The organism is Dactylosporangium sp. CA-233914 (assembly GCF_050942935.1).
GTDB lineage: Bacteria > Actinomycetota > Actinomycetes > Mycobacteriales > Micromonosporaceae > Dactylosporangium.
Genome location: NZ_CP192030.1, coordinates 3,808,362 through 3,923,704, shown reverse-complemented (window position 1 = coordinate 3,923,704; position 115,343 = coordinate 3,808,362). Strand labels below are relative to the sequence as shown.

At 71.7% G+C, this 115,343-nt stretch carries 68 protein-coding genes and 1 pseudogene (2 of these 69 cut by a window edge); 28 read left to right on the top strand and 41 right to left on the bottom strand.

Annotation, left to right across the window (positions count from 1 at the left end):
* On the bottom strand, nucleotides 1-957 hold the 5' portion of the coding sequence (locus tag ACQPY0_RS17815) for a uroporphyrinogen-III synthase (RefSeq protein WP_432990173.1). 219 nt of this gene lie to the left of the window's left edge; 957 of the gene's 1,176 nt are visible here — the first part of the coding sequence; it begins with the start codon at nucleotides 955-957; its stop codon lies beyond the left edge, outside the window.
* Between the two features lie 534 nt (nucleotides 958-1,491).
* On the opposite strand from ACQPY0_RS17815, the gene ACQPY0_RS17810 reads away from it, so the two are divergent.
* The 5 genes from ACQPY0_RS17810 (at nucleotide 1,492) to treS (ending at nucleotide 8,158) form a co-directional block, all read left to right on the top strand.
* Nucleotides 1,492-2,676, top strand: coding sequence for an ABC transporter ATP-binding protein (locus ACQPY0_RS17810; protein WP_432990171.1), 1,185 nt, complete (start codon nucleotides 1,492-1,494; stop codon nucleotides 2,674-2,676).
* A gap of 95 nt (nucleotides 2,677-2,771) precedes the next feature.
* Complete coding sequence (locus ACQPY0_RS17805) at nucleotides 2,772-4,076, top strand: ABC transporter substrate-binding protein (RefSeq protein ID WP_432990169.1); 1,305 nt, start codon at nucleotides 2,772-2,774, stop codon at nucleotides 4,074-4,076.
* Nucleotides 4,076-5,500 (top strand): ABC transporter permease subunit, encoded by a 1,425-nt coding sequence (locus ACQPY0_RS17800; RefSeq protein ID WP_432990167.1) that lies wholly within the window; start codon nucleotides 4,076-4,078, stop codon nucleotides 5,498-5,500. The genes ACQPY0_RS17805 and ACQPY0_RS17800 overlap by 1 nt, the downstream gene beginning before the upstream one ends.
* Entirely contained in the window at nucleotides 5,497-6,417 is a 921-nt protein-coding gene (locus ACQPY0_RS17795; RefSeq protein WP_432990165.1) for a carbohydrate ABC transporter permease, read from the top strand. Before ACQPY0_RS17800 ends, ACQPY0_RS17795 begins: the two co-directional genes overlap by 4 nt.
* A 1-nt stretch (nucleotide 6,418) precedes the next feature.
* Nucleotides 6,419-8,158 carry a maltose alpha-D-glucosyltransferase gene (treS, locus tag ACQPY0_RS17790; protein ID WP_432990163.1) on the top strand — a complete coding sequence of 580 codons (1,740 nt, stop codon included), beginning with the start codon at nucleotides 6,419-6,421 and terminating at the stop codon, nucleotides 8,156-8,158.
* Here the strand turns inward: treS and ACQPY0_RS17785 are convergent.
* The 3 genes from ACQPY0_RS17785 to ACQPY0_RS17775 form a co-directional block, all read right to left on the bottom strand.
* Entirely contained in the window at nucleotides 8,140-9,282 is a 1,143-nt protein-coding gene (locus tag ACQPY0_RS17785) for a uroporphyrinogen-III synthase (protein WP_432990161.1), read from the bottom strand. The genes treS and ACQPY0_RS17785 overlap by 19 nt on opposite strands.
* Before the next feature lie 67 nt (nucleotides 9,283-9,349).
* Nucleotides 9,350-10,411: a hypothetical protein gene (locus tag ACQPY0_RS17780; protein ID WP_432990159.1), complete on the bottom strand. Its 1,062-nt coding sequence runs from the start codon at nucleotides 10,409-10,411 to the stop codon at nucleotides 9,350-9,352.
* 95 nt (nucleotides 10,412-10,506) lie between these two features.
* The gene (locus tag ACQPY0_RS17775; RefSeq protein WP_432990157.1) at nucleotides 10,507-11,922 is read right to left on the bottom strand and encodes a glycosyltransferase family 2 protein; all 1,416 of its coding nucleotides are present in this window, start codon (nucleotides 11,920-11,922) and stop codon (nucleotides 10,507-10,509) included.
* A 177-nt stretch (nucleotides 11,923-12,099) separates the two neighbouring features.
* On the opposite strand from ACQPY0_RS17775, the gene ACQPY0_RS17770 reads away from it, so the two are divergent.
* Nucleotides 12,100-12,648, top strand: a complete 549-nt coding sequence (locus tag ACQPY0_RS17770; protein ID WP_432990155.1) for a sigma-70 family RNA polymerase sigma factor — start codon at nucleotides 12,100-12,102, stop codon at nucleotides 12,646-12,648.
* 90 nt (nucleotides 12,649-12,738) lie between these two features.
* Nucleotides 12,739-13,794, top strand: a complete 1,056-nt coding sequence (locus ACQPY0_RS17765; RefSeq protein WP_432990153.1) for a sensor histidine kinase — start codon at nucleotides 12,739-12,741, stop codon at nucleotides 13,792-13,794.
* 21 nt (nucleotides 13,795-13,815) lie between these two features.
* Here ACQPY0_RS17765 and ACQPY0_RS17760 read toward each other — a convergent pair whose 3' ends face one another.
* Complete coding sequence (locus tag ACQPY0_RS17760; protein WP_432990151.1) at nucleotides 13,816-16,137, bottom strand: hypothetical protein; 2,322 nt, start codon at nucleotides 16,135-16,137, stop codon at nucleotides 13,816-13,818.
* Nucleotides 16,138-16,142: 5 nt separating this feature from the next.
* Entirely contained in the window at nucleotides 16,143-16,802 is a 660-nt protein-coding gene (locus tag ACQPY0_RS17755) for a response regulator (protein WP_432990149.1), read from the bottom strand.
* A gap of 138 nt (nucleotides 16,803-16,940) precedes the next feature.
* On the opposite strand from ACQPY0_RS17755, the gene ACQPY0_RS17750 reads away from it, so the two are divergent.
* Nucleotides 16,941-19,079 (top strand): AbfB domain-containing protein, encoded by a 2,139-nt coding sequence (locus ACQPY0_RS17750; protein ID WP_432990147.1) that lies wholly within the window; start codon nucleotides 16,941-16,943, stop codon nucleotides 19,077-19,079.
* Between the two features lie 184 nt (nucleotides 19,080-19,263).
* Here the strand turns inward: ACQPY0_RS17750 and ACQPY0_RS17745 are convergent, their stop codons facing one another.
* The 14 genes from ACQPY0_RS17745 to ACQPY0_RS17680 form a co-directional block, all read right to left on the bottom strand.
* On the bottom strand, nucleotides 19,264-45,618 hold the full coding sequence (locus ACQPY0_RS17745; protein WP_432990145.1) for a toxin glutamine deamidase domain-containing protein: 26,355 nt from the start codon (nucleotides 45,616-45,618) through the stop codon (nucleotides 19,264-19,266).
* Between the two features lie 120 nt (nucleotides 45,619-45,738).
* On the bottom strand, nucleotides 45,739-46,077 hold the full coding sequence (locus ACQPY0_RS17740) for a hypothetical protein (protein WP_432990143.1): 339 nt from the start codon (nucleotides 46,075-46,077) through the stop codon (nucleotides 45,739-45,741).
* Entirely contained in the window at nucleotides 46,074-46,508 is a 435-nt protein-coding gene (locus tag ACQPY0_RS17735; protein WP_432990141.1) for a YbaB/EbfC family nucleoid-associated protein, read from the bottom strand. The genes ACQPY0_RS17740 and ACQPY0_RS17735 overlap by 4 nt, the downstream gene beginning before the upstream one ends.
* 81 nt (nucleotides 46,509-46,589) lie before the next feature.
* Nucleotides 46,590-49,652, bottom strand: coding sequence for a hypothetical protein (locus tag ACQPY0_RS17730; protein ID WP_432990139.1), 3,063 nt, complete (start codon nucleotides 49,650-49,652; stop codon nucleotides 46,590-46,592).
* A 2-nt stretch (nucleotides 49,653-49,654) separates the two neighbouring features.
* Entirely contained in the window at nucleotides 49,655-50,032 is a 378-nt protein-coding gene (locus ACQPY0_RS17725) for a hypothetical protein (protein WP_432990137.1), read from the bottom strand.
* An 89-nt stretch (nucleotides 50,033-50,121) separates the two neighbouring features.
* Nucleotides 50,122-50,412, bottom strand: coding sequence for a WXG100 family type VII secretion target (locus tag ACQPY0_RS17720; protein ID WP_432990135.1), 291 nt, complete (start codon nucleotides 50,410-50,412; stop codon nucleotides 50,122-50,124).
* Nucleotides 50,413-50,464: 52 nt separating this feature from the next.
* A complete protein-coding gene (locus ACQPY0_RS17715; RefSeq protein WP_432990133.1) occupies nucleotides 50,465-50,776 on the bottom strand; it encodes a hypothetical protein in 312 nt (103 codons plus the stop codon).
* Between the two features lie 121 nt (nucleotides 50,777-50,897).
* Nucleotides 50,898-52,208, bottom strand: a complete 1,311-nt coding sequence (gene eccB, locus ACQPY0_RS17710; RefSeq protein ID WP_432990131.1) for a type VII secretion protein EccB — start codon at nucleotides 52,206-52,208, stop codon at nucleotides 50,898-50,900.
* A gap of 1 nt (nucleotide 52,209) precedes the next feature.
* On the bottom strand, nucleotides 52,210-53,631 hold the full coding sequence (eccD, locus tag ACQPY0_RS17705) for a type VII secretion integral membrane protein EccD (protein WP_432990129.1): 1,422 nt from the start codon (nucleotides 53,629-53,631) through the stop codon (nucleotides 52,210-52,212).
* Nucleotides 53,632-53,638: 7 nt separating this feature from the next.
* Complete coding sequence (locus ACQPY0_RS17700) at nucleotides 53,639-55,495, bottom strand: hypothetical protein (RefSeq protein WP_432990127.1); 1,857 nt, start codon at nucleotides 55,493-55,495, stop codon at nucleotides 53,639-53,641.
* Nucleotides 55,495-59,478, bottom strand: coding sequence for a type VII secretion protein EccCa (gene eccCa, locus ACQPY0_RS17695; RefSeq protein ID WP_432990125.1), 3,984 nt, complete (start codon nucleotides 59,476-59,478; stop codon nucleotides 55,495-55,497). The genes ACQPY0_RS17700 and eccCa overlap by 1 nt, the downstream gene beginning before the upstream one ends.
* Nucleotides 59,479-59,601: 123 nt before the next feature.
* A complete protein-coding gene (locus ACQPY0_RS17690; RefSeq protein WP_432990123.1) occupies nucleotides 59,602-63,030 on the bottom strand; it encodes a right-handed parallel beta-helix repeat-containing protein in 3,429 nt (1,142 codons plus the stop codon).
* On the bottom strand, nucleotides 63,027-64,748 hold the full coding sequence (locus ACQPY0_RS17685) for a hypothetical protein (protein ID WP_432990121.1): 1,722 nt from the start codon (nucleotides 64,746-64,748) through the stop codon (nucleotides 63,027-63,029). Before ACQPY0_RS17685 ends, ACQPY0_RS17690 begins: the two co-directional genes overlap by 4 nt.
* Nucleotides 64,741-65,910, bottom strand: a complete 1,170-nt coding sequence (locus ACQPY0_RS17680; RefSeq protein ID WP_432990119.1) for a hypothetical protein — start codon at nucleotides 65,908-65,910, stop codon at nucleotides 64,741-64,743. Before ACQPY0_RS17680 ends, ACQPY0_RS17685 begins: the two co-directional genes overlap by 8 nt.
* Before the next feature lie 206 nt (nucleotides 65,911-66,116).
* Here ACQPY0_RS17680 and ACQPY0_RS17675 point away from each other — a divergent pair, with 206 nt between their 5' ends.
* The 3 genes from ACQPY0_RS17675 to ACQPY0_RS17665 all read left to right on the top strand — a co-directional run bounded on the left by ACQPY0_RS17675 (nucleotide 66,117) and on the right by ACQPY0_RS17665 (nucleotide 72,349).
* Nucleotides 66,117-68,084 carry an Hsp70 family protein gene (locus ACQPY0_RS17675; protein WP_432990117.1) on the top strand — a complete coding sequence of 656 codons (1,968 nt, stop codon included), beginning with the start codon at nucleotides 66,117-66,119 and terminating at the stop codon, nucleotides 68,082-68,084.
* A 32-nt stretch (nucleotides 68,085-68,116) separates the two neighbouring features.
* On the top strand, nucleotides 68,117-69,217 hold the full coding sequence (locus tag ACQPY0_RS17670) for a glycosyltransferase (RefSeq protein ID WP_432990115.1): 1,101 nt from the start codon (nucleotides 68,117-68,119) through the stop codon (nucleotides 69,215-69,217).
* A gap of 282 nt (nucleotides 69,218-69,499) precedes the next feature.
* Nucleotides 69,500-72,349 (top strand): AfsR/SARP family transcriptional regulator, encoded by a 2,850-nt coding sequence (locus ACQPY0_RS17665; RefSeq protein ID WP_432990113.1) that lies wholly within the window; start codon nucleotides 69,500-69,502, stop codon nucleotides 72,347-72,349.
* Here ACQPY0_RS17665 and ACQPY0_RS17660 read toward each other — a convergent pair.
* Nucleotides 72,339-75,140, bottom strand: coding sequence for a BTAD domain-containing putative transcriptional regulator (locus ACQPY0_RS17660; protein WP_432990111.1), 2,802 nt, complete (start codon nucleotides 75,138-75,140; stop codon nucleotides 72,339-72,341). The genes ACQPY0_RS17665 and ACQPY0_RS17660 overlap by 11 nt on opposite strands.
* A 1-nt stretch (nucleotide 75,141) precedes the next feature.
* On the bottom strand, nucleotides 75,142-76,482 hold the full coding sequence (locus ACQPY0_RS17655; RefSeq protein WP_432990109.1) for a carboxylesterase family protein: 1,341 nt from the start codon (nucleotides 76,480-76,482) through the stop codon (nucleotides 75,142-75,144).
* A 134-nt stretch (nucleotides 76,483-76,616) separates the two neighbouring features.
* Between ACQPY0_RS17655 and ACQPY0_RS17650 the strand changes: the two genes are divergently transcribed.
* Nucleotides 76,617-77,831 carry a glycosyltransferase gene (locus tag ACQPY0_RS17650; RefSeq protein ID WP_432990107.1) on the top strand — a complete coding sequence of 405 codons (1,215 nt, stop codon included), beginning with the start codon at nucleotides 76,617-76,619 and terminating at the stop codon, nucleotides 77,829-77,831.
* A 179-nt stretch (nucleotides 77,832-78,010) separates the two neighbouring features.
* Here ACQPY0_RS17650 and ACQPY0_RS17645 read toward each other — a convergent pair whose 3' ends face one another.
* The 3 genes from ACQPY0_RS17645 to ACQPY0_RS17635 are packed head-to-tail and all read right to left on the bottom strand — an operon-like array spanning nucleotide 78,011 to nucleotide 78,958.
* Complete coding sequence (locus ACQPY0_RS17645; protein WP_432990105.1) at nucleotides 78,011-78,232, bottom strand: SDR family oxidoreductase; 222 nt, start codon at nucleotides 78,230-78,232, stop codon at nucleotides 78,011-78,013.
* 45 nt (nucleotides 78,233-78,277) lie between these two features.
* A complete protein-coding gene (locus ACQPY0_RS17640; RefSeq protein WP_432990103.1) occupies nucleotides 78,278-78,751 on the bottom strand; it encodes an AAA family ATPase in 474 nt (157 codons plus the stop codon).
* Nucleotides 78,752-78,808: 57 nt separating this feature from the next.
* Complete coding sequence (locus tag ACQPY0_RS17635) at nucleotides 78,809-78,958, bottom strand: hypothetical protein (RefSeq protein ID WP_432990101.1); 150 nt, start codon at nucleotides 78,956-78,958, stop codon at nucleotides 78,809-78,811.
* 294 nt (nucleotides 78,959-79,252) lie between these two features.
* Between ACQPY0_RS17635 and ACQPY0_RS17630 the strand changes: the two genes are divergently transcribed.
* Entirely contained in the window at nucleotides 79,253-80,833 is a 1,581-nt protein-coding gene (locus ACQPY0_RS17630; protein WP_432990099.1) for an AfsR/SARP family transcriptional regulator, read from the top strand.
* A gap of 10 nt (nucleotides 80,834-80,843) precedes the next feature.
* On the opposite strand, the gene ACQPY0_RS17625 is transcribed toward ACQPY0_RS17630, so the two are convergent.
* The 5 genes from ACQPY0_RS17625 to ACQPY0_RS17605 all read right to left on the bottom strand — a co-directional run bounded on the left by ACQPY0_RS17625 (nucleotide 80,844) and on the right by ACQPY0_RS17605 (nucleotide 86,058).
* A complete protein-coding gene (locus ACQPY0_RS17625) occupies nucleotides 80,844-82,421 on the bottom strand; it encodes a protein kinase domain-containing protein (RefSeq protein WP_432990096.1) in 1,578 nt (525 codons plus the stop codon).
* A gap of 421 nt (nucleotides 82,422-82,842) precedes the next feature.
* Nucleotides 82,843-83,706, bottom strand: a complete 864-nt coding sequence (locus ACQPY0_RS17620; protein ID WP_432990094.1) for a hypothetical protein — start codon at nucleotides 83,704-83,706, stop codon at nucleotides 82,843-82,845.
* A 158-nt stretch (nucleotides 83,707-83,864) separates the two neighbouring features.
* The gene (locus ACQPY0_RS17615) at nucleotides 83,865-84,509 is read right to left on the bottom strand and encodes an isochorismatase family protein (RefSeq protein WP_432990091.1); all 645 of its coding nucleotides are present in this window, start codon (nucleotides 84,507-84,509) and stop codon (nucleotides 83,865-83,867) included.
* Between the two features lie 35 nt (nucleotides 84,510-84,544).
* Nucleotides 84,545-85,576, bottom strand: coding sequence for an LLM class flavin-dependent oxidoreductase (locus tag ACQPY0_RS17610; RefSeq protein WP_432990089.1), 1,032 nt, complete (start codon nucleotides 85,574-85,576; stop codon nucleotides 84,545-84,547).
* Nucleotides 85,573-86,058, bottom strand: a complete 486-nt coding sequence (locus ACQPY0_RS17605; RefSeq protein ID WP_432990088.1) for a hypothetical protein — start codon at nucleotides 86,056-86,058, stop codon at nucleotides 85,573-85,575. The genes ACQPY0_RS17610 and ACQPY0_RS17605 overlap by 4 nt, the downstream gene beginning before the upstream one ends.
* A 188-nt stretch (nucleotides 86,059-86,246) precedes the next feature.
* On the opposite strand from ACQPY0_RS17605, the gene ACQPY0_RS17600 reads away from it, so the two are divergent.
* Entirely contained in the window at nucleotides 86,247-86,843 is a 597-nt protein-coding gene (locus ACQPY0_RS17600) for a TetR/AcrR family transcriptional regulator (protein WP_432990086.1), read from the top strand.
* Between the two features lie 76 nt (nucleotides 86,844-86,919).
* Here the strand turns inward: ACQPY0_RS17600 and ACQPY0_RS17595 are convergent, their stop codons facing one another.
* Nucleotides 86,920-87,144: a hypothetical protein gene (locus tag ACQPY0_RS17595; protein ID WP_432995944.1), complete on the bottom strand. Its 225-nt coding sequence runs from the start codon at nucleotides 87,142-87,144 to the stop codon at nucleotides 86,920-86,922.
* Between the two features lie 206 nt (nucleotides 87,145-87,350).
* Between ACQPY0_RS17595 and ACQPY0_RS17590 the strand changes: the two genes are divergently transcribed.
* From ACQPY0_RS17590 to fahA, 12 genes are all read left to right on the top strand, one after another.
* Nucleotides 87,351-87,827 (top strand): nuclear transport factor 2 family protein, encoded by a 477-nt coding sequence (locus tag ACQPY0_RS17590; RefSeq protein WP_432990083.1) that lies wholly within the window; start codon nucleotides 87,351-87,353, stop codon nucleotides 87,825-87,827.
* A gap of 5 nt (nucleotides 87,828-87,832) precedes the next feature.
* Entirely contained in the window at nucleotides 87,833-89,344 is a 1,512-nt protein-coding gene (locus ACQPY0_RS17585) for an amidase family protein (RefSeq protein ID WP_432990080.1), read from the top strand.
* Nucleotides 89,345-89,350: 6 nt separating this feature from the next.
* A complete protein-coding gene (locus tag ACQPY0_RS17580; RefSeq protein WP_432990077.1) occupies nucleotides 89,351-90,046 on the top strand; it encodes an IclR family transcriptional regulator in 696 nt (231 codons plus the stop codon).
* 70 nt (nucleotides 90,047-90,116) lie between these two features.
* The gene (locus tag ACQPY0_RS17575; protein WP_432990074.1) at nucleotides 90,117-92,612 is read left to right on the top strand and encodes an ATP-binding cassette domain-containing protein; all 2,496 of its coding nucleotides are present in this window, start codon (nucleotides 90,117-90,119) and stop codon (nucleotides 92,610-92,612) included.
* 61 nt (nucleotides 92,613-92,673) lie between these two features.
* Nucleotides 92,674-93,600, top strand: a complete 927-nt coding sequence (locus ACQPY0_RS17570) for an ABC transporter permease (protein WP_432990072.1) — start codon at nucleotides 92,674-92,676, stop codon at nucleotides 93,598-93,600.
* Between the two features lie 111 nt (nucleotides 93,601-93,711).
* Entirely contained in the window at nucleotides 93,712-94,857 is a 1,146-nt protein-coding gene (locus ACQPY0_RS17565) for a substrate-binding domain-containing protein (RefSeq protein WP_432990069.1), read from the top strand.
* Between the two features lie 32 nt (nucleotides 94,858-94,889).
* Nucleotides 94,890-95,417, top strand: coding sequence for a nuclear transport factor 2 family protein (locus tag ACQPY0_RS17560; protein ID WP_432990067.1), 528 nt, complete (start codon nucleotides 94,890-94,892; stop codon nucleotides 95,415-95,417).
* Nucleotides 95,410-96,825 (top strand): FAD-dependent oxidoreductase, encoded by a 1,416-nt coding sequence (locus tag ACQPY0_RS17555; protein WP_432990065.1) that lies wholly within the window; start codon nucleotides 95,410-95,412, stop codon nucleotides 96,823-96,825. Before ACQPY0_RS17560 ends, ACQPY0_RS17555 begins: the two co-directional genes overlap by 8 nt.
* Nucleotides 96,822-97,265, top strand: a complete 444-nt coding sequence (locus ACQPY0_RS17550; protein ID WP_432990063.1) for a nuclear transport factor 2 family protein — start codon at nucleotides 96,822-96,824, stop codon at nucleotides 97,263-97,265. Before ACQPY0_RS17555 ends, ACQPY0_RS17550 begins: the two co-directional genes overlap by 4 nt.
* Nucleotides 97,262-98,119: a hypothetical protein gene (locus tag ACQPY0_RS17545; protein WP_432990061.1), complete on the top strand. Its 858-nt coding sequence runs from the start codon at nucleotides 97,262-97,264 to the stop codon at nucleotides 98,117-98,119. The genes ACQPY0_RS17550 and ACQPY0_RS17545 overlap by 4 nt, the downstream gene beginning before the upstream one ends.
* Before the next feature lie 23 nt (nucleotides 98,120-98,142).
* Complete coding sequence (gene hmgA / locus ACQPY0_RS17540) at nucleotides 98,143-99,468, top strand: homogentisate 1,2-dioxygenase (protein WP_432990058.1); 1,326 nt, start codon at nucleotides 98,143-98,145, stop codon at nucleotides 99,466-99,468.
* A gap of 107 nt (nucleotides 99,469-99,575) precedes the next feature.
* On the top strand, nucleotides 99,576-100,811 hold the full coding sequence (fahA, locus tag ACQPY0_RS17535) for a fumarylacetoacetase (RefSeq protein ID WP_432990056.1): 1,236 nt from the start codon (nucleotides 99,576-99,578) through the stop codon (nucleotides 100,809-100,811).
* Between the two features lie 63 nt (nucleotides 100,812-100,874).
* On the opposite strand, the gene ACQPY0_RS17530 is transcribed toward fahA, so the two are convergent.
* The 4 genes and pseudogenes from ACQPY0_RS17530 to ACQPY0_RS17515 form a co-directional block, all read right to left on the bottom strand.
* A complete protein-coding gene (locus tag ACQPY0_RS17530) occupies nucleotides 100,875-101,357 on the bottom strand; it encodes a MarR family winged helix-turn-helix transcriptional regulator (RefSeq protein ID WP_432995285.1) in 483 nt (160 codons plus the stop codon).
* A 53-nt stretch (nucleotides 101,358-101,410) separates the two neighbouring features.
* Nucleotides 101,411-102,889: an MFS transporter gene (locus ACQPY0_RS17525; protein WP_432990054.1), complete on the bottom strand. Its 1,479-nt coding sequence runs from the start codon at nucleotides 102,887-102,889 to the stop codon at nucleotides 101,411-101,413.
* A 181-nt stretch (nucleotides 102,890-103,070) separates the two neighbouring features.
* The gene (locus tag ACQPY0_RS17520; protein ID WP_432990051.1) at nucleotides 103,071-104,090 is read right to left on the bottom strand and encodes an alpha/beta hydrolase; all 1,020 of its coding nucleotides are present in this window, start codon (nucleotides 104,088-104,090) and stop codon (nucleotides 103,071-103,073) included.
* A gap of 208 nt (nucleotides 104,091-104,298) precedes the next feature.
* A pseudogene (locus ACQPY0_RS17515) lies at nucleotides 104,299-104,469 on the bottom strand (SDR family NAD(P)-dependent oxidoreductase); the annotation flags it as partial.
* Between the two features lie 167 nt (nucleotides 104,470-104,636).
* On the opposite strand from ACQPY0_RS17515, the gene ACQPY0_RS17510 reads away from it, so the two are divergent.
* Together ACQPY0_RS17510 and ACQPY0_RS17505 are read left to right on the top strand one after the other, a co-directional pair.
* A complete protein-coding gene (locus ACQPY0_RS17510) occupies nucleotides 104,637-105,599 on the top strand; it encodes a GlxA family transcriptional regulator (RefSeq protein WP_432990048.1) in 963 nt (320 codons plus the stop codon).
* A gap of 102 nt (nucleotides 105,600-105,701) precedes the next feature.
* Nucleotides 105,702-106,739 carry a LacI family DNA-binding transcriptional regulator gene (locus ACQPY0_RS17505; RefSeq protein ID WP_432990046.1) on the top strand — a complete coding sequence of 346 codons (1,038 nt, stop codon included), beginning with the start codon at nucleotides 105,702-105,704 and terminating at the stop codon, nucleotides 106,737-106,739.
* A gap of 72 nt (nucleotides 106,740-106,811) precedes the next feature.
* On the opposite strand, the gene ACQPY0_RS17500 is transcribed toward ACQPY0_RS17505, so the two are convergent.
* From ACQPY0_RS17500 to ACQPY0_RS17475, 6 genes are all read right to left on the bottom strand, one after another.
* Nucleotides 106,812-110,435 carry a discoidin domain-containing protein gene (locus ACQPY0_RS17500; RefSeq protein ID WP_432990044.1) on the bottom strand — a complete coding sequence of 1,208 codons (3,624 nt, stop codon included), beginning with the start codon at nucleotides 110,433-110,435 and terminating at the stop codon, nucleotides 106,812-106,814.
* 100 nt (nucleotides 110,436-110,535) lie between these two features.
* Nucleotides 110,536-111,285, bottom strand: coding sequence for an MBL fold metallo-hydrolase (locus ACQPY0_RS17495; protein WP_432990042.1), 750 nt, complete (start codon nucleotides 111,283-111,285; stop codon nucleotides 110,536-110,538).
* Between the two features lie 20 nt (nucleotides 111,286-111,305).
* Complete coding sequence (locus ACQPY0_RS17490) at nucleotides 111,306-113,171, bottom strand: dipeptide ABC transporter ATP-binding protein (RefSeq protein WP_432990039.1); 1,866 nt, start codon at nucleotides 113,169-113,171, stop codon at nucleotides 111,306-111,308.
* 23 nt (nucleotides 113,172-113,194) lie between these two features.
* A complete protein-coding gene (locus ACQPY0_RS17485; protein ID WP_432990037.1) occupies nucleotides 113,195-114,058 on the bottom strand; it encodes an ABC transporter permease in 864 nt (287 codons plus the stop codon).
* A 2-nt stretch (nucleotides 114,059-114,060) separates the two neighbouring features.
* A complete protein-coding gene (locus ACQPY0_RS17480) occupies nucleotides 114,061-114,978 on the bottom strand; it encodes an ABC transporter permease (RefSeq protein WP_432990035.1) in 918 nt (305 codons plus the stop codon).
* Nucleotides 114,979-115,076: 98 nt separating this feature from the next.
* On the bottom strand, nucleotides 115,077-115,343 hold the 3' end of the coding sequence (locus ACQPY0_RS17475; RefSeq protein ID WP_432990032.1) for an ABC transporter substrate-binding protein. Its footprint extends 1,290 nt past the window's final position; the window shows 267 of its 1,557 coding nt (coding positions 1,291-1,557); its start codon lies off the right edge, out of view; its stop codon occupies nucleotides 115,077-115,079.

Below are 115,343 nucleotides of genomic sequence, written 5' to 3'. Positions count from 1 at the left end.
CGGGATCAGGCGGTCGTCGACGATGACCGCCTGCCCGCGGATCTCCACCTGGTGCGGGCCGAGCGCGACCCGTACGGCGTTGCTGGGCAGCACGGCAATCAGTGTCGCGAGGAAGTCGTCGGCGTAGCCGATGGGTCCGGTCAGGGGGCGCACCCCTTGGGCGGTCAGCGCGGCGGCGGTCAGCGGGCCCAGGCAGACGGCGGTCACCTCGTCGCAGAGGGCGTTGAGCACCTCGGGCCGGCGCTGGTCGCGGTCGGCCTGCTCGAGCAGGTTCTCGGTCGCCTCGGGGCTGGTCAGCGCGATCGCGTCGATCTGCCGGCGGATCAGCTGGTCGGCCAGTCGCCGTAGGTGCTCGGCGTGGGTCGGCACAGCCGTGCTGTACGTCGGCACCTCCACCACGTCGGCGCCCTGGCGGCGAAGCGTCTGGCACAGTTCGCGCAGCGACGGCGTGTCGACCTGCACCACGATGCGCTGGCCCGCGACCGGGTGCGCGAGCAGGTAGCGCATCAGGTCGTCGGTCGAGGCGGCGGCGGTCGACCAGATCTCGCGCAGCCCGATCTCGCGCAGGCTGTCCGCCGCGGCGCCGTCGCGGGCCAGGAGCCGGGCGTGGCCGAACGCGGTGATGAGCCGATCGGCGAGGTGCCATCGCTGCGCCGAGTTGAGCCAGGAGCGGAAGCCGAACGGCGAGGTGACGATGAGCTCGTCGATCGGCGCGGCCAGGCACTGCTCGGTGGCCGTGCGCAGTTCGTCCTCGTCCGGCTGGGCGACGACCCGCAGGGCCTGCACGGCGACGACCTTAGCCCCGGCCTCCTCCAGCGGGGCCGCGAGCGCCGGGCGCCGCTGCTCCGTCGCCAAGGCCACCGTGTAGCCCGTCAGTGGTGCGATGGCCGAGCCGCCGGAGCCGTCCGGGGCGTGCCCGGCGGCCGATCGCTGTGCATGGGCTGGCGGTGGGGGCACGGCACACTCCTCTCGGGCCCGTTGGGCTGGCGGCAGGCACGCCTGGCATCGTCGGCGGTGGCGGGGCAGGCGGGGGCAGAACCGGCCGGGGGTGGCGGCGCGGCAAGCGTATCCGTCGTCGGCGATTTCGACAGATTGGCTTCTACCGTGCCAGGAGATGCACCGGGGGGAAAGTCACGATACGATAAATGTCCGCTCACTGATTCTTTCGCCGGCCCGGAGGCTGCAAGAATGAATCCGTCGCCAGGAATGGCGGAGGTTCTTCTGCACCCTGATGCGGCAACCATTGCCGCATAGATTCCGGCTAAAGCGGACATCTTCGGCGAGTCTGCCCGGGGTTCAAATCGCGATCTTGTGAGGACTATCTCGCATCTGTTGCGGATCGTTACGGCGTCTGGTCATCGCCGCGCTAACGCGGCAACACTCGCTGCACCGTCGAATTCGGAAGCCATCACGACCTATGCGTGAGAACGCGTGGCGGACTTCGCACGAATTCCGGCGGATCCTGACGAACCAGCAGATTGGGAGTGCTCCGTGGCGCAGGTCAGCCTCGACGACGTGAGCAAGGTGTACACCGACGGGACAAGGGCCGTCGACGGGCTGAGCCTCGACATCACCGACGGCGAGCTGCTCGTGCTCGTCGGCCCGTCCGGTTGCGGCAAGACCACGGCGCTGCGCATGGTCGCCGGGCTCGAGGACATCAGTGAGGGCGTCCTCAGCATCGGCGGCCGTGTGGTCAACCGGGTGCCGGCCCGCGACCGCGACATCGCCATGGTGTTCCAGAGCTACGCGCTCTACCCCCACCTCGACGTGTACGACAACATCGCCTTCGGCCTGAAGCTGCGCAAGATGCCCCGGGCCGAGATCGAACGCCGGGTCACCGCGACCGGCGCCACGCTGGGGCTGAGCGAGCACCTGCGTCGCCGGCCGCGGGCGCTGTCCGGTGGGCAGCGCCAGCGGGTCGCGATGGGGCGGGCGATCGTCCGGGAGCCGCAGGCATTCCTCATGGACGAACCGCTGTCCAATCTGGACGCCAAGCTGCGGGTGCAGATGCGCACCGAGATCGGGCGCACCACCCGGCGACTCGGCGTGACGACCATCTACGTCACCCACGACCAGACCGAGGCGATGACGCTGGGCGACCGCGTGGCGGTCATGAGGAAGGGTGTGCTGCAGCAGGTGGCCTCCCCGCAGGAGCTCTACGAGCGGCCGGCCAACATGTTCGTCGCCGGCTTCATCGGCTCGCCCGCGATGAACCTGATCACCGGCGTCTTCACGAGGTCGGCGGAGGACGTGCTGCTGTGCATCGGCGACCAGCGCCTGCGGGTCGATCCGGCGCTGCTGCAGGCCCGGCCGGGTGTGCTCGCGTACCTCGACCGCCCGGTTGCCGTCGGCATCAGGCCCGAGGAGATGTGGGACGCGCGCCTGGCGCCGGCCGGCGGCGCGCTGCTCCACGCGGCCGTCGACCTCGTCGAGGGGCTCGGCTCCGAACTGCTCGTGCACCTGCGGGTCGCGGCGCCCGGCGTGGTCACCGACGACACCCGGGAGCTGGCCCGCGACGCCGGACTGGACCCGCTCGACTCCGCCGCGCCGCTGACCGAGCTCGTCGCCCGGTTCAGCCCGCGTTCGCAGGTCGGCAAGGACAAGGTGGTCGCGGTCGCCGTCGACACCGCCCGCCTGCACGTATTCGACCTGGAAAGCGGCCTGACGATCCAGTGATCCGCGCCGCCCGCGGCGCGATCTACCGCCAACGTCCTCGCCGGCCCGGCGAGGGATTCGTCCATAACAGCACCCCTGGCAAGAAGGAGACTTTCATGGCACGTATGGCACGGCTCTCCACGGCGCTGGCCGTGGTGGCGGCGACCGCTGCCGGCTGCGGGGGTACCCCGTCGGAACCGTCCGGCGGACCGAGCCTGAGCGGCACCGTCGAGGTCGTGGCGAAGTGGTCGGGCGTCGAGCAGGCCAACTTCAAGAAGGTGCTCGAGAACTTCGAGAAGAAGACCGGCGTCAAGACCGTCTACACCTCCGCCGGCGACGACGTGGCGTCGTTTCTGAACCAGAAGATCTCCGGCGGTACGCCGCCGTCGATCGCGCTGATCCCGCAGCCCGGTACCGTCGCCGAGCTGGCGAAGAAGGGCAACCTCAAGCCGCTGAGCGGCGAGGCGCTCGACGCGGTCACGGCGAACTACAGTGCCGCGTGGAAGGACCTCGGCACGGTCGACGGCAAGGTGTACGGCTTCTATCTGAAGGCCGCCGAGAAGTCGATCTGCTGGTACCGCACCGACGCGTTCGCCACGGCCGGCGTGAAGGAGCCGAAGACCTGGGAGGAGTTCCTCGCCGCGGCCAAGACGCTCGCCGACGCCGGCATCACGCCGTTCGCGGTGCCCGGCGCGTCGGCCTGGACGCTGACCGACTTCTTCGAGAACGTGTACATCCAGGTCGGCGGCCCGGAGAACTACGACAAGCTGTCCAAGCACCAGATTCCGTGGACCGACCCGACCGTGGTGGAAACCCTCAAGGTGATCGGGCAGCTGTGGTCGACGCCGCGGATGATCGACGCCGGCAACGCCGGCGCGCTGAAGATCGACTTCTCGCAGTCCGTCGCCGAGGTGTTCGGCGAGAAGCCCAAGGCGGCGATCCTGTGCGAGGGCGACTTCGTCGGCTCGGAGATCACCAAGGCGGGCAAGTACAAGGTCGGCGACACGGCCAAGTATCTGCCGTTCCCGTCGATCAAGGGCGCCAAGCCGTCCGTGGTGGTCGGCGGCGACCAGGCGGTGGCACTCAAGGACGACAAGGCGACGATGGCACTCATGGCCTACCTCGCCTCGAAGGAGTCGGCCGAGACCTTCGCCAAGGGCGGCGGGTTCATCACGCCGAACAAGCTCGCCGATCCGTCGGCGTATCCGGATGATACGGTGCGCGGACTGGCCAAGCTGGTCGTCAACGCCGACGTGATCAAGTTCGACATGTCGGACCTGGCGCCGGCATCCTTCGGCGGTGGCACGAACGCCGACGAGTGGAAGCTGCTCCAGGAGTTCCTCGGCAACCCTGCGATGGATGTGAACGCCTTGGCGGGCAAGCTCGAAGACGCCGCCAAGAAGGACTTCGGGAGCAACTGATGGCGCGCGCGTCCGAGCCGGCAGGCGCATTCAGGGCGTCACCGGCAACGAGGAACAACAGCCGGCCGACCGCCCGACCGGTTCTCGGCGGGGCCCCCGCCCGCCGGCCGGACGCGCCGGACGGCAAGCCCGGGCGACCGCGCCGCTGGGAGGCGCCCGGCCTCATCACGGCGCTCTTCCTCGGCCCGGCTCTGGTCATCCTGGCCGCCGTCGTGGCCTACCCCATCGTCGCCACGGTGTGGTACAGCTTCTTCAACGCCGACGGCACCCGCTTCGTCGGCCTGGCCAACTACGTCGAGATGTTCACCGGGCCGGCGACCCGCCGGGCCATCGTCAACAATGTCATCTGGGTCGTCGTGGCCCCGACGGTGGTCACCGCGCTCGGACTGCTGTTCGCCGTGCTGAGCGAGCGGATCCGGCTGGCCACCGCCTTCAAGACCGTGCTGTTCATGCCGATGGCCATCTCGTTCCTCGCGGCCGGCGTCACGTTCACGCTGGTGTACGAGGCGGACAAGGACCGCGGCGCCCTCAATGCCGCGATCGTGTCGGTCCATGACGTGTTCAAGCCGCCGTCGAAGTACTACGGGACCAGCCCGCGCGAGGAGGCGGGCCTGGTGACCGTGGACGGCGCCGTGCAGACCGCGAAACCGGCCGCCGATACGGCGCAAGTCCTGCTGCCGATGGTCGGCCTCCCACCCGACCGGGTCCCGGCCGAGGCGGTCGAGGCCGCGCCGGACGTTGCGGGAACCGGCCTGCGGGGCGTGGTCTGGCTCGACTTCAGCCGCGGCGGCAGTGGCCGGCCCGGCGCCGTCGACGCGGGCGAAAAGGGACTGCCCGGCATGGTCGTGGAGGCGGTACGGGACGGCAAGGTGGTCGCCACGACCCGGACCGGCCCGGCGGGCGGCTTCGCATTCCCCCAGCTCACCGGCGACGGGTACACGATCCGGCTGGCCGCGTCGAACTTCGCCGCCCCGTTCAACGGCGTCACCTGGCTCAGCGGCAGCATCGTCACGCCCGCGATCATCGCCGCGTACATCTGGATCTGGGCCGGCTTCGCGATGGTGCTGATCTCGGCCGGCCTCTCCGCCATCCCGCGCGATGCCCAGGAGGCCGCCCGGGTCGACGGTGCCACCGAGTGGCAGGTGTTCCGGCGGGTGACCATCCCGCTGGTCCGGCCCGTGCTGGTGGTCGTGCTCGTCACGCTGGTCATCAACGTGCTGAAGATTTTCGATCTGGTGTACATCCTGGCGCCCGACCCGGTGACCCAGGACCACGCCAACGTCGTGGCGCTGCAGATGTACCAGACCGCCTTCGCGCGCCAGAACACCGGCCTGGGCAGCGCACTGGCCGTGCTGCTCTTCGCGCTCGTGGTGCCCGCCATGCTGTACAACGTCCGCCGGCTGCGAGGAGACAAGGACCGATGAGCTTCGTATCCACCGCCCGGGTGCCGACGATCGAGCCGGCCGGCACCGCCGTGATCGGCCCGCCCAGGCGCAGCCTGGTGTCCCGGATCGTAGCCCGGCTCGGCGGCGGCCTGATGTACACCGTCGTCGTGCTCACCGCGCTGATGTGGCTGCTGCCCACGACCGGCCTGCTGGTGGCCAGCCTGCGCCCGGCCTCGGCCAGCGCCGCCACCGGCTGGTGGCACGTCTTCACCAAGCCCAGCGAGCTGACCCTCACCAACTACGCCAAACTCCTCGACAACCGCGACATGGTCGACGGGCTCTGGAACAGCGTGCTCATCACCGTGCCGTCCACCATCCTGGTCGTGCTGATCGGGGCGGCGGCCGCCTACGCCCTCGCGTGGCAGGACTTCCGCGGCCGCGACGCGGTGTTCGCCGTCCTGGTCGCGCTCATCGTCGTACCGGTCCAGATGGCGATCATCCCGGACGCGAAGCTCTTCGGCGCGCTCGGCATCTTCGGCTCACTCACCGGCGTGATCGTGTTCCACGTGGCGTTCGGGCTCCCGTTCGCCATCTTCCTGCTGCGCAACTTCTTCATCGGCATCCCGCGCGACCTGCTCGAGGCGGCCCGGATGGACGGTGGCAGCGAGTTCATGATCTTCGCCCGGGTGATCCTGCCGATCGGCTGGCCGGCGATCGCCTCGCTGACCATCTTCCAGTTCCTGTTCGTCTGGAACGACCTGCTGGTCGCGAAGGTCTTCGCCGGGGCGTCCAGCAAGCCCATCACCTACGTCCTGCAGGAGCAGATGGGCACGTTCTCCTCCAATGTGGACGTGATCGCGCCCGGCGCGTTCCTGTCGATGCTGCTGCCGCTGATCGTGTTCTTCGCCTTCCAGCGGTACTTCGTGCAGGGCGTGCTGGCGGGATCGGTGAAGTAGCATGCCGGTCAACGCGGAATGGTACCAGCGTGCCGTCTTCTACGAAGTCCTCACACAGGCCGGCTTCGACTCCAACAACGACGGCGTCGGCGACCTGCTGGGGCTGGTGTCCAAACTGGACTATCTACAGTGGCTCGGCGTGGACTGCCTCTGGCTGCCACCGTTCTACGACTCGCCGCGCCGCGACGGTGGGTACGACATCCGCGACTACTACACGATCTCCCCGGAGTACGGCACGATCGAGGACTTCGTGACCCTGCTCGACGCGGCCCACACCCGCGGCATCCGGGTCATCACCGACCTCGTGCTCAACCACACCTCCGACACCCACCACTGGTTCCAGGAGTCGCGGCGCGACCCGACCGGCCCGTACGGCGACTTCTACGTGTGGCGCGACACCGACACCGAGTACTCCGACGCGCGCATCATCTTCGCCGACACCGAGCCGTCGAACTGGACCTTCGACCCGGTCCGGCAGCAGTTCTACTGGCACCGGTTCTTCCACCACCAGCCGGACCTCAACTACGACAATCCCGCCGTCGCCGAGGCGATGCTCGACGTGGTGCGGTTCTGGCTCGGCCTCGGCATCGACGGCTTCCGGCTCGACGCGGTGCCGTACCTGTTCGAGCGCGAGGGCACCGACTGCGCCGGCCTGCCGGAGACGCACGCGTACCTCAAACGCGTCCGGAAGATGGTCGACGACGAGTACCCGGGCAGCGTGCTGCTGGCCGAGGCGAACATGTGGCCGACCGACCTCGTGGAGTACTTCGGCGACCCCACGCTCCTGGCGGGCGACGAGTGCCACATGGCGTTCAACTTCCCGCTGATGCCCCGGATCTTCATGGCCGTGCGCAAGGAGTCCCGGGTGCCGATCTCGGAGATCCTCGAGCAGATGCCGAAGATTCCCGAAGGCTGCCAGTGGGGCACGTTCCTGCGCAACCACGACGAGCTCACCCTGGAGATGGTCACCGACGAGGAGCGCGACTACCTCTACAGCGAGTACGCCCGCGACCCGCGCATGCGGCTCAACCTCGGCATCCGGCGCCGGCTCGCCCCGATGGTCGGCAACGACCGCAGCCAGATCGAGCTGTTCACGTCGTTGCTGCTCTCCTTACCCGGGTCGCCGGTCATCTACTACGGCGACGAGATCGGCATGGGCGACAACGTGTACCTCGGCGACCGCGACGGCGTGCGCACGCCGATGCAGTGGAACGTCGACCGCAACGGCGGGTTCTCCCGATGCGACCCGAGCCAGCTGTACCTGCCGATGAACAACGGCTGGGTGTACGGCTACCAGTCGGTCAACGTCGAACGGCAACAGCAGGAGCCGGCCTCGCTGCTGCACTGGACCCGCAAGATGCTCGCCATCCGCAAGCGGCACCCCGCGTTCGCCCTCGGCGACCTGACCGACCTCGGCGGATCCAACCAGGCGGTCCTGGCGTTCCTGCGCGAACACAAGGACGACACCGGCGACGAGGTGCTGCTCTGCGTGCACAACCTGTCCCGTCACCCGCAGCCGGTGCAACTGCCCCTCGGTGCACGCTTCCACGGCCACACGCCGGTCGAGCTGACCGGCGACACCCGCTTCCCCAGCATCGGCCTGCGGCCCTACCTACTGACCCTGCCGGGCTACGGCTCGTACTGGTTCCGCATAGTCCCACGGAACCGGCGCCGGGTCGCGGCTACCTTCCCTGATCCGACCGGCACGACTGGCCTACCCGGTCACGTGGCGAGGCGGTAGCCGCGTTTCATGACCGTGTGCACGAGGTCGGCGCCGTCGAGGGTGCGCCGTAGCCGGGACACGGCCATCTCGATGGCGTGATCGTCCACATCGGACCAGTTGGGGATCGAGCGGCGGATCTCGGCGGAGGAGACCACCCGGCCGGGCTGGCGGGCCAGCGCTCGCAGCACCGCGAGCGGGCCCGCCTGCATCGGGATCAGCCGCCCGTCCAACACGACGGCCTGGCCGCGCAGCTCCAGCGCGTGCGGCCCGATCTCGAGCCGGGTCGCCGTCCGCGGCAAGGCTTCCAGCAATGCGACGGCCAGTTCTTCGGCGAACGGGGCGGCACCGACGATCGGGTGCACGCCCCAGGCCACCAACGGGGCGGCGGTGCCGGCACCCAGGCAGGCGCAGAGCACGTCGTCGCAGAGCGCGTTGAGCATGTCGTCCAGCCGGCCCTCGGCCTTCGCTTCGGCCAGCAGATACTCGGTGGCCGGCGCGCCGAGCAGGGCCGCCGCGTTGATCTGCCGGTTGACGATCTGGTCGACGAGGCGACGCAGATGCTCGGCGTACGCCGGCCGAAGACTCTGGAACGTCGGCGCCTCGACCACGTCGGCGCCGGCCGCGCGCAACGCCCGGCACGGCTCCCGCAGCGACACCGTGTCGGTCTGCACGACGATCCGGCTCCCCGCGACCGGCTGCGCGAGCAGGTACCGGAACAGGTCCTCGGTGCAGGCACCGGCGGTCGACCAGACCGTGCTCAGCCCGATCTCGCGCAGGCTGTCGGCGGCGCGGGCGTCACGGGCCAGCAGCCGGGCCGTGCCGAAGCGGGCCAGCAGCGCGTCGGCCAGGCCCCATCGACCCGCCGCGGCGAACCAGCTCCGCAGCCCGAACGCGGACGAGACGACCAGCTCGTCACACGGCCCGGCAAGCACCTCGTCGGTGGCCGCACGCAGCCGCGTCTGGTCGATCTGCGGGATCGACCGACTCGCCTGCACACCGATGGTGCGCGCGCCGGCCTGGGCCAGATGCTCGGCCAGGACGTGCTTGCGCCGCTCGGACGCCACCGCCACGGAGTATCCGGCCAGCGGTGCGATCTGCGCATCCGGGTCACCCTGACGGCGGGACCTGGCAGGCGGGGCCACAGGAACTCCTGGCGATAGCTGAAGACACGTCTGGGCTGCCGCGCAGGCAGGGCGAAATCCCCGCCGCTCAGGAGTACCAGGCCGCCGAATCCAGGCCGTGCCGGAACACGTACACCATCGCCCGGTGGATCGCGACCTCGTCCGGCGGCTGCGGGTCGGGCAGGTTCAGGTGCGCCACCAGCCGGGGGTCCGGGGCCAGGCCGTGTCGCTCCAGGTAGAAGGCCGCGGCCTCGCTCCAGACCCAGCGGCCGTCGCTGCGCAGGTGCTGCGGCACCACCGCGCCGTGCTGCGGGGCCAGCACGTCGTCCGTGGGGGTGCTGGTCCAGACGATCACCGGCGCGGCGCGCAGAGCCGCCAGCAGCCGTACGCGCTCGTCGGGCTCGGCCACGACGGGGCGGCCGGCGGCGAACCACGGGCCGCGGGCCGGGTCGGCGCCGTGGAACACCGGCGCGACGTCGACCGGTCGCGGCGGGTGGGCCGCCCACAGCAGCGCGCCGCAGCAGCGGGCCAGCGTCTGGTAGTACGGGCTGTCCGCGCCGGCCCGGCACACCTCCGCCTGGGCGTTGGGGTCGCCCGCGCCGGCCATCACCGCTCGCGCACCGGCGGCGAGCGCGGGCAACCCGCCGGTGGTGCGCTCCACGCCGAGCACCGTGACCCGGACCGGCGCGTGCCAGGCGTGGGAGCCGGCCGGCATACGCCACGAACGCCACAGCGCGCGCACCCCCGGCGTGCCGCGCGCGAAGGCCACCAGCGCCCGGTCCACCGGGTCGAGCTCGTCGGCGGCGGCGCCGGTCAGGTCAACCGGGCGCGCCACGACCGGGTCCGTCCCGGGATCCGCGACCGTGAGCGTGGACTGGAACAGCCACGGCGCCGGATCCCGGTCGCCGATCACCTCGGCCAGCGCGGCGGCCAGGTCGCGGTCGGCCGCCTCGGCGGTCAGTTCCGTGCGCAGGACGTCGGCCTCGTCGGGCGCCAGGTGCAGCGGCTGCGCCAACGCCTCGAACGCCACCGTCCGGGCGACCTCGGGCCGCCGGCCGGCGGCCAGCCGGTCCCGCACGTCGCCCAGCACCGGATCCGGCAGGTAACCGGCCAGCCGCAGCAGCAGGCCGTGCAGGGCGTCATCTGCCACGGCGTCGCGGTCGTCCGCCTGCACCGGTCCCCCGTCCCGCGCTCCGGGTTCACCCGCGCCGCGCCCGCGTCGGCCGAGGAGCCCGCCGCGGGCGCCTACTTGTGCCGCCACCACGAATCCGTCGCCGTGCGGTCGAACGTCCGGAACACGGTGTTGACCTGCCGCCCGTGCGTGACCATGCCCGTGTACCAGGTGCGCGCGACGTAGTTGAACGGGCCCATGTCGACCGGGCCCGCCTCGCGGGCGTGCTGCACGCAGCAGTCGAACACGTCCCGGCAGAAGTCCATCACGACCTTCCGGCTCCCGCCGGCCAGGCCGGCGTTGAGGAGCTGGATACCGCGGTTGGCCGACAGGAACCGCAGCAGCGTCTCGCTGCCGCCGTGGTGGTACACCATCCACGGGATGCACAACGGGGACGGCTCGTCGCCCACGTACAGGCGGTCCTCCATCTCGGGGAACGGATCGCGCAGCATCTCCACGTCGGTACCGTCGACGCACCACACCTGGTCGATCTCCGGGTGCTCGCGCAGGTACTGCCAATAGCAGAGCCAGCGCTGGAAGTAGGGCGAGGCACCGGCGGCACCGGCGGGTACGCGCACGTGGGTGACCAGGTCGGTGTCCGGCTCGTCGAGGCAGTCGTGCAGCACCACCAGCCGCCGCCCGTGCCGGCGCAGCGACTCCCGCAACTCGGCCAGGTCGGCGTAGTCCGGCGTCCAGGCGACACCGCGCTGCGGGTCCGGCTGCGCGGTCAGGTAGGTGGTCAGCACCACGTTGGTCGCGGCCAGCGGGCCCAGCGGGCGGGGCCGGAACTCGCAGTACTCGGCCGACGCGCGGCTGGACTCGTAGCGGGTCTTCAGGTCCCGTATCAGGGTGAAGCGCTCCATGTCCGACACGCTGGAGCCGACCGTGACGTGCTCGTCGCAGCTGTGGATCAGGTGCTCGCTGCCGGCCACGTCAGCGAACCGGAACGAGGTCAGCCCGGCGTTGTAGATCCGGTTGGACAGGTCCACGTGCTCATAGCCCCAGCGGCCGTACCGGGGGTCGTAGCCGCCGACCTCGTCGAGTACCCGCCGGTGCAGGTACAGCATGCAGCCGCGCGGGTGCGAGTACGCCTTGAGCTCGGCGTCGCGGTAGATCTCCACCGAGTCGCCCAGGGGACCCAGCAGGGTGTCGGTGAAGATGTACATCAGGTGCGGCTCGGGGCTTTCCACGTACGGCCGCTCCCACCCGTCGGCGACCGGCCAGCAGTCGTCGTCGAACAGGAACAGGTGGGTGCATCCCAGCTCGGCCAGCAGTTCCAGGCACTTGTTCTTGGCTCGGGCGATCCCGGCGTTGGTGTCGAACCGGTAGGTCGCCTCGTCCACCGGCTCATCGCTGGCGTCGTCGACCACCACGATCGCGGCGCCGCTGGGTGCGTACTTGCGGATCGCCTCCAGCGCCTGGCGCAGGACCGGGCCCCGATTGTGCGTCGTGATCCCGATGCCGACCTCGGGGAAGCTGGCCTCTGACATGCGCACCTCTTTCGACGTCGTCCTATCCGTCACACGGTGGCGGGTGCGGCCCGAGTTCACGGGCGGGCTCGGCAGTGCGCGGGTAGGGATAACCCTCAACCGAATGGGTGAGAACCCTGCGTCACCGACGGGCACACACCGTGTTGGAGCGGTACCGCTGAGCGGCACTGTCAAGACATGACGAACACGGTGCTCAACACGGGACTGGCCGGCACGACCGACAGTGACCGGCGCCTGCGCGAACTGGTGGACAGCTACCGCGAACCACTGACCACGTACGCACGACGGCTGACCGACGGCGACAACCACCGCGCCGAGGAGGCCGTGCAGGAGGCATTCGTGCGCGCCTGGCGGCACCTGGACAAGCTCACCCCCGACCAGGGGCCGGTGCTGGGCTGGCTGCGCCGGGTGGTGCACAACCTGGTCATGGACGGCTACCGCACGCGCAAGGCACGCCCCGCCGAGGTGGCGCTCGATCAGGCCGCCGACGTGGCCCTCGCCGACCCGTCCGACGACGTCGACAACCGGGTGCTGGTGGAGCAGGTCCTGGGCGAGCTGTGGCCGCAGCACCGCGCCGCACTGATCGAGGTGTACCTGCACGGGCGCAGCGCGGCCGAGATCGGCGCGTCACTCGGGGTGCCGGTGGGTACCGTCAAGAGCCGGGTGCACTATGCCCTGCGCGCGGCCCGCCGGGTCCTGGCCGACCGCACCCCCTGCGCGGCCTGAGCGACCGCGTCCCGCCGCGGGTACAGTGCGATGGTGCATCGCCGCTGCGAGCGAACCGGACGCTCCCGGGAGGCGGACCGGACCGCCGCCGTGACACGCCTGGTCGAGACCCTGCGCGCGCTGCCCGGACCGCCCCTGCCGGAGCGCCACGGCCAGGCGCTGGCCGAAGCGCTCGGCGCCTGCCTGGCCGCGGACCACGTCCGGCTCGTGCTGCGGCTGCCGGCCGGGCTCGACTCCGCGGCCGGATACCGGGTGCAGGAGTACGGCGCCGGTCGGGTCCCCGAGGTGGGCGACGCCGGTCGCGGTGAGGAGCCGGCCGCCGGTCGGGAGCCGCCGCCGTCGGCCACGATCCGGCTGGAGCACGACGGGCACGCACTCGGCGAGGTCCGGGTCGACCCGCCGGCCGCCGCGCGGCGGCTGCGCGACTGGCCGGAACTGCTCACGGTGACCCGGCTGCTGGCCTCGGAGCTGCGCGCCCGGCTCTGCGCCGACGACGCCGAGCAGATGCTGCGCCGCGGCGCGGCACAGCTGGCCGACGCCCGGCTGCGGGCCGCGGGCGACATGGAACGCCAGCGGTACCACCTCGAACGGGACCTGCACGACGGCGCCCAGCACCACATGGTGGCGCTGCAGATGTCGCTGGCCCTGGTCGAACACCACCTCGGTGCCGGCGACCGGGTCGAGGCGGCCGGGCACCTGCAACGCCTCAAAGATCTGCTGGCCAGCACCGAAGAGGTCCTGCACAGCACGGCCACCGGGCTCCTCTCGCTGCCGCTGGCCGACCACGGCCTGGTCACGGCGCTGGCGGCCCGGCTGGGCACCCTGGACACGCTCACCATGGACATCGACCCGCTGCTGAGCGGCCGCCGGTATCCGCCCGAGGTGGAGGCCACGGTCTACCTCGCGTGCCTGGAAGCGGTCAGCAACGCGCACAAGCACGTGCCCGGGGCCAAGGTCACGCTGACGCTGCGCACCTCCGCCCGGGGACTGAGCTTCGACGTGACCGATACCGGGCCTGGGTTCGACGCCAGCGGCCCGATGCCGCTGCGCCAGCTCGCGGAGCGGCTGGCCACCGTCGGTGGCACCTTGACGGTCAGGTCCAGCCCGGCCACGGGCACACAGGTCAGCGGATTCGTCGCGATCTGACCGGCGTCGCTCGCCCCGGGATCACCCGTGGGCCGCGCCGGTCAACAGCCGCTCGCTGATCCGCACCAGCGACGCGTATGCGCCCCGGCCGGCCGTTCCGGGATCGGGCCGCATCGCCTGGGTGCGCCAGAACGCCAACGCCCGCGCCGCCGCGCCGCTCACCTGTTCCACACCAGCCCGTTGGGCCAGGCCCAGGCGGGCCCGCGGATCGCGACCGTGGGCACCCAGCAGCCGCAGGGCGTCGTCGTGTCCGTGCGGCAACCGGATCCGCCGGCCCCGTAACGCATCCAGCAGGTCCAGTTCAGTCAGCTCGTCCGCGCCCGCGGCCTCGGCCTCCACCGCGAGGCCGAGCTGGTCGTCGCGCCGGCCGGCGGACGCCGCGGACGCCAGGGCGCGCAGCGCCCAGCGGGCGGCCAGCAGCCCGGACCAGGACCGGACCCAGCCGCGCAGCGCGAGCTCGACCGGGCCGGTGTCGCCGCCCGGCGGCCAGCCGACCACGGTGTCGCACAGCGCGGCCAGCCGTGGCCGCGCGCCCGGACCGGTCGCATGCGCGCAGATCACCACCGGGGCGAATCCGTCCGGAGACGGAGCTCGCAGGGCGCCGAGGAACTCCGACTGCGCCGAGGTCACCAGCCCGTCCAGCGCCAGGACCACCACGTCGGGCGGCCCGTCCGCGGTGTCCGACCAGCGGCACAGCTCCGCCGCCAGCCGCGCGTCCACCCGCTGCCGGTGGTGCACGAGCCGCAGCCCCCGCAGCGCCGGCGCCGGGCTTTCCAGCAGCACCCGGTGCCGCTCGCCGCCGGCCGCCGATGGATCCAGGCCGGACCAGCCGGGGACGCGGATGCGCCGCCACGCCCGGGCCGGGCCGATCGGCTCGACCGTGGCCTGCTCGACGGGCCCGTGCTGGTAGTACAGCACCGGGGACGGCCACAGCCGGTCGGCGCTGCGGCCGCACAGCCGGGCGACCAGCTCGTCCGCCCGCGGACCGACCACGGCCACCCGGACCCGGGCGTCCTGGCGGTCCACGGCCACCCGCACCGGGGCCCCGTCGGCCGGGGTACCGAGCGCGGACAGCAGCAGGTCGCGCAGCCGTTGCGCCACGGTTCCGGCGTCGCCGCCGGTGGCGGGCGCGGGCGGCGTGCCGTCGCCGCCCCAGCGCTCCGGCAGCCGGATCTCCACCAGAACCGTCGCGGTGCCCGGGCGGCTCGCCACCGACAGCCGGCCACCCAGCGCGGCCAGCCGGCGCGTGTCGTCGCGCAGGTCGGCGCCGACCCGGTCCGGCTGCGGACCGGCCCGCTCGAGCCGGATCGTCAGCACGTCCCCGTCGCGCGCCAGCTCGACCCGCACCGGCTCGTCGCCACCGGCCGCGCAGAGCGCCGTCACGGCCGAGGCCGCCGCCTGGTACAGGCCCGACTCGACCTCCCAGCCCTGGCGCCGGCCGAGGTCGCCGTGGAAGTGCACCGGCACGGGCAGCGTCGCGGCCATCTCGGCCAGCGCGGCGGCCACCCCGGAGCCGCGCAGCACCTGCGGGTATACCCCGCGGACCACGGCGCGGAACTGCTCGATCATCTCGAGCAGGGCGGCCCGGATCGTGGCCACGATCGCGACGGCGCCGGGCCCCTGCGACTCCAGCGCCGACTCCAGCGCCGCGGTGTGCTCGACGACCGCCCGCAACTGCCGGCCGGAGGTGGTGGTCACCGCGCAGGCGAGCCGGTCACGCTCCACGGCCAGCACGGTGGCCAGTTCCAGCTGGACGGTGCCCACCCGCTGCAGGGCCCGGCCGCCCTCGTCCCGGGCCGCCTGGGCGGCGCCGCGCGCGGCGGCCTCGCGCAGCATCAGGCCGAGGCACATCGAGGTGTCGCCGAGCAGGTCCAGCTCGTGCGATCGCAGGCCCGTGCCGTCGCGGTGGGCCAGCACCAGCACCGCGGGCCGGGAGCCGCCGGCGGTGGGCACCTCGACGGTCGCGGCGACACCGTCCAGAGTGGACAGAAGCGCCGGATCGGCAATGCCTTCGCGGCCATCGCGGCCTTCGCGCCCTGCGCCGGCCCGCACCGACCGCCAGCCCCGCCAGCGGACCGCCGGTCGCCACAGCGGCTGCCCGGCGCCCTCGGCCGGCGCGCCGGGCAGCCACAGCTCGGCGCGGCGCGCGGCGCAGCCCCGGGCCGCGTTGCGCAGCAGGGCCCGGATCACCGGCCGGTAGTTGCCGACCGGATCGCCGGGGCGGCCCGACGTGCCGCGGGCGCCGGCCGCCTGGACCGGTAGCAGCTCGGCCAGCAGCGCCAGCGGCGGCCGTGGCGCCGGCCGACCGGCGCCGCTGCTGAGGAGGTCCGCGGACGGGGCCACGCCGGTCAGCCGGCCCGGTTCGAGCGCAGGTACGCCAGCACCGCCAGCACCCGCCGGTGGTGCGCGGCCTCGGCAGAGAGGCCCAGCTTGGTGAAGATGCTCGCGATGTACTTCTCAACCGACTTGACCGAGACGAACAGCTCCGTGGCGATGCCCGTGTTGGAGCGGCCCTCGGCCATCAACCGGAGCACGACCCGTTCTCGTTCGGTCAGCTCGGCCAGCGGACCGGGCGTGTCCGGACCGGGCCGGTTGACGAGGTTCGCGGCCAGCACCGGCTCGATCACGATCTCGCCGGCGGCGATGCGGACCAGCGTGTCGGCCAGGACCGCCACCCCGGCCACCTGGTCCTTGAGCCGGTAGCCGATGCGTTCGGTGCCGACCTCCAGCAGCTGGAACAGGTAGTGCGCCTCGGCGTGCTGGGACAGCAGCAGCAGCCCGACGCCGGGATGCCGCCGGCGGATGCGCGCGGCGGTGTCCAGCCCGCCCTCCGGCCCCGGCGGCATCCGGATGTCGAGGATCGCCACGTCGACGGCGGTCCGCGCGAGCAGGTCGAGCAACCGGTCGCCGTCCTCGACCCCCCCGACCACGGTGTGCCCCGCGGCGGTGAGCAGCATCTGCAGCCCCTCGCGGAACAGCGCGCCGTCGTCGGCGACCGCGACGTCCATGCCCAGCCTTTCCTTGCATTCGCCTAAGCGATTTGGTTCTGTTACCGCAGGCGTCGTCGTTTCGTAATGATCCGGCCGCGCGATCATGACCTTCAATCGGCCATACTACCGGCTCCGGATCGGGTGAAAGGGTTCTGGATGTACGGAATCGGCATCGATCTGGGTACCAGCTTCGTCGCCGCGGCGCTGATACACGACGGCACCCTGGACATGGTCAGGCTCAGCGGCCAGGCCTTCGCGGTCCCGTCCGTGGTGTACATGGACGAACAGGCCGGGCTGATGACCGGTGAGCCGGCCGATCGGCTCAGCCTGGAGGACCCGGCCCGGGCGGCGCGGGAGTTCAAGCGGCGGCTGGGCGATCCCACGCCGATGGTCCTCGCCGGCGCGCCGCATTCACCAACGGCGCTGATGGCCGCGCTGCTGTCCGACGTGCTCGAGACGGTCAGCCAGGCCCGGCAGGCGCCGCCCGATCGCATCGTGCTGACCCACCCGGCGGTCTGGGGACCGTACCGGCGCGAGCAGTTCGCCGGCGTGGCCCCGCTGGCCGGACTGCCGTCCCACCTTGCCTCATCCCCTGCGTCGCCGCCAGCAACGGACGCGACCACCGCGCCGGTGCCGGCGGTGCGGCTGGTCACCGAGCCGGTCGCCGCGGCCACCTACTACTGCTCGACCCGGCCGCTGCCGCCCGACGGCCTGCTGGCCGTGTACGACCTGGGCGGAGGCACCTTCGACAGCGCCGTGGTGCGCAACGGCCGGGCCGGGCTGGAGATCGTCGGCACCCCCGAGGGCATCGAATGGCTCGGCGGCGCCGACTTCGACCAGGCCGTGCTGAGCCACGTGGACCAGCGGCTGGGCGGGGCGTTGAGCGCGCTCGACCCGGCCGACCCGCGCACCGCCCCGATCCTGGCCGCCGTCCTGCGCGACTGCACGCTGGCCAAGGAGGCCCTGTCCACGCGCGAAGCGGCCGAGGTTACCGTGCCGCTGCCCGGCTCGCCCCGGCAGGTGGGCATCACCCGCGACACGTTCGAGCAGATGATCGGCCCATCGCTGGACACCACGGTAGAGGCGTTCCGGCGCACCCTGAGCGCCGCCGGCATCACCCCGCAGGACCTGACCGCCGTGCTCCTGGTCGGCGGGTCGTCGCCGATTCCGCTGGTGTCGCAGAAGCTGCGGGACGCGCTGGGACGGCCGATCCTGAGCAACACCCACCCCAAACACGCGGTGGCGCTGGGGGCCGCGATGCTGTCGGCGGGCGGCTCACCGCAGCGCCGGGCCGGGGCACGCCACCGCACAGCGCCGGTGGTGCCGCCCGTACCCGCCGCGGCTGCCCCGGCCGCGGCTGAACCGCACCCGGCGTCCGCCGCACATCCGGTCTCCCCACCGGCACCGGCCGACCCCGGATCCGGCGCCGAGCCGGCGGTCCCGGCCGCCGAGCCGAACGGGACCACCGAGCCGAACGGGACCGCCGGGCCGAACGGGACGGCCGAGCCGAGCGGGCCGAGCGGGCCGGCACCGCGGCGGAGCACCCGACGAAGGAGAGGCCGCCTCCTGCTCGGCCTGGTGACGGCCGGCCTGGCCGCAGTGGCGGTCCTGCTGGCCTCGACCTGGCCGACCCAGCCCTCGTCGGACCTCGAAGCCGCTCCCCCGCTGCCGGCCGCGGCCCCGACCTCATCCGTCCCGAAGTGGGCCGCCAACAGTCCGGAACTCGGCGGCAGCCCCGCCCCCAGCAGTCCGGACGCCAGCGGTCCGGCCGTCGCCGTCGGCGATGCGACCGGCCCGCCCAAGGCATCCTCGCCGGCCGCGGCCACCCTGCAGACCGGCGTCTACAAGTCGCTGCGCGCGACGACGGCGTGCTGCACCAACCGTTACGCGCGACACCGCGACGGCCTCGGCTACATCGACGTCGTGGACGCGAACAGCACCGCGCTGCTCAAACAGGACGCGACCTGGCGGGTCGTGCCCGGCCTGGCCGACTCGTCCTGCTACTCGTTCGAGGCGCGCAACTTCCCCGATCATTACCTGCGGAACCAGGCATTCCGGGTGCGCATGGACGCCAACGACAACTCGGCGCCATTCAAGGCCGACGCGACGTGGTGCGCGCAGCCGGGCAACGGCGGCGTCCGGCTGACGGCCTGGAACTTCCCGGGCCAATACTACCTGCGGCACTACAACGCCGAGCTGTGGCTGGCAACGCCGGGCGGCCCCAATGCGTACGACAGCCCGACCCTCTTCACCGAGGACACCACCTGGTCGCTGGACGCGCCCTGGGCGCCGTAGTTCTTCAGTTTGAACGCCGGCCGGCTCCCCGCTGCCGTGGGAGCCGGCCGGTTCTTCGGTCCTTGGCCACGCGAACCTGGCAGAGAGGCGCGCCAGCGCCGAACGGTGTCTCGCGGGAGGAACGGTCCGCAGGTGACACGGACCCGAGCCCTGAACCGCTCCTGGACCTGAAGGTGTGAGCCGGTCAGCCGCCGGCGGCGGACCTCCGCGGCCCCGCGTTGATCGAAGCGTCGTCCGGGTCGCCGAAGACACCTTGCCAGCCCTGGCGCAGTTCGGCCGCGATCGGCCGGGGCAGGATGCCGTACATCCGGCTGTCGAATTCGACCTGGCGGCTGGGGCCGTACGTGACGAACGTGCCTTCGAACTCGTACACCAGGAAATCGGTGTTGAACTGAAAGTTGGACTCGATGTAGTCGCCGGCCGAACTGGTCGGCTCCCGCTCCGTCACGCTCTGGTACCGGTAGGCCCCACCGGGGCCGCCGACGTGCTGTTCGCGGCCGAAGTTGATACCGGCTTCGAACCGCGCGGACAGCTCGGACGCGATGACCTTCTTGCTCTCCGGCTCGATCGCCAGTTCGGGGAAGTTGAGCTCATTGGCGTCGAATCGGGCGATCGGGGTTGCCCGGCGGACGGTGAAGCCCTGGCTCAGCTCTTGGTTGTCGATGAAGGACACCGAGAGCTGGTGCTGCAACAGCGGCTTGGCGTTGCCGCGCAGGTTCGTGTTGCTCAGGGCCACCGAGAGCATGTCACCGCCGACCCGGGCCGGGTGCAGGCCGGGCGTGGACGTCGATCCCGAAACGGGTGCGGCGGCCCGGGGGGCCCACTGGGCCACGATGTTCGCATCCGGCGCATCGATCATCAGGACGTATTTGGACATGAGATCGGTGAAGCCCGGCAAAGCGGCTCGGTTCAGCGGCACTACCCGGGGCACGCCGTGGACAGCGGGCGCAGCAGCCGGATTCGCCCCGGTGGCAGGCTGAGCGTCAACCGGCTGGGCCGTAGCCGGCCGGTCGCGGACCATGAACTGGGGCACCAGGACGCTGGTCTGGCCGGTGATGAGCGGCGAGGTCGCGACCGGCAGGGCCGCCGTATCGGTGAACTTCAGCTGCTCCCGAGCCCATTGGTACGCATCGCCGATCATGCGGCCCGCTTCGTGGTACTCGGTGATGTCGAAGATCTCGACCTGCAGGTCCAGATCGTGCACGAACTGCTCGGCCCGGCCATTGCTCTGCCCGGACGTGTCCTTCGCGGTGATACGCCGGATGTCCCGCCTGGTCTGCGTCACCTCGGTCTCGATCTTGGTCTCGTGTTTGGTGCCCACGTCGCCACCAACGTCGATCATTGCCCCGGTCGGGAGCTTCTCGCTCGGCTCGATGACCGGACGGCCCGAGAGGTGGGAGAGGTCCCAGATCCAGGAGCTGGCCGTCTCCTTGGCGTCGGTGGTGATGTCGAATGCCTGTCCGCCGGCGGTCAGTGTGGCGTCGGACCGCCAGCGCTGGTACTGCTCCGGTCCCCACCCGGGGGCAGTGACCTTGACCAGCAGCTTGCGGGTGTTGCCGGCCAACGTGCTGGCGGCGGCGATCGCCCAGCTCCCCGGACCGGTCGGGCGTTTCGGCGGTATCGTGATCATGTGCGTGATGGCCCCGCCGCCGCGCAGGGTTGTCGCGGTCCGGCGCATCGCCCGGTCGGAGTACTTGTTCGTGATGCCACGGACGATGTCGTTGGGCGTATCGCGCTGCTCCGCGGTCAGCGCACCTTGCGCGATCAGCATGTCCTTGATGGTGTTCATCAATTGCGGCGAGCTGAACGTGATTGACGTGCCGAACGCCAGCGCGGCACTGGTGTTCACATAGGTGGTGTTCGTGCCGGGCGCCGGCGGCACGCTCGGGTTGTCGGCCAGCTCACTGACCGGCACGTCGAAGCCGAGGTCCATCGCCACCTGGTGCGGGGCCGCCGCGACCACCGCGCCACCGATCCAAAGGTTGGACCGGGCGACGTCAGGAGCGTCGTCACCTTGCCATCGATAGGAGGCGATCTCGAAAACGGCGTCCGCCCGGTTCCGGTAGCCGGCCGCGGCGTACGCGGCGATACTCAGGCCGAGGTGACCGCCGGTGGCGTTGTGCGACTCCCCGGACGCGCGCTCGTAGGTCGGACGCGGCGGCCCGTACAGGACACGGCGAGCGATCGAGCCGCTGTCCATTGTGCTGGTTCCCGTGGTGCCGGTGCCCGTCTGCGTCCCACCCTTCGCGCGGGGCGCAAGATGCGGCGCTGTGGTACCGGAGTCGCCACCCGAATGTTCGGTCTCGCCATCCGTCGGGGCGTGCTGCTCCCAGCGCTGCTTGAAATCCATCACGCCGGCGCTGACTTCGGCCTTCTTCACCGTCGACCCGTGCGTGGTGGCGTACCGGCCATCGGTCTCCAGGTAGTCCTCGGTGCCGGCATCCCGCCGGCCTTCGTACCGCTGGTTGAACATCCGCAGCTTGACGGAGACCGCGCGGCTCCAGCCGTTGTGGTCCGGCAGCCGGATCATCGCCGTTTCGCCCGAGATCATCGCCTCGAACTTGCCGGGCAGGTTCGTCGTGGCCAGTTCGTCACGGATCTCGATGTCGATGTCCGAGCGGTCAACCACCGGCCCGCCGCCGCCGTGACGGCGCACCAGGTCGCCCGTGGTGTGGGTCAGTATCTGGGATCCGTGCACCATGGCCGCGAGACCGGAGAGCTCTCCCGAAGGCATGACCCACTCGTGGTGGCCACCCGGGCGCGGTACGCCGGCGCGCAGCACCGCTTCCATGTTCACCGCCGGCCCGAGTACGGGAAGCGGCCTGGACTCCAGGATCCGGCCGGGTTCCGGCGCACCCGGCAGGCCGGTAGCCACCGGCAGGTACTGCGGTGGCACCTGGAGCGGGGTCCAGTACTTCGGCCCGGTCAACGTGTCCTGAGGGGGCTTGGTGATGAGCCGGTCGTGCCGGCGGACCACCGCGTCGACCCGCCATGATGTGGCATAGTCGAACCGCCGGGCATCGCCGTTGAGCCGCTCCCGGAAGTACATCTTGTTGCCCGTCGTGGACTGCGCGCTGTGGCTCTTGCCGTACCCGGCCGCGTACTTGCCGCCGGGATCGACCAGCGAGCTGTGATCCATGTGTACGTGCCCGGCGACTTCGAACTCGAAGCCCGCGTTCCACCCGCGGTTTTCACCGGTATCGATCGCCGTCGCGGCCTTGTTCTGCACGTCGATGGAGATTCCAGGCTCCACTGTGGACGGTCGGAGCAGGTCGCCGAGTTCGGTCGTGGCGGTCACCTCGAACACGTAGTCGCCGAGTGTCACCCGGTAGTCGATGCCGCCGGTCGCCGCGTCGGCGTGCCGTGCCCGCAGCCCCGGTACGCCGAACCGCACGGCCATGTCGCGGTACAGCTTCGCCAGCCCGTCACCGACCAGCAGATCGCCCACCTTCTTTTCGTGGACAAGGTTGGTCAGCTTCGCCAGGGCGGCCGGGTACACGTCCTGCGCACCCGGTAGCTCCCTGGCCCGCGCCGGCCATACCGCGCGCCGGGACGCCAGCTCCGGCGGTTCATACGGATCGGGCACGCGGGCAGGTGGGGTTCCATCCTGTACCGCCGGAATCGCGTCCTGGATCGGTGCCGCCGCCGCGGGTCGCGCCTGATCGGTGCGGCCGCCCGCCCCGGCCTGCGGTGTCCAGCCGGCCAGGTGGCTCGCACCGTTCGCCAGGCTGGCGAAGCTGTAGGCGCCGAGCACGGTACCGTCCTGGTCGACGACGAACCGCAGCGGTGTCTGGTCGGCGACCTGCCGGGCCTGCTCGTCGAGCGGACCGACCAGCACCCGCACCTGCGGGTTGCCTGCCAACGCCTGCCACTGCGGTTGCGCGGCCACGGCCGGCGGAAGGAAGACCTGGGTCGGGCCGTGGGCTTGCGCGTACTGCGCGAGTTGCTGGGCATCGGTGACCGGGCTCTGCGGCGTGAACGGGCCGCCGGGGCCGGCGAACCGGTCCATGGTGCCGTAATAGAGCCCCTTGGCAGCGGACACCGCGCTGGCCCCCCAACGCTGCAGCGGCCGCTGCCAGCCCATGAGATCCGCAGGGTGCACGCCCAGCCGGTTGCCGGGCACGGCCGGATCTACCGTGGCCGGGCCCGGATCGGTCAGCGTGGGATCGTCCGCGTGGAGCTTGTCCGTGCGCACCCCGCCCAGCGCCCGGTGTTCGAACTGGGCGGCGTGCTCATGCGCGACGGCGAACTCGCTGGTCGTCCGGGCCGTGATCGGTGGGAACTTGTGCGACGTTGACAGCAGGTCGACGGTGATGTCCCATTCGACCTCGTACCGCTGCTGACCCTTCTCGCGGTTGGACATGAACGCCGTCTTCGCCTGCTCCTGCTCCTGCAGCGTGTAGCCGAAGCTGCGGGACGTGTCCGCACCGAGCGAGACAGACACCGAGACCACGCTGCGCAACAGCCAGTTGAACGGGTACTCCATCTTGGCCTGCGTACCACGCCGCTGCCCCACCTTGCTGGTGAACGTGGACGCCTGGTCGTCGCGGATCATGACCGGGGCGTCGCCGACATGGCGCACCCGCCGCGGTACCGCCGTGCCCACCATGACAACCTTGCTCCCGCCCGGCAGCTCGAACTCGTCGGAGACCAACGACCCCGAGGTCAGGTACCGGTTGCGGTCCTTGAACGACTTCTCGTGCAGGAACTCGCCACGAATCTCGCGCACGGCCTCGGCGCCCTCGGCGCTCGCCCCGGTCTTGTTCCCGCCCAACCACTTCCAGCTCGAAAAGTTGTTGGTCCGCATGAACTGTTCCAGCGCGGCCACGACCGGCCCGACATCAATGCTGTTGATCGAGCTGTTGACTTCCAGCACCGCGCCGTCGTCGACGACGTCGTGCCACCCGCCCGCGTCTTCCCCGTTCGCGTTTCCAGCCCGCGTACCGGTCGCGGCCGGGTCGTCAGCCTTCGCCGCGAACGCGCGCGGATACTTCACGACGACCTGCTGGGCCATGGTCACCAGCTGCGCCTGTGGCTGTCCGTCAACCAGTACCTGCAGCGCGATGTCAGACCAGTACGGGTCCGCGTCGTTGGCCAACGACCGGTTACCCGACTGCACCTCACGAGCAGTCGCCCGATGCTGGCTCTCCTCCCGGGAACCGCCGAAGTGGCCCGCCCAGGAGAACACGTCGAGGATCTCCGTGAGTCCCCGGGCGAGGATCGCCGGTCCGACGTCGCCCTTGTTCGCGGATCCCTGGACGTTGGTCTCCCGCACCGTCGTGTCGCCGTACCGGCTGGTGTTCTGCGTGACCCACGGCCGGCCCTGGTGCGGGCCGACGTCGATGGTGTCGTCCCGGGTCTGGTTGATCAGGCCGAACCGTACCTCGACCCAGCGCTCACCGTCTTTGACCAGCACGCCCTCGCGCATCAGCCGGGTCCAGTGCGTGTGATCGCTGTTCGCCAGCGCTTCCCGCAGCGCACCCCGCAGGTCACGCAGCAGCGTCGGATTGCCTTGGTTCCCAACCCGTGCCACGACGTCCTCGCTGACGCGACCGATGCCGGCGTCGTCGAGCGTACGCACCCACGAAATGTACGAATCGCCATCCATGCCCGAACCCGCGAACCACGGCAGCCGGCGGTTGCCGGTCGGCGGGGGCGGCCGGTCGTGCGACGTGCTGTCCTCCTCCACCACCTCCACCTCCGAAGGTGGGTTCACCTGCGGCTGATCGGTTACCCGCGCGCCGCTGCCGCTCGCCTCGGGCGGGCCTGGCGGATTGACCGTGGGCGTCAGGTCAACGGTCGACGAATTCTCGTGCTCGATCAGGGCGGTCACGTCGGCGGTGAAGTCGCTGAGGTTCTCGATCTCGCGTTGGTGCAGGATCTCCAGCCGGTAGGTCAGGTCCGGCGAGAGGTGGTGCGCGCCCAGCTGATCGCGTATGTGCTCGGGCAGCCGTTGTATCGCCTGGTGCAGGGTTTCCGGGCCGCCGGTGCTGTTGAGCCGGACCACCTCACCGCCCGGATAGGCCAGGTACGACCGGGGCCGGGGCGAGCCGGGTCCGGCCACACGCAGTTCCACCATCGTGTTCAGGGCACCGGCCAGCCGGCTGGCCAGGATCGGCCGGTCCAGCCCGGTCACGGCCGCCTCGTCGCTCGGCAACGGCCCGTCTGCGGGCTTCCAGTTCTGATCGGTGGAAAGGACCAGGCGCGGCGGCAGCGTACCGCCGGCCCCTTCGCTCAGCCGGTTCGCCAGCACCGCCACCACGGTCGTGGTGTCGTGCCCCGACCTGGCCAGATCGGCCAGCAGGCCGTCCAGATCGGTGACCACGACGCCGCGAACGGACGGCGGATCCGCCAGCCGCATACCGTCGACATGGGCCTGGGCCGCGTCGCGAGCCACGGTCCGCTCCCGCTGCTGCTGATCCCGTCTTTCCACGGTGCGGTTGTGGGTGTCCACGGCCTCCTCGCGGGCGCCGAGCACGTCGCCGGTGTCCCGTACCTGTTGGCGCAGGCCGGGCAGGGTCGGGTTGAGCCGGCCGAGGAGCGTGTTGGCGTCCCTGATGGCGTCCTGCGCGTCGGACAGGCGCCGCTGCGCGGTCTCGGCCGGCTCCCGCAACAGTTCCGCCTCGTTGCGCAGATCGGTCGCCCGCTGGCGCAGGGTCGTGTCCTCGGGGGCGGCGTCGCTGGTCTGCTCAGCCGCGAGGGCCTGGGCGTCCCTCGTCGCGGCGTCGCGGGCCTGCTCGGCCGCGAGGGCCCGGTCGTCCGCCGCCCGGAACTCGTCGCCCGCCCGGTCGGCGACCGTTTGCAGGTCGGGCAGTTCGGCGGTGCGCTGGCGCACCGTGCTCTCGATGGACCGGACCCGCGCGAGCGTTTCCGCGAGCCGGGTCTGGGCTTGTTCGTATGCGGTACGGGCGAGGACGCGGTCCGCCTCGGCCCGCCGCTGGGCCCCGCGGGCCTGATCCAGCGCGGTCTGGGCAGTCTGGAGGTCCTGGGCCGCCCGTCGCAGCCGCTCCAGCGTGTCCTGCCGCGCGGTACCGGTCGGGGCGGCCAGCGGGGTCGGTGGCGCCGCCGGGTACAGCCGCTGGGACAGGTGCCCGAGGGCCGCGCCGCGGGCGCCGGGGGTGGCGCCGGCGAGGCCGCGGACGGTGGCGGCCCACTGCTGCCGCTGCGGCTCGCTCAACGCCGCACGGGCCCGGCGGACGGTGCCGGTGACCGCCGCGTCGTCGACGGCCGGCCCGGCCAGCGTGTCGCCGATCGTCCGCAGGATCGCCGCGTCGGCGCGGTCGACCGGTTCGGGAAGGACAGCGGCCAGCTTGACCAGCGCGCCGACGGCGGCCGGCTCGGCGAGCTCCGGGTGGCTCAGCAGCTGGTGCAAAATCTGCTGCCGGGCGGTGCGCCGGCCGCCCGGCGCCTGGGCCGGCGCGGGTATCGGCGGGACGGCGCCGGTGAGGTAGCGGTAGCCGTCCTCGATCCGGCCGTACCGGGCCAGGGTGAGCAGGCCGTCCTGGGCGGTCAGGGTGGCGTTCCCATCCGGCGCCTGGGCGCGTCGGCGTTCCAGTTCGCGATGGGTCGTGTCGGACAGCAGCTCGTGCCGGTGGGTGTCCAGGAAGGCGCGCGACTGATCCCAGTCGGTGAGGGCGGTCCACTGCTCCAGCGTGGCCGGGCCGGGCGGCACACCATGGGTGACCGTGGCCGGCGCCACCGGTGCGGGCCCAGCGCCGGGCGGGGCCCCCTGCACCGCGGCCAGCATCCCCGCGGCGTCGCCGGCGGGGTGCCACAACGGCGCGAGCGCGGCCGCACCGAGCCCGGTGGCAGCCACCGCGTGAGCCAGCCCGGTGCGCTCCTCGGGCGTCATCGCGGCCAGCATCCGCTCGTTCTGGTGGTAGGCCATCCGCTGCGTCGGGTCAGTGGCGCTGTCGTGCAGCGCCCGGACATCCGCGGCCTGCCCCGCGTCGGCCACCTCGCCGGCCAGATTCTGCAGGGTGGTCGCCCAGGCCTGCGGGTTGGGCACGCCCCACGTGGCGACCGCGATGGCGCGGAACCGGTCGATCGGGCCGGTGGACGGGTCGAGAATGTCGGCCACGGCCCGCAGCATCCCGGCGTCCCGCGCGGTGTCCGGCGCCGGGGCCGGGTCGGGGGTGGCCATCGCCAGATCGGCCATGGCGCGCAGCCCCGCCGGAGTGAGCACGCCCTCGTTGCCGAACACTCCGGTCAGCACCGCGTGCCGGGCGGCCGGTGTGGCCGCGGCCAGATACTGGTAGGCAACGGCCAGCTGACCGCTGCGGATCGCGTCCAGCAGCGGCCTGTGCAGATTCAGCACCGCGTCGCCCGGACCGGCCGGGGAGGACGGCTGCATGTGCTCCTGCGCGAGGCCGACCGCGTTCGGATCAGCCACGAGCGCAGCCAGGTTGTTCAGGGCAAACCGCTGCGAAGCGGCCCAATCGCCATCGTGCACCAGCCAGCTGCGCAGCACGTCGGGTTCGACCACCGTGACAGCCTGCGCGTTGCCGAACCGCTGCCGGAACCCCGCAGCGGTCATGGTCTGCTCGCCCCCGCCGGCCAGCGGGTCGTACACCCGATAGCCGCCGTCAACGCGCAGATACGCCGCGACCGTGCCCTCCGGCCGCGCGATCCACATCCGGGTACCCGGAAGCGGGCTGACCGGGAGCTCGTGCAGCGGCCCGGTGCTGGACCACCCAGGCGGCAGGCCGGCGGCCATCAACCGGCGGACCCGCCCGGCACGGGAGTCGGGCGATTCGGCGGTACCCCGGGCCGCGTTACCGGTTCCCGCCGGTGGGACGCCGACCGGACGGGGCAGGCCACCGGTGAGCCAGATCCGGGCGTTGTCGTCGGCCTCGTCGCGGGCCTGCTCGATGCGGCGGCGCAGTTCCGGGAGCTGGGCGGTCGTGTTCACGCCGACCAGATCCACCGGCGGCACGGGCAGGTTCGAGCTGCTTCCGGATAGTGCCCCGCTGCCCGTGGCGGCGGAGCTCGACGCACCGCCGGACAGGCCCGGGCCGCCCTGCGAACCGAGGATGTCCAGATTGCCGGACATCCTCGCGTGAGCGAGCAGGTCCCCGGCGCGCCGCGAGTTGAGGTTGGCCGTGGCGCGGTTCGCCAGCTCGTCGTGCAGCTCCCGCAGGTCGTCGATCCCGACCTGGGGGGCGTCGTTGCGGCGTAGCTCCCGGTTCACCTCGGCGACCAGGCCGGCGTCCAGCGGCGGTACCGAGAACGTCCCCGTCGACGTCTGCGGTGCGGTCCAACTGCCCGCGGGCTCCTCCCCGTACACCATGAGCGCCGGCGTGGACGAGCTCGAGCCGGCCGCGGTCAGTGGCGTCCCGGTGGTCCCGGGCTCGGCGTTGCGGTTCCACCAGACCAGCACCGTCCGGCGCCCGGACTGGTTGTCGAGCGGTGAGTCGTCCCGCCCCGGGCCGCTCGACGGGCCGTCGCCGCGGGTGCTGATCAGCGGCGCGATCCCGGCCATCTCGCCCGGGGTGAGCCGTTGCCGCAGCCGTGCGTCGAGCCGCTGCCAGATGGTGTCGGCCCGGGTGGCGCCCTTCCGCGCCGCCGCGCCCGGCCGGGATATCAGCCAGCCGGCGGTGCCCCGCCCGCCACCTTCCATGTGTACGTGGAACGTGGCCGAGCCCATCGCGTGAGCGGTGCGCAGGTCCTGGACGATCTGGTCGGCCACGGCGTCCAGCGCCCGGTTCCCGGCCGCGTCAGGAACAGTACCGTCGGTGGTGATGGTGGCCTGCACCTGGGCGAAGCCGTCGTCCGGCCGGCCGGCCCACGGGAACACCGTTGCACGGATCGTGTCGTGGTCGCCGATCACGTCGTCCGGTGTGGAACCAAGGGCGCGCGACTGGCCGTACGCGCGCAGTTCGACGACCACGAGAGGGGGTGCTCCCGGGTGGGTGTCGAGCGTCGGGAAGTGCGTGTGCACGCCGAGCGCCTCGCCCTGCGTGATCGGCTCGCTGCCCGGGCGCAGGGCGCTGTCCAGGTAGTCGTCGACGGTGTGCGCCGCGGGCACGCCGTTGCGCGCGGAGAGCGGCGCCGCGCCCGGGTCGGCCCGGTCGTGCACGAAGTCCTGGAGGATCGCGTCGGCGATGTCCGCGTGGTTGTTCTCGACGTACGCGCGGGCCGCCCGCGGGAGTGCCGCACGGTACCCGGTCAGGTCCATCCGGGACAGGGCCAGCAGCTGGTCCTTGAGCTGCGCGCCGGGCCGGCTGACGATGTTCGCGGCCGCGTTGGTGTACACCGTGGTGAGGAAGCCGTGCAGCGCCTTCCCGTCCGCGCCGGTGAGCCCGGACCGGCCGCGGAACGTGTCGCCGAACCGGAGGCCCTGGGCCAGCAGCGGCTTCGCCCTGGTGTGGAACGTGTTCGTGTACGCGTGCTGGAGCAGATCCACCACCCGGTCCACGGGAACACCCACGGAGTAGTGGGCCATGATCGTGGTCGGGGCGTGCGGATCACGGGTCAGCCGGATCTCCTCGGCGCCGGATGCCACCGTGTACCCGGTACCCGGCCCGAACACGTTCGGCAGCAGGCGTCCGTTGCCGGCCTGGTCCAGGCGGGCGATCGTGTCCCGGAACGCCCGGATCGCGTCGGCCGGCAGCGCGTGGGCGCCGGTCTCACCGCGGAACATGGCGATGGGTTTCATCACGATCTCCGGCAGCCACCGGCCGTCCGGGGACTGTTCGGCCACGATGTCCAGGTACCGGTTGGACGCGATCACCGGTTGGGTCCGGCCGGTTGTCTCGCGCAGGTACTCGAACGTGTCCGGGTCGGCGTGCAGTTGGTTGGACCGCGCCTCGCCCTCGAGCGACGACGCGCCGCCCTTGAGCGTCATCGGGCCGCCGGTCAGCATCGTCTGCGCGAGGTGTTCGCCGGCTTGCCGGGTGTGCGAGAGCGCGATGCGGCCGTCCGCCAGCGCCGCATGGTAGGGCGCCAGGTCGGCGAGGGTGACCTGCGGTGCGTTGTTGCGCCGCAGTTCCCGGTTCACCTCGCTGAGCAGGTGGGCGTCCAGCTTCGGGACGGCAGCCGCCGCCGCGGGGACGGTGGTCACCGGAACCGTCGACGGGTCGATCGGGCGAGATGCCATCCGCTCGTTGTTGTCCAGCACGATGTACCAGACATCGCCGCCACCCCGGCCGCGGGCCCAATTGGCCAGCATGGCGATGGTGCCGACCCGGTGCTGGTTGCCGGCGGGCTGGTACCAGGACAGCACGGTGGTCGGCTGGACCAGGCCCACGGCCACGGCCGAGCCGGCCACGACCACCACCCGGGCCCCCGGGGCCGGGTCGGGCCGGGTCTGGGTGGGCGGTTGAGGTGTGAAGCCGGGCAGGGTGCTCACCAGGGTGGCCATGAGGTCCGCCCGGCCCCGTGCGTCGCGGTCCAGCCAGGCCGCGGCGACCTGCTCGGGGTCGGCCGGGTCGATGATGGGATCGGCCGGCGCCGCGGTGGGGGGCGGCCAGCTCATCGGGTCCAGGCCGGCGCTCAGCCCCAGCGTCGCGCCCGCCGTGGTGGGCGGGTTCGCCAGGCCGAGCCACTGCCGCGCCAGGTGTGGCTGGTACCGGTTCGCGTGCTCGACCAGGGCGGTCACGTCGGCGGTGAAGTCGCTGAGGTTCTCGATCTCGCGTTGGTGCAGGATCTCCAGCCGGTAGGTCAGGTCCGGCGAGAGGTGCTGCGCGCCCAGCTGATCGCGTATGTGCTCGGGCAGCCGTTGTATCGCCTGGTGCAGGGTTTCCGGGCCGCCGGTGCTGTTGAGCCGGACCACCTCACCGCCCGGATAGGCCAGGTACGACCGGGGCCGGGGCGAGCCGGGTCCGGCCACACGCAGTTCCACCATCGTGTTCAGGGCACCGGCCAGCCGGCTGGCCAGGATCGGCCGGTCCAGCCCGGTCACGGCCGCCTCGTCGCTCGGCAACGGCCCGTCTGCGGGCTTCCAGTTCTGATCGGTGGAAAGGACCAGGCGCGGCGGCAGCGTACCGCCGGCCCCTTCGCTCAGCCGGTTCGCCAGCACCGCCACCACGGTCGTGGTGTCGTGCCCCGACCTGGCCAGATCGGCCAGCAGGCCGTCCAGATCGGTGACCACGACGCCGCGAACGGACGGCGGATCCGCCAGCCGCATCCCGTCGACATGGGCCTGGGCGGCGTCGCGCGCCACGGTCCGCTCCCGCTGCTGCTGATCCCGTATCCGCGCGATCTCGTTGTACGTGTGCAGGGTCGCCTCGCGGGCGCCGAGGACGTCGCCGGTGTCCCGTACCTGTTGGCGCAGGCCGGGCAGCGTCGGGTTGAGCCGGCCGAGGAGCGTGTTGGCGTCCCTGATGGCGTCCTGCGCGTCGGACAGGCGCCGCTGCGCGGTCTCGGCCGGCTCCCGCAACAGTTCCGCCGCCTTGCGCGAGTCGATCGCCGGCCGGCGCAGCGTCGGGTCGTCGGGGGCCGCGTCGCGGGCGTGCTCGGCCGCGAGGGCCTCTGCCTCCGCGGCCCGGAACGCATCGCTCGCCTGGTGGGCGGCCGTCTGCAGGCCGGGCAGTTCGTCGGTGCGCCGGCGCACCGTGCTCTCGGCAGACCGGATCCGCGCGAGCGTGTCCGTGAGGTCGGTGCGGGCCTGCTCGTGTTCCGTACTGGCGCTGTCGCGGTCCGCCTCGGCCTGCCGCTGGCCCCGGCGGGCCTGGTCAAGCGCGGCCTGGGCGGCCTGGAGGTCCTGGGCCGCCAGATGCAGCCGCTCCAGCGTGTCCCGCCGCGCGGTGCCGGTCGGGGCGGCCGGCGGGGCCTGCGGCGCCGGGTACAGCCGCTGGGACAGGTGCCCGAGGGCCGCCCCGCCGGCGCCGGCGGTGGCGTTGGCCAGAGTGCGGACGGTGGCGGCCCACTGCTGCCGCTGCGGCTCGCTCAACGCCGCACGGGCCCGGCGGACGGTGCCGGTGACCGCCGCGTCGTCGACGGTCAGTCCGGCCAGCGTGTCGCCGATCGTCCGCAGGATCGCCGCGTCGGCGCGGTCGACCGGTCCGGGAAGGGCAGCGGCCAGCTTGGCCAGCGCGCCGACGGCGGCCGGCTCGGCGAGCTCCGGGTGGCTCAGCAGCTGGTGCAGGAACCGCTGCTGGTCGGTGGGCTGGGGGGTACTCAGCGGCTCGACCCGCGCGGGCGCCGGTGGGACAGCGCCGGTGAGGTAGCGGTAGCCGTCCTCGATCCGGCCGTACCGGGCCAGGGTGAGCAGGCCGTCCTGGACGGTCAGGGCGGCGTCATCCGCGGGCGCCTGGGCGCGCCGCCGCTGCAGCTCGCGATGGGTGGTGTCGGACAGCAGCTCGTGCCGGTGGGTGTCCAGGAAGGCACGCGACCGGTCCCAGTCGGTGAGGGCGGTCCACTGCTCCAGCGTGGCCGGGCCCGGCGGTACGCCATGGGTGACCGTGGCCGGCGCCACCGGTGCGGGCCCAGCGCCGGGCGGGGCCCCCTGCACCGCGGCCAGCATCCCCGCGGCGTCGCCGGCGGGGTGCCACAACGGCGCGAGCGCGGCCGCACCGAGCCCGGTAGCAGCCACCGCGTGCGCCAGCCCGGTGATCTGCTCGGGCGTCATCGCAGCCAGCATCCGCTCGTTCTGGTGGTAGGCCATCCGCTGCGTCGGGTCAGTGGCGCTGTCGTGCAGCGCCCGGACATCCGCAGCCTGCCCCGCGTCGGCCACCTCGCCGGCCAGATTCTGCAGCGTGGTCGCCCAGGCCTGCGGGTTGGGCACGCCCCACGTGGCGACCGCGATGGCACGGAACCGGTCGATCGGGCCGGCGGACGGGTCGAGGATGTCCGCCACGGCCCGCAGCATCCCGGCGTCCCGCGCGGTGTCCGGGGCCGGGTCGGGGGTGGCCATCGCCAGATCGGCCATGGCGCGCAGCCCCGCCGGGGTAAGCACGCCCTCGTTGCCGAACACTCCGGTCAGCACCGCATGCCGGGCGGCCGGTGTGGCCGCGGTCAAATACTCGTAGGCAACGGCCATCTGACCGCTGCGGATCGCGTCCAGCAGCGGCCTGTGCAGATTCAGCACCGCGTCGCCCGGACCGGCCGGGGAGGACGGCTGCATGTGCTCCTGCGCGAGGCCGACCGCGTTCGGATCAGCCACGAGCGCAGCCAGGTTGTTCAGAGCAAACCGCTGCGAAGCGCCCCAATCGCCATCGTGCACCAGCCAGCTGCGCAGCACGTCAGGTTCGACCACCGTGACAGCCCGCGCGTTGCCGAACCGCTGCCGGAACCCCGCAGCGGTCACGGTCTGCTCACCCCCGCCGGCCAACGGGTCGAACACCCGATAGCCGCCGTCAACGTGCAGATACGCCGCGACCGTGCCCTCCGGCCGGGCGATCCACATCCGGGTACCCGGAAGCGGGCTGACCGGGACCTCGTGCAGCGGCCCGGTGCTGGACCACCCAGGCGGCAGGCCGGCGGCCATCAACCGGCGGACCCGCCCGGCACGGGAGTCGGGCGATTCGGCGGTACCCCGGGCCGCGTCGCCGGTTCCCGCCGCTGGGACGCCGACCGGACGGGGCAGGCCACCGGTGAGCCAGATCCGGGCATTGTCGTCGGCCTCATTCCGGGCCTGCTCAATGCGGCGGCGCAGTTCCGGCCCGAGCCGGGCGGCCGCGTCCATCTGGATCGGAGTGCGTTCCAGCAGCTCCTCGTAGATCCTGCGCTGCTGCGCCCGGTCGATACCCGCCTCCACGGCCTCGTGTCGCAGCGACAGGGGTAGCTCCCGCACCACCTGCTCCGAGGTGACCGGGGTGTACGAGCCGGCCTGGGCGCGCAGTTCGACCACCCGGCCCTCCGGGTCGATCCGGTACCGCGACACGGTGCCCCGCGCGTCGGTGGCGGTGAAGTCGGCGTGGGTACCGAGCTCGAACGTCACTGCCCGGGCCACGGTCATCGGGTCCCGCTCGAGCATCTGGACCTCGTGCGGCTGCTCCGGTGCGGCCACGCCGGCGGGCTGGACCTGGCGGACCCGCTGCACGATGTCGGCGGCCCGGTTGTCCATCTCCTGGGTCGCCGGCAGGTTGCCGGCGACCGCCTGGGCCTGCCACGCGGTCAGCTCGGCCAGGTCGGCCGTGGCCTGCTGCCCGGGGGTCGAGGTGTTGAGATGGTTCACCGCCCAGTCGAGCAGCAGCTCGTACCGGCGCCGCGACCGCGTGCGCGCGTCGGCCGACAACTCGATCGGTGGCACCGTGTCGTGGTGGTTGCCGAGCTGGTCGCGGATGAGCAGCGCGGCGTGCGGGGCGGCCTGGCCGGCGTCGAAGTCACCCGGCTCGACGCGGCGGCCGGCGACGGTGCCGGTGGCCCGGCCGGGCGGTCCGGCTGATGTGGCGGCCGGCACGGTGGCGCCCGCGCCGGCGGCCATGGCCGCCGGCGTGGACCGTTCCAGCAACTGGTCCAGGTCGGCCCGGTGCGCGCCGGGGGCCGGTGCGGGCCAGTGCCCGGCGACGCCGAGGTTCCATTGTTGCGGCCGGTCGTTCATCTGCCGCTGTATCTCGCGGACCTCGTCGGCGAACATCTCGACGTACACGTCGCCGGTGATCCAGCCGGTGGCGGCGACATCCGGGCCGAACCGCGTCGGCCCGATCGGGCCGGTGTTCGCGTCCGGGACGAACGGGCTGTGGGTGTGCGGGACCGCGGCGAGGCGGAACCGGCCGCGCAGCTTGACCAGGTACACCGCGCCCTGCATCTTGACGTGGGTCTCGTTGCGCTTGTTGTCCTCGTAGGTGGCGCTGTGGCTCATCGGCGCGTTGCGGTTGCCGCCGGTGGTGAACCTTCCGCCGGAGGTGGTGTCCTCCTGAGCGCCGACGTGGGTCTCCGGCATCGGCCAGGCGCCGGACAGTTCTCCGTCGAGGTTGACCCGCCACCGGTTGCGCGACTGGGTGGCCGCCGCGCCTACCTGGAACTTCGCGTACCGGCCGGTGCCGGTGCTGTTGACGATACTGCTGATGATCTCCATACCGTGCAGCGAGGCGTACAACCGCATGGCCACGCGGCTGTTGGAGGCGCCGGCGGTGAACAGGTGCGAGGCGAGGGTGTACCCGCCCTCCACCACCATGTCCGGTAGGTGGTTGTCCACGCTCAGCCGGGACAGCAGCCCGGGCAGGGCCACGCTGCCGCGGTAGTGCTCGTCGTCGTTGGCCGAGCTGAGCTCGCGGGCCATGAGCTTGCGCGCGGCCGGGAACAGGTCGTCGACCAGCGCGCCGCTGACGTACACGTCACCGGGCAGCGGCGGCAGCGCGCGCAGGTCCAGCGTCGTGGACGGGGGCATCGCCGTCGCCTCGGCCAGGCCCCTCGGCACCTTGAAGTCCAGTTGGGCGTCGTAGTCGAGGGAGTCGGACTGGACGACCTTCGCGTCGGCGAGCGCGGCGGCCATCGCCTTGGCGCCCTTGGTCAGCTGGAAGCTCGCCAGGGCCGTGGCCGCGCTCCCGGCCGGGGGCGGGGTGGGGGCGGGCAGGCTGGCAGCGGCCCAGCTGCCGGCGGAGGCCAGCAGGTTGGCCGATCCGTCCCAGACGCTGCTGAGCAAGGAGTTCAGCGGCCGGCTGGACATCTTGAGCCGGCGCACGCTGATGGTGATCCGCGCGCCGGTCGAGGCGCGGTAGTGCCCGGTCCAGTCGTACACGGTCTGCTCGCGCGTGCCCTGCTCGGAGCGTTTGAGGCTGCGCGAGCCCTGCGGCGCGTAGGACGCCGAGACGCCGCCGGCGACCGGGGTGCCGTTCTTGGAGAAGCCGAACCTGGCCGGGGTGATGTTCCAGCCCATCGAGTGGCTCAGGCCGACGGCGTAGGCGGCGTAGGCGTGGCCGTAGTTCTCGATGCCGTAGTCGGGCACCCAGTCGGTGTAGTGCGGCTGGCCCTCCAGCGTGGCCGACACCTTCACCTCGACCACGTCGGCCAGGACCCCGCCCTTGCGGTCGACGAAGTAGAACGTGACGCCGTTGTGCTGGTGCAGCATGTCCGACAGCGCGATGTTGGCCCGCTGGCCGGCCAGGGTGGCCTGCAGCGACTCCAGGCCGCCGGGCAAGGTCCCGATGATCTGCTGGCCGGGCGAGAACATCAGCGCGCCCCAACTGCCGTCGGCCTGGTGCCAGGCGTTCGCGCCGGCGCCGAGCAGGCCGGGCGCCACCGCCTCGATCCGCCCCACCACCGCGTCGAGCAGGGTGGTCGTGGGCCGGGGCCGGCTGTCCGTGGCCGGGCCGGTGAACAGCGTCAGGTCGTCCACGCCGGAGTGGCCCAGGGAGCGGTCACCGGTGCGGGTCATGTACGCGGGCAGTGTCAGGGCGCGGAACGGATTCTTGTCCGGGTCGAGCGTGCGGCCGAAGTCGTTCCCGAACTGCCGGCGCAGATCCTCGTTCAGGACGACGTCGCGGGTGTCGGGGTCGTTGTGGCGCGTGGCCAGGGTGTGCGCCCAGCGCTGGATCTCGTGCCGGACCAGGAAGGCGCCCAGGTCGGGGGTACCGGTGCCGACGCGGGCGTCCACCTCCTGCCGCCACCGGTGCAGCAGGCCGGCCACGGTGTTGCCGGGCAGGGTCAGTTCACCGCCGGCCCACCGGCCCATGGCGTCGATCAGCTGCCGTTCGCTCAGCGGCAGTTGGTCCTCCGCGTACCGGCCCAGGGCTTCGGGCTCCGGCAGCAGGAAGATCATGTCGCGGCCCCGCACCTGGGCCGGCGCCGCCGCGCGGTTGCTGCTGAAGATGAAGCCGGTCTGGGTGCGGGTGCCGGTCCGCACGCTGTAGTCGACCGGTGCGTGGAAGGCGTACGCGCGGTTGAAGGCGAGCTTGAGCATCTCCAGGCCGCCGGTGCGCTTGGTCTCCTCGGCGGAGCTGTCGCTGACCTTGACGTTCACGGACTCGGAGAAGCTGAGCTTGACCAGATCCCGGCCGTCCTTGGTGAACGCGTGTCCGAAGCGGACGTCGGGGAGGTTCACCGTCTTGGCGAACGAGCGGCTGGCGGAGTTGGCCGCCTCGGCCAGGTACAGCTCGATCAGGCCGGTGACGTACTTGTCGGGGGTGGCCCCCACGAAGCGGGCCGGCCCGATGCGGTCCACGCCGATCGACGCCGCGGCGTTGGTGTTGGCGAAGAATCCGGGTTCGACCAGGGTGTCGGTGCTGTAGTGGCCGTGGAGCGCCTCCTTGAAGTGCGACTGCACCGCGATCAGGTTGGCCAGGCTGGTCAGCGGGCCGGTCATCGGGTGCCCCGCCCGGGTCAGGTCCGGCAGCTGGTTGCGGATCTCGGTGTTCAGGCCGTGCGTGTCGAGGTAGTAGACGACGCCCTGGTGCAGCACCGAGGGTGCGGTGTCCTGGGTGGCCGGCGCGCTGAACGTCGACGGATCGCTGTTGAAGTTCAGCAGCGCGGCGTGCACGTTGCCGCTCACGTCGGACGGGTTGAAGTGCGGCGTGGCACGGTCGTCGTAGCGCACGGTGAAGCTGAAGTCGTACGGCAGGTTGAACTTGCCCACCCGGCCCGGGTACTCCAGCAGCTCCGGCCGGTTCACGATGCGGGTGAGCCGGTCCGAGGCGCCGACGCTGCGGCTCAGTGCACCGCCGGTGATGCCGACCGATTCCAGCGGGGCCGCCGTCGGGGCCATGTCGAACCTGAACCCGCCCTCGAACGACCAGCCCTGGGTGCCGCCGGCCCCCTGACCGGCGATGCCCAAGGCCATGGACAGGTTCACCACGTGGTGCTCGTCGGTGAGCCGGTCGAAGTGCACCGAGTTGCCGTCGGGCCCGACCTCGTCCGTGATCCGGGAGCGGGCGTGGACGGTCACCTCCGCGGTGCGCATCACGCCGTTGCGCCAGCTGTGCAGCGTGAAGGTCAGTCCGTCCTGGGTGAGGGTGTCGAAGTGCGACTCGAGACCGTCGCTTGCGACCAGCTTGTCGACCAGGTCCAGGTTGTCCACCCAGGCGTCGATGTCCCGTGCGACCGCCTCCTTGGCAGACAGCACCACCGTGTCCTTGCCCCGCAACGCGGCCGTCTTCGCCTTCTCCAGCAGGTCGGCCGTGGCCGGGGTGCGGGCGTGCCCGGGGCCCGGCGCGCTCTCGTCCAGCCGCGACCAGATCCGCTCCTCGCCCGGGGGCAGGAACCCGCTGGCGATCAGTTCCCGCTTCAGGTTCGCCTTGAGCTGCGCGACCGCGGCCGCGTCGACGTCGGCCAGGCTCTGCCCCAGGCCCCGTCCGGCCAGTACGTGCTCCGGGACGAGGTTCCCGCCGGTGTCCTCGGGATGCTTGCCCGTGTTGCGCAGCTGCCCGCTCCAGTCCTGGTACGGCACCGTGCCCGGCTTCCCCGGAGCCTGCGCGGCGGGCGGGTTGGCGGTGCCGGTGGGGGTGAACGCGTCGGCGTCCACGCCGAAGCCGTACGCGAACGCGTCCGGTTCGGACAGCCGCACCACCGCCGAGCCGTCGACGGTCGGGGTGGTGCGCGGTTGCTCGGTCGGTCGCCGCGACGTGGACACGTCGGCGGACAGCTCCAGGTCGACCGTGTGGCCGCCGGTCATGCCGGTGTACCGGGACACCATCACGTTCAGCGACGCGTGGGTGGCGCCGCCGCCGTCGTTGCTGTTCCAGTTGACCCCGCCCTTGGCGGAGAACCCGAACTTGGCCTTCTCCTTGAAGACGGCCGGATCGCCGTAGTCCCGGGCCAGCGGGAACTCCGAGCCGCCGCCGAAGCTGACGCCGCTGCTCTGGCCGAGGGTGAACTCGCCGCCATGCCCGACGATCGCGGTGCGGACCTTCTCGATGTGCGCGGCATCGCTGGTGTTGCCCACGCGGACCGTGTCGCCGTGCCTGCGGGCGTGCACCCGGATGGTGGCCGCGGCCTTGCCGTTCTCGTGGAGCGTGAAATGGTATCCCCGCGAGTCCGGATCCGTCGGCGCGTGCGATGTCGAGCTCTGCGGGCCGGTGGCCGCACCGCCGGCGTCGGTGGCCGCGCCACCCGGGGCCCGCCGGTTGACCGCCTCGTCCAGGTGGGTCTCGGTGTTCCACAGCTTACGCTGCAGTTCCTGGCGCATCGGGCTGTTGATCGACATGTCGAATCCGTCGGTCCGCAGCCGCGACACGATGTGGTCGTACAGTTCGGTCAGGCCGGTGAGGTTGCTGGCCGAGAACGTCTCCGGCAGGCGGGTCAGGTTGTCCCGGCTCGGCCGCTCGGGGTGATCCGGGTCGGCCGCGGGCAGGTCGGCCACGACCTGTTCGGCCGGGTCGACCAGCAGGTGGTCGGGGATCGCGACCACCAGCCGGGCCGGCTGCGTCCCGGCCGGCGGCGGTGTCAGCGCGACCCGGTGCCACGGGCCGGTGTCGTCCCGGCTGTCGATGGCCCATCCGGGACGGTAGGAGTAGAACGTCGAGTCCGCGCGGGTGTCCAGCACCCGGCCCTTCTCCGCGTCGATCAGGTAGCTCGACTTCTGGTCCGTCTTGTTGACGGTGAAGTTGAACTTGGGCCCGAAGTGGGCGGTCGGTCCCAGCGGCACGTCGAAGTTGAGATCGCCGCGGACGCGGTTGGCCCGCATCGTGGTGCCGTCGCCCTGGCCGTGGGCGCCGGTCTGGAAGACGCCCTGGATGATCTCGTTGGCGTGGAAGCGGCCGTCCTGCGAGCCGCGGTGTTCGAGGTCGTCCACGGAGGGGCCCTCGACGGCGGTGTCCGAGGAGCCGGCCGGGTTGCTGACGAGCTGCGGGTCGTCCGGATCCAGGCGGACCCGGACCTCCATCCCGCCCAGCGGGAACAGGTATCCGTCGGGACCGATCAGCAGCGGGTAGTTGTTGAGCAGCCGCTGGTGCAGCATCTCCCACTCGCTGGCCGGCACGGTCAGCTCGCGACGCTGTGCCTCGGCGCGCAGCGCCTCCTCGACCCGGTCGAGGTCGGGCAGGGTGGCCTTCGGGTCGCCCAGCGCGAGCGCCAGCCGGTCGGGCGTGGCCGGCGGCACCCACGCCGGTGCCTCGGCCTCGGGGGTGGCCGGCCCGACGCTGGACGAGTCGGCGTGCACGTACACGTGCCGGTCCGCCTCGGGCACGCCGGACAGCAGCCGGGACACGGCGGCGGCCACCTCGGGCGGTACCACGCCGCCGCCGGGCTGGATGACGACGGCGACGGCGCCGGGCGGCGCGGCCAGTGCCTCCGGCGGCAGCGTGCCCGGATCGGTGCCGTGCTCGGCGAACAGGACCGCGCCGTTGTGCTCGGTGACCGTCCAGCCCGGCATCACCTGGTATCCGCCGCCGGTCGCCGGGCTCAGGCCCAGCGGCCCGGCGGCGGGTGCCGGCGCCGGCTGCACCGGCACCAGGTGCGCATGCGCGGCGGCGGGCAGGGTCTGCTGCCCGCGCGTGTCGAGCGGTACCAGGCCGGCGGCACCGGCAGGGTTGCGCCCCACCGCGCCGACCGGCAGGACCAGCTCCACCGTCCCGCCGAGGCCGCGCCGCAGCGCGTCGGCCGCGTGGGCGGCGCGCCCCGGGGCGCCCGGGCCACCGGCCGGTGCGGGCGGGTCCACCGCGAGCAGCACCCGCAGCGACGCGGCGTTCGAGCCCAGGCGGTCCTGGACCGCCCGGACCACGGCCACCGGGTCGGCGACCGACTCGTGCAGGACCAGCCGCGGCCGGTCCGGGGTGGCCAGGTCGCCCCAGTGCATCGCCGCGGCCCCGGATGCCGGGAGCGGTCCGGTGTGGGCGAGCACCCCGCCGGGGACATGGCTCAGCCGTACGCCATCGGGCAGGCCGGTCACCTCGTCCGGGTCGAACGTGTGCCGGTCCAGGCCGACGCCGGAGGTGATCAGCCGGGTCGGTACGCCGTGCGGCATCCCGGCGAAGACGCGGCCGACCTGCTCGCGGACCCGGGGTGGCGGCTCGGTGCCGCGCCAGCCCAGGAACACGGTGGGCTCCGTGAGCTGACCGCCGGCCGGTGGCAGCAGCGGCTCGACCCGGGCCAGTTCCGCGGCCGGCCCGATCCACAGGTGGCTTCCGCCGTCCCAGATCACCCAGTCGTCGGACAACTGGTAGACGCCGGGCCGGGTCTCGGGCAGCCCGTACGGGGTCGGCCGGGCCTGCGGGCCGGAGTTGGCCGGCAGGAACAGGTACCGCTGCGGGCGGGCGTTGAAGAAGGTCACCTCGCCGTCGGCGTTCAGTGGCAGGACCAGCGGGTCGGCCTGGGCGGGCGCGTCGGTCAGCGCCTCCCGCGGTACCGACAGCACCGCCGAGCGGGCCTGCGGGTCCAGTACCTGGGTGGTGATCTCCCGCGCGTGGGCGGCGCTGATCGACTGATCCTGCGGCCAGTGCAGCACCGCCAGCGTGGTGTCCTGCGGCCGCAGGCCGGCCAGCGCGTCGCCGAGCACGGTGGGGTCGGTGACCGTCGGGTCCAGCAGGACGGCCGGTCCGGGGCCGGTCGGCGCCGGCACCCGCGGGCTGATCGCGCCGCCGGTGCTGTCGGCGTGCAGCAGGGTCCCGCCGATGGCGCGCTGCACCCGAAGCTTCTCCGGCAGGCCGGCCGCCATGTCGCGCAGCTGCCGGTCGGTCGACGGCGGTTGGTGCTGCTGCGTGTTCTGCTGTTGGTGCTGTTGGTTCGGTTGGTTCTGCTGACCGACCGGCGGGGCCGGCGGGGCTAGCGGGGCCGGCGGGGCCGGAATGGTCGGCGCCGGGGCGACGGCGTTGTAGTGGGGGGGCTTATCGGTGGTCGGGTCGGCCGGCACGTGGTAGACGCTCACCGGGGTACCGCTGGCGGGCCCGTAGGTTTCCGCCACGTACACGCCGCCATGCGGACGGGCGCGCCAGATGGTGATCCGGCTGTTGGTCGCATGCGCCAGCAGCGGAACCAGGAACTCCCCGGACGGGTGGCTCCAGCGGTTGCGCCAGTTGGTGACGGACCGGCGGACCTCGTCGTACTCGTCGTCGCCGAGCTGGCGGCCGGACACGGTCGAGACGCTGACCAGATAGTCGCCGACCCGCGCCGGGTCCACCTCGCTCACCGGGATGCGCGGGCCGTGCTGGTTGATGAAGTCGAGCTGCTCCTGCGGCACCGTGGTCACCGGACCGGGGTCGGGCGTCGCGGCGCGCGCGGCAGCGTACCGCTGCTGGATCCGCGCCGCGGGCAGGAAGCCGGCGTCGGTGACGTGCCTGTGCTCGAGCTGGTCGAGCCGGGCCAGCACCTGCTGGGGGTCCAGCGTCCGGACCTCCCGCTCGACGGCGTCCCGGAAATGGATGCGTTGCCGGTTCACCTCGGCGGGAAGCGCGTTGCGGTTGGTGGTCAGGTAGGTGCCGACCCGGTCCTGCAGCAGCCGGCTGACGCGCCCCAGCTCCGAGTTCGCCGTCACGCCCGTGTGCTGCATGCTCCAGCGCACCCGGTTGGGGTCGCCCAGGAACGCGGCGAGGTCCGGCGCCAGGCCCGGCCCCAGCGCGGCCGCGGCCTGGGCCGGCGAGCTTGCGATGAACGCGTACAGCAGGCAGTTGCCGTCGGCGGGCACCTGGAACACCGGCTGGGCATGGGCGGCCGTGTTCATGCCGGCCAGATCCAGATGCTCCGGGACTGTCGCGGTCACGCCGCTGGGCGCCGTCGACGGCGGTCGCGGGTCACCGACCCCGTCCGTCGTCGCCACGAACCGCAGCCGGCCGGGGTCGGCCGGGACTCGGGCCGCCCCACCCAGCTGCCCGTCCAGGAACGCCACCTTGCCGTCATCGGTCCGCACCACGTTGACGACGTGCGAGACACGGTCGTCCTTGCCCGTCACGACCACCACGCCACGCGCGCCCGGACTCGCGGCCTTCATCACCTCCACCACCGCCGCGTAGTCCGCCGCCTCGACCAGCTTCCGGCCGGTGTACCGCTCCAGGTGCCCCACCGGCAGGAACGTCTCCGGCGGCACCTGGTGCCCGACCCCGGCGGCCAGGGACATGTCCGTGCCGATCGCCGCCAGCACGCAGTTGGTCTCGAAGTCGAAGCCGAGATCGCGATACGGGTTCACCCCACCGAGCCAGGCGAACTGGCTCGACACCTCGCCCGGCGACAGATCACCCGGCAACACCACGTCACCGATCCGCGCACCGCCGACCACGTCCACGCTGACCGGGCCGAACGCGTCACGGAAACCGGCGGCCCACTCACGCTGGAACTGCGCGGCAAGATGTTCGGTGCCGGGCAGGACACCCGCGTGCGGGGCGGCCAGCGCGGCGAACTGCGTCGGCGCCGCCTGCACCGCCGCGCCGAGCAGATGCTCGAACGCCAGCCGGTCGCCGAGACCGTCGGTGAGCCGGTCCAGGGTGGCGTCGTAGCCGGCCACGTCGGCCGGCCCCGACGGCGGGAAATGCGCGGCGAAGCTCGAGTCCACCTGCGCCAGGTACGCCGAACGGATCCGCTCCAGCGCCTCCCCACCGGGCAGCGGCCGGTCCACCGTGTGCGCATACCGGTCGAACCGCGCACCGGCCTCCTGCCGGGCGGCGTCGCGTGCCGTCTGCCAGGCCAGAGCCTTCGGCGCGGCCTCGGCCGGCACAGAACCCGCACCCTCCTGCCGTGCCGGGTCGTCCGGGCGCACAGTGCCGGCCGGCGTCGGCGCGGCACCCGGCCCGGACACGACCGGCGCCGGCGGCACGGCCGCGAGCTGCTGCCCGGTGGCGGCCAGGACCAACGGACCGGGTTCGCGGCCGGCCAGGTCGAACCGGTCGAACAGCTGCGGCATCGCCGGCCTGGCCACGGTCTGCCAGTCACGCACCGCGACGGTGAGGTCGGGCGTGGGCGTGCCACGCAGCCCGACGCCCGGGGACTCGACCGGCACACCCAGCTCGGCCGAGACCGTGCCCAGGCGGGCCGGCAGGTCGCTCGTGGCCTGCTGGACCACGTCGATCGCGGCCGGCACGTGCGTGCCCACCAGCAGATGCGGGAGCCGGCTCCAGTCGAACGGCGTGCGTATCCGTTCCTCCTGCGAGACCAGCTCCCTGATCCTGGGCAGCACGCTGCCGCCGAGTGCCGCATTGACACCCCGCTCGACCTGCAGCCGGACCTGCTGCCCCACCGCGTCGCGGACCATCGGCGGCACCGCGACCCCGCTCGCCCCGAGCCCGGCGAAGTACTGCCCGACCCGGTGATCGGCCGCCAGCTCGGCGACCGCCCGCAGCGCCTGCCGATCGAACTCGACCGGCAGCGCGTGCCCGACAGACACCGCAGAAATGCCGTAGGCGCGCGCCTCGGGGGCGACCACCGCCACCGCACGGTCCCGCACGCCAGCCAGGAACTGCTCGGTGACCAGCGCCGGCGGCACCCCCACCGCGGTCAGCAAGCCGGCCAGGGGGCCGGCATCGGCCAGGTCTTGCCGGGTGGCGGCGGCCCACTGGGCGAACGCCCGCTCGACCGACACCGGCAGCGATGCCATGAGCTGAGCACCCCGGGCCGCCTCAGCCAGCAGATCCCGGTACCGGCCGGCCAGCTCCTCCTGGAACCGCTGCCACCCGACAGCACGCGGATCGGTGGCAGCGACCCAGGACGGCACCGGGGCCAGCGGCAGCGACCCGAAGGAGTAGGCCGGCGGCGGCGTGGACGACACGGCGAGCGGGCCGGTCGGATCCGGGCTCGCCGTAGCCGGCGTCGTGAGGCCGGTGTCCGTGGGCCGGTAGTCCGAGCCGTACGGTTTGAACGGCAGCACCGGCGTACCGGTGGAGGTGAAGCCCGTGCCGCCGGACAGCCGCAGCCGCGGCAGCTTCGGGGTGAACCCGAGGCCCTTCGCACCCCGGCGCCCGAGCCCACCAGCCTGGTTGGCCACGACACCGCCGCCGGCCTCGGCCGCACCGGAGATGGCGTCGCCGTCGGCGTTCTTCGGATCGTACGTGTGGTCGACCATCAGGCTGGCGCCGGCGCCACCGCCGACCTCCATGACCACCTCGAACGGGGAGGTGGCGAGCCGGACGAACGGCTCCCGGTAGGACTTGCTGACCCCGATCTTCTCCAGACTGGCCGCGAACTTGCCGGCGGCCTTGCCGATCAGCGGCCCGGCCACCGTACTCAGCAAGGCCACGGACAGCCCGTACAGCGCCTGCTTGCCGACCTCGCCCCAGTCGATGCCGTTGCGAATGCCGTCAGCCATCTGCGACAGCTGCGCCAGCAACGCCGAGCCGGGCATGAACAGCATCTGCATCGCCGTGCTGCGGGCCGCGATACGGACCAGGTTGGAGTGCAGCACCGTCTGCATGATCGTGCGCGTGGTCACCACCCGTTCGACCGCGTCCCAAGGGGCGAAGAACGCCTCCGCGGCGGCGATGGCGAGCTCGACCATCATGAAGATGAACATGATCAGCGCCTGGCGTTCGGCGTAGTCCATCTCCACGGCGTAGCCGCGCATCGCGTCCGCGGTCTGGTCCTGCAGCGCCGCGACCTGCAGCAGGGCGTTGGGGCTGGTCGCCACGAACGGCGCGGTCTGGGCGATGAACCGGGCCGCGGTCTGCCCGTCCACGGCCGCGGCCACCGCCCGGATCACCTGGACCAGTTCGGGGCCGAGCAGGTTGCGCACCCGGTCGGCCAGCGCGTTGAGGCTGGCCGCGTCGCTGAGCAGCAGCGTCAGGTTGGCGCGCGGCAGCTTCATCCCGGTGAACACCTCGACCGCGCGCTTCGTCGACTCACCGGTCGAGACGGTGGGCGTGCTGACCGAGACCATCGTCGAACCCCTCTCCTGCCGCGCGAGCTACCCGTGACCGGTGTGCGCTCAGCCGTGCCGGCCGCCGTGCATGTCGGGGACCGCCTCGCCGTTGGTGGACTCGATGTTGTCGCCGATCTTGCGGACCAGGTCGAGCTTGTCGCCCTGCACGCCCACGGAGTCGCCCAGTTGCACGTACGACGGCAGGATGTACTGGGAAAGCACGCCGCGCACGGCGTTGCGCGCCTGGATGGTCTGCTCGTCGTCCTGGTCGACGCCGTCGGCCCAGCGGCACGCGGCGATGTCCGTCAGCGGTGTCAGGGTCCCGATCAGGTCGTCCCGGAACTGGCCCAGCAGCGGAACACGGCGGGCCAGGTCGTCGCCGGAGAACTCGATCCGAACGTTCATGCCTGACTCCCCCGGCTACCCGGCTCGCGCCGGCGGTCGCCCGCGGCGGTGACCGCGCCGACGATCGACTCGACCAGTTCCTCCACCGAGCCGGCACCGCGGGCGGCGGTGCCGAGCGTGCCCAGGTCCGCACTCAGGACGGCGGCACCGGCCATGGCCTTGCGCTGGGCCTCCTGGCGGGCGGCGGTGGTGGTCTTCACGATCAGGTCGGCCAGTTCGGCCGGGGCCAGCTCCCGGTAGGCGTCGCCGTGGAAGGCCAGCTCGGCCAGCTCACCGTGACCGCCCACGGTGACCGACAGCAGGTGCTCCTTGTCCTGCATGGTGGTCCGCGACTGCCGGACGCGCTCGCGCACCCGGCCCGCCGCGCTCTGCACCCTGTCCAGCGCGGACCGCATCTGCGCCAGAAGTTCCTCGTCGCCCAGTGACGTCATCGGTGTACCTCCTTGCCTGTCTCACGGTCGCGCCGGGGCGCCGAGTTCACCTCGGCACCCCGGCACTGTCGCCGGTACGGTTCAGCGACCCCGGCCGGGGCGCCGTTCCTCGTGCGCGATGGAGCGCTCGTCGGCGGGCGTGGTGTAGTCGTCCTCGTCGCCCTGGGTGCTGCGCCCACTGCGGCCGACGACCGCCGGCGGGCAGTCCGGGTCGGTACCCCAGACCTTCTCGTCCTCCTTGAGCCAGGTGTTGCGCCCGCGCTCGCGGTCCTGCTTGCCGGCGGCTCCGGGGCCGCCCATCATCGGCGGCATGAACGGCATGCCGCCGAAGGGGGTCTCCCCACCGGCCGCCGCGGCGCCGCCGGCTCCCGAGCTGCCGCCCGCACCGGGCGCCCCGGGCGCGCCGGCCGAGCCGGGTCCACTCGACCCCAGGCCACTCGATCCCAGGCCCGTGCCGGCACCGCCACCGGCCATCCCGGCACCGCCACCGTGCCCGAGGTTGAGCCCGAGGCCGCCCGGGCTCAGCGCTCCGGGCGAGCCGGGGATGCCCGGCACGGACGACAGGCCACCGGTGCCGGTGAGGAACCCGGGAAGGTTCGGGTGGTCCGTGGCGCCCGGCCGGGTGACGTCGCCGAGCTGCAGCCCGTTGCGGGCCTCCGTACCCGGTCCGGACACGTCCAGGCCGTTGATCGTGGTCGGGAACGCGCTGGTGTCCACCATGGAGGTGGGTCCGAGCGGCAGCGCCGTACGCAGCGTGGCGGAGGCGGGCAGACCGAGGTTGGCCCGTTCGGCCGCGGTGATCGGGTTCTGATCCAGCAACCCGGCGTGTTGCAACGCATCGAGCTGGTCCGGGCTCAGCTGCCCCAGGGTCGGGTTGGCCCCACCGGGAACGCCGAGCCCGTTCTGGCCCAGGAAGTCCGCCTGCTGCGGGCTCAACGGCACGTCATTGAGCAGCCCGGCCGACTGGAGCTGATGCAACTGGGCCGGACTGAGGTCGCCCAGTGCCTGAGCGGGCAGACCGAGGTTGGCCCGTTCGGCCGAAGTGATCGGGTTCTGATCCAGCAACCCGGCGCGCTGCAGCGCATCGAGCTGACCCGGGCTCAGCTGCCCCAGGGTCGGGTTGGCCCCACCGGGAACGCCGAGCCCGTTCTGACGCAGGAAGTCCGCCTGCTGCGGGCTCAACGGCACGTCATTGAGCAGCCCGGCCGACTGGAGCTGATGCAACTGGGCCGGACTGAGGTCGCCCAGTGCCTGAGCGGGCAGACCGAGGTTGGCCCGTTCGGCCGAAGTGATCGGGTTCTGATCCAGCAACCCGGCGCGCTGCAGCGCATCGAGCTGACCCGGGTTCAGCTGACCCAGGGTCGGGATGGCGGGAACGCCGAGCCCATTCTGGCCCAGGAAGTCCGCCTGCTGCGGGCTCAACGGCACATCATTGAGCAGCCCGGCCGACTGGAGCTGATCCAACTGGGCCGGACTGAGGTCGCCCAGTGTCTGCGCCGCGCCGCCGCCGAACGGGTTGGTCGACGTGTCGAACTGCTTGGGCATCGTGGACGTGGAGAACGGGATGTCCGCCCCGGGGCCGTTGTCTCCGGCCCCGTCGGGGATGTTGGCGAGCGTGTGCGGGAACGCCGTGGTGGGGGACAGCTCGTTCATGCCGCTGCTGAACGGACTGTTCAGTGCGTCGTTGCTGTTCGCGAACGGGTTGGTCGACGTGGCGAACATCTGGTTCGGGCCGTTGGGGAACGGGTTGTTCCCGTTGCCGTTGCTGCCGAGGTTGGTGAACGGATTGTTCGCACCACTGCCGAGATTCGAGAACGGGTTTCCCATGTTCGAGAACGGATTCCCCATGTTCGCGAACGGATTCCCCATGTTGGCGAACGGATTGCCCATGTTGGCGAACGGGTTGCCCATATTCGCGAAGGGGTTGCCCATGTTCGCGAACGGGTTACCCATGTTCGCGAACGGATTGCCCGGGCCGTTGACCAGGGGGTTGTTCGGCATCGGTCCCGGCGGTACCGGCGCCGGGTCGGCGAGCATCAGCTTGTTGCGCGCTCCCTGGAAGGTGTAGATCAGGGCCTGGGCCGCGGGCAGCACCGACGCCCAGGTCTGGATCGCCGTCTGGGCCCACCTCTGCCGCAGCTTCCGGTCGACCAGACTCCAATGGCTGATGTTGAACGGGTTGATCTCGAAGTTGCGCCCGCTCTCGTCCACCCACCACGGCATCCGGAAGGTCGCGTCGGTGGAGTCGCCCTTGCCGCCGGTGTCGGCGTACTGGGTGCCGAGGTCCCAGGCGTGTGAGTCACCGCCGGAGTCCAGCTTGCCCTCGTTGAACATGTGGGCGATGAGCCGGTACGGGTGGGGCCACGCCCCCCTGGGCTCCTTCTCACTCCACCTGTTGCTGGCCTTGACCACGGCGTCGATGAAGTTGCGGGCGACGGTCTCCATGTACCCGAGTTGGGCGTCCCACTCCGTCTGCTGGCCCTTGAGGTCGTTGAGGAAGTGGTCCGCGTTGAGGACCCGCCGGTACCAGGCCGACGCCGCGGAGCCCCTGAAGTCGGCCGTCTTGTTGTCGACCTTCTTGGTGTCCACCTGGAGGCCGGCCGAGATGTCGGCGGCGTGCTGGACCAGCGTCGCCAGGACCTGGCGCACGGCCGCGATCGAGTTCGGGTCGAAGGAGGTGCCGGGGCCGGCGACATTCGGGATCTCCCGCTGGATCAGCTCCCAGGCATTGCCCAGCGCGACCACCGGGTTGGCGCCGGCGTTGGCCACATTGTCGGGGTTGGTGCTGTTGTGGTCCTGGCCCTGGGTGTTGTCGCGGTTGACCGAGCCCACCCACACCGTCACCCGGGTGATGTGCTTGGTGGCGCCGAACTTGTCCTGCCACTTGTAGAACGTGACCGCGTCCTTGTCGTATTCGGGCGCCCAGCCGCCGGTGTGGGTGAGGGTGTCCTTCTGGGCGATCAGCCAGAAGCCCGGACCCTGGATCGTGCTCGGACGGAATGCGTTGTTGATCCCGCTCTTGCCCGAGCCTTGCTGGCCACCCCCGCTCCCGGAGGTGGCCAGCGAGTACTGCCCGGGCGCTCCGCCCAGCACGAGACCGAGAATGCTCTCCAGAGCGTCCTCGATCGTCGCGATGTTGGTCATCGTCAGCTCGCCGTCTTCGGCATGAAGTACTCGAACTGATCGGCGCTGAGCGTGCTGAGGTGCTCGGTGGCGTCCGAGTCGGCCAGCAGGAACTTGATGCCGTACTCGAGCGTGTAGAGCTCACCGCGCGCGCTCTTGAGCCGGCTGGCCAGCCCGGACCGGGTCTGGTCCAGGACGGCGACGTCGTCCTGCGCCTCGACGAAGTTCGCTCCGCCGAGCCTGAGCGTGAACGGCTTGGTGATGTCCATGTGCGCGCCCGGCTGCGAACCGTACGGGAAGACCTTGCCGTACATCCCGTCGATGTCGTTCACCTGGTTGGTGTACTTGGTCTGCAGGCCCTGCAGGTACGCCTGGTTGATAACGATCGGGTCGTTCTTCATCGTGACTCCTCCCAGCGAAAGTGGTGTGCCGCCGCGTCCTGCGGGTCCGGCCGGGGCCGGTCCCACAGGACGCGGGACCGGCCGCGGATCTAGCCGCTGAAGACGGCTGCGCCCCGGTTGTCGCCGGAGACGTAGTTGTTGGTGATCTCCCCCAGCCGCTGCTGCCCGAGGGTCAGCGCCTGGTGCATCTCGCGCTGGCCCTGGTCCCACAACGCCTGCGCCCTTGCGTAGGCGTCCGGCGCCTGGCCGTTGTTGGCGGCGGTGAACCGCTGCACCGAGGCCTGCAGCGTGCTCAGTGAGGTGTCCAGCTGCTGAGTCACCTGGGTGAGTTCGGACTCGACTGCCTGCATGCCCGCGGGGTTGACGCTGTAGTTGGCCATCATGGCCTCCTTCGTAGTATGACGGTCGATGAAACGCCGATGTCGCGGCGGGTCAGTGCGTGGCCCAGCCCACGGCGTACGAGGCGCCGCTCTCTTCGGTCGTGGTGGTCAGCTGCGAGTAGGTCTGCATGTTGCCGTCGAGCATGTCCAGTCCCCGGCGGACCTTGTGGAAGCCCTCCAGCCACTGGTCGACAGCCTGCATGAACCGCGGTGCCGCCTGGTCGCTCTGCCACTGCGTGGCGAGGTTGCTGCGCGCACTGTCCACTGCGGACTCGATGCTGCCGCACTCGGCCTGGCAGGTGTTGAACGCGCTGACCATGTTGGTGATGGTCGCCTGATCCGCGACGATCCCGTTAAGTGCCATCTCGCTCTCCTTGTCCGGTCACCGGCGACGTCCTGGCCGCCGGCGGTCGTGTGATCCGGTTTCGATGCCCGCGCCCGGCATCGGGCGCGCGGGCCTGTGCACCCGTTCGCGACTGCGGGCCTCACCCCCCTTCCGGCCGGACCAGCGCCGGTCCGGCCGGCACCAGGGCCACCAGCGCCGAGGGCATCACCACGGCCTGCGCCGCGGCGTACCCGAGGGTGCTGATGTCGCGGCCGGCGAGCGGGTACCCGATGCCCCGCTCGTCGACCAGCACCGCCGGCAGCTGCGCCGCGTCTCCGTCGAGCCGGGGCAGCAGCAGCGCTCCCCCGCCCGGTGACACCCGCACCGTGGCGGCGACGGTGCCGGGCCGGGCGTAGTCGGGGCTGAGCACCACCGTGGGGCCATGGTCCGGGCGTCCCGTGTACTCCACGCAGACCGCGGCACCGTCCGGTGTGGACCGTGGCCTCGGCGGCGTGGCGGGCAGGGTGGTCAGCGGATGCACCGGCGTCCGCTGCGGCGTCGCGGCCAGGTCGGCCGCGCCGATCGCGGTCTCGGCCACGGAACCGGGGCGGGCCCGCTGCAGCAGGTACTCGGTCTCGGTCAGCGGCGCCATGCCGCCGCGGGTCATCATGTAGTGCCCCACCTTGCCGTTGCCGAGGTCGACCAGGAACATCTGCCCGATCGAGCTCGGCTTGCCGGCCACGGTCGGGCCGTTCCCGCCGTCGCCCTCGACCGTGGGCGGGCCGGCGGTCCCGGACAGCGGGATCAGGTCCAGCCAGGCGGCGCCCACCGGGATCGGCGGCACCAGCCCCAGGCCGAGCACGTCGGCCACCCACGCCTCGCCGAGCAGCAGCCGCCGGCCGCCCCACAGCAGGTACGTCTTGCCGCCGCCGGTCACCGGCACCGCCTCGCCGCCGCCCAGCGGCTGCGCGCCGGCGGGCACCCCGATGTCCAGCCCGACGTGTCCCTGTCCCAGGTCGCAGGCGCGCCAGACGCCGGCGTTGAGCCGGTCGGCCGCCGGCAGCACCTGCGGCCCGGCCGGGTTGCCCACCGGGACACCGCGGGGCACCTTGGCCAGCGTGGCGGAGGACACCACGACCGGGGTGAGCCCGCCACCGGTCAGCAGCGTGGCCGTGGCGACGTCGTCGACCGGGCGCAGCTGCCCCGAGACCAGCACGTACCGCGCCCCGGTCCGGTCGTCCACGACCAGCATGTGCGGCTGCTGCCAGCGGGTCGAACCGGAGCCCGGGAACAGCGCCCAGATCGCCGTTACCCCCAGCAGGAGCAGCCCGAACACCAGGCCGGCCACGGTGCCGGTGCGGTCCCGGCGGGTGGGTGACTCGGCGGTCTCCGGTTCGGCCCGGACCAGCGCCCCGGTCACCCGGCTCAGCATGTACCGCTGGGCATCGACCTGGTCACGACGGGAGGACATCTCAGCCCACCCGCGCCCGGATCAGGTCGACCCCGCCGCAGATCAGCACGACCACCGGCAGCAGCGCGGTCACCGTCACGGTGTGCGCGATGTCGCCGATCCGGCCCCACAGGGGGTTGAACCGGCGCCGCGGCAGGATCCGGGCGGCCAGGCCCGAGGCGACCGCCAGGATCAGGCAGCCGGCCAGCGCCACGGCGGCGGCGGTACCGGTCCGGTGCGTGACCGCGGTCAGGCACCAGGCCGCCATCGCCACCAACGCCGGCCCGGCCAGTGCCAGGCGGTGCCACGCGCTGGTCATCGGGCGGGTCACGAGGATCTGCGCGACACCGGCCAGCCAGGCGGCCACCGGGGCGGCCCAGCCCGGCGCGGTGGCGAGGCACACCAGCGCGGCGCCCGAGGCCGTCCCGAGGGCCACGTAGAGCGCGGTCATGAACCGGTCGGCGGCGGACGCGCCGGCCAGCACCCCGGCCGCGGGCTGCGGGTCGATGTCCTGCTGCAGGTCCGCGGTGTCGGCGGGCATGTCGGGCAGGGAGAGCCCGGCCAGCTTGAACGCGGCCATCGGTACCGCCGGTCGCAGCGCGGTGGTCAGCGTGACCATCACCGCGGCCACGCCGGTCCAGTCGAGGAAACCCTGCAGGCGCAGCGCGACCGCGACCGACACGAGCAGCCACGCCGTCGCCAGTCCCATGGCGATCTGGCGGACGCCGGTCCGCGGGAACACGAACGCGGCCGCCACCAGCGCGACGACGCTGCCGGCGCTGACCGCGACGAAGAGAATCCGCGGCAGCATCACCGCGCCGCCGGCCCCGGCGTCCGCGCCGACCAGCCCCGGGCTCCCGATCGCCGCGTCGACCGCGGCCAGCACGCCCGCGGCCAGCCCGGTGGCGCCCAGGATCGCGGCCAGCGTACGGTCGGCCGGCCGCCGGGCCGACGCGAAGCCGGCCACGAGGCTCAGCAGCGCCAAGGCCGCCATCGCCACCGTACGGCGGGACTGGTCCGGCCACAGCTGGACCGCCGCCAGGGCGACGCCCAGCCAGGCGGCCAGCGACAGCACCGCGGCGAGCCGGGTCGTCTCCGGTCGCCACAGCCCAGAGCGCTTGCCGAGGCCGGCGGAGACGCCGTCGATGAGGTCGTCGTAGGCCAGCGGGGGGATCTGGTCGGTGCGGGGCCGGACGTGGACGACCTCGCCGTCGAGCAGGCCCAGGTCGCCGACGGTGCGCGACTCGTCCAGCGCCGGCTCGCCCAGCCGCTGGGCGATCCAGCCGCTGTGCTCCAGCCCGCGGTCGGCCAGATCGGGTCCGAGCGCGCCGAGCAGGGCCGGCATCATGTCGGCCAACGGAATGTGGGTGGGTACGCTCACGTCCACCCGGCTGGTCGGTCCCACCACCATCAGCCGGCAGACGTCCCCGCGATCGGAGTTCATACCTATCTCACGCCTGCCCGCTCGGCCGGAGTTCACCGTCTTCCCGCCGGGCTGCCCGCAGCCGCGCCGGGACCGTGCGCTCGCCCAGGAACCAGCACTCGTCGCCGGTGCCCGCGGCCGCACCGAACCACGGGCCGTCCGGCCGTTGGCCGGCCTGGGCACGCTCGAGCAGCGCCCGCGCGGCCGCCGGCAGCTCGACCACGTCCAGACTGCCGTCCTGGTTGCGCCGGCGGTCGGTGACCGAGGCCACCGGTCCGAGGTCGGTGCTGAGATCGGCGAAGGCCAGTAGCAGCGCGGTCCACCCGGTGTCCGGATCGGGCAGCCCCCGGATCAGCGGCGCGACCCCGGTCAGGTACAGGTCGCCGGCGCGGGACAGGTGCTGCCAGCGCAGCAGGCCGACGCAGGCGCGCAGGGTGGGCAACGGATCCGGGCCCGCGCAGGGCACCGGGGGCTCCCCGCCGGTGGGCGGCAGCCAGCTCAGCTCGCTGTGGCCGCGCACCGCCGGAGCCGGCTTGACCAGGTCGGCCCCCGTCAGCCCGAGGCGCGACAGCAGCCACTGGTGCACCCGGCCGCTACGGATCGGGGTGATCGCCCAGGTCCACGAGTCGGGCTCGCCGGGTCGCGGCGGTACTGTCTCGGCGGGCGGGGACGCCTCAGCGCCGAAGAGCTCCCGCTGGTCGCGCAGGTAGTTGTACCGGGCACCCTCCAGCCACAAGGCCAGCGCCGGATGCCCGGCCGGGGCGAGGATGACGTCGTTGAGCACGATCTGGTCGGTCAGCGCGTTGAGGGTGAACCCGGTGCGGGACGCGGCGACCCGGTCGAAGAGCTCGGTCAGCCGGGCCGGGCCGTTCGCGTCGGGCGGACCGGTCCAGCGGCCGCGAAACAGCTGGTACCCCCCGTCGTCCGGCGCGGGACCGGCATGGTCCACAGGAGACGGCAGCTCGGCCAAGTGCAGATCGCCGTCCGCGTACAGGCCGCCGAAGCGGTGTACCACCTCGATGCGCAGGTGGTCGCTGGCCGCGGCGAAGGCGCGGGGCACGCCCTGGTCGAGCTCGAGCGCGTACGGATGGTGCAGTGTCATGGGCGCGGTGGCGTGGAACACCTCGGCCACGCTGACCAGGTGGATGCCGTGGGCGCGGGCCCAGTCGAGCAGCTCGCGCACCGCGGCCAGCGGATCGGGCCGGCCGCCGGCCGGGCGTGACCCGGTGCGCGCGGCGTCGAAGCGGTGCCGGGGAATGTCGGTCCACAGCACGAAGTCGACCTCGCCGGCGTAGGCGTCGGCGGCGGCGCCGTAGTTGGCCCAGAAGCTGTTGGAAGCGGGCAGGGCCCGGCCCAGCCAGATGCCGTGCACCACGTGCGGGATCACGGTGGTGGCCGGCAGCTGCGGCGCGGACCCGGACCCCTCCCAGCGCCGGGCCGCGCCGTCGCGCGCACACCGGCTGACCGGACCGGCCTCGCGGGCCAGTGCCCTTGGCGTGAGCTCCGCGGGGGCCGGCGCCGGGCGGGTCATGCTCAGCCGGCGCAGCAGCGGCGCGACCAGATGCGGTGCGACGGTACGCACGTCCACCCCGGCCAGGAAGCCGGGCGCGCCGGGCGGGCGGCGGGTGCCGAAGATGTCCCCGCCGATCCAGCGCCGGGCCAGGTTCTCCTCCGCGGCCCAGGTGTACAGCCCCGGGTAGGTCATGCGGCGCAGCCAGTCCAGCAGGGTCACGTCGCACGGCCAGGCGGCCGGGGTGGCCGATGTCCCGGGCAGGCAGGCCATCGCCCGCAGCCGCCGGGCCAGTTCCTCGGCGGCGGCCGAATCGGGCGGAACCACCGGCGCCGTCCTGGCCGGGCGCGGGCGGGTGCCGGTACCGGCCCGCATCAGGCCACCGTCGTGGTCTGCGCGGCCGGCACCAGCGCGGTCTGGATCAGCCGGGCGCCGCGCCGGGTGCACAGCAGCGCCCGCCCGCGCGGCAGGGGCCGGGGCCTGACCCCGCCCAGCAGCGGACCCTCGGTGGGCGGGCAGGACAGCGCCACGTCCGGGGTGTTCAGCTCCTGCACCCGGCGCAGCAGCGGATCCATCGACAGGCGCATCGCTCCGGCCGCGGCCCGCGCCACGATCAGGTGCAGGCCGATGTCGCCGCCCTGCGGCAGCAGCGGGATCAGCCCGGCCAGCGGGTTGTCGTGTCCGGCCAGCATCTCGTAGTCGTCGACCAGGACGTACAGCTCCGGCCCCTGCCACCAGTCGCGGGCCCGCAGCTGCTCCGGGCTCACGTCCGCACCGGGCACCCGGGGCTGGAGCCCGGCCAGGGCCTCGGCCGCGGTGGTTTTGGTGCTGTCCGGGGAGACCGAATAGCCCAGCCGGTACGCCTCGGGGATGTCGTCGAAGAGTTGCCGGCGGTAGTCGACCGCCATGATCCGTGCCTGGGCCGGGGTGTGGCTCTGCGTGATGGCCCGGATCAGCAGCCGCAGCATGTTGCTCTTGCCGCTTTCGGTGTCGCCCAGCACGGTCAGATGCGGCATGGCACGGAAGTCGTGCCACACCGGCGCCAGCTGATCCTCGTCCACACCGATGGCCACCCTGGCCTCGACCGGCGCCGGCAGCTCGGCCAGCGGCAGCGTCGCAGGCAGGGTGCGGACCGCGGCGGCGCGCTCACCCGACCAGTTGTCGGCAATCGCGGCGACCAGATCCGCGGTGGCCGCGGCCAGGCCCTCGGCGGACTGGACCCCGTCGATGCGCGGCAGGGCGCCGAGAAAGTGCAGCTTCGCCTCGGTGAGGCCGTGGCCGGGCTTGCGCGGCACCTGGGCGGCGGCACGCAGGTCGATGCCGGACTCGACCGGGTCGCCCAGGCGCAGCTCCAGCCGGGTGCCCACCTTGTCACGCATGGACATGTGCAGCTCCGACCACCGGCCCACGGACATCATCACGTGTATCCCGTAGTTCAGTCCCCGGGCCGCGATGTCGCGGGCCATCTCCTCGGCCGCCTCGAACTCCTGGCGCAGGGTGAACCAGCCGTCCACGACCAGGAACACGTCGCCGAACCGGTCCTGCGGGATCTGCCCGGCCGCCTGCGCCTGCCGGTAGGCGTCCCGGCCGTGCAGGCCCATGTCCGCGCAGCGCCGCTCGCGGTCGATCAGCAGCGAGCGCACCTCGGCGATGGTGCGCGAGACCCGCTCCGGCTCGTGCCGGCCGGCCACCCCGCCGATGTGCGGCAGCTCGCCGAGCGCGGCGAGCGTTCCGCCGCCGAAGTCCAGGCAGTAGAACTGGATCTGCCGCGGCGAGTGGGTCAGGGCCAGGCCGCACACCAGCGAACGCAGCAGCGTGCTCTTCCCGCTCTGCGGCCCGCCGGCGATGCCGACGTGCCCGCCGACCCCGGACAGATCGGCCACCAGCAGGTCGCGGATCTGCTCGAACGGCTTGTCGATCAGGCCCACGGGCACCCGCAGGAAGGTGTCCCGCCCGGCGTCCACCGGTCGCAGCCCGTGCTCGGGGTCGGGCAGCAGCGGCGGCAGCACGTCGTCGAGGGTGGGTGCGTGCGACAGCGGTGGCATCCACACCGGGTGCGCCGGCGGCCCCTGGTCGATCAGCCGGTCCACCAGCGCATGCAGCACGGTGGTGCCGCTGTCGCCGGGCGCGGCCGGCTCCTCGGCGGTGGCCGTTGCCGGTTCCGATGACGGCGGCGGTGCGACGGGCGTGAGCTGCGCGGTGCCGAAGGGCACCACCTGGCTGGCGATCACCTCCTGCCGCAGCTTGGTGCCGCGGACCCGGTGCGGGCCGGACACGTACGCCGCCTTGAACCGGGTGATGCTGGTGACGCCGGAGCGCAGGTACCCGTTGCCCGGCTCGGCCGGCAGCTCGTAGGCATCCGGCACGCCGATGACCGCGCGGGACTCCATCGCGGAGAACGTGCGCAGGCCGATGCGGTAGGACAGGTGGCCCTCCAGCTGGTGGATGCGCCCATCCTCCAGCCGCTGCGAGGCCAGCAGCAGGTGCACCGCGAGCGAGCGCCCCAGCCGGCCGATCATCACGAACAGCTGGATGAAGTCGGGGTTGGCGGCGATCAGCTCGCTGAACTCGTCGACCACCACGAACAGCGTGGGCAGGGGGTCGAGGTCGGCGCCCTGTGCGCGGGCCTTCTCGTAGTCGCGCACCGAGCTGAAGTTGCCGGCCCGGCGCAGCAGCTCCTGCCGGCGTACCAGCTCGCCGTGCACCGCCGCCTGCATCCGGTCGACCAGTGCGGCCTCGTCGGCCAGGTTGGTGATCAACGCGGAGACGTGCGGCAGCCGGTCCAGCCCGACGAAGGTCGCCCCGCCCTTGAAGTCGACCAGCACGAAGTTGAGGGTCTCGGAGGAGTGGGTGGCCGCCAGGGCCAGCACCAGCGTGCGCAGCAGCTCGCTCTTGCCCGAGCCGGTCGCGCCGATCAGCATGCCGTGCGGGCCCATGCCGCCCTCGGCCGACTCCTTGATGTCCAGTTCGATGGCCGAACCGTCGGCGGCCACACCGATCGGCACCCGCAGCCGCTCGGCCGGTGGCCGGTCGTGCCACAGCGCTCGGGGGTCGAATCCGTCCAGGTCGGTGATGTTCAACAGGTCGGGCAGGTCCAGCACGGAGCTGAGCCCGTTGGCCGGCTGCTCGCCGGTGACCCGGGTGCCGTGCCGGGCCATGACACGGGCGACGGCCCGCAGCCGGGGCAGCTCCAGCCCGTCCGGTGTGGCCAGCCGGGTGCGCACCTCACGGCCCACGTGGTCGCGTTCGACCAGGTCGACGTCCTCGGCGGACACTTCGAGGTTGAGCACGTGCTCGTCGGTGCCGGAGCCGCGGCCGTCGAAGTCGATCAGCACGGCGTTGCGGTAGCCGGAGACGGTCAGCCGGGCGCCGGCCGGGATCGCGCCGCCGTCGGAGACGATCACCACGAACGGTTCCTCGCGGGAGGGCTGCGACCCGCTCTCGTAGCGGGAGCGGCTCGCGAACTCGTCGCCCAGCAGCCGCTCGAGGTCCTCCAGCGAGGAGCCCACCAGCCGCACCGGACCGGCCGCGTCGGCCTCGCCGGTGTGTTTGGCGTGCGGCAGCCACTTGACCCACTCCCAGTCCCCGGCCCGTTCGGGGCTGACGCACACGGCCACCCGCAGCTCGTCCGGGGCGTGGAAGGCGACCAGCTGCGCCAGCATGGCCCGGACCATGGCCAGCGTGGTGGCCCGGTCGCCGCCCAGCCGGACGTGCGCGAAGCCGGGCAGGAACAGCGCCACCGGCTGGTCGGCCAGGGTGGTGTACGCGCGGATGAACCGGCGCAACGCCTTGGCGCACACGGGTTCCAGGTCGGCCACCGGCTTGGTCTGCATCGGGGTGATCCGGACCGCCAGGCGCTGCGCGCCGGTCCCGACCCGGATCTCGCCGAAGTCCGGGTGGGTGGGGCGGCGCTCCCACAGCCGGCTGGTCATCACCAGCGACCACAGCGAATCCGGGTCGGGATGCCGCCAGGCCAGCGCGTCGCGCTGCTTCTCGCCGTACTCGCGGACCTGGGTGCGGGTCTGCGACAGGTACCGGAAGTAGTCGCGCCGGTCACCGTTGATCTTGTCCTTGCGGTTGCCCGAGAACGTGGTCATCTGGAAGGCCGCCATGCCGAGCATGCCGCCGCCCATCATCACCAGCATGACGATGCCCATGGGGCCGCCCAGCGTGCCGCGGCCGAAGAACATGAACATGAACCCGCCGCTCATCAGCAGCGTCGGCAGGATCATGCCGAGCGAGCGGAACCCGCCCGGTTGCACCTCCGGTACGACCGGCGGCTCCTGCAGCGAGATGTCGCCGTGCGGCAGTTTGGGTCCGGTGCGGCGGGCCGGCCGCCGGTAAGGTTTCGTGCTCACATAAGGAACACGGTTGCGGGGCGGCACCGGTTGGGTACTGTCGCGTGCCTGTTGGACATTCCGGCCGGGCGCGACGGTACCCCGGCCGGCGGGTGCGCCGGCCGGGGTACCCCGCGCCGTCGTTCAGTCCGTGAGCGCCGCGTGCACGTCGGCCGCGGTCAGCTGCTGCATGTCCGCGACGGTGGGCGCCGCGGCGGCACGCAACCGGTTGGCCTGCTTGGTGATAGTCCGCTCCAGCAGTTGCCGGGCGTAGCGGCCGTTGCCGAAGGTCTCGTCGCGGGTGAGCCCGTCGAAGTGCCGGTACAGCACCGGCAGGCTGTCGTGGTCGAACTCGAACCCGCCGTCGCGGGCCAATGTCTGCACGATCGACACCAGTTCCGAGGCGGTGTAGGAGGCGAACGGGATCTGGCGGCTGAACCGCGAGGCCAGCCCGACGTTGTTGGCCAGGAACCGGCGCATGTCGCCGGTATAGCCGGCCGCGATCACCACCACGTCGTCGCGGTGGTCCTCCATCAGCTTGACCAGCGTGTCGATCGCCTCGCGGCCGAAGTCGTTGCCCTCCCCGGCCAGCGCGTACGCCTCGTCGACGAACAGCACGCCGCCGCGGGCCCGGTTGAACACCTCGGTGGTCTTGACCGCGGTGTGCCCGACGTACTGGCCCACCAGGTCGGCCCGGGCGACCTCGACGAGCTGGCCGGTGCGCAGCACCCCCATCGCGTTGAGCAGTTGCCCGTACAGGCGGGCCACGCTGGTCTTGCCGGTGCCGGGTGCGCCGGCGAAGACCAGGTGCCGGGAGATGGTCGGGGTGGGCAGCCCGGCCCGGGCCCGCGCCTCGGTGCTGGCGATCAGGTCCACCAGGTCGGTCACCTCGCGCTTGACCGCGTCCAGGCCCACCATCGCGTTCAGCCGGGCCAGCAGGGCGTCCACGACCGGGGACTGGGCCTCGGACGGCGACTGCGAGGCCAACTCGTCCCCCAGATCCTCGGGCAGCAGCCGGGCCAGCTCGAGGTCGGGCGCGGCCGGGGTCTGCGACAGCCGGTACGCCTGGCGGCCCAGCATGTCCTCGAACACCTGCCGGGCCACCCGGGCGTTGCCGAAGGTCTCGGTGCGGGCCATGCCGGAGAAGTGCTTGACCAGCGCCTGGCGGGTCTCGTACTCCAGCGCGTAGTGGTGGGTCCGGCACAGCCGCTCGACGATGGTGGCCAGTTCCTCGTCGCTGTAGCTGTCGAAGGTGATGGTGCGGGTGAACCGCGATTCCAGGCCGGGGTTGGCGGCCAGGAACGTGCGCATGCTCGGGCTGTAGCCGGCCACCACGACCACCACCTCCTCGCGGTGGTCCTCCATCAGCTTGACCAGCGTGTCGATCGCCTCGCGGCCGAAGTCGCCACCGCCACCGTCCGGGGCCAACGTGTACGCCTCGTCGATGAACAGCACCCCGCCCAGTGCCTCCTCGAACTTGGCGGTGGTCTTGACCGCGGTGCCGCCGACGTGCTCGGCGACCAGGTCGCTGCGGGACACCTCGACCATCTGCCCGCCGGAGAGCACCCCGAGCGTGGCCAGGACGCGGGCGAAGATGCGCGCCACGGTGGTCTTGCCGGTTCCGGGCGGGCCGGCGAAGACCAGGTGCCGCGACATCGGCGGTACGTGCAGTCCGGCCTCCCGGCGGCGCTTGGCGATCTGGTGCAGCCCGACCAGCGTGGCCACCTCGCGCTTGACCCCGCCCAGACCGACCAGCCCGTCCAGTTCCTCCAGCAGGGCGGCCACCGCGGCGTCGCCGGCCTCGGGCCGCCCCGCGCCGGCCGCACCGGGGCCGGGCGGGTCGTGCGGCGGGGGCGTCGGCTCGGGTACGTCCGGCCGGGGCGCAGGCGGACCGGCCGGACGGGTTGCTTCCCCCCGCGGGTCCGCCGCGTGCCGCGGTACTTCCGCCCGCCGGTCCGCCGCCTGTCGCGGTGGCGCGCCGGACTCGACGCCGGCAGCGGCGCGCGCCGGCCGGCTGTTGTGCCCGGTGTCCACATCGGACAGTTCGATCGGCGCGTCCGGGCTCGGCGCGTCCACGGCCACCCCGCCGTTGCCGCGGATCACCCCGCCGCTGAGCCGCACCGGCCGGTGGGTCTCGACCAGCACACCGGGTCCCTGGTTGTCGACGATCTCACAGTCGGCGGCCGACAACGAGCCGCCACCGGCGACGTGCACCCCCGGGCCGCGCGTGCCGCTGATGCGGCTGCGTGACACGTTCACCGTGCAGGAGCCGGAGGCCAGCAGCCCGGTCGCGCCGGAGTCCTCCACCGCCACCGAGGTCAGTTCGAGCCGGGCATCGCCGGCCGCCTCCACCCCGACCCGGGATGCGGTGATCCGCGAGTTGGCCAGCGCCGTGGCCGCGGCGTCGGCCAGTCGGGCGCCGACGGTGCGGGCCCCGGTGATCTGCCCGTCCTCGAACAGCCCGGCGCCACCGGTGGCGTGCAGCCCGTACCGGACCCCCTCGATGGACAGGCCGTGCAGCTGCGGGGTGGCGTCCTGTTCGATCGCCACGCCGATGGCGCAGTCGTACACCCGCACGCCTTGCAGCCACGCCCGGGACCGGCCGGTCAGGAACACCCCGGCGTCGGCGCAGCCGGCCACGGCACCGCCGGTCAGCCGGGGTGCGGCGGTGTCGGTCACCAACACCCCGGCGGCGGCGCAGTCGCGTATCTCGCAGCCCTCCATCGTCGGCGCCGAGTTGCCCATGCTGTTGAGCCCGTGCCCGCCGGCCCGGGCGATCAGCGAGTCGGCCAGGGCCGGGGCGGCATCGGCCATGGCGACCACCGCATGAGCCTGGACGTCGAGAATCTCGCAGCGCTCCAGCACGGGGGTCGCCTCGTCGCCGGCCACCAGGCCCACCTGGCCGCCGATGACGGCGGTACCGATGAGCTGCGGCCGGCTGGCCTGCTGGGCCACGACGGCGTACTGGCCCACCTCGCTGATCCGGCAGCCTTCCAGCCGTGGCGTGGCCGAACCGGCCGACACCAGCGCCACCTCCGCGATTCCCGTTATCGTGCAGTCGCGGAACACCGGGCCGCACGTGCCGGCCACCATGATCGCCGCGCGGGCGATGTCATGCAGCCGCACGCCGGTGAACTCGCCGGTGCCGGCCTCGTAGACGACCCCGGCGCCGAGGCTGTTGCTGACCGCGCCGCCGCGCATCTCCACCGCGCCGCCGCGGACGTGGATGGCGGCCGGCGCCGCGGCGGCCACCGTGCAGGCTTCGAGCCGTACCTGCCCCGCGGCGACCTGCAGCAGCGGTAGCCGTTCATCCCCGCCGCGCAGGGTGATGTCCCGGATCAGCACGGCGCCGCCGGCCGCCAGGATCGCGCCGCCGGCCGGTACCTCGATGGTGACCGTTCCCGGACCGTCCTCGGCCACGAGGACCACGTCCTGGCGGAACATCGGCGCCTCGCGATAGATCCCCGGCCGGACGGCCACGGTGTCCCCGGGTGCTGCGGTCGCCACCGCCCGGGAGATCTCGGTCAGGCATCCGACGTCCCGGGCCGACACCGACAGCACGCTGGTGGTCACGATTCCGCTCCTTCTGGTGCGCTGGTCGGTTCCTGGTGCCCGCGGGCCCTAGGGTCTGTGTCGAGCGGGAACCGGCGCTCGCCGGCCAGGCCGAGGAGCCACGGCTGGGTCACGGAGGCGGCGGGCCCGGTGTCCAGGGCCTCCAACGCGTCGCGCAGCTTGCGCGCCAGGCGCTGGTCCAGGCTGTCGTCGCGGCGGTCGAAGACCCGCTCGCGCACCAGCACGCACGGGGTGCCCCCGGGACCGGCCGGGTCGACCGCGAGCACCTCGAATCGGGTGCCGGCGGGGAACATGGCCCGGCTCTCACCGGCCGATTCGTCCGGGGCGCGCAGTTGGTCGAGCCGGCGGGCGGTGGCGGACCAGATCGCGTAGCGGGGCGCCGTACCGCCGCCGCGCCCGACCGAGACCGTGGCGAACGCGGGCTCGACCAGCACATCGCCGGGCCGGTACAACCGGGTCAGGTCCGTGCCGGCCGGGGCGGCGGCGAACACCGGTCCGGTGACCGCGGGCAGTTGGGCCAGTCCCGCGGCGGCGCACCGGGCCAGCGCCCGCACCTGCTCGTCCGGGACCCCGCCGCCCCGCAGCCCCGCGTTGACCCGGGCGCCGGCGCCGTCGAGCAGGGCCAGAACGGCGACCAGCCCGACTCCGCCGTCGTGGGCGCCGGCCACGCCACGCAGTCCGGGGTGCAGCGACATCGCCCGGGACACCACGCGGGAGTACGCCTGGAACTTCCAGCCCAGCGCGGTGCGCACCCGCTCCCGGTCGGTCTCGTGGACCCCGGTGACCACCGGGTACCAGGCCGGCTCGGCGGGCGCCGCGGTGGCCCCCGCGTCCGGTTCGGCCGTGCCCGCCTCCGCCGGGGCCGGCTCCGCCGGGGCCGGACGGCCCAGGGGCTCGACGTCCGCGCCGATGCCGGAGGGCCGGCGGGAGCCCAGGTCCAGACCGGCGACCGCGACCTGCCGCACCCCGAAGTCGAACCCGGCCACATCCACCGCCGGTACCTCGAGCGGCAGTATCGCGGTGAGGGCCGCTACATCCACTGTGGACTCCGCCGGCGTGACCGTTGCCCGGTCCGTCGGCGGCGTGACCGCCGCGGCTGGTTGCGCCGTGCCAGGACGCGCCGGGGCCGGCAGCACCACGCCGACCGGCTCGGGAAGCTCCGACTCGGCGCCGGGCCTCCAGCACCAGAACATGCGGTCGGCGACCGCGCGGCCGAAGATGAAGTGCAGGCCGCGGTCCGAGGCGTACACCGGGGCGCCCAGGGTGACGGCGAGCTGACGCAGTACCGATCCGGCCCCGTCGTCCGGCGCGCTGGGCTGGGTGACCAGCAGCACCGGCCGGCCCCGCCACCGCGGGCACTGCCAGATCGCGTCGGCGAACGCGCCGGCGTCCAGGGTGTGGCCGTCGAGGCGGAACCCGTCCGGCCCGGCGTCGACCGCCACGGTGAACCAGCCGGCCGGGGCGGCGGTCAGCGAGCCGGGCGCGTCCCATGGCCCGGGGGCCAGCACCGGCACCGCCGCGGCCTGGTCGGCCGGGCGAATGCGCGCCATCGCCGAACCCACCGCCCGCGAGGAACGCCGCAGGTACTGGACCAGGCCCGACCGCCACGGCGCGATCGCCGCGTCGGCACCGGCCACGGCCGCGACCGGCCGGTTCCACACCGGCGGGCGGGGCCCGGGCCGGCGCAGTACCGTCAATGCCACCGCGTGCTCACTCATCTCGGTCCGCACCCCCCTCATCCGCCGCCGGGCCTGCCGTCCAGACGACGTCCTCGCCCGGCCGGGCCAGCAGGTGGACCAGCACGCGGTGCAGCGCCACCTCGTCCAGCGGCGGCGGGCCGCTCGGGTCGAGCAGGTGCGCCGCCAGGTCCGGGTCCGGGGCGAGGCCGTGCTCCGCCAGGTAGTAGACGGTCGCCTCGCTCCAGACCCAGGCGCCGTCGGTGCGCAGGTGCAGCGGCACCACCGCGCCGCGCTCCGGCTCGCGCACGTCGACCATCCGGCCCTCGCTGCGGGCGATGATCTCGGCGGCGTCCAGGGCGTCCAGCAGCCGGCGCCGCACCTGCTCGTCCTGGACCACCGGCCGGTCGGGGGCGAACCAGGGGCCGCGGTCGGCGTCGACGCCGTCGAATGCCCGCGCGACCCGCACCGGCGCCGCCGGGCGCGCCGCCCACAGCAGTGCACCGCACGAGCGGGCCAGCGTCTGGTACAGCGGCGCGTCCAGGCCGGTCTTGCACACCTCGACCTGCCCGTCGGGGTCCCCCGCGTCGGCCAGCACCCGGCGCAGCCGGGCGGCCAGCTCGGGCAGGCGTTGCGCGCGCTCGTCCATGCTGAGCACCACGACCCGCACCGGCTCGTGCCAGGGCCGGTTCGGCGCCGGCATCCGCCAGCACCGCCACACCGCGGTCGGCCCCGGTACCGTCGCCAGCTCCCGCAGGACCGCCCGGTCCACCGGGTCCAGGTGTTCACCGGCGGGACCGGTCAGGTCCAGCGGCTGCACCACCGGCCTGGCCTGGGCCGGATCCCTCGGCAGCGCCGACACGAACAGCCACGGCTCGGGCGGGCGCCGGCCGCGCAGCTCGGGCAGCGCGGCGACCAGGTCGGCGTCCCCGTCGCCGGCGACCAGTTCCGCGCGCAGCAGGTCGATCTCGTCGGGTTCCATTTGCAGTGGCCGCGACAGCGCCTCGAACGCCAGCCCTCGGACAACCTGCCGCCGCTGGCCGCCGGCCAACCGGTCCCGCAGCTCGTTCAGCAGCCGGTCCGGCAGATGGCCGGCCAGCCGTAGCAGCAGATCGTGCACCTCGGCCTCGGCCGCCGCGTCACGATCCGCGACCTGTGCCTGGTCCGGCGCCTGGTCCGCCGCCCGGCTCACGTCCACGCTCACCGCCGCTCCCTTCGCCCGCCCGGCTCCACATCTGTGACACGCCCGGGCCGAGGGTGCGAGTTCACGGTGGATTCCCCGGAAACGTCACAGGAACCTCGCGGGATCATCGGGACCGGCTCAGTGACTGCGGTGCCGCGGCGGGGGTATCGTCGTAACGCTCTGGAAACCGCGGGTAATCGCGGCGGCGCCTGGCGAGAGGTCGCTCCATGTATTCAGTCGGCATCGATCTCGGTACGAGCTTCGCGGCCGCCGCGGTCGCCCGTGACGGCGGGCTGGACATGGTCCGCCTGGGCGAGCAGGCGACCGTGATCCCGGCGGCGACGTACCTCGATGCCGACGGCACCCTGCGGACCGGCGAACTCGGGGACCGCCTCGGCCTGGCCGCCCCGGACCGGGTCGCCCGGGAGTTCAAGCGCCGCCTGGGCGATCCCACCCCGCTGGTGCTGGCCGGAGCGCCGCACTCCCCGGCCGCGCTGATGGCCGCCCTGCTGCGTGACGTGCTCGCCGGCGTCCGGCAGGACCAGCTCGACGAACCGCCGCAGCGGATCGTGCTGACCCACCCGGCGGTGTGGGGACCGTACCGGCGTGAGCAGTTCGCCGCGATACCTCGGCTGGCCGGGCTGGCCGATTTCGACGCCGGCCCGTCGGGCACCCCGGCCGGGCCGGCGGTTCGCCTGGTGACCGAGCCGGTGGCCGCCGCCACCTACTACTGTTCCGCCCATCCGCTGCCGCCGGACGGCCTCCTGGCCGTCTACGATCTGGGCGGCGGCACCTTCGACAGCGCCGTGGTCCGCAACGGCACCGACGAATTGGAGATCGTCGGCACCCCGGAAGGCATCGAATGGCTCGGCGGGGTCGACTTCGACCAGGCGGTGCTCGACCACGTCGACCGCGCGCTGGGCGGCGTGGTGTCCAGGCTGGACCCGGCCGATCCGGGCACCGTGGCGATCCTGGCCGACCTGCAGCGCCAGTGCATGCTCGCCAAAGAGGCGCTGTCCGCCCGGGAGCTGAGCAGCATCGCGGTGCGCCTGCCCGACGCGGTACACCAGGTGGAACTGACCCGGGCCGACTTCGAGCGGATGATCACTCCTGCGCTGGAGTCCACAGTAGAGGCGTTCCGTCGCACCCTCAGCGGCGCGGGCATCATGCCGCAGGACCTGACGGCGGTCCTGCTGGTCGGCGGCTCGTCCCAGATTCCGCTGGTCAGCTCGCTGCTTCGGGACGCGTTCCGGTGCCCGATCCGCATCAACACGCACCCCAAGCACGCGGTGGCGCTGGGCGCGGCATTGCTGAGCAATCGCGCGGCAACCGCGGATGCCGCGGTCGGGGCGGCGCCGCCACATACGGCACGGGTGGCCGAGCCGCCCGCGCCGGCCACGCCGCCACCGCCCCCCGCGCTCGAGCCCTTGCCGGTGAGCGCCCCACCCGAACCGGGTCAGCGCCGAGGCACCCGGCTCGCCGCGTGGCTGCGCGGGCGGGCGGGCCAGCTGGCGCTGGTGGCCGTGACGGCCATCGTGTCGGCCACCGCGGTCGTCGTGCTGGCCCAGCACGACGGCACCGGTTCACCCGGTGGCCGTGACGTGGCCGGGGCCAGCAGCGTCGCGGCCAGCCGGGTGGCCACGCCGGACACGCTGGTGATGTTCAACGGCACCACCAACGCGTCGTATCAGCTGTTCGCCGGCTCGGCCGACAACGGCTGGCTGGGCCAGGCCCCGGGCCCGGACACGGCCACGGCGGGCTCGTCGGTGACGATCCGCCTGGGCGGCTCGGGGCTGCGCGGCCAGTGGACCGGCAAGGGGCCGGCCCAGGTCTACTTCCAGGCACCGCACCCCGTGGACGTCCGCGCGTACGGCGGCGCGGGGACGGCGCTGGTGGTCGACCTGACGATGCACAGCCGCCCGGCCGACCGGACCCTCATCGCCGTGCACTGCGGGTATCCGTGCGCCACTCAGGTGGAGGCCACCGAGCTGCTGCGCGCCCTGCCGGTCGAGCAGCGCAGCACCATCCGCATCCCGCTGAGCTGCTTCGTCGTCAACGGCCTGGACCTGACCAAGGTGGACACGTTCTTCCTGGTCGAGACCGGGGGTCAGCTGGACGCGTCGTTCTTCGACATCCGTTGGGTGCCCGGCGCCGCCGACGGCCCCGGTGTCACGGCCTGCGGCGCGCTGAAGTAGCCGGCCACCGGCCAGGTGACGAGGCGGTATCCGTGCTGGATCACCGTCCGGACGTGGCTGAGGGATGCACTTTTCCGTCACTGCCGCCAGTTAAACTGACGGCAGTGAGCAAGATCGTCGTCGCCTCGACGCCCGCATCCGGACAGGTGGCCGGGCTGTTGCTGGTCGCCGGCGACCTACGTCGCCGTGGCCACCACGTGACCGTCCTCACCGGCGCCGAGTTCCGAGGGTGGGTGCTGCGCGCGGGCGTCGACTTCTCGCCCATGCCCGCGGGCATCGTCGGCGGGCGTGCGATGACCCCGGCGCAGTTCGACGCGTTCTGCACCGCCATCGTGGCGTTGCGGCCGGAGAGTGTCATCGGCGACCACCTGCTCCTCGCCACGCTGGCCCGGCCCGCCGATCCGTTGCCGAGCAGCGCGCCGTTGACCGTGGCGCTCGGCACGTCGCCGCCGTTGGACCGGCTGGTGCGCGTGCCCCATCACTACCTGCAGTTGACCGTGCCCAGCTTCGCGTGCCCGCCGGTCGACGCGCCGCCGTCGTTCCGGTTCATCGGCCCGTTGCCGGAGCACGCGAGTCTCGTCCGGACCGTGCCGGCCTGGTGGCCGACGCTGTGGTCCGGCCGGACGGTCGTGGTCGTCGCGCAGGAGTCGGCGGTGGGCGCCGATCTGCTGCGGCTCGTCGTTCCGGCCCTACATGCGCTGGCCGGCATTGACGTCCTGGTCGTGGCGGCCACCGGTCACGTCGGCAGCGCGGCGCGACTCATCGACCTGGAGCCGGACATCCCACCGAACGCCGTCCTGGCCGAGGACGTGCCGTTCGACCTGTTGCTGCCGTACGCGTCGGCGCTGGTGACCAGCGGCGGCTACAACAGCGTGCACACCGCGATCCGCAGCGGCACCCCGATGATCGTGTCGGCCGATACCGACAGCGGTCCCCAAGTCGCCGAGCGCGTGGCGGACTGCGGCATCGGTGTCGATCTTGGCGATGCCTTTCCCAGCAGCGACGCCATCCGTGACGCGGTGCAGACCGTCGTGCGCAGCACGCGTTACCGGCAACGGGCTGCCGAGCTACGAGCCGAGCTGACCCGCTTCGACGCGCTGAGCGCGATCGCCGCCACGGTCGCGCCGCAGTAGTCGATCAGGCTGCAGCAGCCGCCGCATACCGCCACAGCACGCAACGGCAACCGTTCGTGTTCGCCGGCGCAGCCGCCGGGCGCGTAGGAGGTCGTCACGGTGCCGGCCGAACAGCCGGTGATTGACAAATGATTGACGCCCGGAAACCCGGATGTATCAGTGCGAACGCCCACGGACTCAGGTTGACGGGACGTGAAGTAGCCTCGCATGTCGACGCGGAAGGGAAAATCGGCATTGTCCACGACAGGACCACGGAGCGTGACGTTCGCGATCCTCGGACCCGTGCGCCTCTGGAGAGCGGGCGTCGAGCTGCCGCCCGGCCCACCGCAGCAGCGCACGCTCCTCGCGCTGCTGGTCGCGCACGCGGGGCAGACGGTGAGCGTCGCCGAGGCGATCGACGTCCTGTGGGGCAACAACCCGCCATCCAGCGCGACCAATGTCATCCACCGCTGTGTCGGGCTGCTGCGCCGGCTCCTCGAGCCCGAGCTGCCGCCCCGCGCCGAGGGGCGGATGCTGATCCGCGCCGGCGGCGGGTACCGGCTGGAGGTCGACCCCGAGTCCGTCGACCTGGTGCGCTTCCGGCGCCTCGTCGAGCTGGCCCGCTCGGCCGCCGCGGAAGGACAGACGGCGGCCGCCGCCCGGCGGTTCACCGAGGCGCTGGCCCTGAGCCGGGGCGAGCTGGCAACCGGTGCCCTGCCCGACGCGCGGTCGCATCCGGTGTTCGTCGCGCTCCGGCGGGAGCAGCTCGACGTGTTGCTGGAGGCGGTCGACGCCGCCCTCGCCGCCGGCAACGTCACCGAGGCACTCACGCCGCTGCGGCTCAGCGCGGCCCGCCATCCGCTCGACGAGCCGCTGCAGGCGCGGCTGGTCCTGGCGATCGCGGCCGACGGCCGACCGGCCGAGGCGCTGCAGACCTGGCAAGCCGTCCGGGCCCGGCTCCTCGCCGAGCTCGGCGTCGAGCCCGGGCCGCAGCTGCGGGCGGCGCAGGAGCGCGTCCTGTCCGGCCCGGCCGTGGACGGTTCACGACGATCGGTGGGCGACCCGGACGCCTCCGGGGACCTGGTGACCTCTGCCGCCGCCACCCGCCCGATCGCCCGGCCCCGCCAGCTCCCGGCCGACCTCGCCGCGTTCACCGGCCGCGACGACCTCACGCCCGAGCCGGCGCCGCCGGGCCGGGCCACGGTGCGCACCATCGCCGGAATGGGCGGCATCGGCAAGACCACGCTGGCCGTGCACTGGGCGCACCTGGTGGCCGGCGAATACCCCGACGGCCAGCTCTACGTGAACCTCCGCGGCTTCGACCCGACCGGCCGGGCCATGGACCCGGGCGAGGCGATCCGCGGGTTCCTGGAGTCGCTCGGCATCCCCCCGCATCGGGTGCCGGCCGACGCCGAGGCGCAGGTGCGGCTGTACCGAGGCCTGCTCGCGGGCCGGCGGATGCTCCTCGTCCTCGACAACGCCCGCGACGCCGACCAGGTGCGCCCGCTGCTGCCCGGCACCCCGGGCAGCCTGGCCCTCGTCACCAGCCGGACCCGGCTGCTCGGCCTGACCGACGAGGCGGCCGACCGGCCGCTCGTGCTCGGGCCGCTCACCCCGGCGCAGTCCCGGGACCTGCTGGCCGCCCGGACCGGTGGCCGGGCCCGGCTCGACGCCGCGCCGGACGCCGTGGACCGCATCGTGCGCCGGTGCGCCGGGCTGCCGCTGGCCCTCGCCGTCGTCGCCGCGCGCATGGCGGCCCATCCGAACTTCGCGCTCGACCAGATCGCCGCCGACCTCGACCAGGCGGCCGGCACGCTGGAGCCGTTCGCCGACCCGGACCCGTCGATCGACGTGCACGCCGTCTTCTCCTGGTCGCACCGGCTACTCAGCCCGGGCGCGGCCCGGCTGCTGCACCGGCTGAGCGTGCATCCTGGGCCGACCATCGGCCTGCGGGCCGCCGCCGCCCTGGCCGGGGCCGACCTCGGCACGGCGCAGCGGTGGCTGGCCGAGCTGACCGGCGTGAGCCTGCTCGGGGAACCGGCGCCCGGCCGATACGGGCTGCACGACCTGGTGCGCGTGTACGCCGGCGAGCTGTCGGCGGCCGAGGACTCCACCGGCGAGCGGCGCGCCGCAGTACGCCGGATGCTCGAGCACTATCTGCACAACGCACACGCGGCCTGCGCCCGGTTCTCGCCGTACTGGCGGCGTCCCCAGATCCGCGACGCCCCGGCCGGCGCGCACCCGGAGACGTTCGCCGACGACGGCGCCGCGCTGGCCTGGTTCACCGCCGAGCACGAGGTGCTGAACCAGCTGGTGGCGCTGGCGGTGGCCGGCGGGTACGACACCGATGTGTGGCACTTCGCGTGGACGCTGGAGCGGTTCTACGACCGGCAGGGGTTCTGGCACGAGTACGCCGACCTGCAGCGGACCGGTCTCGCGGCGGCCGTCCGGCAGGGCGAGCGGACCGCGGAGGCGCACCTGCTGCGGGCGCTCGCCCGGGCGAGCGGACATCTGCGGCGCTACACCGACGCGGAGCCGCGCATCGCCCGCTCGATCGCGCTGTTCACCGAGCTCGGTGACCGGCTCGGCCAGGCGCACGCGTACCGCAGCCACGCCTGGCTGCTCGATCGGCTAGGTCGGCACGAGGAGTCGATGGCGCGGGCCGAGCTGGCGCTGGACCTCTACCGGGCCGTTGACCTGCCGGCCGGCGAGGCGAGCATCCTGCACGCGCTCGGCCAGAGCCACCTGCGGCTCGGCGCCCATCACCGCGCGGCCCGCTACTTCCGCGAGGCGCTGGCCAAGGTCGCCGGGCAGGAGAACCGGTACGCCCACTCCGGCTCGTGGGAGGGGCTCGGCCTCGCGCTGCACCGGCTCGGCGACCACGGCTACGCCGTGACGTGCTTCGAGCACGCGATCGGCTTCTACCGCGAGATCGACGATCGGTTCAACGAGGCCGGCGCGCTGCACCGGCTCGGCGACGTCCGGCTGGCCCTGGCCGACCCGGCGGCCGCCCGCTCCGCGTGGGAACGAGCGATCATGCTGCTGGGCGCCACCGACCGGCCCCCGGCCGAGGAGCTGCGCCGCAAGCTCGACGCCCTCGACGCCGTCCCGCCGCCCGCGCGCCCGGTCGGGTCCGGGGCGGTCACCGGCTGACGCGGCCCAGTCCGGCGATGTTGTCCCGCAGCCGCTGCGCGCCCGGGTGGTCGATGCCGGTCATGATGGCGACCGCCCGCGACCATGCGTCGCGGGCCGATTCGACGTCGCCGCCGGCCGCGTGGACCGCGCCGAGGCGCTGCAGCGTCTCCGCCTCGACTGCCTGGTCCTGCAGATCGTGCAGCAGCTCCACGGCCCGGCGGAAGCAGTCGACCGCCTCGTCGAGCCGCCCGAGCTCCTGGTTGGCGGTGCCCATGGTGTCCCAGGCCGCCGCCTGCGCGTGCTTGTCGCCGAGCTCCTCGTGCAGGGTGAGAGCGGCCGAGCAGTGGCGCAGCGCCGCCGCGTGGTCACCGAGCATGCCGGCGACCGCGCCGAGGTTGCCCAGGGCCCGCGCCTGGTTGGACCGGGAACCGATGGCCCGGTAGAGCTCGAGCGCCTGCTGCGCCTCGTGCAGCGCGTCGCCCGGCCGGTTCAGCCGGACGTTGAGCCCGGTGGCCAGCATGTACGAGGTGCCCTCGCCGAGCCGGTCGCCGACCTCGACGAACAGCTTCCGCGCAAGGTGCAGCTCGGCCATCGCGTCGTCGAGCCGGCCCAGCTTGGTGTACGCGCGGCACAGGCCGCGGTACGCGTAGCCCAGGGCAGCCCCATCATCCAGCCGTCCGGCGGCGGATATGGCCGCCAGCTGCGCCTCGACCCAGTCGTGCCAGTGGCCGTGCCAGGCGTAGATGTTCTGCAGCGCGTACACGAGCAGGCCGAGGTGCCGGTCGGCGCCGACCTCGGCGTACCACCGGATCACCGCCTGCAGGACCGGATACTCGAGGGTCAGCCAGCGCATCGCCGCGGCGGCGTCGGCCAGCGCCGCGATCGCCGCGCCGGGGCCGGGCGGGGGCAGCTCCAGGACGTCGCGGTTGGGGTCGACGAGCCGGTTGGCCAGCTCCGCCGTGTGCAGGTAGTGGTCGCCGAGTCGCCGGATCGCCGCCGCGCGGCCGGCCTCGTCGGTCTCGCGCTCGACCAGCTCGCCGGCGTAGGCGGTGAGCAGGTCGTGGCAGCGGTACCGGCCGGGCCGGTGCTCGGTGACCAGGCTGGCCCGGACCAGCTCGGCGAGCGACCAGCGCGCCTCGGACCGTGGCACCCCGGCGAGCGCGGCGGCCGCGTCGAGGCCGATGTCCGGCCCGGGATGCAGGCCGAGCAGGCGGAACAGCCGGGCGGCCGGGTCGCCGAGCGCCCGGTACGACCACGAGAACACGGCCCGGAGGTCACCGTGCGTGCCCGGTCCGGACGCGGCGAACCCGTCCAGGCGCTCGGACGTGCCGCGCAGCTGATCGGCGACCGTACTCAGGGCGATGCCCGGGTGCGCGGCCGCCCGGGCGGCGACGATCGCCAGCGCGAGCGGCAGACGTCCACAGTGGACGATGATGGCGTCGGTCGCGTCCGGTTCGGCGGCGACCCGGGCGGCGCCGAGCCACTGCCGCAGCATGGTCGTGGCGTCCGGCGCCGGCAGCAGGTCCAGGCTCAGCCGGTGGGCTCCTTCGGCGACGACCAGCCCGGTGAGGTCGTTGCGGCTGGTGACGATCACGACACAGCCGGGCGCGCCGGGCAGCAGCGGGCGGACCTGGTCGACGTCGCGGGCGTTGTCGAGCACGACCGCGACCCGCCGTCCGGCGAGCACGCTGCGGTACAGCGCCGCCTGCGCCTCGACGCTGCTCGGGATGCCCTGCGGTTCGACGCCGAGCGCCTCCAGGAAACCGTGCAGCACCGCGGCCGGGCTCAGGGCCGCCCCGGCCGGGTCGAAGCCGCGCAGGTCGACGTAGAGCTGGCCGTCGGGGTACCGGCCGGCCACCCGGTGCGCCCAGTGCACCGCGAACGCGGTCTTGCCGACCCCGGCCATGCCGTCGACCGCGGTGATGACGACGGTGGCGTGCTCGCCGGCGGCGATCGTGGCGGCAAGCTCCTCGCGCCGGCCGCTGAACGTCGGCAGGTCGGCGGGGAGTTGCGCGGGCCGGGCCACGCTGGGTTGCCCGGGCTCCTCCGACGCCGCGTCGAACGCCGCCCGCAGGTGCGGGCCGGGCTCGATGCCGAGCTCATCCGCCAACCGGGCCCGGACCGTCTCGAAGTGGGCGAGAGCCTCGGCCCGCTGCCCGGCGGCGGCGAGCGTCTGGATCAGCCCCGCCTGCAGCGACTCGTCGTGCGGCGCCTGCAGCGCGGCCGAGCGGACGGTCTGCAGTACCAGCTCGGAAATGCCGAAGCGCACCGCCAGCGCGGCGGCCTCCCGGGTCAGGTCGAAGTACTCCTGCTCGATCGCCCCGAGCGGGGCATAGTCGCGCAGGTGGTCCAGATCCGCAGGCGGGCGTCGGTCCCGCCACAACGCGAGCGCGTCCAGCAGCGCGGCGACGGCCTCGTCGGCCCGGTTCTCGCCCGCCGCCGTCCGGCTCATCGCGGCCAGGCCGCGGAACCGCAGCAGGTCGACCTGGCCTTCCTCGACGTCCAGCCGGTATCCGCCGGCGGCCGGACGCAGCCACCGGCCGATCGCGCGGGAGGGCAACTCCGGCTCGAAGACGCGGCGCAGCATGCCGACATAGCGCCGCACGACGTTGCGGGCGCTGTCCGGCGGGTCGCCCCGCCACAGGGCATCGATGAGGTCGTCGAGCGGCACCGGCAACGGCGCCCCGACGAGCAGGACGGCCAGCAGCACCCGCTGCTGCGGCGGTCCGGCGTCCAGCTCGACGCCGTCCCGCCAGACCCGGACCGGGCCGAGGACGCTGAAGTACAGCCCTCGCGACGGCACGGTCATGTCAGCCCCCGACCGGGAACGACCGGACCGAGCCGTCCGCCGTCCAGCCGTCGCCGACCAGGCCGGCCGCGCCGTACCAGGCGAACGCGAGCCAGGCCCCGCGGATCTCGTGCCCGTCCGCATCGACCCGCTCCCAGGCGCGCCCGGCCAGGATCGGCGCGTGCGCCCACGCGGCCTCCGCACCGAAGAGCAGGGGCAGGTCGACGCAGTGGCTCGCGCCGTGAAGATACGGGAATGGACCGGGATCGAGCCGATACCGGAACACGGTCGCGCCGGCGCGAGCGAGCAGGCCGGCGAAACGCGCGTTCGGACGGGTGAACACGAACGCCGTGCCGAGCCGGATGGCGAGCCGTTCGAGGGCCGGTCCGGCCAGCGGGATCCGGCGCGAGATCGGGCCACCGGCGAGAAAGTGGGCCATCTCGTCGCGGGCGGTGCCGATGATGACCTCCAACCCGGGCGCGCGCCGGCGGCACCGCTCCCGCCACCCCGCCGCGTCGGGCAGCGGATCGACGCCGGCGGCGGGCGCGAACGTGGGCGCCTGGTTGAGCCCGGCCGGCCCGGCGAGGGCGCGTTCGGCGGCGAGCTGCGCCGCCACGATCTGCGGGATCGAGGCGTCGTGGGGATCGCCGCCGAGCGCCGAACGGAAGTGCCGCCCGGCACGGACGGCGCGCGTGCCGTCACCGATGCCGAGGCCGAGCGGCGCGCTCTGCAGGACGGCGCGGCGCAAGAGCGGAGGGTCGTCGTCGAGGGCGGTCGAGCCGAGCAGGGCGGCGATCGCGTGGGCGCCCGAGGACTGCCCGACGACGGTGACGTTGTCCGGGTCGCCGCCGATGAACGTGGCGTTGGCGCGGACCCACCGCAGCGCCTCCACGAGGTCGAGCAGGCCCTGGTTGCCGTCGGAGACGCCGGGCAGGCGCAGGAAGCCGAGCGGGCCGAGGCGCGACGTGACGCCGACCACGACGGCGTCACCCTCCAGGGCGAGCCGGGCGCCGCTGTAGCGCGACCAGGAGGAGGCGCCGGTACGGTACGAGCCGCCGTGCATGAAGACGATCACCGGCCGGCGGGCGCCGTCCGCGCCCGGTGTACGGATCGTGAGCTCGAGGCAGTCCTCGGTCGCCGGGAGGTCCTCGACCGGGCCCAGCGACGAGTCCTTCCGGTTCGGCGGCTGGGGGCAGATCCCGCGTGGGGCCAGCGCGTCACGCACGCCGGACCAGGCGACCTCCGGCTTCGGCGGGGCGAAACGGTCGGCGGTCGCGTAGCGGACGCCCAGCAGGACCGTCAACCCACCTTCGCGACGCCCGCGCAACGTGCCGTCGCCGACGGTGACCAACACCTCTTCCACGCGCGTCACGATAGACGGGGCCCAGTGCGCAAGATGTGTACGCTCCCGGCGTCGACGCGGTCACTTTTTCGGCATTGGCCGGTAAATACGCTCCAGCCCGTATCGTTTGCCACTCACATCGAACGGAGCGCGCAGTGGCCCGCACCATCATCGCGTCGACGCCCGCCCACGGGCACGTCGCCCCACTCCTGACCATCGCCGCGGACCTGGCCCGCCGCGGCCACGAGGTCACGATGCTCACCGGGAGCCGGTTCGCGGCCGCGGTCGAGGAGACCGGCGCACGGTTCGTCGCCCTGCCCGACGCGGCCGACTACGACGACCGCAACATGCACCTCAAGTTCGCCGGACGCGCCGAACTGGCCCCCGGCCTCGCCCAGATCACCTACGACGTCAACCACGTCTTCGGCGATCCGGTGCCCGCCCAGCTCGAGGCGCTGCGGGCCATCCTGGACGACTTCCCGGCCGCCAGCATCATCGCCGACAGCCTGTTCCTCGGCGCGCAGGCCCTCTCCCTGAGCACACCGCGCGCCGAACGGCCCACGACCATCGCCATCGGCATCGCACCGCCGCCCGTCTCCACCGACTGGGACCCGACGATCTTCGGCGACATGCAGGCCTACCTCACCAAGGTGTTCGCCTCCGTCGGCGCCGAGCTCCCGGACTTCATCCTCAACAGCGTGCTCAGCGTGCCCGACCACTACCTGCAGCTCACCGTCCCGGGCTTCGAGTATCCCCGCACGGACGCCCTGCCCTCGTTCCGGTTCATCGGCCCGCTGGCGCCGAGAAGTGACCCGAACCCCGAGGTGCCGCACTGGTGGACGAACCTGCGCACCGACCGGCCCGTCGTGGTCGTCACACAGGGTACCTTCGCCAACGTCGACCCCACCCAGCTGCTCGTACCAACCATCAACGCACTCGCCGGAACGGACGTGACCGTGGTGGCCGCCACCGGCCGCGGCGGCGGCGCCGACACCCTCCGCCAGCACCTCGGCACGGTTCCCGGCAACGTCATCCTCGCCGACTACGTCTCCTTCGACCTCCTCCTGCCACGAGCGTCCGCATTCATCACCAACGGCGGCTACGGCGGCGTCCACACCGCACTGCGGCACGGCGTCCCCATCGTCGTGGCCGGCATGACCGAGGACAAACCGCTCATCGCCCAACGCGTCGAATGGAGCGGCGCCGGCGTCAACCTCCACACCGACCGGCCGAGCGAGGCGGCGGTACGCGACGCCGTCGACACGCTGCTCACCCAGCCGGCCTACTGCATCCGCGCCATCGCGTTGCAGTCCGAGATCTCCCGCTACGACGCGCTCAGCGCCATTGCCGAGCTGGTCGACGCCGGCTGAACCGGATGGCTCCGCGTGGCTCCTCCGGCCTCGAGGAGCCCTGGCGCAGGATCTCGGCCATCGCCGCCGGCTGCGCTCCTGGTGGTGACGGCCCGCCCGCGGGGACAAGCCGCGAGCGAGCCGCTGGACGCGGCCGGCGGCCGCACGGCAGGCGCCGTGCGGCCGTCGTCCCGGCGGTCTCAGGTGTTCAAGGCGCCGTCGATGTCCAGGCTGGCGCCGTTGACGTAGCCGGCGGCGGGGCTCGCCAGGAAGGCGACGAAGTCGGCCACCTCGCGCGGCTGTGCGAACCGGCCGGCCGGGATCAGCCCGCGCATCATGTCGGCGAACGCGCACTCGGCGGCGAGCTCGCGGCCGGTCCCTGGGTGGCCCTGAAGACATCGGCCGACTTCACGATCTGCCATCCGACCACACGCGGTTGCAACGCCCGGCCGGTGCGGCAGGAACGGTCACAGGTAGGGCCCAGGCATGGCAGGACGTTCCACAGTGGATGGTCCGGTGCCGTGTCGCAGGGCGTACAGGTCGGCGATCGTCGCGCCGGCCGCCGGGACCCGGGACGCGGTGCCGAGCCAGGCGGCGGCCTCGGCGGGCGGGAGCGGACCCAGCTCGATGCACGCCAGGCAGCGGCCGGGGCGGGTCACGGCGGGGTGCAGGCGGGCCAGCTCGTCGTTGGTCGTGATCGCGAGCAGCACGTCGCGGCCCTGGCCGAGCATGCCGTCGGTGAGGTTGAGCAGCCGGGACAGCGACTGCCCGGCGGCCTGCTTCGCCTCGCCGCGGATCAGCTCGTCGCAGTCCTCCAGGACGAGCAGCCGGCGACGCTTCCCCGCCTGATCTTCGGCGGAGGACTCGTTGAGCAGGACGGTCATGAGGTACCCGGGCTCGGCGAACAGGTGCTCCGGGTCCGGGCTCCGCTGACGGTCCACAGTGTATGTCCATAGTGGACGCCGACGTGGATGCTACGGTGGAGCCCAGCCCGGCGGTCACTTCACGAAGCGCAGGCCGAGGCTGACGAACCTGTCGAAGCCGCAGCCGGTGAGCAGCGCGCGGACGATCCGGCGCGCGTACAGCGGGTTGCCGCCGGCTCGCGCCAGTTCCGCGACGAGCCCCGGGCCGGGCGGCGCCTGAAGCACACGGCGCGGCAGTCCGCCAGCAGCCGCAGCGGAAACGCCTCCATCAACGCGTCGGCCGCGGATCGCAACACCGCGCAGCCCGAGGCGACGCCGTCCACGAGCCGGGTCGTCGCCCGCAGCAGCCCGGCCCGCCCGACGATGTCGCCATCGAACACCCGGACAGCTCACCGTGCCCACGTTGACGACCGGTTGACGCGCCGCGTGGCCTCGGTCGGGTCCATCCCGGCATGCACTTTTTCTTCACAGCGCCCTCTTTAGGATGCCGCCGCACGCACGACTGGGGAAGGGTGCACGGTGGACGGCAGTCTCAACCTGGGGGTTCTGGGTCCGGTCCGGGGGTGGCGCGGCGGCGTCGAGGTCGACCTCGGTACCCCTCAGCAACGGATCGTGCTCAGCGCGTTACTGTTGCACGCGGGCTCCGTCGTCGCACCGTCGTATCTGGTCGGTGTGCTGTGGCCGGAGCAAGCGCCCGCGACGGCGATCAACACGGTGCGCACGTACGTGTCGCGCCTGCGCCGCGTCCTCGAACCGGCCACGATCGAGTCGGTCCCGGGCGGCTACTCGCTGCGGCTCGACCCGGAGGCGGTCGACCTGGAGCGGTTCCGGGCACACGTCTGCCGGGCCCGCTCCCTGCACCACGAAGGCCGGCCCGAGGCGGCACTGCACGCGTACCAGGCCGCCCTGACATTGTGGGACGGGCCGGCGCTGACCGGCCTGCCCGGTGCATGGGCGCGGGCCCAGCGCGACGCGCTCGCCGAGCTCCGCTTCGCCGCCGACCTGGAACGGCACGCCATCCGGCTCGGCCTCGGCCCGGCACCCGAAACGACGGCCGAGCTGACCGACCTGGTCCGGCGGCATCCGCTACGCGAACGCCCCCGCGAACTGCTGATGTACGCACTGCACCGGGACGGCCGGCGCGCCGAGGCCGTCGCCACGTACCGCGAACTGCACGCCAAGCTCACCGACGAACTCGGCATCGAACCGGGCCCCGGACTGTCCACAATGTACGAGCGAATCATGTGCGGCAATCCGGCGCTCGACGCACCGGAGCAGCCGTCGTCTCCCCCACCCGTCCACCGTGTGCCTCCCGAGGGCGATCCACAGCGGGCGCCGCTGTGGATCGCGCTGCTCGGCCCGCTACGGGCCTGGTGGCTGGGGCACGAAATCGAGCTGGGCACACCACAGCAGCGAGCCGTACTCGCCACACTCGTCCTGCACCGGGGCACGCTCGCCACCGTGGACGACCTGGTGCGCTCGATCTGGGGCAACGGGGCGCCGCCGGGCGGGGTCGGCACCGTCCGCACGTACGTGTCGCGACTGCGCCGGGTCATCTCGCCGCGTGCCGAGCGGGCCGGCGGGCCGATCACCTCCTCGTACGAGGGGTACACGCTGCCGGTCGAGGCGCTCTCCTGCGACGTGACGGACTTCCGGCGGCTGCGGTCCCGCGCGTCCACGGCGCGGCGCAACGGGGACCTCGCCGGTGCCGCCGCCACGCTCGACGAGGCCCTGCGGCTCGTCACCGGCGAGCCGCTGACGGGTGTGCCGGGCGAGTACGCGGAAGGCCAGCGGCAGCAGCTGTCACGGGAGGTTCTCGGCGCCCGCACCGAGCGCATCGACCTAGATCTCGGTCTAGGCCTGCACGGCGAGACCGTCGCCCAACTCACCGCGCTCGCCCGCAACCATCCGTTCGACGAGCGGCTGCGCGACCTGCACATGCGGGCGCTGTACCGCACCGGGCGGCAGGCCGAGGCACTCACCGTCTTCCACGACTTCCGCCGACTGCTGCGCCGCGAGCTGAACACCGTGCCAGGCCCCGAGGTCGAACGCACCCACCAGCGCATCCTCCGCGCCGACCCGGTACTCCTGCGAATCTAGCGCCATACCCTCACGTGCCGAGGATGTCGAACTCCGTCACCGAGACCCCGGTCGAGGTGTCGCAGCGGGCGAGACTGTTGAGCCGCACGTAGCGAGCGGGGGCCGCGGCGATGCGGATCTCGTCGGTGCCGCCGTCGCCGTTGCGCTGCGAGTACACCGTCCTCCAGGTCGCACCGTCGAGCGAGACGGTCACGTCGTAGCTGCGCGAGCACGCCGTGTGCCAGACGATGCGGAAGCCGGTGACGGTGTGCTCCTGCGCCCAGACCGCTTGGAGCCATGACTGGGCCTCGGGACGGCTGGCCCAACGAGTGCTCGCGTTGCCGTCGAACGCGAACCCGGCCGTGTACGCGGCATTCGGATCGCTCTGCTCGCTGGACTCGTTGGTGGAGGTCAGCAGGCGGGACAGATTCACGCCCGCCGGCGGCGGCGTCGCCTGGCCGGACGGCCCGGGCGTGGGCGTGGGCGTGGTCGTAGGGCTGGACGTGGACGAACGGAACGGCCGCACGGAGCCGGTCGAGCCCGCCGTGGCGGAGACCGGCGCGGACCGCGAAGCCGCCGGGGCCGGATCCTCCGATTCGGACGGTTCGGCGTTCGCGGGTACGTCCGGCGCCGAGCCGGTCACCGCCGTGCCGTGCGGCTGCGCCATCGCGAGCGCCGTCACCACCGTAGCCACGAGCGCCCCGCCGGTGACGGCGCCGACCAGCAGCCGCTTGCGTCCCGGCGTCCGCGGTGCCCGCTCCAGCGGTGCCGGGCCCGGCGGGTCCGGGACTTCCGGGTCGGCGACCTGGCTCAGCAGCCGCTCCGCCGTCGCGGCGTCGATCCGATCGCGGGGATCCTTGCGCAGCAGCCCTTCCACGACGCTCCACAGCGGACCGGCCCGCTTCGGCGGGGGCACGGGTTCGGTCGCCAGGGCGGCGAGCGTCGACATCGTCGATGAACGCTCGAACGGGGACTTGCCCTCGACCGCCGCGTACAGTGTGGCGCCGAGCGACCACAGATCCGACGGCGGTCCGATCGGCCCGTCGACCGTGCGCTCTGGCGCCAAGTACGCGGGTGAGCCGACCACGATGCCCGTTCGCGTGACGATCGGGTCACCGGCCGAGATGGCGAGCCCGAAGTCGGTCAGCATCACGCGCCCGTCGTCGGCGAGCAAGACGTTGCCCGGCTTGACGTCGCGATGCAGAATCCCGGCCTCGTGGACGGCGACCAGCCCGGCGAGGACGGCCAGCCCGATCCGCGCCACCCGCCGCGGCGGCAGCGGCCCATCGTCGACGACGACCTGGTGCAGCGAGCGCGACGGCACAAGCTCCATCACGATCCACGGCCGGCGCCTGTGGCGCAGCACGTCGAACACCCGCACGACGTTGGGGTGGTTCAGCTTCGCGATCGCCCGTGCCTCGCGCATCGCACGCTCACCGGCGTCGTCGCGCTCGCTCTCGGCCAGGTCGGGCTGCACCGCCAGCTCCTTCAGTGCGACGTCGCGGTGCAGGATCTCGTCCCGCGCCAGCCAGACCCGGCCCATCGAGCCCTTGCCGAGCTCCCGGACCAGCGCGTAGCGGCCGGCGATGACCTCTTCGTCCTTTGTCACGCCGCGCGCCGGAAGGGGTTCGGTGTGCGAGCGGTCCTGCGTCGGGGTTTCGTCTCTATCGGTCACTTGAGGCTGTCCTGCGGGTCATTGGGGCAGTGGCGGAAGGATGGAGCGGGAACGGCGCACCGATCTCAGCGCCGCACCCGGATTCGAACGTAACGCCGCAAGTTGACGTTTCATCAATCCGGCGCTGACCGCAGAACCCAACACAGTCCGGCCATCCTGGCGCGCGTCGCCGGTCGCCGCGACCAGGAGAAGCGCCGTTCGATGCCGTCCCGAACGACCCGAGCCCGGCCACGGCGGCAGCCGCTGAACCCCACGCTCCCTGGATGAGCGGGATGCTCCCGAGCGCCAGACCGGCACCGCCGGTACCAACCGCCGGCGTTGCGTCAGCCGTTGATCCACCGGTGGCGTGCTTGTCTCACCAGGCTCGGGCGGGTCGGGGCACGATGAGCCGCCAGTCGGTGCAAGCCGGCCAGTCCGGGTCCGGCGGCGGCAGGACCGGCAGCAGGGCCGCGAAGACCTGCTCCGCCCGGTCCGCCGTGTACTCCTGCGGGTGCTCGGTCGCCCGGGCCAGTACTCCACCCGTGGCCAGCGCGGTAACCTCGACGAACGCCCCGGTCGCGCGCAGGGCGTCGACCCCGCCGAGCCGGGCGGTCAGCTCTGCGGGAATGACCGTGGCCCACTCGTAGCCGCGCAGCTGGGCCCGAGAGGCGTCGGCCGACGTCGTGTCCAGCAGCCGCAGCACACCGTCGAGCTTCGTGCAGCTGTCCGGGGCGTGGTCCCGGACGGTCAGCTCGCCGTAGGCCGGGTCGGCCGCGTCACCGAACCGGCGCAGCACCTCCAGTACGGCCGGGAGCAGCATGTGCTGCGTGCCGGAAGGCGACGAGACGAACAGCCGCAGCCTCACGTGCCGGCGCTCCCGCAGCCGATGCAGCCGACACTGGATCTCGTACGGCTGGTACGGCTCTGGGATCTCGTACGACCACGTGGCCGACCACCACCACAGCCGGTCGTTGAGGCCGTCCTGCCACCGCTTCGCGCGCACCGTGGGTCCACGCCCGTGCACACCCTCACGGCCGTACAACACGACCTTCGGTGTCACCCCCGGCGGCGTGAACGCCGGCACCACCAGCCCGGCGATCAGGTCGTACCACAGCTGCAGGGCCGGTGCCACCGGCTCGACCGGGTCGGCGCCGTCCAGGTACAGCGCGACCGCCAGCTCGTCGGGCTCCGGCACCTCTCCGAAGATCCACGCCGGCGCCTGGGCATCGTCAGCGCTCACGCCGTTCCCTCCGTGACGTTCCGCGGGTGGTTCACTCGCGGAGCGTCCGACTTGTACGTCGAGTGGGTGCCAGAGTTGGTCAGCCGGATCGTCGACTCCCATTCTGTGAGGCGTTGAGTCAGGCCCCGGCGGGAGGTGCTCATGAACATCATCTCTGCTCAGGCGTTGGTGGGCGTCGGTCGGCCCTGGTTCACTCCGGCGAAGAAGGTGCGGCCGGCCATGCTCATGGCCGGCTGGTAGGCGGTCATGAGCTCAGTGCGGTAGGACGCGTCGGTGAACTGCGGGTCGAGCTGGAACTCGGCGGCAACCGACCACCAGGTCACCGGTACGGCACCGGCCATTGTCATCCGTTGCACTGCGACGTCGTGCGCTTCCCGGCTCAGGCTGGCGGACGCGTCGACGACTACGTACGGCTGGTAGCCCTCGCGTAGTGCCCCGAGCACGGTCTGCAGGACGCAGCCGTCGGTGGCGATGCCGCCGATGAGCAGGTTGCGCCGGCCGGTGGCGCGTACCGCCTTGGCGAAGCCGGCGTCCAGGAAGGAGTTGAAGGCGGTACTGCGCTCGATGACCGGCTGGTCGCCGATGACTTCGAGCAGTTCGGGATAGAGGGGGCCGGACGGCTTGGATGCCTCGCCGTTGGTCACGACGAGCCCGCTGCCGTAGAGCTTGGCGGTCTTCGCCAGGCCTGCGACGTTGGCGAGATGCTCGCGCAGATCGTGCGAGCGCAGCAGGTTGGCGAAGCCGACGGCGTAGTCCACGAGGATGACTGTGCTGTTGTCCGGAGACAGCGGTTCGAGATCCATGACGATCCTTCTCAAGGTGTTCGGTCGGTGGTTCGTCAGCCGGTCATGGCGCGCACGGCGGGCGCGATCTCGGTGCCGAGGCGGTGCAACGAGGCCTGCACCATGGGGGCCGGCAGCCCGCCCCAGTCGATCAGGAGCAGGACCCGGTCGAAGCCGATAACGTCGTGCAGTTGCCGCAGCTTCTCCGTCACGTGGCCGGCGGTGCCGATCATCAGCGCCTGGCCGGGTCGCAGCCCGTCGGCGAACGCCTCGGGCGAGACGACGTAACCGGTGCCGCCGGGCCGCTTCGGGCGCAGGAAGTCGCGATAGTACGGGTAGGTCGACGCCGCCTCGTCCGGCGAGGCCGCGCCGAAGTAGTGCGCGGCGATGCCGACGCGGAGGCTGTCGTGGTGGCCGGCCCGCCGACCGGCCGCGCGATAGAGGTCCACCAGGCGACGCAGGTGTTCGGGCGTCCCGCCGAGGTAGCCGAGCATCAAGGGCAGCCCCAGTTCGCCAGCGCGGGCTGCGCTGGCCGGCGTGCCGCCCGCACCGATCCAGACCGGCAGTGGAACCTGCAGGCTCCGCGGTGTCACCCGGGCGTCCGACAAGGGCGGCCGGTGGACGCCGCGCCAGGAGAGCACCGGTTCGGCGCGCAGCCGTAGCAGCAGCGCCAGCTTCTCGGTGAACAGTTCGTCGTACCGTTCGATGTCGGCGCCGAACAGTGCGAAGGGTTCCGGGTAGGCGCTACGGCCAACGTTGATCTCCGCTCGGGCGCCGCTGAGCAGATCGAGCGTGGCGAAGTCCTGATAGACCCGGACCGGGTCGTGGACGCTGAGGACGGTGACCGAGCTGGTCAACCGGATGCGGGTGGTGTGCGCGGCTACCGCGGCCAGCACCGGAACGGGGGACGAGACGACAAAGTCGGGGCTGTGGTGTTCGCCGACGCCGAAGACGTCGAGTCCCGCCTCGTCGGCCTGCACGCCGAGTGCCACGATCTGGGCCATCCGCGCGGACTCCGGCACGACCGTCCCGTCGACGGTGCGCGGCTGGCGGTCCGACAGCGTCGCCACGCCGATTTCGATGGTCATCGCGGATCGGGAACCCGGGTGGCGTCCTCGTCGTCGACGGTGAGCCAGCCGTTGCCGAGGTCGGTTTCGCCGACATGGTGGTAGTGGTCCGGCCCGGTGCGGGTGAACGTGTCCCGCAGCGGCACCGTGTGGCCGCCCATCGTGATCGTGCCGAGAAAGACGAGGCGGTCGTCCTCCCAGCCCTTGGAGCGCTGGGTTGCCCGACCGCCGTTGCCGTCGAACCATTCCGCGACGAACTCGCCGGCGGCCGCGTCGTAGCCCCAGACGTAGCGTGCGGTCAACGGCGCCGGGTTGTTCTCGGTGGCGAGTTCCTCCGTGCGCACGACCGTCCAGAAGCCGCGGTCTTCGCTCGTACCGACAATCCTCATCTCGATCGGCTTCGCAGCACCGAACGGCGTGTCGTGGAACCGCCCGGCCGCATGCCAGTCGCCGACGAAGAAGTCCAGGTCGCGCATGCGGGGGTCTGGCTGAGGGATGGACATGGCGTTCTCCAGTTCTCGCATTCGCATTAAACGGAAGTGGTCTTCCAGTTAGCCGACGCTAGCATATTTGGAAGACCCCTTCCATATGACAGGTGGTGTGACTGATGGCACGGGCGGCGGACGGTTCCGGTGGCGACGGCACGGCAGTTCGGCCGCGGCGCGCGGACGCTGAGCGCAACCGGCAACGGGTGCTCGCCGCGGCGGCCGAGGTGTTCGCCGAATCGGGCATCGACGCGCCGATGAGCGACGTGGCGCGGCGGGCGGGCGTGGGCATCGCCACGCTGATACGCAACTTCCCGTCACGCGAGGACCTCATCGCGGCCACCTTCGACGATGCGATGGCCGCCTATGTCGAGGTCGCAGCGGCGGCTGCCACCGCCGGGGACCCTTGGGAGGGGTTCTGCGACTTCATCCAGTACGTGTGCCGCATCCCCTGCCACGACCGGGGCTTCACGCAGGTCCTCACCACCATGTTCCCCGGCGTCGAGCGGCTCGAGGCGCAGCGGCAGCGCGCCTTCCGCGACTTCGTCCGCGTGGTGTCGCGCGCCAAGGCCGCTGGGCGGCTGCGTGCCGACTTCTCCCCGCATGACCTGCCACTGTTTCTGATGGCCTGCGGCGGGGTGGCGCGATCGCACACACCGGCGCTGGCCACTGCCGGGCACCGCCTGGTCGGTTACCTGCTGCAAGCCTGCGCGGCGCCCAGCACCACACCGCTACCGTCAGCGCCGCCGCCACGGGCGCTGTATCAGGCACTGGAGGCCGGGCATCGCCGCGACAACGGGTGAGCGCCTGGCGCGCGGCGCCCCCTGTTGATACCGGTGGTGCATCTGTGGTGTCCGCCGCACACCACTCCACCAGGCTTCAGCGCGCTTCCACCGCGCGATTGGCATTGCCCGCAGGATCTTCGCTCAATCCATCGCCGTCGCCGAGGTGTTTGTTGATCGGCGCGGCCAGCCGGCGCAGCCCGGCCACGTCAGCCTGATCAACCCGGCCGGGTTCATCAGCACGTCCGACTTGATCCGCCCGCCGATTGTGCGCCAGCACCACACTGCCGTCGCCGCAGGAACATGCCCGCGACGCGACCATCCTCGACCTGCGGCGGCGTAGCGGCACGTTCTACCCGGCTACACAGCACTCTCCGCGCCCGCCGGTCCCATTACCAGCGCAGACTCGGCCACCAAGCCAGCCGGAGATCAAGTGGCGCCGACTATTTACAGCATCCGCGATTTGAGCAAGCATAGCCGTAGCGCATAGCGCACGCCTTGAGCGAATAACGCACATGGAGGCACGTGATGTCAGACCTGGATCAACGAGTCGCCGTTCTCGAGGCCGAGAGCGCAATCAAGGCGCTCAAGGCCCGCTACGCGAGGCTGTGCGACGCGGACTACCCCCCGGCGGAGCTGGCTGCTCTGTTCACCGAGGACGGCGTCTGGGAGGCCGACCGCGGCGTAGGACGTCACGTCGGCCGAGCCGCGATCGAGGAGTTCTTCACCGGCATGTGCGAGCAGTACGTCTGGGCCCAGCACTACATGCTCACACCGAGCATCCAGGTGGCGCCGGACGCCAAGTCGGCTCGCGGCAGCTGGTACCTGCTCATGCCCTGCATCGAGGTGGTCGACGGCAAGAAGGTCGCTCGCTGGATGATGGGCCTCTACGACGACGAGTACGTGTGGACGGACAAGGGCTGGATGTTCTCGAACACTCGCCTCCGGTTCGAGGTCCACGCCGACCACGCCACCGGCTGGGTGCCGGCCCGGTTCGCCGGGTGAAGCCGATGCGCCACCTGACCTTCGCCGACCTGATGTCCCTGTCGTCCGAGCTCGGCCTGGAAATCGCTGAAGCCGACCTGAAGGACTACCAGAACGTGGCCGACGACATCGTCGCCACCATCGCCGCGCTCGACAGCCCGGCTCAGGACAACCAAGCGGTCCGCGCTCTCGGCACGTCCGCTGTCCGCGAGGTCGGTGACCCTGCTGAGCGTGGCCACGATCCGTACAACGCACTTGTCCGGCGCTGCTTGGTGACGGGCAGGGCAGACGGCCCGCTCAGCGGATATCGGATCGCGATCAAGGACAACCTGGCCATCGCGGGGGTCCCGATGACCGCGGGTTCGCGGTTCATGGAGGACTACGTCCCGGTCGCGGACAGCACGGTCGTCGCGCGCCTGCTCGAGGCAGGAGCGGACATCGTCGCGGTGACGAACATGGACGCACTCGCCTTCTCGGCGGGTGGGGAGACGAGCGACTACGGGACGATCCTCAATCCCCACGACCTCAACCGCACGGCCGGCGGCTCATCCGGCGGCAGCGCTGCCGCCCTGTGGTACGACGGGATCGACGCGACTCTCGGGACTGACCAAGGTGGTTCGGTCCGTGTGCCGGCGTCGTGGTGCGGTGTCCTCGGGCTCAAGCCCACGCACGGTCTCGTCCCGTACTACGGCGGCATGGGGGTGGACCACACGTTCAACCATGTGGGACCGATGGCCCGCACGGCCGAGGAGCTCCGCAATGTCCTTGAAGTCATCGTCGAGGGTGGTCCGCACTTGCCTCCGGACGACGCGACCGCCGATGCGGACCGGCCGCTCGCCGGTGTCCGCATCGGTTTGCTCGCCGAGGGTCTGACCGGGGAGCTTGCTGACGGCGTGGCCGATAGCTTCCACGCTGCCTTGGCGCGTCTGCAGGAGATCGGCGCGGAGGTCCGCGAAGTATCCGTGCCAGAGCTGCGCACGTCGGGCGACGTGACGTTCATCAGCTTCATCGAAGGCATGTGGGACTCGATGACCAGCGCTGGCAACGGGATGCAGCACCTCGGTCCGTACGACGTCGACTTGGCATCGGCGCTGCGCGGTGCGCTCGAGCGTCGACCGTCCGACCTTCCGGCGACCGTCAAGGTGACGGCGATGGTTGGCAGGCACCTGCGCCAGACGTACCACGGAACCCTGTATGGGAAGGCGCAGAACCAGAAGCGAGCGATCCGTGCGGCCTTTGACCGCCAGTTCGACGCGTGCGACGTTCTCGCGCTTCCGACATCGACGTTTCCTGCGTTCGAGCACCGTCCCGAGGCCGGTATCGCCGAACGGATCTCCCGTGGCTGGTCAACCATGGACAACACCTCGGTGTTCAACATGACCGGCCACCCGGCGTTGAGCATGCCGGCTGCGAGCGTCGGCCATCTTCCGCTCGGGGTGCAGCTCGTCGGACCACATCACGCGGACTTCCGGCTGATTCGGATCGCGCAGGCGTACGAGTCCGTTTTCGGTTGGCAGCCCGCCGAGGCAGGGGCCTGATCATTGGTGACTGAACAGAACGGCGTCGCTGCGGGGCCGACCTCGCAGACCCTCGAACGAGGCATCCTCGTTCTCCGTCTGCTCGCCGACTCACCGGACGGCATGACGACGGCGCAGATCGCGAACGCTCTCGGTCTGCACCGGACGATCGTCTACCGGATCGTGAACACCATGGCCAAGTACGGCCTGATCGGCACCGGTCCGGACCAGAGGCACGTTCTCGGGGGAGGGATCCTTGAGCTCGCCCGCGGGGTCCACCGCGACCTGCAGGCCGTCGCTCGGGCGGTTCTTCCCGATCTCGCCGAGCAGACTCTGGCCACGGCGAACTTCGCCGTTCCGGACGGGTCCGAGGTATTGGTGCTCGCTGTGGTCGAGCCGAAGAACGCGTCCGCCCACATCGCCTACCAAGCGGGTCAGCGTCATCCCATCACCACCGGATCCGCAGGCCTGGCGATCCTCGCCGCACGCCGGCCGGCTCAGGATGAGCGTCCCGAGGTGGTCCACGCCCGGTCACGGGGATACGCGGTCTCGCACGGCGAAGTCATCCCCGGAGTCATCGGCGTGTCCATGGCGGTCGTCGACCGGCACGGCGAACCGATTGCCAGCGTCGGCGTGACGGTCTTCAAGGACAGCGACATCGACGACCGACTCATCGGCGCACTTGGAAGCGCAGCACAGCGGATCGCGGAGGGGACGCTATGACCGACTCGACAGATGAGAAGGTGGGCATCACGTGACGGAAGCCCCGAACGACGCGTCCCGGCTCGACGTGGTGAGCGACGCCGCCCCGCCGGCGGCTCTGGACCTGGACGGGATCAACAAGACCTTCGGAGGGGTCCGCGCGCTCACTGACGTTGCTTTGCGCGTGATGCCGGCCACGGTCCACGCCATCGTCGGTGAGAACGGTGCCGGAAAGTCGACCCTCATGGCCATTGCCGCTGGGACGCTCGGTGCGGACAGCGGAACGGTGAGCATCGGCGGTGAGCGCACGGACTCGCCGAAGCCCAAGGACATGCGGGCCCGCGGACTCTCGATCGTCTACCAGGAGCCCGCTCTCGTGCCCGATCTCACGGTCGCTGAGAACCTCCGGCTCGCAGTTGCGAAGGAGCTCAGGCCCGGCTGGTCCCGGCTCAACCAGTGGGCTCGCGACCAGATCGCACGCTGGCACCCCGAGCAGGTGCTCGATCCGCGAACCCCCGTTCGGGACCTCGCACCCGATCAGCGCTTCATCGTCGAGATCTCCAAGGCCCTGGCGCAGGAGCCTCGAGTCCTCGTGCTGGACGAGCCCACCGAGCACCTCTCCAACCGGGATGTCGAGATCCTGTTCGCGACGGTTCGGCGCATTGTCGCCAACGGGTGCGCAGTCATCTACATCTCGCACCGTGTGCGCGAGGTCATGGAGATCGCCGACGTGATCACCGTCCTCCGGGACGGACGGATTCGCGGCACCCATCGCTCGGCCGACGTGAGCCAGAAGGACATCGTCGACCTCATCGTGGGGCGCGAGCTGATGCAGATGTACCCGCCGAAGCCCGAACCGGACAGCGGCCGGCCTGAGCTGCTGGTGGTCGACCAATTGTCCGGAAAGGGCTTCGCCGGCATCAGCCTTGCGCTGCACTCCGGTGAGATCCTTGGGCTCGCGGGCATCGATGGGCACGGTCAGCGGGAGGTGCTGCGCGCGCTCGCCGGTCTTCACGCAAGCTCCGGCCACGTTTCTCTGGCCGGCCAACACATCAACTTCCGAGGGGGCGCGCCGGCGTGCTGGAACGCCGGCATCGCCTTCGTCCCCGGTGATCGTCACCGCGAAGGGCTCATGCACAGCCTGACCATTCGCGAGAACGCGGCTGTTGCCTCCTTGCGGCGGATGTCCCGGATCGGCTTCGTGCGCGGGCCCGTTGAGCGATCAGCCGTTTCCCGCATGATGACGTACCTCAGGGTGAAGGCTCCCTCCGCCGAAACGGTGGTGGACGACCTGTCGGGTGGCAACCAGCAGAAGGTGGTCCTCGCCCGCACCCTGGTGAGTGAGCCGAAGGTCATCCTCGCGGACGAGCCAACCCAAGGCGTCGACGTGGGTGCCCGCGCTGAGATCTACTCAATCCTCCGCAACGCCACGACCCAAGGTGCCGGCGTGATCCTGGTCGCGGCGGACGCAAGTGAGCTCGCGGGGATCTGCGATCGGGTACTCGTCTTCTCCAGCGGTCGGATCGCCGCAGAACTGGTCGGGGAGGAGGTCACCGAGCGCAACATCACCGGAGCTGCCCTCATGGCGGAGCAGGAGCGCAGTGATGGGTCAGCGGAGCCCCGTCAGCGCGGACGCCTCGCCCGCTTGATGGATAGCGACTACGCACCGTGCTTGGCAATAGTCGCCGCAATCGTGGCTCTGGGTGTGGTGGCCGCCTCGCGGAACGAGTTCTACCTGACGACGCGCAACTTCAGCGGGATGCTGCTTCTGCTCGCGGGGGTCGCCTTCGTCGCACTTGCCCAGCAGGTGGTGATGCTGACGGGCGGCATCGATCTGTCGGTCGGTCCGCTGGCCGGACTCATGGTGGTCGTCGCGTCCTTCGTACTGTCGGATCAGACCTACCGCCAGATCGGTGACGCGAGCTGGATCATCCTGTTCACGATCGCTTTGCTGATCGGTGTGGTCAACTGGGTTCTGATCGACATCGTGCAGATCACGCCCATGATCGCGACGCTGGTCACCTACACCCTGGTCCAAGCGATCTCCCTTCTGCTGCGCCCGACGCCGGACGGCACCATCGCGTACTACGTCGGCGACTGGATCTCCGCGAAGGTCGGCTTCGTCCCAGTACTCGCGATCATCGCCGTTGTCCTCGCGATCGTCCTGGAGTACTCACTGCGGAGGACTACGTGGGGTGTCGCGATCCGGGCCGTCGGTTCGAGCCCGCGGGCCGCGACCAGCAACGGCGTCCCCGTACGACTCGTCCGGCTCTGCGCATACGTCGGCTGCTCGGCGGTCGCGTTCTGCGGCGGGCTCGCCCTGATCAGTCAAGTCGGCTCCGGCGACGCGGGCGCAGGCCTGAGTTACACGCTTCCCAGCGTGACGGCCGTCGTCCTCGCCGGTGCGAGTCTCTTCGGCGGCCGGGGCACGTTTGTCGGAGCTTTCCTCGGAGCTCTGCTGCTGCAGCAACTCGACACCGTGAACGCGTTCCTCGGCCTGGACGAGGCTTGGAAGAACTACCTGCTCGGCGTCCTGACCCTGGCAGCGGTCGGGTTCTACTCGAAGATGAGGAACCGCAATGCCTAGGTTCGATCTCCGTGTACGGACTCAGGGCCTGTTCGGGGGCCCTTTCAGTCTCATCTGGATCGTGCTCGCAGTGCTCTTCGCGGTGAGCGTGTTGGTGCCCGGTGGCCTCACGAAGGTGTCCCTGCTCTCCATGCTTCCGTTCGCAGCGATCCTGGCGATCGCCGCAGCCGGGCAGACGCTGGTCGTTCAGCAGCGTGGGGTCGACTTCTCCGTTGCCGGCGTGATCGCCCTCTCGACGGTGATCGTCAGCAAATACCCGGGTGGCGACGGCGGCAAGGCCGTTCCGGCGATCCTGATCGCGCTGGCAGCCGGCGCGGCGGCCGGAATGCTGAACGGATTCGCCGTCACTCGCCTCCACATCACGCCACTGATCGCGACCCTCGGCGTCAACGCGCTGCTCCTCGGGGCGACGCGGACCTACTCGAACGGCTCCCTCTCCAAGGTTCCGTCCGGACTCAACCACATCTTCGTCGACGACACGCTGAAGGTGCCGAACACAGTCTGGTTGGCCGTCGCCTCCATCGCCGTGATGGCACTGCTGCTGAAGCGTTCGACCTTCGGTCGGCGACTCGAGGCGATCGGTGCCAACCCACGCGCTGCGGCTGCGTCGGGGTTGCGGGTCGACCGTCATGTGGTGCTGGTCTACGCACTCGGTGGCCTGTGCTACGCACTCGCAGGCACAGTGCTCGCCGCATACGTCGAGACCCCGAGCCTGATCTCCGGAGATCGCTACCTGCTCTCCACGGTCGCAGCGGTCGTGATCGGCGGGACCGCGCTCACCGGGGGACGGGCAAGCGTGGTTGCGTCGGCAGGTGCAGCGCTCTTCCTCTCCCAGCTCGATCAGTTCGTCGTCGCCCTCGGTGCACCGAACTCCGTCCAGCTGCTGCTCCAGAGCCTTGCGCTAGCACTCGCGGTGGGAGTGAGACAGGTGAGCGGCCGTCTGCCCTGGGGCGGACTGAGGCGCTCGGAGCGCGCTGTCTCCGGCTGACCAACCGGATTCGTTCACGACCGGACGGTGCCGCAACCGAAGCGGTCACGACCTCGAGATCTTGGCAACACAACGCACGTCCTTCAACCCGAAAAACCGGAGGTATCTACCATGCTCGCACCAACGACAGGGGCGGCCCGTCTGCGTGGCGCAGTCGCGCTCGCCATCGCGACAGGCCTTGCCGCGGCCACACTTTCTGCCTGCGGGGCTCCGCCAGAGCCGGAGTCGTCGTCCGGTAGCGGCGACAGCACGGCCTCGGCCTCGGCCTCGGCCTCGAAGAACATCACGGACTACTGCGGCAAGAAGGACCTGAAACTCGCCTATGTGGACGGCTTCGGCGGAAACGGCTGGCGCAAGACGGTCAGGAAGCAGCTCGAGCTCGAGGCGGCCAAGTGCTCCAACATCTCCAAGGTCAGCTACTTCGATGCCAACGGGGATCCGCAGAAGTACGCGTCGCTGATCAACAGCGCTGTCGCGCAGGGGTTCGGCGCGATCGTCACGTTCAACGACTTCGGCTCCTCGGCCCTGACGGCGCTGCGCAGCGCCTACAAGGCCGGCGTCGCAGTGGTCCCGTTCACCGCTGATCCTGGCGGCCAGGCCGGTGTCGACTACACCGCGTTCATCAAGCCCGACCAGCAGTTCGTCGGCGAGACCTGGTCGGCCTGGATGAACAAGGCGCTCAAGGGCAAGGGCGGCATCGTGATGCTGGGCGGAACCCCGGGCAACACCTCGAGCCTGGGTTGGATCACTGCCTACAAGGCGGCGGCGAGCGCATATCCTGGGGTCACCCTGCTCGAGAAGGACCCAGTGACCACAAACTGGGACGTGGCCGGCACCCAGAAGGCGACGGCCGGCGTCCTGAGCTCGCACTCGAATGTGAACGGGCTCCTGACCGACTACTTCGGCACCGTCAGCGCACTGGTCCGCAGTTACGAGGCAGCGGGTCTCCCGCTCGTGCCGATGGCCGGCATGAGCAGCAGCAACGAGCTCGGTTGTCTCTACCAGCAGGTCAAGGCGAAGAATCCCGACTTCCAGTTGCTGTCGCTCGACGGCTCGACCAACGCGGTTCTGCCTGCGTTACGCAAGGCCGTCGCGGCCGCTGAGGGGATTCCGAACAACGAGCCGACCACCTTCCGGCTCGAGGTCTTCATCGACACCCTCGACGGCAAGATGCCACGCTGCGAGCCGACGCTCCCGCCCGATGCGGACCTCTCCGCCGATCTCAGTCTGGACCAGCTCAAGGAGGTCTTCAACTGATCCCGGCTCAGTCAAACAAGGAGTCACCGATCATGGAACAGGCGATTCGCGACCTGTTGGACAAGCAAGAGATCTCCGAGGTCCTCTTCCGCTACGCACGTGCCGTCGACCGGAAGGACTTCGGCCAGGTCGCGCAGTGCTACTTCGACGACGCCGTTGATGAGCACGGCCGCTACTGCGGGCCCATCGACGGCCTCGTCCAGGACATGGTGCACCGTCACCAGACCATCGACTCCTCGCTGCACTACATCACCAACATCTTGATCGATCTCCACGGAGACTCCGCCGAAGTCGAGTCGTACTGCCTCTGCTATCTGCGGCAGCGGCCGGAGGAGGCGGGACGCGAGCAGGAGCTGAGCACGATCAAATGCCGGTACGTCGACCGGTTCGAGAGGCGTGACGGTCGCTGGGGCATCGCGCACCGCAAGGTCGTTTTCGACGAGGTGCAGAACAGTTCGATCAGCAACGCCCTGCCGGACTCGTGGATCCATGCCGTACGCGGACCTGAGGATCCGGTGTTCGAGTCGTCTCGATCCCAGGAGGTTGCCGGCGGTGAGTGACACCTGGGACGTCGTGGTTGTCGGCGGTGGCGGTGCTGGACTCGCGGCTGCGGTGTCCGCAGCCGAGAACGGACGGCGTGTGATCGTCTTCGAGTCACAGGGGGCCCTCGGCGGTAGCACGATGGAGTCCGCCGGAATGATCACGGCCGCGGGTACATCGGTCCAGGCTGCCCTCGGGGTGGCCGACAGCCCGCGCGAGCACTTCCGGCACTACATGGACCTCAACCAGTGGAAGCTCAAGCCTGGCCTGGTACGTCGCTTCTGCGAGCAGGCCGGCCCGACGTTCGAGTGGATGCTCGGGATGGGCCTGCAGGTGCCGACGCGCTTGTCGCACAATGCGCACTCGCCGGGACTTGTTCGCGCCGGCGTCGAGGACATCTGGCGAGGACACGTTCCGGAGGACCAGGGCTACGCGCTCGTTCAGGTCCTCGAGCGTCGTGCGCGAGAACTCGGGGTGGACATCATCCTGCACGCCCCGGTGGAGAACTTGCGCACGCAGGAGGGCGCGGTCGTCGGCGTGACGGTCGACGGGGAGCCGGTCGATGCAGACGGTGTCGTCATCGCGTCCGGTGGCTTCGCGGCCAACCGTGACCTCGTGCGCCGTCACTACCCTGCCGGGTTGGTCGCGCACGACTCGGGCTTCGTCGCCGCGGCCCCTGGTGCGCTCGGCGATCATCTCAGGTTCGCCCATGATGCTGGTGCCGCAACGACCGGCGACGGCTGGGGGCTGCTGCTCATCACCGCCAGCTTCCAGCGGTACCACCACTGGCGAGCAGGCTTCCCGCCGGTGTCGCGGCTCTACGTCTCCCCGGCCGGCACCCGCTTCATGGACGAGGATGCGTCCTACGCAGTGGCCGAAGGCCTGTTCGCGCAGATCGGCGGATACGCCTGGGCGATCTTCGACAGCAGGGCGCTGCATGGCCTGCCGCCCGGCGGTGCGGACTGGTGTGAGCGGGGTGTTCAGCAGGCCGTCGACCGCGGTGAGGCGTACCTTGCCCCCACCCTCGACGAACTCGCTGGCAAGATCGGCGTCGCTGCGGCGCTGCTCACGGCAACCGTCGATGGTTGGAACCGCACGATCCCGCACGGCGAGGATCCCGTCTTCCTGCGCCACGAGAGCCTGACCGCCAAGGGGATCGACCCGGCCTCCGTGGACCCGATCGAGGCCCCGCCGTTCTACGCGGTACGCATGATCCCCGGTGAACTGGTGTGCACCCATGCCGGGATCGAGATCGACGGCGACGGTCGCGCCCTTGCCCTTGACGGCGCGCCCGTTCCGGGGCTGTTCGCGGCCGGTGAGGCCGGGGCCGGAATTCTCGGTGAGCGGTACATCGGTGGGGGGAACTCGATCGCGAACGCTCTCACGATGGGTCGGCTCGCGGGTGCGGCCGCCGCGGGGCGTCGATGATCGGGTCGAAGCGTGTTCGTGACGAGCTGGCGGTACGTCAGCTCTATGCACGCCAAGCTCAGGCGATCGACGGCGGACAGGCCGAAGCGTGGGCCCGCACGTTCACGGTGGATGGTGAGTTTCGCTCGGAGACCTATCCAGCTCCAGTGATTGGTTGGCACGATCTGGCGGAGTTCGCCCGGGACTTTACGCGTGCGGCTGCCCTCCAGGGAGAGGTGCATCGCCACTGGATGAACGCGCTGGCATTCGAGCACATCGATCGCAAGACCGCACGTGCGAAGTTCTACCTCGCAGTTCTGGCGGCGGACTCGTCCAGTTCCCGGATCCTGCGGCATGTACTCGTGGACGACGAGCTCGCTCGGGACCGGCGCGGCTGGCTGGTCCGCATTCGAATCGTGCGTGCTGACCGCCCTGTCGTGGTGGGTGGGGGGCCGCGATGAGCAGTGGCGGTTCCTACTCGACCCTGGCCGAGGCGCTGGTCGATGACGCAGGTCTGTTTCCACCGGAGCAGCTCGACATGGAGTCCGCGGTCGCGCGGCATCGCCGGGACTTGGCTGGTGGTGACACGATCCTGACGCATCGGTTCGTATGTCCGGTGCCTCGACTCACCGAGATGGGCCAGTACGTGCGGCCCGGGGAGCGGTTCCAGGTGATCGCGCTCGCCTCGGGCCTGCGTGAACTGGACGAGCTCCGCTCGTCAGCGGTGCAGGAGCGGGATGACCGGCTCAAGATCGTCTCGGTCGAAACCGCCCTCCCGACGCAACCGTCGCAGTGGCCGGCCGTGCTGCAGAGCGTGTCGCGCCTGAAGCCGTTGCGGTCGGTGAACGTGGAGGTTCCTCTTGGACCCGGCCTGACCGCCGCGCTCGACCTGATCGCCGAGCGGGGCCTGGACGCGAAGGTCAGGTGCGGGGGTGTGCGTCCCGACCTCTTCCCGTCGCCCGCCCAGCTGGCCAGTTTCATCGAGGCAGCGATCGAGCGCGGCATTACATTCAAAGCAACCGCCGGACTCCACCACGCGATCGGCTACATCGACGCGGCGACAGGCTTCCGGCACTACGGCTTCCTGAACCTGCTCCTCGCCGTGGCGCGCGCGCAGGCGGGAGGGACCGTCGACCAACTCGTCGACGATCTCCTCAGTCAGGACCGCGATGAGATGCGCTCCCGAGTGGCGGCACTCGCCGAGGCGGAGGTGGCGGCGGCACGCACGTCGTTCACGTCCTTCGGCAGTTGCAGCACGTCCGACCCGGTGAGTGACCTCGCACAGCTGCGCCTTCTCCCCCGTGCCCGACTTTGACCGACCACAAAGGACCTTCACGCATGTACATGTCAGGTTTCGGCAACGGATTCGAGACGGAGGCGTTGTCCGGAGCGCTGCCGATCGGGCGCAACTCGCCCCAGCGGTGCGCCTACGGACTTTACGCCGAGCAGCTCAGCGGTTCGCCGTTCACGGCCCCGCGCGCAAGCAATGAGCGCTCGTGGCTCTACCGGATTCGGCCGAGCGTCGCCCACTGGGGCCGATTCGAGCCAGTGTCCACGCAGCCCGGGTCGCCGACCGAGAGCGTGGCGTTGTGGCGCTCGGCGCCCGACGACGCGCCCATGGTCCCGTTGGCCCAGATGCGCTGGAACCCGCACCCGATTCCGGACGCGAGCATCGAGGGGACGACGTTTATCACCGGGATACGCACCATGACCACCGGCGGGGACGTGAGCACCCAGACCGGATTCGCGAACAGCATCTACACGATCACCACGTCGATGGTGGACGAGTACTTCTACAACGGCGACGCCGAGATGCTGTTCGTCCTCGAGCACGGAAACGTTCGCTTCTGGACGGAGTTCGGCGTGATCGACGCCGAACCGGGTGAGATCGTCGTGGTACCGCGCGGCGTCAAGATGCGTGTCGAGGTACCCGCCGGTCCGGCCCGCGGATACTTGTGCGAGAACTACGGCGGGGCCTTCACCCTCCCGGAGCGCGGTCCCATCGGGGCGAACTGCCTTGCCAACCCACGCGACTTCCTCACACCGGTGGCCGCGTACGAGGACCGAGAGGTCCCGTCGACGCTGTTCGTCAAGTGGGGCGGCTCGATGTGGCAGGCCGGTCTGGGCCACTCGCCACTTGACGTCGTCGCCTGGCACGGCAACTACGCGCCGTACAAGTACGACCTTCGGCGGTTTTCGCCAGTCGGCCCCCTGCTCTTCGACCACGCGGATCCGTCGATCTTTACTGTTCTCACCTCGCCGAGCGAGACCCCCGGCACCGCGAACGTCGACTTCGTGTGCTTCCCCGACCGCTGGATGGTGGCCGAGGACACCTTCCGTCCGCCCTGGTACCACATGAACATCATGAGCGAGTTCATGGGGCTGATCTACGGCGTCTACGACGCCAAGCCGGACGGCTTCCTATCCGGCGGTGTCAGCCTGCACAACTGCATGATGCCGCACGGTCCGGACGCGAACGCTTTCGAGAGCGCGAGCACCGCGGACCTCGAGCCCGTGAAGCAGGAAGGCACGATGGCGTTCATGTTCGAGACGCGGTTCCCGCAGCGGGTGACGGCGTACGCGGCCGGTAGCCCGCGGCTCCAGCAGGACTACGCGGAGTGCTGGTCGGGACTGCAGAAGCGCTTCGACCCGGAGCGCCCGTGACTGCGACGACCCGGCCGGCCCTGGACGCCACCCACGACCCCGACCTCGTCAGCTGGGTCGGCTCCGCCCGCGACAGTGACTTCTCGCTGCAGAACCTTCCGCTCGGGGTGGTCCGGCCGCGCGGCGACGCTTCGGCTCCGGCAGGCGGAGTGGTCCGGATCGGTGACGCGGTGCTGCCGCTCGGTCCACTTGCCGAGTCTGGTCTGTTGCCTGCAGAAGCCCGCGCCGCGGCCGAGGCGGGCTCGGGCGACACGTTGAACGAGCTGTTCGCGCTCGGCGCCGGCCCGCGCCGCGCCCTTCGAGCCGCTCTTCACGACCTGCTCGTGCAGGGCTCGCCCCACCAGGCCGTGGTCGCGGAGCTGCTGGCCCCGGTCGATGACATCGCGGTACTGCTGCCGGCCAGCATCGGTGACTACACGGACTTCTACGTCGGCTATCACCACGCGATGAATGTCGGTAAGCAGTTCCGGCCGGACAACCCGCTGTCGCCGAACTACCGGTGGGTCCCGATCGGTTACCACGGACGCGCTTCCAGTGTCCGGGTCAGCGGCACCGAGGTCGTGCGACCGAGCGGGCAGGCGCTTCCTCAGGGTGTCTCCAGGCCGGTGTTCGGGCCTACGGCAAAGCTCGATTACGAGCTGGAACTGGGTGTGTGGATCGGTCCGTCGAGCCGGCTCGGTGAACCGATCGCGATCGACGAAGCCGAGTCGCACATCGCCGGGTTCTGCCTCCTGAACGACTGGTCGGCGCGGGACATCCAGTCCTGGGAATACCAGCCGTTGGGCCCGTTCCTCGCGAAGAACTTCGGTTCGACGGTCTCCCCGTGGGTGGTCACGCCCGAGGCGCTGCTGCCCTACCGCGTTCCGCCGATGCAGCGGTCCTCGGAGGAGCCTGCGCCGCTTCCGCACCTCGATAGTCCGGGCCACCGCCAGACGGGCGGCATCGACCTCGAGCTCGAGGTGAGCATCACGAGCACCCGCATGCGCGAGGCCCGCCTGCCGCCGCAAGTCCTCGCTCGTTCCAGTACCCGGCACATGTACTGGAGCGTTGCGCAGATGGTGACCCACCACACCAGCAACGGTTGTGACCTGCGCAGTGGTGACCTCCTCGGGACCGGGACTCTCTCCGGCCCGCAGCCCGGCACCGAGGGGAGCCTCCTCGAGCTCACACACGGTGGTTCCACCCCGGTGTCGCTCCCCACTGGCGAGCAGCGGACCTTCCTCGAGGACGGTGACGAGATCACCATGACCGCCCGAGCCCGGCGCGCCGGTCGTCCGAGCATCGGGTTCGGTCAGTGCGTCTCGCGGATCGCTCCGGCCCGTCATACGAACCAGAAGGCGTAATCGTGAACGGACGTACGCACCCGAGACGAGGACCTTGACGACCACCCTGCCGGACCGGCGGCCTCATGGATTCATGCAGGAGGGGATCTGTTCCGCATCAGCGTTGCGGGGAAGCGCCTTTCCGATCAGCTGCAGCAGGCGCTGTTGTTCCCGCGGTGTGAGACCTCCCAGCGGGGATCGCTCGACGATTTCCCGCACCAGGCATGCCCTTGTCTCGACGCCCTGGGGCGTCAGCACGACGACCTTGCTCCGGCGATCGCGCGGGCCGGTCTCCCGGGCCGCGAGTCCGGCATGTTCCAGCTTGGCGACGAGAAACGTCACGGTCGACGGATCGCAGTACAGCATCTCCGCGATTTCTTTCATGGTGGGAGGGTGCCCGCGCGGGTCGATCTGCCACAGCACGTTCGCCAGGGCCTCGGTGAGATCCAGACGGCGCAGGACGTCGCCGATCGCGCCGAAGGTCGCCACCGACAGCGCCAGCACCCGGTCGACGAGGTCGTAAATCCGGGTCTCCTCGTCACCGGGAGGCTGGCTGTCCGTCGGCATCACCGCTCCATCTTACGTTGGAACCTTTGATTGTCAAAGCTTCTTACGTGGTGTCACATGTGGACGGCCGCATTGTTGTCGATGCTGAGGGCGCCGCGGCGATACAGCACGGCGGTGAGGACGGCACCCAGGAGGAACAGCAACGCGGACCACATGAACGCCGTACGGTAGCTCTCCAGGGTGGCCAGGCCCAGCTGAAGCGGATCGGAGGGATCGTGGGTGGCCAGATAGTCGGTCGCCGCAGCGGTCGCCAGGGTGGTGAGCAGTGCCGTGCCGATGGAGCCGCCGATCTGCATGGTGGTGTTCACGGTCGCCGAGGCCACCCCGGCGTCGTGCTCCCCCACGCCGTGGGTTCCCAGGCTCATGGCCGGCGCCATGACGCCGCCGATCCCGAGGCCGGTGAGGATCAGCGCGGGCAACACGTTCGCGACGTACGTGCTGTCTTCGTCGAGCAGTGTGAACCACGCCATGCCGGTCGCGGCGACAACCATGGCCACACTGACGGCGACCTTCGGCCCGATGCGGGGCAGTAGGACGCTTGTCGACAACGCCGACGCCACGATCAGCGCGACCATCATGGGCATGAAGGCCAGGCCGGTGCGCACCGGCGTGAAGTGCAAATTCTGCTGAAGGTAGAACGTCAGGAACAGGAACACCGCGAACATCGCCGCGCTGACGATGGTTATCGACAGCAACGACGCTGCGCGCCCACGGTCGGCGAGCACGCGAAGCGGGAGCAACGGGTTCCGCGCACGGCGCTGCCGGCCGACGAACGCGGCGAGCAACGCCGCTCCGGCAACCAGGAAGCCCCACGTGGAGACGTCCGACCACGACTCCTCCTGAGCACGGGTGAGCCCGAACACGACGGCGAACAGGCCCGCCGCCGACAGCGCCGCGCCGGGAAGGTCGAGCCGGATGCTGCGGTCACGGCCCGTGCGCGGCAGCAGCAACGCGCCACCGGCGATTGCCACAGCGGCGAAACCCAAATTGACGTAAAGGGTCCAGCGCCAGTCCAGGTACTCGGTCAGCACGCCCCCGAGCAGCAGGCCGATGGCGCTGCCCGATCCGGCGACCGCGCCAAAGATGCTGAACGCCCTCGTCCGGTCTGTGCCCTCGGCGAAAATCGTGGTCAGCAGGGCGAGCGCGGCGGGCGCCAGCAATGCACCGAAGACGCCCTGCGCCGCACGGGCGGTCACCAGCAGTTCGAATGAGGTGGCGGCGCCACCGATCGCGGAGGCGGCAGCGAACCCGGCGAGCCCGATCAGGAAGACCAGGCGCCGACCGAGCATGTCCGCCACGCGCCCTCCGGCCAGCAGGAGGCTGCCGAAGGCGAGGGCGTACGCCGTGATGACCCATTGCCGTTCCCCGTCACTGAAGCGCAGCTCGGCCTGGGCGGACGGCAGCGCGATGTTCACGATCGTGGCGTCGAGAACCACCATCAGCTGAGCGGTCGCGATGATCGCGAGCATCCACCAGCGCCGCGTCGCGGATGCGTGCTGCGGCGGGGCCGCGCGGAGGTCGACGCCTGTCATACCTGCTCCTTCTTGGCTGAGCCCGGGAGACTACTTGGATGATCCAAGCATTGGACTGGCACGTCGTGAAAGTCAAGATTGGATAATCCAAGTAATCTTTCTCACCCTCAGGTTGACCCTGGGCCTCGGTACCTCGCGTTCGCCGGCATGGCTTCAGTCCGGGCGGGCAGTGAACCGTGACTCAGGCCCGCAATTCGGCGCGGATCGTTTCCGCGACAGCCGCAGCGGCGGCGTGGAAGCGGGCGCTGAGCGCAAAGAAGCTCAGGTAGCCGTGGATGAGGTCTTCCTCGCGGTGCAGGGCCACGGCCGCGCCGAGCGCGCGGAGCATGGTGGCGTACGACTCGCCTTCGTCGCGCAGCGGATCGAAGCCGGCCGTCCAGATCGAGGCCGGTGCGATTGCCGAGCCGGGCGTGCCGAGCAGCGGTGACAGGTGCGGATCGGTGCGCTCGGCGGCGCCGGCGTACTGATGCTGGAACCAGTCGACCTCGCGGTCGGTCAGCATGAAGCCCTCCGCGAAGAGCTCCCTCGACGGGTGGCGGCGGGTGAAGTCGGTGGCGGGGTAGAACAGGAACTGGTGCGCCGGTTGCGGTCCGGCCGTGTGCGAGGTGACCTGTGCGAGAACGGCGGCAAGGTTGGCGCCGGCGCTGTCGCCGCCGACCGCGATGCGGGCGGGATCGACGCCGAGGGTGGCGATGTTGGCGTGGGCGTACGCGAAGGCCTCGAGAGCGTCGTCGACCGCGGCGGGGAACGGGTGCTCCGGCGCCAGGCGGTAACCGACGGACAGGACCTTCACGCGGGCACGGTCCGCGAGGAACCGGGTGAGGGAGTCGTGGGTCGCCGGGCTGCCGATGACCCATCCGCCGCCGTGGAAATAGACCAGCAGGGGTGCGGCGCTGTCCGCTCCAGCGGGTGTGTAGAGGGTCGCCGGAAGCGTGCCGATGGTGAGCTCGTGGGTGGTGACGGTGGTTCGCGGGCCGGCCAGCACGTGCCGTCCGTCGTGCAGGGCCTGGCGTGACTGCTCGGGCGAGTCGTTGACGACGAGACTGAGACCGGTGCGGGCGCTCATCACGGTCAGGAGTTGGGCGTCGAGGGCCAGCCGCTGCCCGTCCCGGATGATCGCCGCTCCGGCCATCCGCTGCTTGGCCGCCGCGGGGAGGCGGAACATCAAGTGCATGACGGCCCGCTGGATGCGGGTTTTCATCGGGTGAGCGTCGTTGCGAGTTGCCACAGGTCCTTCCCGAGGTCAGGTGAGTAGAGCCGATCGTTACCGGGCGCGGGCCTGGTGTGGATGTGGTAGCCGCCGGCCACGGGCACGTCGCGGCCGGCGAGTCGATGAACGGCCGCGCGACCTTCGCCACCTCGTCGGCGAGCGCCCGCACCGCCTGCAACGAAGCCAGGTCGGCCGCGATGAACGTGGCCTGTCCGGCGGCCCCGGCGGCGTTGAGGCGCTCGACGGCGAGCTCACCACGCGCTGCGTCACGGCCAACGACGGTCACCGTGTACCCGGCCTTGGCCAGGCCCACTGCGATCTCCAGACCGATTCCGCCGGTCCCGGCAGTCACGACGGCACGCGGCGTCATCCGACGGACGCCTGACGCCGGATGGCGATGATCGCGACCAGGACATGCAGGCTCAACAGCACTTTCGTCACGGTGCTCGAAGGTAGGCGCCAGCCGGTCCACGAGAAAGTGGCGTGAATGCCACGTGCCAACGGATTTCAGCCAACGCGATCCTATACTTGGCCGCCATGCACATCGTCGCCGTTCTGGCGTTGGAGGGCGTCGTACCCTTCGACCTCGCAGCCCCGCTCGAAGTCTTCGGGCGGGTTCGGCTGGAGGACGGCAGCAACCCGTATGAGATGCGGGTGTGCTCGCCGGGGACTGGGCGGATCAATGCCGGACCATTCGCCATCGAAACGTCGTGGGGGCTGGACGCGCTCGAGAGCGCCGACACCATCATTCTGCCGGGTTGTGCTGATGTGGCCGCGCCGATCGACAAGGAGGTGATAAGAAGCCTGCGGGCGGCGGCGGCTCGGGGCGCCCGGATCGCTTCTGTCTGTTCGGGAGCCTTCATCCTGGCCGCGACCGGTCTTCTCGACGGTATGCGCGCCACCACTCACTGGATCGCAGCCGATCTGCTGGCGAGCCGGCACCCCGAGATCGAGGTCGACCCGGGGGTACTCTACATTGACAACGGTCAGTTGGCGACGTCCGCCGGAGCCGCCGCCGGGCTCGACCTCTGCCTGCACCTGATCCGTCGCGACCATGGCTCAGCGGTGGCGGCAACTGCCGCCAAGCTCTCCGTCATGCCGCTGGAGCGTGAAGGCGGGCAGGCGCAGTTCATCGTGCACGAGCGGCCGCCAGCGCCGCGTGGCTCCACCATGGAGCCGCTGCTGCGATGGCTCGAGGAATCGGCCGCTGCCGAGCTCACGACCGGGCAGATCGCAGCTCACGCGGGGATGAGCATGCGCACCCTCAACCGGCGATTCCGCGAGCAGACCGGCACGACGCCGCTGCGGTGGCTGCACGGTGCGCGGGTGCGCCGGGCGCAGTATCTGCTCGAGACGACCGGCGATACGGTGGACCGGATAGCTGACCAGGTCGGCTTCGGGTCACCGACGGCGTTCCGGGACCGCTTCAAGCGCATCGTTGGCATCAGCCCGCAGGCTTATCGGCATGCCTTCCGTTCGGGCGAACCTGTGGGTCGCTGACCCGTCGAACCCGCCGCGTATCGAAAGCGAACCGCAAAACCCGGATGCCGGCGCTCTCTCGGTATTGTTGATCCATGGTGACTGATCGACGGTGGCCCTGAGGTGGCTGCGCGGACCCCGGCGCGGGGCGGGGGCCGGCCGACGCTCGTCGCGGTGGCCCAGCGGGCCGGCGTGAGCCTCAAAACGGCGTCGCGGGCGCTCAACGGCGAGCCGAACGTCGCGCCTACGACGCGGGAGAAGGTCCAGCAGGCGGCGCGCGACCTCGGGTTCCGGCTCAATGCTGTCGCGGCGGACCTCGCGCGGGGCGGTGCGTCGAATCTTGTCGGGTTCATCACCGGGGACCTCGCGAACCCCTTCTACTCGGCGGTCGCGAGCGGCATCGAGTGCGAGCTGCGGCGCCACCGGAGGCAGCTGATCATCGCCAGCTCCGGCGAGGATCCGCAGCGCGAGCGCGCGCTCACGGCCGAGCTGGTCGGGCGCCGGGTCGCCGCGCTGATCGTGACGCCGGTCGGGCAGGACCATGGAGACCTCGCGCGCGAGGTGGAGGCAGGCCTGCCCGTCGTCCTCATCGACCGGCCGGCGCCCGGCGTCGAGGCGGACACGGTGGTCATGGACAACCGTGGCGGCGTGCGCGCCGCCGTCGAGCACTTGCTCGCGGGGGGCCACCGGCGGATTGGGCTCGTCGGGGACGAGTCGCATCTGTGGACGTTCCAGGAGCGGCGCGACGAGTTCATCGAGACGCTCGCGCGCGGCGGGATCGCGGACGCCGAGCGGTACGTGCGCGCGGGCGCGCACGACGCCGCGCTTGCTCGCCAGTTCGTCGGGGAGTTGCTCGCCGACGAACCGGCGCCCACCGCGCTGCTCACGGCCAACAACGTCATCACCGTCGGGGCGCTGCACGCCCTTCGTGACCGCGCCGCGACGACGCCGGGGCTCCGGGTCGCGCTCATCGGATTCGACGACTTCGAACTTGCGGACCTGCTCAGCGTCACGGTCGTGGGCTACGACGCGCACGAGCTCGGCCGCCAGGCGGCGGCGCTGGCGGTCACCCGCCTCCAGGACCCGAGCCTCCCGCCGCGCACCGTCGTCGTGCCGACGCGGCTGGTCACCCGCGGAACCGGGGAGTTTCACGCGGGCTGAGCCAAGCCGGAGTCGGCGGGCAACAGTGGCCGCGGTCGGCGACCGCAGCCACTGTTCTCGCGCTCGGTGGCGTTATGCGCCCGGACCCACCTCCAGTGTGCTGAGCCCGGCCTCGCCCCGATGCCACGTGGTGGTCACGGCGACGTACCGCGCTGTGGCGCCCACCTTGACCGAGCCCTGCTGCTTGCATGCGCCGACCTTGCCGACGTCGGTGAACGTCAGGCCGTCGTCGCTGACCGACACGGTCGCCACCGGTGCCCGCGCCCCGTTCCAGGTCAGCCTGACCGTGCCGATCGCGGCGGACCGCCCCAGATCGACGACCATGCGCCCGTCCGGTCCGGGAACCCAGGCCGTACCCGGGTTGCCGTCGACGGCGAGGGACGGCGACGTCATGCCCTGCGGAAGCACGGATGCCGGGAAGGTCTCGGTGCCGAGCGCGAGGTCCGCGACCGGGTACGGGTGGGCGGAGCGGTAGGACACCGTCTTGACCATGCCTGTGGGCGGCAGGCCGGCGCCCTGCACCTCCCCGGTCTCGAGGTTGCGCAGCAGCACCGAGCGCACGGTGCCGTGGGAGGAGACGTGGATGGTGCGCGCGTCGTTGACCACGGCGGTCAGTCCGGCCGGGGCCGTCCCCTTACCCGGCGTCGCCGCGGTGGCCCGCGGGGCGAGCACGACGGCCGAGCCCGGGCGGAGCGTCACGTCCAGCACAGAGGACGTCGCCCCTACGCGCTGAGTGCCGGCATACAGCGACACAGCACCGCCGTCGTGCGGGACCGTGACCGCCGTGGTGGCCTCGGCGCCGGAGAGGTTGAAGACGACAAGGAAGCCGTGGACGAGCGCGGCCTGTGTGGCGGGGTTCGACGTCGTCGGCTCGGGCCGCGCAGACTGCGCGGCCGTCGCGGCGGCGTTGCCCGGCACCATCTCGATCAGGCGCGGCCCCTGGCCGCCGTCGGCGAGGCGGATCACCTGCTGGGTATCGCTCGCGCGGGAGACGGTGATCGGGGCGTCGGAGCCGCGGACGACGAACCCGCCCTTGTCCTCGACGGAGATCCACCCGCCGTCCGACTTGAGCGCGCGGTACCCGGTCTCCCGGTGCCGCGCGACGTCTTGCCAGGTGACGCCGTCCATCGAGGTCTGGACAATGTACTCCTGTCCTGCCGCGGACTCCCAGCCGAGCTGCACCTGCGACAGCGCGGTGGGCCCGCCGAGGTCGACCTGGATCCATGAGTCGCCCCGGAGGCGGTCTGCCTTGGACACGGCCCAGCGCGTGGTCGGGCTGCCGTCGGTGACGGCGCTCGCGGGGAACCCGGTGTCGGCGCTCGACGCCGTCACCGGGCGCCTGGCCGCGACGTCGGTGCCGCCGGGCTCGAACGCCCGGAAGTGGTACAGCGAGTAGCCGTACTGGGCGTTGCCCCGCACCCCCTGCATCCGCACGTAGCGCGCCGTGACCGGCGCCGGTGCCGTCTGCCCGGGCGGGGTCAGGTCCAGGGTGTCGAGTCGCGCGACGTTTACGTCCGCCGGGGCGTTGCCGTAGGCCGCGGCCGTGCGCCAGGTCTGCCCGTCGTCGGAGACCTGGACCAGATAACGGGCGCCGGCCGCCGACTCCCACGCGACGCGGACCGAGCCCAGCTGGGTGGGGGCTCCCAGGTCGACCTGGAGCCAGGAGTCCGGCCGGGTGCGCTCGGCGACCGAGACGGCCCAGCGGGTCGACGGGTTGCCGTCAGTAACACCGGCAGCCGCGTGCCCGTTCGCGACGTCCTCACTCGACGCCGTCACCGGCCTACCGGCCGCGACATCGGTGGGCGTCGTCGACCCGCCGGGGCCGTACGCGTGCAGCGAGTACATGGAGTAGCCGTACTTGGCGTTGCCCTGCTGACCGAGCACGCGCACGTACCGGGCGGTGGTGGGCGCGTCGAACGTGAGGTCGTCCACGCGGGCGGCGTTCGCGTCGGCCGGGTCGGCGGGGATCTTGGCCGGCGGGGCGACCGTGGTGGTGCCCTCGGCTGTCGTGTAGCTCCGCGAGCCGTCGAGCCCGAACGCGCCGCCCATGTCGAGGTTGCGGACCGAGACGATGCCGTCATCGGCTCCGGCGCCCGTGGAGGCGTAGACCGCCACGCCCGTAGGCAGCGTCGCCTGCCCCGCGTAGCCGGACCCGACCTGGAAGACCGACGCCGTGCCGTCGAACCCGTCGCGCGGCTGGGTGTACGTCGTGACGTCGCGGGAGCCGACCTTCGCGCCCGTCGACGGGTACAGGAACGGCGTCGCGCCCGAGACCTGGAACAGCCACGAGTCGTGGCCGGGCACCCACGGGAACTTGACGTACCCCGGCTTGCTGAGGGCGGCTGCCCACGCCGTCGGGGTCTGCTGCATGACGATCCCCGCGCCCACGCCGAAGTCGCGCACGCCCGCGGCGGCGGAGCGGGCCTGCGCGTCGGTCAGGGGCCGCACGGGCCCGGCGGCCGACTTGCCTGCGTAGTCGTGCAGCAGGTAGGAGATCGCGATCTCCGCGCGCGCCTCGGGCTCGTACTTCGCCTCGCCGGAGAACTTCGCCAGCCGGTTCACCGGCGCGTACGCCTGGTAGGCGGCCAGGCCCGCGGCCAGGTGCTTCTCGGCGGTCACCGCCTCGGGGCGGCGCAGTACCTGGCCGACGAACGCCAGCGGGATCACGTCGCGGCCGTAGAGGAACTCGCGGTCGGCCAGCATCGGCATGAAGGGCTCGCCCTGCGCCGACATATCGAGCTGGAGCGAGTTCCACAGCTCGGCCGAATTGGGCTGGTTCAGCAGGATCTCGGGCACGGGCCGGCCGTTGAGGATGAACTGGATGGAGTTACGGCCGCCCGAACGCCAGATGTCCGACTGGTAGTGCGGCGAGTACGCCCCGTGATTCTCCACGAGATAGGTGTCGCTGATGTTGTGCATCGTGTTGCTCGAGATCGGCGCTCCGCCCACCCGAGCCGGATTGTTGCGGTCCGCGGTTGGCTGCCCGGCCGCGTTCCGGGCCCAGGTGTTCAGCTGGTCGGCCCAGCGCCCCGCATCGGGGTCGTCGGGCGCCCACGCGACGCCCGGGGCCAGCGCCTGCGTGTACACGCCGGACTCCTCCAGCGCCGTGTCTCCCTGGTAGGCGCCCTCGGGCCACCGCGCGTCCCAGCTGCCCGACAGCGGATCCTGCGCGAAGTTCAGGTCAGCGGTGTACTTCGCCTGGCCGGTGGCGATGGTCTTGAGGTTCGCCTGCGTGACGGGGTCCAACTCGTCCCACAGCAGCCGGCCCGCGTCGAGGAAGTACGACTCGAACGTCGAGTCCCAGAAGAGCCTCTTGCCCCACGTGCCGTTCGCCCGGACGAGGCGGTTGTCCGCGGCGAACTTCTTGATCGTGGCCAGTGTTCGCGTGCGCAGCACGTCCTTGCTCACGCCCGCGAGGTCGGCGTCGTAGTTGCCGTGCGTGAGCAGGACGGCGTTGCCCAGGACGACGGCGAAGTTGTAGTCCGTCAGCTGGTACGCGCCAGCTGCCGGGTCCCACACCGTCTCGACCCACCGGGTGTGGCGCAGCAGCGCCGCGTAGTAGTCGGCGGCGATGGCGTCTGGGGCACCGAAGGCGGGGGTGTCGGAAGCGACCGCGTCCGGGGGGACGAGCGCGGCGGTCACGACGAGCGCCACGGACGCGGCGGACGTCGCAAGGGCGGATAACAGACGGCGCATATGTTGCCCTTTCAAGTGCTTCGTGCACAAGTGGAGGAATGACAGCGCTGTCAGCACAGTACCAGCCGAGCCGCTGGTCGCGACGCTCTGCATTACCGTGTCATCGGAGCGCCTTGCTGCTGAGATAGCGGCCGGCCAGCGCCGCCATACGTTCGGCGCCGAACGCCGGTCCGTGCCCCGGCAGGACCAGGGACGGTTCCAGCTCGCTCAATCGGCTCATCGACTCCAGATACTGCGCGATGTCCGACCCGTGGAGCCGGTCCAGCAAGGTTCCCTCGTAGAGCACGTCACCGGTCAACAGCATCCGAGTCTCCTGCACCATCAGCGCGATACTGCCCGGTGTGTGTCCAGGCAGGTGGAGCACCTCGAGGGTGAGATCGCCAAGATCGACCCGCTCGCCGTCGCTCAGCGATCTGGTCGGCGTGACGGGACGCAGCTCGTAGTCCTTGACGAGCCAGTCGGCCGCGGGGGCCGCTGTCACCATCACCTCGGGCATCGACGCCGCCGCGCCGTCCATGCCCAGAATTCGCATGAGCTCGGCGCCCACGAGAGAGCCCTGACCATGACGCCAGGGCTGCTCGGCCGGATGCGCCCAGACCTGACTGAACTCGTGGGCGGAACCCATGTGGTCGAGGTGGCTGTGGCTGAGCACCGCTACCGGTTCGGCCAGCCCGAGATGTTCCACGACGAACGCGCGCATCGACGCGACGCCCAGACCGCAGTCGAAGAGCACGGTGCGACGGGCCCCCCTGACCAGCCACGAGTTCGCACGCAGGAACGGATGCACATGGGGCTCTTCGATCAGCGTCACGACCTCATCGATGTCGGTGGCGCGGAACCAGTCCTCCACCACCGGCAGTCGCCCCGTTGTCATGCCGGCCCGCTGCCGGCCGTGGGCTCGGTGAGCCATCCGGCGTCGCCCCGCGGGGCCGACGCAAGCAGCTTCGCGGTGTACGGGTCCTTGGGTGCGTCGATGACTCGATCGGTCGGTCCCGACTCGACCACGCGGCCACGATGCATCACGTACACCCGCTCGGTCACCTGCCGAACCACGGCCAGGTCGTGGGTGATGAAGACGTAGCCGATGCCGCGCTCGTCGCGGAGCCGACCGAGCAGGTTGAGGACCTGCGCCTGCACGGAGACGTCGAGCGCGGACACCGACTCGTCGCAGATGAGCAGCCGCGGCCGAGTGGCCAGTGCCCTGGCAATGGCGACCCGCTGCCGCATACCGCCGGAGAGTCCACCGGGACGGCGCTGCGCGACGTTCGGTTCCAGACCGACCTCATCCAGCAGGCGGGCCACTTCCTTGTCGGCGTCAACGGTTTCGGGTCGGTGCGTGAGCACGGCTTCCCGCAGGGTCCAGCCGACGGTTCGCATCGGGTTGAGGCTCGAGTACGGGTCCTGGAACACGATCTGGACGGTGCTGCGGATGCGTTGACGGTCCGCCCGCTTGACCCGCTGCCAACTCGTGACCTCGATCCCGTCGATCACGATGGAGCCCCCGGTCGGCTCTTCGAGTCCGACGAGCATCCGCGCGAGGCTCGTCTTGCCCGACCCGGACTCGCCGACGATGCCGATGCTCTCGTTGGCCCTGACCTCGATGGAGACGTCGTCACAGGCTTTGACACCGGTGCCGTACACCTTCGACAGAGCGCGGACCGCGACGACGGGCTTTCCGGCGGCTGGTTCGACCGGTGGGTGCGGTTGCTCGATCTCGCGACGCTGGTCCTGCATCTCGGGCCGGATGGCAAGGATTCGCAGGCACGCGGACTCGCGGCCCGGCTCTACCTCGACCAATGCCGGCGCTGCCTGCCCGCAGGCCGCCTCGGCCCAGGTGCAGCGGGGGCCGAACACGCAGCCATGCGGGATCGTGTCCGGGCTCGGAACCGATCCGGCGATCGACACGAGCTTGTGCAGGCGCCGATCGATGGGCGGCTCCGAGAGCAGCAGCGCCTGACTGTAGGGGTGAAGTGGTGCCGTGTCGAGCTGGTCCGCCGGCCCCTGCTCGAGCACGCTTCCCGCGTACAGCACGTATGCGCGGTCACACATCGAGAACGCCACCCGCAGGTCATGGGTGATCAGGATGAGTCCCATCCCGCGGGCGGCCTGGATCCGCTTGATGAGCGCGAGAATGTCCCGCTGAGTCGTGACGTCAAGGGCAGTGGAAGGCTCGTCCGCGATGAGTAGCCGAGGATCTCGGGCCAACGCCGCCGCGATGCCCACGCGCTGCCTCATGCCGCCGGAGAGCTGGAACGGATAGCGATCGGCGACGCTCGGATCGGTGATGCCCACCTCTGCCAACCGGCGCACGGCCTCCTCACGGCCCTGACGCCGGGTCCGGTGCCGTTCGGGTTGCAGCGACTCCGCGACGATGTCGCCACAGCGCATGATCGGGTTCAGCATCGTGAACGGGTCCTGCATGATCAGGCCGATCTCGGTGCCTCGAACCGATCGACGCCACTCGCGTTCGGAAAGTCCGAGAAGTTCGCTGCCATCGAGTTCAACGCTGCCGGTCGCACGCAGCCCACGGGGAAGCAGGCCCGCGATGGCACGAGCGGTGACCGACTTTCCGCTGCCGGACTCACCGACGATGCCGATGGCCTCACCGGAGCCGACGGTGAGGTTGACCGACGAAACGATCGCCTGCACGCTCTCGCCGGAACGCCGCTGCACCGTGAGGTCCTTCACCGCGAGCAACGGTGCCTGCGACGACGTCGCCTTGATCGAAGTGTTCACGCCACCCACACCCTTCGCCGCCCTCAACGCGACATGCCTCGGTTCGACATGCGCTCGTAGATCCAGTCGCCCACCAGGTTCATCGCCGTCGCGGTCAGTGCCAGCATGAGACCCGGTGCGAGCGCGGCCAGAGGTTGGCTGAAGAGCAGGCTCTCGTTCTCGGCGAGCATCAAGCCCCAGTCGGGCGTGCCGGGCGCGACCCCCAGCCCCAGGAAGGAGAGCGCGGCAAGGACGCCGACAGAACTCGCGAAGACGAGAAAGGTATTGGCCACAGCGGTGGCGGACACGTTCGGCCAGATGTGGTGCACCATGATGCGCCGGTCCGAGACGCCCAGGACCTTGGCGGACTCCACATATGGCCGCGGCACCTGCTCCAGCGTCGCTCCGCGAATCACGCGCGTGTCGAAGGGCGCCGTGAGCGCGATCATCAGGCCCACTGCCAGCCAGTAGCTCGCTCCGACCGCGGACGCCACGACGATCAGGACCAACAACGTCGGGATGGACCACATGAAGTCCGCCCAGCGCATGATCACCGCATCCACGCGGCCGCCACGATACCCGGAGACCAGGCCGAGCACGTTGCCGATGATCATGGAACCGAGGGCGATGAGCAGGGGCCCGATGAACGCCGAGCGCGCGCCGACGATCAACCGCGAGAATGTGTCGCGTCCGAGCACGTCGGTGCCCAGCAGATGCGCGCTCGACGGCCCGGCGTTGATGTCGGCGAGGTCCTGCGCGGCTGGGTCCTGGGGCGCGAGAAGAGGTCCGAACAGCACCAGCAGGACGACGATGCCGATGACCACGATCGAGACCGTCACGATGGTGAGCCTCGGTCGGCGGCGCTTGCGCGTAGGCCCGGAGCCGAGTTCCGTGCGCTGCAGGTTCATGCTCAGGCTCCCACCCGGATTCTCGGATCCACCAGCATGTAGACCAGATCAGTCACCAACGCCGTCAGCATGATGACTGTCGCGGTCAGCAACGTGACGCCTTGGATGACCGGCAGGTCCTTGGCCGTCGCCGACTGGACCAGCAGCTGTCCGAGACCCTGCACGGAGAAGATCACCTCAATGAGGACGGCACCGATGATCAGCCCGGAGAAGATCAGCCCGCTGATGGTGATGACCGGGATCAGGGCGTTCTTCAACGCGTAGGAGAACAGCACGCGGCGATACGCCAGGCCACGAGCTTTCGCGAACATGATGTAGTCCTGGTCGAGGACTCCGATCAGCGCTGACCTCGTGTGCTTGACGACGAAGGCGCATCCGCCGAGGGCGAGCGCCAGGGCCGGGAGAGTCAGGTGCCACAGACCGTCGAGGAAGCCTTCCCCCTTGCCGAACGCGGGGAACCAGCCCAGGCGGACGGCGAAGAGGTACAAGAGGAACACGGCCAGCACGAAGGTGGGCGTCGACAGCGCGACCACGACGCCGGCGACCGTACCGCGGTCAACCGCTGATCCTTGCTTCAGCGCGGCGAGGATCCCCAGACCGACTCCGAGGACCAGGGTGAGCACGAATGCGTACAGACCCAGCAGGAGCGTGGTCGTAGCACGAGAACCGATCTCGTCGGTCACGGGCAGGGAGGTCTGGATGGAACTGCCGAAGTCCAGCCGCACGGCGTTGCCGAGCCAGTGCCAGTACTGCTGCAGAAACGGCTCATCCAAGTGATAGCGCTCAGTGAGGGCGGCGACGGCCTCGGGCGTGCGCGGATGGGGACCCAGCAGAGCGTCGATCGGGCTGCCGGGCGCCAGGTGGATGAGCGAGAAGACGGCGAACGAGATCACCAGGAGCAGCAGCACCAGAACGGCCAACCGGCGAACGATGAACACCACCAGTCCCCATCGGCCGTTCCGCCGGCGCGCCGGCGGAACGACCTCGACCTCGTTGGTGCTGAGAATCGCTTGACTCACTAGGCCTTCCCGATCTCCAGTGCCCAGGGGCCACGGAAGCGCCAGAACCCGTCGAAGTGGGCCCAGGTGTACTCCGGGGACAGCGCGGCAGTCGCATCGATCAGGAACAGCGGAACGAACGGCACGTCCACGGCGAAGTCCTGCAGCAGGTCGCCATAGATCGCGAGCCGCTTGGAAGGGTCGCTTTCCCGCATTCCACCGGCGATGAGCGCGTCGGCCTGCGGCGTGCCCCAGTTGGTGGCGTTCCAGTTGCCCTGGGTGGCATT

What these genes read in the sequence shown, in the direction of transcription:
- ACQPY0_RS17805 (WP_432990169.1), top strand. Translation starts at nt 2,772, where the DNA reads ATGGCACGTATGGCACGGCTCTCCACGGCGCTGGCCGTGGTGGCGGCG.
- ACQPY0_RS17800 (WP_432990167.1), top strand. Translation starts at nt 4,076, where the DNA reads ATGGCGCGCGCGTCCGAGCCGGCAGGCGCATTCAGGGCGTCACCGGCA.
- ACQPY0_RS17795 (WP_432990165.1), top strand. Translation starts at nt 5,497, where the DNA reads ATGAGCTTCGTATCCACCGCCCGGGTGCCGACGATCGAGCCGGCCGGC.
- treS (WP_432990163.1), top strand. Translation starts at nt 6,419, where the DNA reads ATGCCGGTCAACGCGGAATGGTACCAGCGTGCCGTCTTCTACGAAGTC.
- ACQPY0_RS17775 (WP_432990157.1), bottom strand. Translation starts at nt 11,922, where the DNA reads ATGTCAGAGGCCAGCTTCCCCGAGGTCGGCATCGGGATCACGACGCAC.
- ACQPY0_RS17770 (WP_432990155.1), top strand. Translation starts at nt 12,100, where the DNA reads ATGACGAACACGGTGCTCAACACGGGACTGGCCGGCACGACCGACAGT.
- ACQPY0_RS17755 (WP_432990149.1), bottom strand. Translation starts at nt 16,802, where the DNA reads ATGGACGTCGCGGTCGCCGACGACGGCGCGCTGTTCCGCGAGGGGCTG.
- ACQPY0_RS17750 (WP_432990147.1), top strand. Translation starts at nt 16,941, where the DNA reads ATGTACGGAATCGGCATCGATCTGGGTACCAGCTTCGTCGCCGCGGCG.
- ACQPY0_RS17745 (WP_432990145.1), bottom strand. Translation starts at nt 45,618, where the DNA reads ATGAAGCTGCCGCGCGCCAACCTGACGCTGCTGCTCAGCGACGCGGCC.
- ACQPY0_RS17740 (WP_432990143.1), bottom strand. Translation starts at nt 46,077, where the DNA reads ATGAACGTTCGGATCGAGTTCTCCGGCGACGACCTGGCCCGCCGTGTT.
- ACQPY0_RS17735 (WP_432990141.1), bottom strand. Translation starts at nt 46,508, where the DNA reads ATGACGTCACTGGGCGACGAGGAACTTCTGGCGCAGATGCGGTCCGCG.
- ACQPY0_RS17730 (WP_432990139.1), bottom strand. Translation starts at nt 49,652, where the DNA reads ATGACCAACATCGCGACGATCGAGGACGCTCTGGAGAGCATTCTCGGT.
- ACQPY0_RS17725 (WP_432990137.1), bottom strand. Translation starts at nt 50,032, where the DNA reads ATGAAGAACGACCCGATCGTTATCAACCAGGCGTACCTGCAGGGCCTG.
- ACQPY0_RS17720 (WP_432990135.1), bottom strand. Translation starts at nt 50,412, where the DNA reads ATGGCCAACTACAGCGTCAACCCCGCGGGCATGCAGGCAGTCGAGTCC.
- ACQPY0_RS17715 (WP_432990133.1), bottom strand. Translation starts at nt 50,776, where the DNA reads ATGGCACTTAACGGGATCGTCGCGGATCAGGCGACCATCACCAACATG.
- eccB (WP_432990131.1), bottom strand. Translation starts at nt 52,208, where the DNA reads ATGTCCTCCCGTCGTGACCAGGTCGATGCCCAGCGGTACATGCTGAGC.
- eccD (WP_432990129.1), bottom strand. Translation starts at nt 53,631, where the DNA reads ATGAACTCCGATCGCGGGGACGTCTGCCGGCTGATGGTGGTGGGACCG.
- ACQPY0_RS17700 (WP_432990127.1), bottom strand. Translation starts at nt 55,495, where the DNA reads ATGCGGGCCGGTACCGGCACCCGCCCGCGCCCGGCCAGGACGGCGCCG.
- ACQPY0_RS17685 (WP_432990121.1), bottom strand. Translation starts at nt 64,748, where the DNA reads ATGAGTGAGCACGCGGTGGCATTGACGGTACTGCGCCGGCCCGGGCCC.
- ACQPY0_RS17675 (WP_432990117.1), top strand. Translation starts at nt 66,117, where the DNA reads ATGTATTCAGTCGGCATCGATCTCGGTACGAGCTTCGCGGCCGCCGCG.
- ACQPY0_RS17660 (WP_432990111.1), bottom strand. Translation starts at nt 75,140, where the DNA reads ATGACCGTGCCGTCGCGAGGGCTGTACTTCAGCGTCCTCGGCCCGGTC.
- ACQPY0_RS17645 (WP_432990105.1), bottom strand. Translation starts at nt 78,232, where the DNA reads ATGGCAGATCGTGAAGTCGGCCGATGTCTTCAGGGCCACCCAGGGACC.
- ACQPY0_RS17615 (WP_432990091.1), bottom strand. Translation starts at nt 84,509, where the DNA reads ATGGATCTCGAACCGCTGTCTCCGGACAACAGCACAGTCATCCTCGTG.
- ACQPY0_RS17610 (WP_432990089.1), bottom strand. Translation starts at nt 85,576, where the DNA reads ATGACCATCGAAATCGGCGTGGCGACGCTGTCGGACCGCCAGCCGCGC.
- ACQPY0_RS17605 (WP_432990088.1), bottom strand. Translation starts at nt 86,058, where the DNA reads ATGTCCATCCCTCAGCCAGACCCCCGCATGCGCGACCTGGACTTCTTC.
- ACQPY0_RS17595 (WP_432995944.1), bottom strand. Translation starts at nt 87,144, where the DNA reads ATGGTCGCGTCGCGGGCATGTTCCTGCGGCGACGGCAGTGTGGTGCTG.
- ACQPY0_RS17590 (WP_432990083.1), top strand. Translation starts at nt 87,351, where the DNA reads ATGTCAGACCTGGATCAACGAGTCGCCGTTCTCGAGGCCGAGAGCGCA.
- ACQPY0_RS17585 (WP_432990080.1), top strand. Translation starts at nt 87,833, where the DNA reads ATGCGCCACCTGACCTTCGCCGACCTGATGTCCCTGTCGTCCGAGCTC.
- ACQPY0_RS17565 (WP_432990069.1), top strand. Translation starts at nt 93,712, where the DNA reads ATGCTCGCACCAACGACAGGGGCGGCCCGTCTGCGTGGCGCAGTCGCG.
- ACQPY0_RS17560 (WP_432990067.1), top strand. Translation starts at nt 94,890, where the DNA reads ATGGAACAGGCGATTCGCGACCTGTTGGACAAGCAAGAGATCTCCGAG.
- ACQPY0_RS17550 (WP_432990063.1), top strand. Translation starts at nt 96,822, where the DNA reads ATGATCGGGTCGAAGCGTGTTCGTGACGAGCTGGCGGTACGTCAGCTC.
- ACQPY0_RS17545 (WP_432990061.1), top strand. Translation starts at nt 97,262, where the DNA reads ATGAGCAGTGGCGGTTCCTACTCGACCCTGGCCGAGGCGCTGGTCGAT.
- hmgA (WP_432990058.1), top strand. Translation starts at nt 98,143, where the DNA reads ATGTACATGTCAGGTTTCGGCAACGGATTCGAGACGGAGGCGTTGTCC.
- ACQPY0_RS17530 (WP_432995285.1), bottom strand. Translation starts at nt 101,357, where the DNA reads ATGCCGACGGACAGCCAGCCTCCCGGTGACGAGGAGACCCGGATTTAC.
- ACQPY0_RS17525 (WP_432990054.1), bottom strand. Translation starts at nt 102,889, where the DNA reads ATGACAGGCGTCGACCTCCGCGCGGCCCCGCCGCAGCACGCATCCGCG.
- ACQPY0_RS17520 (WP_432990051.1), bottom strand. Translation starts at nt 104,090, where the DNA reads ATGAAAACCCGCATCCAGCGGGCCGTCATGCACTTGATGTTCCGCCTC.
- ACQPY0_RS17510 (WP_432990048.1), top strand. Translation starts at nt 104,637, where the DNA reads ATGCACATCGTCGCCGTTCTGGCGTTGGAGGGCGTCGTACCCTTCGAC.
- ACQPY0_RS17500 (WP_432990044.1), bottom strand. Translation starts at nt 110,435, where the DNA reads ATGCGCCGTCTGTTATCCGCCCTTGCGACGTCCGCCGCGTCCGTGGCG.
- ACQPY0_RS17485 (WP_432990037.1), bottom strand. Translation starts at nt 114,058, where the DNA reads ATGAACCTGCAGCGCACGGAACTCGGCTCCGGGCCTACGCGCAAGCGC.